The organism is Natronoarchaeum rubrum (assembly GCF_024494695.1).
Window position 1 is genome coordinate 1 of sequence record NZ_JANHDP010000008.1, and the last position, 112,461, is coordinate 112,461.

At 66.6% G+C, this 112,461-nt stretch carries 108 protein-coding genes, 5 tRNA genes and 1 pseudogene; 58 read left to right on the forward strand and 56 right to left on the reverse strand.

Annotated elements, in window-relative coordinates; genetic code table 11:
- Both NO931_RS18070 and NO931_RS20775 read right to left on the reverse strand, forming a co-directional pair.
- Positions 1–133 (reverse strand): archaellin family protein (locus NO931_RS18070; protein WP_310737333.1); only part of this gene is annotated, 133 nt, incomplete at its 3' end.
- Between the two features lie 245 nt (positions 134–378).
- Positions 379–1,335, reverse strand: coding sequence for an archaellin family protein (locus tag NO931_RS20775; protein WP_310737331.1), 957 nt, complete (start codon positions 1,333–1,335; stop codon positions 379–381).
- Between the two features lie 284 nt (positions 1,336–1,619).
- On the opposite strand from NO931_RS20775, the gene NO931_RS18085 reads away from it, so the two are divergent.
- Positions 1,620–2,171, forward strand: coding sequence for a FlaD/FlaE family flagellar protein (locus NO931_RS18085; protein WP_256393767.1), 552 nt, complete (start codon positions 1,620–1,622; stop codon positions 2,169–2,171).
- 80 nt (positions 2,172–2,251) lie between these two features.
- Here NO931_RS18085 and arlJ read toward each other — a convergent pair whose 3' ends face one another.
- The 7 genes from arlJ to NO931_RS18120 all read right to left on the reverse strand — a co-directional run bounded on the left by arlJ (position 2,252) and on the right by NO931_RS18120 (position 9,442).
- Positions 2,252–3,997, reverse strand: a complete 1,746-nt coding sequence (arlJ, locus tag NO931_RS18090) for an archaellar assembly protein ArlJ/FlaJ (protein ID WP_256393768.1) — start codon at positions 3,995–3,997, stop codon at positions 2,252–2,254.
- Between the two features lie 114 nt (positions 3,998–4,111).
- Entirely contained in the window at positions 4,112–5,800 is a 1,689-nt protein-coding gene (flaI, locus tag NO931_RS18095) for an archaellum flagellar ATPase motor FlaI (protein ID WP_256393769.1), read from the reverse strand.
- A 3-nt stretch (positions 5,801–5,803) separates the two neighbouring features.
- Positions 5,804–6,556 carry an archaellum protein ArlH gene (gene arlH, locus NO931_RS18100; protein ID WP_256393770.1) on the reverse strand — a complete coding sequence of 251 codons (753 nt, stop codon included), beginning with the start codon at positions 6,554–6,556 and terminating at the stop codon, positions 5,804–5,806.
- Positions 6,557–6,563: 7 nt separating this feature from the next.
- On the reverse strand, positions 6,564–7,025 hold the full coding sequence (gene arlG, locus NO931_RS18105) for an archaellum stator protein ArlG (RefSeq protein WP_256393771.1): 462 nt from the start codon (positions 7,023–7,025) through the stop codon (positions 6,564–6,566).
- Positions 7,026–7,472 (reverse strand): archaellum stator protein ArlF, encoded by a 447-nt coding sequence (gene arlF / locus NO931_RS18110; RefSeq protein ID WP_256393772.1) that lies wholly within the window; start codon positions 7,470–7,472, stop codon positions 7,026–7,028. It abuts the gene before it with no gap.
- Positions 7,473–7,478: 6 nt separating this feature from the next.
- Positions 7,479–8,486 carry a FlaD/FlaE family flagellar protein gene (locus NO931_RS18115; protein WP_256393773.1) on the reverse strand — a complete coding sequence of 336 codons (1,008 nt, stop codon included), beginning with the start codon at positions 8,484–8,486 and terminating at the stop codon, positions 7,479–7,481.
- Between the two features lie 254 nt (positions 8,487–8,740).
- Positions 8,741–9,442 carry a DUF7500 family protein gene (locus NO931_RS18120; RefSeq protein ID WP_256393774.1) on the reverse strand — a complete coding sequence of 234 codons (702 nt, stop codon included), beginning with the start codon at positions 9,440–9,442 and terminating at the stop codon, positions 8,741–8,743.
- A 117-nt stretch (positions 9,443–9,559) separates the two neighbouring features.
- On the opposite strand from NO931_RS18120, the gene NO931_RS18125 reads away from it, so the two are divergent.
- Positions 9,560–11,131, forward strand: a complete 1,572-nt coding sequence (locus tag NO931_RS18125) for a CARDB domain-containing protein (RefSeq protein WP_256393775.1) — start codon at positions 9,560–9,562, stop codon at positions 11,129–11,131.
- 286 nt (positions 11,132–11,417) lie between these two features.
- Positions 11,418–11,693, forward strand: a complete 276-nt coding sequence (locus NO931_RS18130; protein WP_256393776.1) for a DUF8028 family protein — start codon at positions 11,418–11,420, stop codon at positions 11,691–11,693.
- A gap of 85 nt (positions 11,694–11,778) precedes the next feature.
- On the opposite strand, the gene NO931_RS18135 is transcribed toward NO931_RS18130, so the two are convergent.
- Positions 11,779–12,678: a DMT family transporter gene (locus NO931_RS18135; protein WP_256393777.1), complete on the reverse strand. Its 900-nt coding sequence runs from the start codon at positions 12,676–12,678 to the stop codon at positions 11,779–11,781.
- Between the two features lie 198 nt (positions 12,679–12,876).
- On the opposite strand from NO931_RS18135, the gene NO931_RS18140 reads away from it, so the two are divergent.
- Positions 12,877–13,503, forward strand: a complete 627-nt coding sequence (locus NO931_RS18140; protein WP_256393778.1) for a ribonuclease H family protein — start codon at positions 12,877–12,879, stop codon at positions 13,501–13,503.
- Positions 13,504–13,633: 130 nt separating this feature from the next.
- Here the strand turns inward: NO931_RS18140 and NO931_RS18145 are convergent, their stop codons facing one another.
- Complete coding sequence (locus NO931_RS18145; protein WP_256393779.1) at positions 13,634–15,886, reverse strand: NADP-dependent malic enzyme; 2,253 nt, start codon at positions 15,884–15,886, stop codon at positions 13,634–13,636.
- Between the two features lie 94 nt (positions 15,887–15,980).
- Positions 15,981–17,060: a M24 family metallopeptidase gene (locus tag NO931_RS18150; protein ID WP_256393780.1), complete on the reverse strand. Its 1,080-nt coding sequence runs from the start codon at positions 17,058–17,060 to the stop codon at positions 15,981–15,983.
- Between the two features lie 167 nt (positions 17,061–17,227).
- On the opposite strand from NO931_RS18150, the gene NO931_RS18155 reads away from it, so the two are divergent.
- Together NO931_RS18155 and NO931_RS18160 are read left to right on the forward strand one after the other, a co-directional pair.
- Positions 17,228–18,079, forward strand: coding sequence for a COX15/CtaA family protein (locus NO931_RS18155; protein ID WP_256393781.1), 852 nt, complete (start codon positions 17,228–17,230; stop codon positions 18,077–18,079).
- A 62-nt stretch (positions 18,080–18,141) separates the two neighbouring features.
- The gene (locus NO931_RS18160) at positions 18,142–18,819 is read left to right on the forward strand and encodes an HAD family hydrolase (RefSeq protein ID WP_256393782.1); all 678 of its coding nucleotides are present in this window, start codon (positions 18,142–18,144) and stop codon (positions 18,817–18,819) included.
- Between the two features lie 21 nt (positions 18,820–18,840).
- Here NO931_RS18160 and NO931_RS18165 read toward each other — a convergent pair whose 3' ends face one another.
- The 5 genes from NO931_RS18165 to NO931_RS18185 form a co-directional block, all read right to left on the reverse strand.
- Complete coding sequence (locus tag NO931_RS18165) at positions 18,841–19,197, reverse strand: hypothetical protein (protein ID WP_256393783.1); 357 nt, start codon at positions 19,195–19,197, stop codon at positions 18,841–18,843.
- Positions 19,198–19,271: 74 nt separating this feature from the next.
- Entirely contained in the window at positions 19,272–20,048 is a 777-nt protein-coding gene (locus NO931_RS18170; protein ID WP_256393784.1) for a hypothetical protein, read from the reverse strand.
- 27 nt (positions 20,049–20,075) lie between these two features.
- The gene (locus NO931_RS18175; protein ID WP_256393785.1) at positions 20,076–20,216 is read right to left on the reverse strand and encodes a hypothetical protein; all 141 of its coding nucleotides are present in this window, start codon (positions 20,214–20,216) and stop codon (positions 20,076–20,078) included.
- 141 nt (positions 20,217–20,357) lie between these two features.
- Positions 20,358–20,534, reverse strand: a complete 177-nt coding sequence (locus NO931_RS18180; protein ID WP_256393786.1) for a hypothetical protein — start codon at positions 20,532–20,534, stop codon at positions 20,358–20,360.
- A 137-nt stretch (positions 20,535–20,671) separates the two neighbouring features.
- Complete coding sequence (locus NO931_RS18185) at positions 20,672–22,897, reverse strand: CDC48 family AAA ATPase (protein WP_256393787.1); 2,226 nt, start codon at positions 22,895–22,897, stop codon at positions 20,672–20,674.
- A gap of 251 nt (positions 22,898–23,148) precedes the next feature.
- Between NO931_RS18185 and larC the strand changes: the two genes are divergently transcribed.
- Positions 23,149–24,522 carry a nickel pincer cofactor biosynthesis protein LarC gene (larC, locus tag NO931_RS18190; RefSeq protein ID WP_256393788.1) on the forward strand — a complete coding sequence of 458 codons (1,374 nt, stop codon included), beginning with the start codon at positions 23,149–23,151 and terminating at the stop codon, positions 24,520–24,522.
- Between the two features lie 346 nt (positions 24,523–24,868).
- Positions 24,869–25,483 carry a four-helix bundle copper-binding protein gene (locus NO931_RS18195; RefSeq protein WP_256393789.1) on the forward strand — a complete coding sequence of 205 codons (615 nt, stop codon included), beginning with the start codon at positions 24,869–24,871 and terminating at the stop codon, positions 25,481–25,483.
- Between the two features lie 106 nt (positions 25,484–25,589).
- Here NO931_RS18195 and NO931_RS18200 read toward each other — a convergent pair whose 3' ends face one another.
- Positions 25,590–25,715, reverse strand: coding sequence for a DUF8556 family small protein (locus tag NO931_RS18200; RefSeq protein ID WP_256393790.1), 126 nt, complete (start codon positions 25,713–25,715; stop codon positions 25,590–25,592).
- Positions 25,716–25,961: 246 nt separating this feature from the next.
- On the opposite strand from NO931_RS18200, the gene NO931_RS18205 reads away from it, so the two are divergent.
- Entirely contained in the window at positions 25,962–26,123 is a 162-nt protein-coding gene (locus NO931_RS18205) for a hypothetical protein (RefSeq protein ID WP_256393791.1), read from the forward strand.
- A 55-nt stretch (positions 26,124–26,178) separates the two neighbouring features.
- Positions 26,179–26,448 carry a hypothetical protein gene (locus tag NO931_RS18210; protein WP_256393792.1) on the forward strand — a complete coding sequence of 90 codons (270 nt, stop codon included), beginning with the start codon at positions 26,179–26,181 and terminating at the stop codon, positions 26,446–26,448.
- 24 nt (positions 26,449–26,472) lie between these two features.
- Here the strand turns inward: NO931_RS18210 and NO931_RS18215 are convergent, their stop codons facing one another.
- Positions 26,473–27,171 (reverse strand): hypothetical protein, encoded by a 699-nt coding sequence (locus NO931_RS18215; RefSeq protein WP_256393793.1) that lies wholly within the window; start codon positions 27,169–27,171, stop codon positions 26,473–26,475.
- 633 nt (positions 27,172–27,804) lie between these two features.
- Between NO931_RS18215 and NO931_RS20900 the strand changes: the two are divergent.
- Together NO931_RS20900 and NO931_RS18220 are read left to right on the forward strand one after the other, a co-directional pair.
- A pseudogene (locus NO931_RS20900) lies at positions 27,805–27,906 on the forward strand (surface glycoprotein); the annotation flags it as partial.
- Positions 27,907–27,993: 87 nt separating this feature from the next.
- Positions 27,994–30,273 (forward strand): BGTF surface domain-containing protein, encoded by a 2,280-nt coding sequence (locus tag NO931_RS18220; protein WP_256393794.1) that lies wholly within the window; start codon positions 27,994–27,996, stop codon positions 30,271–30,273.
- An 867-nt stretch (positions 30,274–31,140) separates the two neighbouring features.
- Here the strand turns inward: NO931_RS18220 and NO931_RS18225 are convergent.
- Positions 31,141–32,703 (reverse strand): HTTM domain-containing protein, encoded by a 1,563-nt coding sequence (locus tag NO931_RS18225; RefSeq protein ID WP_256393795.1) that lies wholly within the window; start codon positions 32,701–32,703, stop codon positions 31,141–31,143.
- 155 nt (positions 32,704–32,858) lie between these two features.
- Here NO931_RS18225 and NO931_RS18230 point away from each other — a divergent pair, with 155 nt between their 5' ends.
- Positions 32,859–33,275, forward strand: coding sequence for a thiol-disulfide oxidoreductase DCC family protein (locus NO931_RS18230; protein WP_256393796.1), 417 nt, complete (start codon positions 32,859–32,861; stop codon positions 33,273–33,275).
- A 12-nt stretch (positions 33,276–33,287) separates the two neighbouring features.
- Here the strand turns inward: NO931_RS18230 and NO931_RS18235 are convergent, their stop codons facing one another.
- The 3 genes from NO931_RS18235 to NO931_RS18245 form a co-directional block, all read right to left on the reverse strand.
- Positions 33,288–34,619 carry an aminotransferase class III-fold pyridoxal phosphate-dependent enzyme gene (locus NO931_RS18235; RefSeq protein WP_256393797.1) on the reverse strand — a complete coding sequence of 444 codons (1,332 nt, stop codon included), beginning with the start codon at positions 34,617–34,619 and terminating at the stop codon, positions 33,288–33,290.
- 106 nt (positions 34,620–34,725) lie between these two features.
- Positions 34,726–35,988, reverse strand: coding sequence for an MgtC/SapB family protein (locus NO931_RS18240; protein ID WP_256394027.1), 1,263 nt, complete (start codon positions 35,986–35,988; stop codon positions 34,726–34,728).
- Positions 35,989–36,218: 230 nt separating this feature from the next.
- Positions 36,219–36,494: a PadR family transcriptional regulator gene (locus tag NO931_RS18245; RefSeq protein ID WP_256393798.1), complete on the reverse strand. Its 276-nt coding sequence runs from the start codon at positions 36,492–36,494 to the stop codon at positions 36,219–36,221.
- 176 nt (positions 36,495–36,670) lie between these two features.
- Between NO931_RS18245 and NO931_RS18250 the strand changes: the two genes are divergently transcribed.
- The 6 genes from NO931_RS18250 (at position 36,671) to NO931_RS18275 (ending at position 41,421) form a co-directional block, all read left to right on the forward strand.
- Positions 36,671–36,943 carry an amphi-Trp domain-containing protein gene (locus tag NO931_RS18250; RefSeq protein ID WP_256393799.1) on the forward strand — a complete coding sequence of 91 codons (273 nt, stop codon included), beginning with the start codon at positions 36,671–36,673 and terminating at the stop codon, positions 36,941–36,943.
- A 1-nt stretch (position 36,944) separates the two neighbouring features.
- Entirely contained in the window at positions 36,945–37,352 is a 408-nt protein-coding gene (locus tag NO931_RS18255) for a GIY-YIG nuclease family protein (protein ID WP_256393800.1), read from the forward strand.
- Positions 37,353–37,416: 64 nt separating this feature from the next.
- Positions 37,417–37,500 (forward strand) — tRNA-Leu (locus NO931_RS18260).
- 224 nt (positions 37,501–37,724) lie between these two features.
- Complete coding sequence (locus NO931_RS18265) at positions 37,725–38,144, forward strand: DUF8009 family protein (protein ID WP_256393801.1); 420 nt, start codon at positions 37,725–37,727, stop codon at positions 38,142–38,144.
- A gap of 369 nt (positions 38,145–38,513) precedes the next feature.
- Positions 38,514–39,569: a gluconate 2-dehydrogenase subunit 3 family protein gene (locus NO931_RS18270; protein WP_256393802.1), complete on the forward strand. Its 1,056-nt coding sequence runs from the start codon at positions 38,514–38,516 to the stop codon at positions 39,567–39,569.
- Between the two features lie 88 nt (positions 39,570–39,657).
- A complete protein-coding gene (locus NO931_RS18275) occupies positions 39,658–41,421 on the forward strand; it encodes a GMC family oxidoreductase (protein ID WP_256393803.1) in 1,764 nt (587 codons plus the stop codon).
- Here the strand turns inward: NO931_RS18275 and NO931_RS18280 are convergent.
- From NO931_RS18280 to NO931_RS18295, 4 genes are all read right to left on the reverse strand, one after another.
- Positions 41,355–41,585 carry a hypothetical protein gene (locus NO931_RS18280; protein ID WP_256393804.1) on the reverse strand — a complete coding sequence of 77 codons (231 nt, stop codon included), beginning with the start codon at positions 41,583–41,585 and terminating at the stop codon, positions 41,355–41,357. The two genes, NO931_RS18275 and NO931_RS18280, sit on opposite strands and share 67 nt — an antisense overlap.
- Before the next feature lie 102 nt (positions 41,586–41,687).
- A complete protein-coding gene (locus NO931_RS18285; protein WP_256393805.1) occupies positions 41,688–43,781 on the reverse strand; it encodes a DUF7282 domain-containing protein in 2,094 nt (697 codons plus the stop codon).
- Positions 43,782–43,954: 173 nt separating this feature from the next.
- Complete coding sequence (locus NO931_RS18290) at positions 43,955–44,263, reverse strand: DUF8036 family membrane protein (protein WP_256393806.1); 309 nt, start codon at positions 44,261–44,263, stop codon at positions 43,955–43,957.
- Positions 44,264–44,318: 55 nt separating this feature from the next.
- Positions 44,319–44,594 (reverse strand): ArsR/SmtB family transcription factor, encoded by a 276-nt coding sequence (locus NO931_RS18295; protein WP_256393807.1) that lies wholly within the window; start codon positions 44,592–44,594, stop codon positions 44,319–44,321.
- A 140-nt stretch (positions 44,595–44,734) separates the two neighbouring features.
- Here NO931_RS18295 and NO931_RS18300 point away from each other — a divergent pair, with 140 nt between their 5' ends.
- A complete protein-coding gene (locus NO931_RS18300) occupies positions 44,735–45,523 on the forward strand; it encodes an inositol monophosphatase family protein (protein WP_256393808.1) in 789 nt (262 codons plus the stop codon).
- A 94-nt stretch (positions 45,524–45,617) separates the two neighbouring features.
- Positions 45,618–46,751 carry a DUF63 family protein gene (locus tag NO931_RS18305; RefSeq protein WP_256393809.1) on the forward strand — a complete coding sequence of 378 codons (1,134 nt, stop codon included), beginning with the start codon at positions 45,618–45,620 and terminating at the stop codon, positions 46,749–46,751.
- Between the two features lie 28 nt (positions 46,752–46,779).
- Here NO931_RS18305 and NO931_RS18310 read toward each other — a convergent pair whose 3' ends face one another.
- The 5 genes from NO931_RS18310 to NO931_RS18330 form a co-directional block, all read right to left on the reverse strand.
- Complete coding sequence (locus NO931_RS18310) at positions 46,780–46,950, reverse strand: hypothetical protein (protein ID WP_256393810.1); 171 nt, start codon at positions 46,948–46,950, stop codon at positions 46,780–46,782.
- A 113-nt stretch (positions 46,951–47,063) separates the two neighbouring features.
- A complete protein-coding gene (locus NO931_RS18315; protein ID WP_256393811.1) occupies positions 47,064–48,782 on the reverse strand; it encodes a SagD/YcaO family ATP-dependent cyclodehydratase in 1,719 nt (572 codons plus the stop codon).
- Positions 48,783–48,918: 136 nt separating this feature from the next.
- Positions 48,919–49,737, reverse strand: coding sequence for a transcriptional regulator TbsP (tbsP, locus tag NO931_RS18320; RefSeq protein WP_256393812.1), 819 nt, complete (start codon positions 49,735–49,737; stop codon positions 48,919–48,921).
- A gap of 361 nt (positions 49,738–50,098) precedes the next feature.
- Positions 50,099–50,395, reverse strand: coding sequence for a PRC-barrel domain-containing protein (locus NO931_RS18325; protein ID WP_256393813.1), 297 nt, complete (start codon positions 50,393–50,395; stop codon positions 50,099–50,101).
- Between the two features lie 68 nt (positions 50,396–50,463).
- The gene (locus NO931_RS18330; protein WP_256393814.1) at positions 50,464–50,667 is read right to left on the reverse strand and encodes a hypothetical protein; all 204 of its coding nucleotides are present in this window, start codon (positions 50,665–50,667) and stop codon (positions 50,464–50,466) included.
- 118 nt (positions 50,668–50,785) lie between these two features.
- Between NO931_RS18330 and NO931_RS18335 the strand changes: the two genes are divergently transcribed.
- The 3 genes from NO931_RS18335 to NO931_RS18345 all read left to right on the forward strand — a co-directional run bounded on the left by NO931_RS18335 (position 50,786) and on the right by NO931_RS18345 (position 54,448).
- Complete coding sequence (locus NO931_RS18335; RefSeq protein WP_256393815.1) at positions 50,786–51,313, forward strand: hypothetical protein; 528 nt, start codon at positions 50,786–50,788, stop codon at positions 51,311–51,313.
- Positions 51,314–51,432: 119 nt separating this feature from the next.
- Positions 51,433–54,018: a glycoside hydrolase family 3 protein gene (locus tag NO931_RS18340; protein ID WP_256393816.1), complete on the forward strand. Its 2,586-nt coding sequence runs from the start codon at positions 51,433–51,435 to the stop codon at positions 54,016–54,018.
- A 193-nt stretch (positions 54,019–54,211) separates the two neighbouring features.
- Positions 54,212–54,448 carry a hypothetical protein gene (locus NO931_RS18345; RefSeq protein WP_256393817.1) on the forward strand — a complete coding sequence of 79 codons (237 nt, stop codon included), beginning with the start codon at positions 54,212–54,214 and terminating at the stop codon, positions 54,446–54,448.
- 63 nt (positions 54,449–54,511) lie between these two features.
- Here NO931_RS18345 and NO931_RS18350 read toward each other — a convergent pair whose 3' ends face one another.
- From NO931_RS18350 to NO931_RS18360, 3 genes are all read right to left on the reverse strand, one after another.
- Positions 54,512–54,979, reverse strand: a complete 468-nt coding sequence (locus NO931_RS18350; RefSeq protein ID WP_256393818.1) for a GNAT family N-acetyltransferase — start codon at positions 54,977–54,979, stop codon at positions 54,512–54,514.
- 190 nt (positions 54,980–55,169) lie between these two features.
- A tRNA-Thr gene (locus tag NO931_RS18355) sits at positions 55,170–55,244 on the reverse strand.
- Between the two features lie 92 nt (positions 55,245–55,336).
- Positions 55,337–56,323 (reverse strand): class I SAM-dependent methyltransferase, encoded by a 987-nt coding sequence (locus NO931_RS18360; RefSeq protein ID WP_256393819.1) that lies wholly within the window; start codon positions 56,321–56,323, stop codon positions 55,337–55,339.
- 197 nt (positions 56,324–56,520) lie between these two features.
- Between NO931_RS18360 and NO931_RS18365 the strand changes: the two genes are divergently transcribed.
- Entirely contained in the window at positions 56,521–56,979 is a 459-nt protein-coding gene (locus NO931_RS18365) for a hypothetical protein (RefSeq protein WP_256393820.1), read from the forward strand.
- On the opposite strand, the gene NO931_RS18370 is transcribed toward NO931_RS18365, so the two are convergent.
- From NO931_RS18370 to NO931_RS18390, 5 genes are all read right to left on the reverse strand, one after another.
- On the reverse strand, positions 56,980–57,441 hold the full coding sequence (locus tag NO931_RS18370) for a NuoI/complex I 23 kDa subunit family protein (RefSeq protein ID WP_256393821.1): 462 nt from the start codon (positions 57,439–57,441) through the stop codon (positions 56,980–56,982).
- A 25-nt stretch (positions 57,442–57,466) separates the two neighbouring features.
- Positions 57,467–59,134 carry an NADH-quinone oxidoreductase subunit D gene (locus NO931_RS18375; protein ID WP_256393822.1) on the reverse strand — a complete coding sequence of 556 codons (1,668 nt, stop codon included), beginning with the start codon at positions 59,132–59,134 and terminating at the stop codon, positions 57,467–57,469.
- Positions 59,135–59,155: 21 nt separating this feature from the next.
- Complete coding sequence (locus tag NO931_RS18380; RefSeq protein WP_256393823.1) at positions 59,156–59,908, reverse strand: NADH-quinone oxidoreductase subunit B; 753 nt, start codon at positions 59,906–59,908, stop codon at positions 59,156–59,158.
- Between the two features lie 7 nt (positions 59,909–59,915).
- Positions 59,916–60,857 (reverse strand): thiamine pyrophosphate-dependent enzyme, encoded by a 942-nt coding sequence (locus tag NO931_RS18385; RefSeq protein WP_256393824.1) that lies wholly within the window; start codon positions 60,855–60,857, stop codon positions 59,916–59,918.
- Between the two features lie 138 nt (positions 60,858–60,995).
- Positions 60,996–62,165 (reverse strand): Lrp/AsnC family transcriptional regulator, encoded by a 1,170-nt coding sequence (locus tag NO931_RS18390; RefSeq protein ID WP_256393825.1) that lies wholly within the window; start codon positions 62,163–62,165, stop codon positions 60,996–60,998.
- Between the two features lie 954 nt (positions 62,166–63,119).
- Here NO931_RS18390 and NO931_RS18395 point away from each other — a divergent pair.
- The 9 genes from NO931_RS18395 to NO931_RS18435 all read left to right on the forward strand — a co-directional run bounded on the left by NO931_RS18395 (position 63,120) and on the right by NO931_RS18435 (position 72,700).
- Positions 63,120–63,689: an FxsA family protein gene (locus tag NO931_RS18395; protein ID WP_256393826.1), complete on the forward strand. Its 570-nt coding sequence runs from the start codon at positions 63,120–63,122 to the stop codon at positions 63,687–63,689.
- Between the two features lie 131 nt (positions 63,690–63,820).
- Positions 63,821–63,894 (forward strand) — tRNA-Ile (locus NO931_RS18400).
- Positions 63,895–64,138: 244 nt separating this feature from the next.
- Entirely contained in the window at positions 64,139–64,552 is a 414-nt protein-coding gene (locus NO931_RS18405) for a hypothetical protein (protein ID WP_256393827.1), read from the forward strand.
- Between the two features lie 504 nt (positions 64,553–65,056).
- A complete protein-coding gene (locus tag NO931_RS18410) occupies positions 65,057–65,989 on the forward strand; it encodes an NAD-dependent epimerase/dehydratase family protein (RefSeq protein WP_256393828.1) in 933 nt (310 codons plus the stop codon).
- Between the two features lie 124 nt (positions 65,990–66,113).
- The gene (locus tag NO931_RS18415) at positions 66,114–67,265 is read left to right on the forward strand and encodes a lysylphosphatidylglycerol synthase transmembrane domain-containing protein (protein ID WP_256393829.1); all 1,152 of its coding nucleotides are present in this window, start codon (positions 66,114–66,116) and stop codon (positions 67,263–67,265) included.
- A 43-nt stretch (positions 67,266–67,308) separates the two neighbouring features.
- On the forward strand, positions 67,309–68,463 hold the full coding sequence (locus tag NO931_RS18420) for an alpha-1 4-glucan-protein synthase (protein ID WP_256393830.1): 1,155 nt from the start codon (positions 67,309–67,311) through the stop codon (positions 68,461–68,463).
- A gap of 38 nt (positions 68,464–68,501) precedes the next feature.
- Complete coding sequence (locus NO931_RS18425) at positions 68,502–69,638, forward strand: iron ABC transporter substrate-binding protein (protein ID WP_256393831.1); 1,137 nt, start codon at positions 68,502–68,504, stop codon at positions 69,636–69,638.
- Between the two features lie 12 nt (positions 69,639–69,650).
- On the forward strand, positions 69,651–71,843 hold the full coding sequence (locus NO931_RS18430) for an ArnT family glycosyltransferase (protein ID WP_256393832.1): 2,193 nt from the start codon (positions 69,651–69,653) through the stop codon (positions 71,841–71,843).
- A 230-nt stretch (positions 71,844–72,073) separates the two neighbouring features.
- Positions 72,074–72,700, forward strand: a complete 627-nt coding sequence (locus NO931_RS18435; RefSeq protein ID WP_256393833.1) for a twin-arginine translocation signal domain-containing protein — start codon at positions 72,074–72,076, stop codon at positions 72,698–72,700.
- A 67-nt stretch (positions 72,701–72,767) separates the two neighbouring features.
- Here NO931_RS18435 and NO931_RS18440 read toward each other — a convergent pair whose 3' ends face one another.
- From NO931_RS18440 to NO931_RS18450, 3 genes are all read right to left on the reverse strand, one after another.
- A complete protein-coding gene (locus NO931_RS18440) occupies positions 72,768–73,511 on the reverse strand; it encodes a dolichyl-phosphate hexose transferase (protein WP_510629987.1) in 744 nt (247 codons plus the stop codon).
- Between the two features lie 76 nt (positions 73,512–73,587).
- Positions 73,588–75,180, reverse strand: a complete 1,593-nt coding sequence (locus NO931_RS18445) for a GMC family oxidoreductase (protein WP_256393834.1) — start codon at positions 75,178–75,180, stop codon at positions 73,588–73,590.
- Positions 75,177–75,740, reverse strand: coding sequence for a gluconate 2-dehydrogenase subunit 3 family protein (locus NO931_RS18450; RefSeq protein WP_256393835.1), 564 nt, complete (start codon positions 75,738–75,740; stop codon positions 75,177–75,179). Before NO931_RS18450 ends, NO931_RS18445 begins: the two co-directional genes overlap by 4 nt.
- Before the next feature lie 153 nt (positions 75,741–75,893).
- Between NO931_RS18450 and NO931_RS18455 the strand changes: the two genes are divergently transcribed.
- Positions 75,894–77,507, forward strand: coding sequence for an ABC transporter permease (locus NO931_RS18455; RefSeq protein ID WP_256393836.1), 1,614 nt, complete (start codon positions 75,894–75,896; stop codon positions 77,505–77,507).
- Positions 77,508–77,546: 39 nt separating this feature from the next.
- On the opposite strand, the gene NO931_RS18460 is transcribed toward NO931_RS18455, so the two are convergent.
- On the reverse strand, positions 77,547–77,867 hold the full coding sequence (locus NO931_RS18460) for a hypothetical protein (protein WP_256393837.1): 321 nt from the start codon (positions 77,865–77,867) through the stop codon (positions 77,547–77,549).
- Positions 77,868–78,309: 442 nt separating this feature from the next.
- Between NO931_RS18460 and NO931_RS18465 the strand changes: the two genes are divergently transcribed.
- Positions 78,310–78,531, forward strand: coding sequence for a DUF7996 family protein (locus tag NO931_RS18465; RefSeq protein ID WP_256393838.1), 222 nt, complete (start codon positions 78,310–78,312; stop codon positions 78,529–78,531).
- A 63-nt stretch (positions 78,532–78,594) separates the two neighbouring features.
- On the forward strand, positions 78,595–78,852 hold the full coding sequence (locus NO931_RS18470; protein ID WP_256393839.1) for a DUF8006 family protein: 258 nt from the start codon (positions 78,595–78,597) through the stop codon (positions 78,850–78,852).
- On the opposite strand, the gene ahbB is transcribed toward NO931_RS18470, so the two are convergent.
- On the reverse strand, positions 78,849–79,907 hold the full coding sequence (gene ahbB / locus NO931_RS18475; protein ID WP_256393840.1) for a siroheme decarboxylase subunit beta: 1,059 nt from the start codon (positions 79,905–79,907) through the stop codon (positions 78,849–78,851). The two genes, NO931_RS18470 and ahbB, sit on opposite strands and share 4 nt — an antisense overlap.
- A 308-nt stretch (positions 79,908–80,215) precedes the next feature.
- Here ahbB and NO931_RS18480 point away from each other — a divergent pair, with 308 nt between their 5' ends.
- Positions 80,216–81,292, forward strand: a complete 1,077-nt coding sequence (locus NO931_RS18480) for an anthranilate phosphoribosyltransferase (protein WP_256393841.1) — start codon at positions 80,216–80,218, stop codon at positions 81,290–81,292.
- Between the two features lie 71 nt (positions 81,293–81,363).
- Positions 81,364–81,747, forward strand: a complete 384-nt coding sequence (locus tag NO931_RS18485) for a hypothetical protein (RefSeq protein ID WP_256393842.1) — start codon at positions 81,364–81,366, stop codon at positions 81,745–81,747.
- 12 nt (positions 81,748–81,759) lie between these two features.
- On the opposite strand, the gene NO931_RS18490 is transcribed toward NO931_RS18485, so the two are convergent.
- The 3 genes from NO931_RS18490 to NO931_RS18500 form a co-directional block, all read right to left on the reverse strand.
- Positions 81,760–82,188, reverse strand: a complete 429-nt coding sequence (locus NO931_RS18490) for a universal stress protein (RefSeq protein WP_256393843.1) — start codon at positions 82,186–82,188, stop codon at positions 81,760–81,762.
- 103 nt (positions 82,189–82,291) lie between these two features.
- Positions 82,292–84,139 carry an ATP-binding protein gene (locus NO931_RS18495; protein ID WP_256393844.1) on the reverse strand — a complete coding sequence of 616 codons (1,848 nt, stop codon included), beginning with the start codon at positions 84,137–84,139 and terminating at the stop codon, positions 82,292–82,294.
- Positions 84,140–84,207: 68 nt separating this feature from the next.
- Positions 84,208–85,323 carry a hypothetical protein gene (locus tag NO931_RS18500; protein ID WP_256393845.1) on the reverse strand — a complete coding sequence of 372 codons (1,116 nt, stop codon included), beginning with the start codon at positions 85,321–85,323 and terminating at the stop codon, positions 84,208–84,210.
- A 252-nt stretch (positions 85,324–85,575) separates the two neighbouring features.
- Between NO931_RS18500 and NO931_RS18505 the strand changes: the two genes are divergently transcribed.
- Entirely contained in the window at positions 85,576–85,944 is a 369-nt protein-coding gene (locus NO931_RS18505; protein WP_256393846.1) for a DUF7113 family protein, read from the forward strand.
- Positions 85,945–85,951: 7 nt separating this feature from the next.
- Here the strand turns inward: NO931_RS18505 and NO931_RS18510 are convergent, their stop codons facing one another.
- The 3 genes from NO931_RS18510 to NO931_RS18520 form a co-directional block, all read right to left on the reverse strand.
- Positions 85,952–87,253 carry a DNA double-strand break repair nuclease NurA gene (locus NO931_RS18510; protein WP_256393847.1) on the reverse strand — a complete coding sequence of 434 codons (1,302 nt, stop codon included), beginning with the start codon at positions 87,251–87,253 and terminating at the stop codon, positions 85,952–85,954.
- Between the two features lie 101 nt (positions 87,254–87,354).
- Positions 87,355–88,416, reverse strand: coding sequence for a DUF7973 family transport facilitator (locus NO931_RS18515; protein WP_256393848.1), 1,062 nt, complete (start codon positions 88,414–88,416; stop codon positions 87,355–87,357).
- Between the two features lie 7 nt (positions 88,417–88,423).
- Positions 88,424–88,855, reverse strand: a complete 432-nt coding sequence (locus NO931_RS18520; RefSeq protein WP_256393849.1) for an arsenate-mycothiol transferase ArsC — start codon at positions 88,853–88,855, stop codon at positions 88,424–88,426.
- 159 nt (positions 88,856–89,014) lie between these two features.
- On the opposite strand from NO931_RS18520, the gene gpmI reads away from it, so the two are divergent.
- Positions 89,015–90,529 carry a 2,3-bisphosphoglycerate-independent phosphoglycerate mutase gene (gene gpmI, locus NO931_RS18525; protein ID WP_256393850.1) on the forward strand — a complete coding sequence of 505 codons (1,515 nt, stop codon included), beginning with the start codon at positions 89,015–89,017 and terminating at the stop codon, positions 90,527–90,529.
- A 12-nt stretch (positions 90,530–90,541) separates the two neighbouring features.
- On the opposite strand, the gene NO931_RS18530 is transcribed toward gpmI, so the two are convergent.
- Positions 90,542–90,976: a hypothetical protein gene (locus tag NO931_RS18530; RefSeq protein WP_256393851.1), complete on the reverse strand. Its 435-nt coding sequence runs from the start codon at positions 90,974–90,976 to the stop codon at positions 90,542–90,544.
- Positions 90,977–91,120: 144 nt separating this feature from the next.
- Between NO931_RS18530 and NO931_RS18535 the strand changes: the two genes are divergently transcribed.
- Positions 91,121–91,834, forward strand: a complete 714-nt coding sequence (locus NO931_RS18535) for a hypothetical protein (RefSeq protein WP_256393852.1) — start codon at positions 91,121–91,123, stop codon at positions 91,832–91,834.
- Between the two features lie 60 nt (positions 91,835–91,894).
- Here the strand turns inward: NO931_RS18535 and NO931_RS18540 are convergent, their stop codons facing one another.
- Together NO931_RS18540 and NO931_RS18545 are read right to left on the reverse strand one after the other, a co-directional pair.
- Positions 91,895–92,185 (reverse strand): translation initiation factor, encoded by a 291-nt coding sequence (locus NO931_RS18540; protein WP_256393853.1) that lies wholly within the window; start codon positions 92,183–92,185, stop codon positions 91,895–91,897.
- 434 nt (positions 92,186–92,619) lie between these two features.
- A tRNA-Asp gene (locus NO931_RS18545) sits at positions 92,620–92,692 on the reverse strand.
- Between the two features lie 118 nt (positions 92,693–92,810).
- Here NO931_RS18545 and NO931_RS18550 point away from each other — a divergent pair.
- A complete protein-coding gene (locus NO931_RS18550) occupies positions 92,811–93,197 on the forward strand; it encodes a PPOX class F420-dependent oxidoreductase (protein WP_256393854.1) in 387 nt (128 codons plus the stop codon).
- A 68-nt stretch (positions 93,198–93,265) separates the two neighbouring features.
- On the forward strand, positions 93,266–93,883 hold the full coding sequence (locus NO931_RS18555; protein WP_256393855.1) for a VOC family protein: 618 nt from the start codon (positions 93,266–93,268) through the stop codon (positions 93,881–93,883).
- Positions 93,884–94,303: 420 nt separating this feature from the next.
- Here NO931_RS18555 and NO931_RS18560 read toward each other — a convergent pair.
- Positions 94,304–94,376, reverse strand: a tRNA-Asp gene (locus tag NO931_RS18560).
- A 306-nt stretch (positions 94,377–94,682) separates the two neighbouring features.
- Between NO931_RS18560 and NO931_RS18565 the strand changes: the two genes are divergently transcribed.
- From NO931_RS18565 to NO931_RS18600, 8 genes are all read left to right on the forward strand, one after another.
- The gene (locus NO931_RS18565; RefSeq protein ID WP_256393856.1) at positions 94,683–94,910 is read left to right on the forward strand and encodes a DNA-directed RNA polymerase subunit H; all 228 of its coding nucleotides are present in this window, start codon (positions 94,683–94,685) and stop codon (positions 94,908–94,910) included.
- On the forward strand, positions 94,910–96,478 hold the full coding sequence (locus NO931_RS18570; protein WP_256393857.1) for a DNA-directed RNA polymerase subunit B'': 1,569 nt from the start codon (positions 94,910–94,912) through the stop codon (positions 96,476–96,478). Before NO931_RS18565 ends, NO931_RS18570 begins: the two co-directional genes overlap by 1 nt.
- Position 96,479: 1 nt before the next feature.
- Positions 96,480–98,312: a DNA-directed RNA polymerase subunit B gene (rpoB, locus tag NO931_RS18575; RefSeq protein ID WP_256393858.1), complete on the forward strand. Its 1,833-nt coding sequence runs from the start codon at positions 96,480–96,482 to the stop codon at positions 98,310–98,312.
- Between the two features lie 3 nt (positions 98,313–98,315).
- Complete coding sequence (locus NO931_RS18580; protein ID WP_256393859.1) at positions 98,316–101,273, forward strand: DNA-directed RNA polymerase subunit A'; 2,958 nt, start codon at positions 98,316–98,318, stop codon at positions 101,271–101,273.
- Positions 101,266–102,465, forward strand: coding sequence for a DNA-directed RNA polymerase subunit A'' (gene rpoA2, locus NO931_RS18585; RefSeq protein ID WP_256393860.1), 1,200 nt, complete (start codon positions 101,266–101,268; stop codon positions 102,463–102,465). The genes NO931_RS18580 and rpoA2 overlap by 8 nt, the downstream gene beginning before the upstream one ends.
- 27 nt (positions 102,466–102,492) lie before the next feature.
- Complete coding sequence (locus NO931_RS18590) at positions 102,493–102,918, forward strand: NusA-like transcription termination signal-binding factor (RefSeq protein ID WP_256393861.1); 426 nt, start codon at positions 102,493–102,495, stop codon at positions 102,916–102,918.
- Positions 102,919–103,110: 192 nt separating this feature from the next.
- Entirely contained in the window at positions 103,111–103,539 is a 429-nt protein-coding gene (locus tag NO931_RS18595; protein ID WP_097008095.1) for a 30S ribosomal protein S12, read from the forward strand.
- Positions 103,540–103,541: 2 nt separating this feature from the next.
- On the forward strand, positions 103,542–104,156 hold the full coding sequence (locus NO931_RS18600; RefSeq protein ID WP_256393862.1) for a 30S ribosomal protein S7: 615 nt from the start codon (positions 103,542–103,544) through the stop codon (positions 104,154–104,156).
- A 90-nt stretch (positions 104,157–104,246) separates the two neighbouring features.
- Here NO931_RS18600 and NO931_RS18605 read toward each other — a convergent pair whose 3' ends face one another.
- Positions 104,247–105,053, reverse strand: coding sequence for a DUF5781 family protein (locus tag NO931_RS18605; protein ID WP_256393863.1), 807 nt, complete (start codon positions 105,051–105,053; stop codon positions 104,247–104,249).
- 250 nt (positions 105,054–105,303) lie between these two features.
- On the opposite strand from NO931_RS18605, the gene NO931_RS18610 reads away from it, so the two are divergent.
- The 6 genes from NO931_RS18610 to rpsJ all read left to right on the forward strand — a co-directional run bounded on the left by NO931_RS18610 (position 105,304) and on the right by rpsJ (position 112,457).
- Positions 105,304–107,493 (forward strand): elongation factor EF-2, encoded by a 2,190-nt coding sequence (locus tag NO931_RS18610; RefSeq protein ID WP_256393864.1) that lies wholly within the window; start codon positions 105,304–105,306, stop codon positions 107,491–107,493.
- A gap of 125 nt (positions 107,494–107,618) precedes the next feature.
- Positions 107,619–108,719 carry a guanosine monophosphate reductase gene (locus NO931_RS18615; protein WP_256393865.1) on the forward strand — a complete coding sequence of 367 codons (1,101 nt, stop codon included), beginning with the start codon at positions 107,619–107,621 and terminating at the stop codon, positions 108,717–108,719.
- 137 nt (positions 108,720–108,856) lie between these two features.
- Positions 108,857–109,423, forward strand: a complete 567-nt coding sequence (locus NO931_RS18620) for an amino acid-binding protein (RefSeq protein WP_256393866.1) — start codon at positions 108,857–108,859, stop codon at positions 109,421–109,423.
- Positions 109,420–110,376, forward strand: a complete 957-nt coding sequence (locus NO931_RS18625) for a homoserine dehydrogenase (RefSeq protein WP_256393867.1) — start codon at positions 109,420–109,422, stop codon at positions 110,374–110,376. The genes NO931_RS18620 and NO931_RS18625 overlap by 4 nt, the downstream gene beginning before the upstream one ends.
- A 505-nt stretch (positions 110,377–110,881) precedes the next feature.
- Entirely contained in the window at positions 110,882–112,147 is a 1,266-nt protein-coding gene (gene tuf, locus NO931_RS18630; protein WP_256393868.1) for a translation elongation factor EF-1 subunit alpha, read from the forward strand.
- 1 nt (position 112,148) lies between these two features.
- Positions 112,149–112,457, forward strand: a complete 309-nt coding sequence (gene rpsJ, locus NO931_RS18635) for a 30S ribosomal protein S10 (RefSeq protein ID WP_256393869.1) — start codon at positions 112,149–112,151, stop codon at positions 112,455–112,457.
- Positions 112,458–112,461: the final 4 nt, after the last annotated feature.

Sequence of the window (112,461 nt, forward strand, 5' to 3'; positions counted from 1 at the left end):
AGCCCGCGGTGTTGATCAGTACGCTCGCTGCGATCGCGGCGACCAGGATCATCGCGATGAAGATGATCAGGGTCTCGATCCCGACCTGCCCGCGGTCGGTATCTCTCGAAAAGTCTGGAAGTGTAACATCCATGCTGTGTATCCTCGTGATTGTTGTCCGACCACCGTTCCGGCGGTCGTTGCATCTTCGTTACAACGTATATGAAAAAAGGATAGCACCTACCAGTACAGGGCAGATAGTCCGATAGCCCCTCTATGATTAGGCAACAACTGATGGTGGCTAGAATCTGGGGCATAGACAGCTATTCGACGCCAAACGCGTGCTATTGCTGAGTCAGGTGCAAAAGAAAGGTCGCATTGTGCGCGTCGCCGCGTCGCTTACAGTTCGACCGCGTCCTCGTCGTTGTAGGAACTCAACGACTGCGGGACGTTGACGACGGTGACGGCCTGGCTGCCGGACTGGGTGACAATCCGGACTGTTGCTTCTTCTCCTTCCTCCAGATCTCGGAGGTCATTGTCGCTTTCGTCAGCGAGGTCAACCGTGATGGTGAAGCGGTCCTGCCGGTCGGTCAGAACAGGCACGGTGTTGTCGGGGTCGGTCGTACCTTCGACTGCGAACGAGCCCACCTCGATGGACTCAGAGTAGCCGAGCGTGGCCTCGCCGTCGGGGCCGATGTACTCGACGGACGCGCCTTCGAGGTCGATCTCGTTGGCGCCCGGCGACTGCATCACCGTCATGTTGATCCTGCCGATCTGGTTGCGGAGCGGTTCCTTAACAACCAAATTAGTAGCCAGATCGACGGACGTGCCATCAGACATGGTACTACTCACTGCAGTATCATTGTCGGGATTCCATTCGACACTGACAGTGTCTGCACCACTCGTGTCGATAGCATCATTGAGATCAATCGTATCGCCCGGTTCAATGGTGTCCTGTTCGTCAGTCCAGACAGTGACGTAATCAGTCGACTCTGAGTCGTCAGTTTCCGTGATAGTTATGGTGCCGTTCCCGGACCAGAATGTTTGGCTATTAGTGTCATCATACGTAAGAACGTTTGCAGAGTTATCGTAGGTAAACGACGGGGTCCCTGTGCTCTCTTCAGTTTCCGTCGAAATCTCGCCGATGGAACTGATGACGAGCACTTGGTTCGACACCTGTGCCTCGGAGTCTTCGCTCGTCGCAGACGCCTGGTTTTGGAGGTAGCCGGCGGTGTTGATCAGTACGCTCGCTGCGATCGCGGCGACCAGGATCATCGCGATGAAGATGATCAGGGTCTCGATCCCGACCTGACCGCGGTCGGCATCTCTCGAAAGGTCTGGAATTGTGATGTCCATGCTGTGTATCCTCGCGTTGATTATCCGGCTGCTCTCTTGGCAGCCGTTGGAGTCCAGTTACTAGGTATATGAAAAAAGCGTGCAGCCTACGAACGTAGGACCGCTACTGCAGTCGGCCCTATCTAATTAGGGCGAGTGCCAAGAAAGCCGACAGAGGTCCTCTTCTGTACGTTCTTCCCCGCGAGTGAGCAAGTACCAGTATCGACGTTATCCCGCGATCGTTACGAATAGTTGTCAAAAAGTAATAAACCAGTTCGGATAATGTGTGCGCCCAAGAACGTCGAATGAGCAAGCACCATCCTAGCTCCGGCGCCCGGGCCGACGGCCCGCATCTGGAGAGTCTCGACGGCACGGCCGCGGAACAGGTCACCGCGATGGCGTGGGCGCGCTATCTCGGAAGCGCCTTCGGATCAAGCGGCGCGATCCGCGCGCTGCGGTACTACCGCGACGTGAGCTGGATCAGTCAGGACGTGTACCACACGATGGTCGACTACGTACGCGGGCTCTCGGTCGACGAACTCACCGAGGAGGAAGACGCTATCGACCGCGAGACCAGCGTGGAGTCGCTCCGAGACACGCCGTACGAGCGCCACGCGCGTTCGCTGGAGTTCGTCGCAGCGATCGCCGGCGACAGCATCGAGCGCGATCTCACGACGCTGCGCCTCGGCGACGAAGCGATGGGTGCCGCGACGGGCATCGGCGGCGGGAGCGCCGACAACGGCGGCGTCCCGAAGGAGAACCAGTGCGCTGCGACGACCGAGGGCGGCGAGCCGTGCACGCGACCCGCGCTCGGCGACAGCGAGTACTGTCACGAACACCACGACGCCGACGAGTGATCGCGCTTCTCTCCATTTCCTACCGCTGGTAGCGACTGCAGCGGTCGGTACATCGAACTGGTCGTCCGGGGGCGACCCGGTCAGATCGAGATGATCGAGTTCATCAGGAACGTCGTGACCCACGCGATGATGCCGCTCATCCAGACCATCGCGACGAAATGCGTCAGCGCGTTGAGCGAGTGGCCCCGGTCGACGATCCGGATCATCATCGACGAGAGGAACGCGTTGAGCAACACCGCGACGAAGAGGTAAAATCGGATCTCCGGAACGTCGTACACTTCAGGGTGGAGCAGCGCTCCCATCCCGGTCTGGGCGAGATCCATCTCGGCGGTGATGTCCGTGAGCAGTTCGACGATCTCCAGGCCGACGAAAAAGGAGAACGTGCTGGTCGCGGTGATGCCGTAGATGACGCCGATGATCGTGCCGGTCTCCTGGGTTCGCATCTGCCGGAGGTTCAGCACCTCCGTGAAGTTCTTCTCGATGAGGTTGCCCAGTTGGCGGGGCTCACCGCCCATCCGGCGGCCGACGACGTACATGTCGCTGAACTTCTGGATCAGGTAGGAGCCGGTCTCGGCGGCGAAGTAGCGCCAGGCCAGCGTCGAGTTGATCTGCATCGCGAGGCGCTTGTACAGGTCGTCGACGTTGTCGGTCAGGGCGCCGAAGTCCTTCCGGCGGAGACTCGACAGCACCGACGACGAGGAACTCTGCTTGACGCTCTCGACCGCGCCGAGCGCACGAATGAAGGAGGGGAACTCGGAGTCACGGCCCTTGACGCGGGCCTCCTCGCGCCGGATGACGAGGCCGGGAATCAACAGCGGCGTAAAGGGGACCGCCATCCAGATGGCGTCGGGCAGGCCGGCGCGGGGGATAATCCCGTCCAGCGCGAGGTACGTGACCGCGGCGAGCAGCAGGCACAGGCCGGTCCCGACGATCAGCGCGATTCGCAGGCGGACGTTGCGCTCCAATGCGATCCCCTCCGCGTGGCTCCAGATGGGGTCCTGGGGAGCGATGTTGTTCATCACGTACAGGAACGCCAGTTGGACGAAGAAATACAGCGTGATCACGCCCGACAGCGCGATCATCGGATCGACGCCGATCAGGAACGGCAGGAGGATCGCGAACACGAGCCCGAACGTCGTCGAGTTGATCACCGAGAGGTAGACGTCCTTCATGACGCTCAGGCGGTCGAGCTGGTTCTCGTAGCGCGTTTTGAAGTTCCGGAGGATGTTGTCCTGCTCGGACAGCAGGAACTCCGACATCGGCTGGCCCGCGCCGACCGTGTACGCCAGCCGTTCGAGGAAGTCCTCCATGAGCGGGCTGGCGACGCGCCTGGCGCGGAACCGACAGGCGTCGTCGAGGCTCTGATTCCAGGTGTCGATCAGCGCGACGATGTGGCCCATCTCCGTCGCGATCGCCTCGTACTCGTCTTCCTTCGAGAGCGTTCGGAACACTTCCACGCGGTCGATGTTCGTCGTCGACAGCACCGTGATGTGGGTGATGAAGAGGTGGAATCGCTCGCGGACCTGCTGTTGCTTGCGGTCCTGCATCAGCTTGGGGTAGACGACCGCCACGAACGGCAACAGCAGCGCGAGCATCACGACCGGTCCCGTCGCGACGCCGGGGATCGGCAGGAAGAAGGGCAGCAACATCACGCCGAACGCGCCCAGTATCGACGGGAACAGCACCGCAAGGAGGTACCGCCGGATCGACATGTCCATCTGCTCGTAGGCGAGCAGCAGCGACCTGATCGCCTCCTTGACGTCGACTGACTCACCCTCGTCTCTTCGGGCCGAGTCGGTCGTCGCCGCGTCGGAGCTGGTCGCCATGTGTGGAGTCAGTCGTTCGCTCTGGTGGTTGCGCTGGAGGTACGAAACGTTAACCCCCAGCCGTCGGGCGGTGTCGGGGAAAAGCCGCGGTCTGGGAGGCGGACGGACATCACGTCAGACCGTCGGCTGGGGCGACGAGGGCAGCCCCGTGATGTCGATCGGCAGCGACTCGACGCCGTCGCGCTGGAACACCTGAATGGCGTCGTTGACCTCGTCGTACCCCAGCACGTCGGCCTCGATGAGTCGCTCGATGATCTGGGCGCGCCGTTCGAGCTCGTCGTAGATGTCGCGGGTGTTCTCGTAGCCCAGCAGTTCCGCGATCTGGTTTTCCAGCACGTGGGAGTTGTTCATCCCCGTGAACACGATGTCGTCGTCCTGGGGATCCCACTTGAACGCCTGCTGAGTGATGACGCCGTCGTCGACCTTCGAGTAGCCCTCGATCTCCTGGACGCTCGTCACGCGCCGCAGGACGCGATCGCCCTGCTTGACGCGGTTCTGGAACAGCGCCACGTCGCAGTTGTCCATGAACGTCTCGGGGACGTTGATCGGCTCCCCGGTAAAGCGCTGGATCATCGAGACGATGTCGGAGGCGTGGAACGTCAGCATGACGGGGTGGCCCGTCTGGGCGGCCTGGAACGCCATCTGTCCCTCGGCCCCGCGGACCTCGCCGACGATGATGTAGTCGGGACGCGAACGGAGCGCGGCGGCGACGAGGTCGAACAGGTCGATGTCGGAACTCTCGTCGTCGCCCTGTCCCTCGCGGGTCAGGAGTTGCTGCCAGGTGTCGTGCGGCGGCAGCACCTCCGCGGTGTCCTCAGCGGTGTAGATCTTCGAGTCCCGGGGGATGAACGAGGTGATGGCGTTCAGCGTCGTGGTCTTGCCCGACGCCGTCTCGCCGACGACGAACACGGTCTGTTCGTTCTCCAGACAGAGCCAGAGGTACGCCGCGAGCTTCGGCGACAGGGTTCCCCACTTGGTGATCTGGAACACCGAGAGCGGCACCTCGTCGCCCTGACGGATCGTCAGCGAGGGACCCTGGACGGAGACGTCGTCGGAGTAGATGATGTTGATACGCGACCCGTCGGGCAGCGTCGAGTCGATGATCGGGTTCGAGTCGCTGACCGGCGTGTCCATCCGCTCGCCCATGTTGCGGATCCAGTTCTCGAACTCGGCGGGCGTGCCGAAGTCCACGGTGGTAGGCAGCATGCCGTACGTGCCGTGGTCGACGTAGCACTGGTGGGGGCCGATGACGTGGATGTCCTCGTTCTGCGGGTCCTGCATCACCGGGTTCAGTGGGCCGAGCCCGACGATGTCGCGCTGGAGGCGATAGCGGATCCGGTGGTAGGTCTGGCGCGACAGCGAGATCCGGGTGCCCAGCACCTGCTGGAGCACGCCCGACGCCGTCCCGCCGACGTGGGTGACGCCGCCGAGCAGCTCGTCGATGTGGTCGACGAACTCCTGATCGTCGCTCGGTGCGGGCTTGTTGACGCTCTTTTCGAGGATTCGCTGTCGCACGTCCTTGAACGTCGCCTTCTCCTCGGCGTCGAGCGTCGGTTCGACGACGTAGTAGGTCGTCGAGGACCCGACGTCGCCGTGAACGTGACAGAACACGGGGTGTTCGTCTCGGGTCGGGTAGACGACGTTCGGGCGCGCCACCTCGTGACGGTCCTCCAGCTCGTCGGTGTACGCGGGATACTCGCCGTGCTCCTCGCGCTTCGCTTCGAGGTGCGTTCGCAGGTGGTCGTGCTGGTTCGCCAGCTCGGCGAGTTCGCCGGTCAGTTGCGGGGTGCCCAGTTCCGTCATCGGTCAGGCCACCGTCCTGGTCACGATCGTCAGCCCGCGGCCGGACTGGACGGCGAAGCCGATGTTGTCGTCGACCTGATTGCCCATCCCCGCGAACTTCTTGACGACCATCTTCCGGCGGACCTCGTTGCCGATCGCCTCCATCTCCAGCGAGAGATAGACGTCCGAGACGTCCCGAAGCGGGCGCAAGGCGTTCTTCGGCAGCGAGTCGGGGTTGACCGTCAGCACGACGGTCTTGTCCTGTCCGACGATCTGCCGGAAGAACGTGATGAGGTTCTGCATGATGTCGTCGGCGTCGTCGTGCTCGCTGATCGCTTCGTAGTGGGGATCGTGCAGGAGGATCGAGTCGAACCCGTCGAAGATGATCACGTCGCTGCGCCACATCACCTCCGCGCGCATGAGCTGCGTGAGTAGCTCCCGGCCCTCGGTCTCCTCGGGGTCGTCGCCGTTGATCGTGTCTTTGGTGTCGACGTCGGCGTGGAGAAAGAGGAGCTGCTCGCGCAGCAGGTGGTCGACGACGTCGTACTCCATCGATCCCATCTGCTTGATCAGTCCGCCGGCCGTGAGCTCGGCGGAGACGTAGGTCACGTTGGTGCCCGTCTCGCAGAGGCCGTAACAGAAACGCTGGGTGATGACGCTCTTGCCGGCGCCGTGTTGGCCCTCAAGCAGTACGATGCTCCCCTCGGGAAGCCCGCCGCCGAGCGACGGGTTCACCCGGTCGCGTTCCTCGAGTCCGAGATTGTAAAGATCGGGCATAGTCAGGTCAGTTAACGCGGAATCGTATGGTATCTTCGGCCGAGTTGATGCGGACGGTCGCGCGGTGCTCGCCGTCGGTCAGGCGCTCGGAGACGACGATGCGGAGCACGTCGCCCTCGTCCCAGGTCGAGGACTCGTCGTCGCCGACGACCGTGACGGTCGGTGCGGGCTGGTATCGCCCGTCGAGCAGCACGTCGGGCGGATCGGTGCCGACCTCGATGGCCCTGTTGCCGGTGTTTTTCACCAGCAGCGTCACGCTCTCGTTGTTCGCGTCGTAGATCGACGCCGGACTGCCCGGGTCGCTGATGATCGTCACGTCGGTCTCGATGTCCTTGGCGACGCTCTCGCCGCGCTCGTCCATCGAGACCGTCATGCTCTGGACGTTGACCGTCAGCGTCGTCGCGACGCCGACTGACACCGTCAGTGCCGCGATGAAGATGATCAGGTGCGACACGGAGACGCTCGCCATCTAGCTCACCACCGTGATATCGGTCGTCGAGCGTTCGATCCCGGTGCCGGTCACGACGACGACACGCTCGGGCGTCGTCGTCACGTCGCGGCCCTCGATTCGCAGCTGTTCGCCGGCGACCCAGAGCTCGCGGTCGGCGACGTCGTCGACGTACGTCGACCGGTTCGTCGCGATGACGCCGTCGACGAGCAGGTCGGTCGCCTCGACGTCCATCGTGACGGTTCCGGTGTTGTTGACGGTGACGTCGAGGACGTCGGTCGTCGAATTGTACGTCGCCTCGTGGAGGACGATCTCGCTGTTGCGCGTGTCGAGCATCCGGTCCTCGCGAGTATCGGTCGCCTCCGAGACGTCTTGGACGGACTGTTCGACCGCGGGATACAGCAACCCCACGCTGATCAGGAATCCGATCGAGAGGACTGCGACGGCGGCGCTGGTGCTGAACCCCATCCGAGATCACCTCGGCCCGTCGGTTCTGGCGAGCTGGGCCTGCTGGGAGAGTCGGGCGATGAACCGGAAGCTTCGATCGTGGACGTCGGTGTTGAGATCGTTGCGGGGCGCCGAGTCGGACTCGCTCCACGCACCGCTCAGCACGACTTCCAGCTCCCGACGGATCGACTCGCTCACCCAGTCGATGCGGTCGTAGTGGTCGAGCGCCTTGAGCGCCCCCTCCTCGCCGGCCGCGTCGATCAGCATCGCGAGCCACTCCATGACGAGCACGTCCGTGGCGTACGTGTCCGCGAACTCGGTCAGGTAGGGGCCGTTTTCGGGAGGAGCCGTCCCCGAGGGCGGCGACTCGGGCACCGGCGTCGAACTCGGTTCCTCGCGAGCCGGCGGGTCGGGCTCGGCGGCCGCCGGCTGGTCGTCGCTCTCGGACGATCCGTGATCGTCGGACTCGGTTCGGCGTGCAGCCGCGGAGTGTCCGCCGCCGTTGCGTTCGAGGTTCTCGTCCCGAGCACTGTCCGATCCGTCCTCGGGGATGACGCCGTACGTCGACTCGCCGGTGTCCCGTCGTTCCTCGGACCGCTCCCAGTCCCGGGCGAACGGGTTGACGCCCTCGGTGAGTTGATCGTAGACGCCAAGCAGCGTCGCGTTGTGCTCCTCGATCTGGTCCATCCGTTCGTTGATGTCGAGCTGTTCGCTCTCGACGCCCTCGATCGACGCCTGGTTCTGCTCGACGTCGTTGCGGATCTCCGAGAGCTCGTACTCGAAGTCGTTGATCCGTTCGACCAGCTCGTCGTCTTCGTCGTCGTCGTTCGACCGACCGCCGAACAGCCCGCCACCGGAACTGCCACCGTCGTCGGAGGTGGATTCCTCGGTCTCTCCCTCCGCCTCGGACGACTCCTCTTCGTCGGACTCATCATCGTCCTGAAGCGGACCGTCCGGTCCGGCGTCGGGGCGATCTGTGTCGCCCGGTGCGAGCGCGTCCAACCCGAGTTCGTCGAGGATCGTTCCAATGTTCATGAATCGCCCATCTAAAGCTGAACGCTGATACCGTATCACCGGGGATAAATCACGTACCTAACTAAAGAGGCAACCAAGAAGCACGTACCGAGGGCAGCCGAATCTTCGTGACACATGGTGACAAGTGACTCGGCGTGATCGCCCGAGAGCGTCGGTGAAGGCGTCCGAGGACGATGAAGTACCGAACGTTCGCATCGAACGGGAGACGAAACGGGACCCGAGGAAGCGTAGAGATTCGACCGGTTCGAGCGTCGCTACTCGCGGAGATCTGCCTCCGCCAGCAGCGCCGAGATCGTCGTCGCCGGCGAGGCGTCGGGATCGATCTGGCGGGCGTACCAGCGGAGGAACTCCTCGAAGACGGCGACCCGATCGTCCGCCACGAGTCGACGCTCCGCGATGCCGTCGCCGGTGTCGACCACGGCGTCGATGCCGAACTCTCCGGCGGTGTGTTCGAGCGCGAGCGCCCTCGCCTCGACGTCGACGTTCGGGCCCGATCGAGCGTCGGCGTCGGACCGCGTCGTCGAATCGGGCGACGAGTTGTGCTCGTCGCCGTCTTCGGGCGCTGACGCGTCCGAAGGCTCGGAGGACGCGATGCGTCCTCCGGCGTCCTCGGGAGATATCGTCGAGCGAGGGCTCGAATCACTATGTGATTCGGTGTCCCGCCGAGACGTAGTCGAGGCAGGGCTTGGAGAGCGCTGCTCTCCAGCGTCCTGCCGAGGCGACGCCGAATCGGGGGTCGCGGCATCCCGTCCCGTAGGGTCAGCGAGCGGCCCCGAATCCGCCGCCTCCGGATCGACACCGTCGTCCGAGCCGTCCTCGTTCGGTCGGATCACGTATCGGTTCTCGCCGATCTTGCGGACGGCGTCCTCCTGCTCGTCGTCGAGGCGTAGCTCCTCGGGCGTGAGCACGGACGCGTCGTCGTCCGGGTCTTTCGGATCGTCGGAGTCCTCGGGCATGAGTTGTCGGATACGAAGGGAGACGCATTATAGTTTGGCCGGCGCATCAACCCCCAGCACGCAGGCGAACGCATATTACGCGGGCCTGCATACGACGTTCCAGCGAGGCAACGTATCGTGACGCCGACCACATCCCGACCGCCGCACCACTCCGGCCCGACCGCGAGCAGCGACGGGTCCCGGAACTACGATCCCCGCAAGGATCCGAAGGTGATCGGGATCGCCGTCATCGTGTTCGGGACGCTCGCGATCGCGATCGCGGGCGTTGGCTCGACGCCGATCGTCGGCGGCGACGGCGGCGGCGGAACGGTGTTCCCGTTCCAGGACGTCGAGGACGACGCGCTCGAGGAGGTCCGCATCTCGATGGCGGCGAACCGGACGACGCTCCGTCCCGGCGAGTCGGTCCGGTTCACGGCGACCTACGAGAACGGGACGCCGGCGTCCGGCGCGTCGATCGCGGTGGACGGAACGAAACACTCGGTCGACGACCGGGGCCGAGCGACGGTGACGTTCGAGGCGGGGGGCAGCTACACCGCGACGGCGAGCAAATCCAACACTGAAGCGGTCCGGTACGTCGCCGACGGGACGATCATCTCCGTCGAGCGCTACGAGATCGCGCTCGCGGTGACGGCCAACAGGACGACGGTCACGGCGGGCGACGACGTCGCGTTCACCGTCCGCCGGGCCGACACCGGCGACGCCGTGAGCGCCACGGTGTCCGTCGCGGACGAATCGTACGCGACCGACGATCGGGGGCGCGCGGTCGCCAGCATCCCGCGGGCGGACAGCTTCGACGTGACCGCGAGCCGCAAACAGACGGCCACGCAACGGTACGTCTCGGACACCGTGACCGTCAGGGCGTCACCCCGACGGGTGCGACTCGCCCTCTCCAGGAACAGGTCCGCCGTGCGGCCCGGGGAGACGGTAGCGTTGACGCTGTTCCGGACCGACACGGGCGAGACGGTCGAGGGGACCGTGACCGTCGACGACCGGACGACGCGCACGGTCGGCGGAACGGTGACGGTGAGCCGCGACCGCGCGGGCAGCTACGACCTCCGGGCGACGAGGACCGACACCAACAGCGAGACGTTCGTGGCGGTCGAGGAGACGCTGGAGGTCAGCCGGTACGCGGCGCCGGTGTCGCTGTCGGCCAACCGGACGGACGTCGAACCGGGCGATGCCGTCCGTTTTAGCGCCGAACGGGCCGACACCGGCGCGCCGCTGACCGGACAGCTGACGGTCGGCAATCGGACGCTCTGGCTCGATCGACAGGGAGAGGCGACCGTTCGATTCACCGAGGCCGGCGAGGTGCCGGTCGTCGCGAGGCGCGCGAACACGTCCACGCACTGGTTCCCCGCCGACGAGTTGACCGTCTCGGTCAGGGACACGTCCTACCGGGTCCGGAACGTCGAGTCGCCGGACGCCGCCGACCGGAACGCGAACGCGACGATTCGGGCGGCCGTCAAGAACGTCGGCAGCGACATGGGGACCGCCCGAGTCACCTATCGGTTCGACGGGGCGGTCGTCGCAACGGACTCCGTCGCCCTCGGCCCCGGCCAGTCCGAGACGGTCAGGTTTGACGTCCCGACAGACGCGGAACCGGGCATCTATCGGCAGGTGATCGCGGTGCGCGACCACTCGGCCAGGAGCGATATCGAGATTCGGCCGGCGGGCGGGAACGACGAGTAGCACGGGCGACCGCGACGCTCTGGGACCACCCATCGACTTAGACGGCACCAAACAGTCGGCACACAGCACCGGCTGGCACCACCTCGCGGTCCGGATCTATTGCGGTTGCGTATCGCGTAGTTACCATCTCATACCGTATTTTAAAACTTTTACTTGCCTCTGAATCGCTCGTGAAACGTCGATAATGCGGTTTGTACCAGTGAAACCAGCCGAAATAAAAGAAACGCTGTCACCCCTATAAGGGGGTGGCACCTGTCTGTGGGAGTAGGCGCCCCAGAGGAAATCCATGTCCAGTCCCTCCACGTACAACGACCAAGGAACGATCGCCGCCGAAGCGACCGACAGACAATCGCTCAGCGAGCAGGTCTACGACCGGCTCGCGGGAACGGTCATGACGCCGGTCCGGATGCTCGGATTCTGGACGGCCGTCGCCCTCCCGTTCCTCCACGTCCCGCTGCTCGCGACGGGACTGAACGGCAGCGAAGAGACGATGACGTTCGTCGCGCTGCTGGCGCTGAATCTCGTCGCGCTGTACGTCGGCTACCCCCACCGACAGCACTGACCACGTCGGGACGCCGGTCTCCGCTCCCGCCCGCCCACACTCTCGCTGACGTTTTCATTGTACCGACCAACGAACGCCGTAGCTGCTACGACAGCTCCGCAGCGATCGCGCGGCGCTTGACGAGCGCGAATCCCGCGACGATCGCGACGAATCCGACGGCGGTACCCGCGTCGATCACTTCGTCCAGCAGCGCCCAGCCGACCACTGCGGCGAACGCCGGCGCGACGTACGACACCAGATTGATCTCGACGGCACCCAGACGGTCCAGCAGCTCGAAGTACGCGAGAAAGCCGAGCGCGCTGGCGACGACCGACAGGTAGCCGAGCGCGAGCAGCGCCTCGACGGTCCAGGTCACGTCGGCGATCGATTCGCCGGGGAGCAGGAAGCTGACGGCGTGCATGATCGCCGCGCCGCCGAGCATCGACCACGCCTCCATCGTCTCGATCGGGAGCGACGCCGCGACGCGCTCGGAGAGTACGCTTCCCAGCGCGAACGACGCGGCCGCCGCGAACACCAGCCCGACGGCGATGACGTCGGTCGAAAGCACCGCGCCGGGCTCGGGGCGAGCGACGACGACCACGCCGATAAAGCCCAGCGCCAGTCCGATCCCGCCGATCGCGGAGAGCGACTGGTCGGGCAACAGCAGCCGCGCGAACCCGGTCGTGAGAACGGGCGAGAGGCTGACGACGACCGCGGCGGTCGCGCTGGTGACGCGCTGCTCGCCGACGAACAGGAACGCGTGGTACGCCGCGATCAGCAGGACGGAGCCGATCAACACCTGGTGCCACTGGCCGGCCGTCCGCGGACGCCACTGCTCGACCGAGACGGCGGCGTACGCGAGCATCAGGACGCCGGCGACGTCGTAGCGGAGCGCGGCGAACAGCACGGGCGGGATGTACGCCAGTCCGGCCTTGATCGCGACGAACGCGGACCCCCACACGGCCGCCAGCGCGACGAACAACACGGCGTTACGTCTGGCACTCACGGCACCCTGTCGACGGGCGGCCACCAACGTCCTTTCGAATCGGAACCAGCGGCTGCGTCGTCGATCGACGGCGTCGAACTGACGACCACGGCCGCTGTGGCGGGCTCAACCGGGGAGCCGAACGATCGGGCCGCGAACGTCGGAAAATCGACCGATGGCGGCCGCAGATTTAAGTTCACCTGTCCTCTACTCGCTCACATGGCCGCTCACGGCCGGTCCGGCTTGCGGGACCTGTTCGACGAGTCGCCCACGCCGCACATCGCTCATCCTCCCGAAACGCACCATCGGGACTACTACGTCGCGACGGACGGCTCCTTCCGATCCGACGACGCCGGCGGGCTCGGTGCCGTCATCGAAACGCGGGACGGACGGCGCGTCGCGCGCCTCTCCGTTCCCGCCATCGTCTCCGACAACAACGTCGCGGAGTATCTGGCGCTGCATCTCGGCCTCGACGTGTTGGCAGCTCGGGCGCCAGCTGACGCGCGCGTCGGCGTCCTCGTCGATCACGATGACCTCGCGGAGAACGTCAACGCCGCCGTGCTCGCGGGGCGTCACCCCGACGGCAAGCCGCCACACCCGCTCCGGACGCCGCCGGGCGTCGCCAACCATTGGCGCGGCGTCCGCGCCCGGCTCTCGGGGTTCGAGGCGGTGCGGGCCGCTCGCATTCGCAGCGAACAGAATCCGGCCCATCCGCTGGCGAACGCTCCGGACCAGTACGCCCACGTCAACCGCGAGCCGGAGCGGTGCGTGCTGCCCGGCACGAACGAAAGCAGCGCGCAGCAGTACCCGCCGCCGTCGCGCGCGGATCGACACGCGAGCGACTAGACGCGACCTTTTTCTCCCTCGGGTTCGCTCGCTCCGCTCGTCTACCAACGTCCTCGTTCGGTGCACTCGCGAGGACTCCGTTCGATCCGAGTGAACGGCGGCTTCACCGCCGTACGCTTTGACCGATTGACTACTCCTGCTGGGCGTCCACGACCGCAACGCCGGCCATGTTGACGATGTCTTTGACCTCGTCGTCGCGCTGGAGGACGTGGACCGGCTTGTCCATCCCGACGAGCATCGGGCCGATGGCCTCGGCGCCGCCCAGTCGTTGGAGCAGCTTGTAGCTGATGTTGCCCGCTTCGAGGTTCGGGAACACGAGCACGTTTGCGGGCTCGTCGAGTTCGGAGAACTCGTAGGTGCCCTCTAAGAGATCCTCGACGACGGCCGTGTCGGCCTGCATCTCGCCGTCGACGGGGAAATCGACCGCGGGATCCTCCCGGAGCGTCTCGGCGGCGCGGCGCACCTTCCGGGTGCCCTCGTTGGATACGGAGCCGAAGTTCGAGTACGACAGCAGCGCCGCGCGCGGTTCGATGTTGAAGCTCCGCGCGAGATCGGCGGTGTGGCGGGTGACCTCCTCTAACACGTCCTCGTCGGGGTTCTGGTTGACCGTCGCGTCCGCGACGAACAGGACGCGGTTCTTGAACGTGAGCATGTAGACGCCGGCGGCGTAGTCGGCGTCCTCGGCGGTACCGATCACCTGTAGCGGCGGCCGCAGTGCGGAGGGGTAGTGGTGGGTGAGGCCGGTGAGCACCGCGTCGGCGTCGCCCGATTCGACCATCACCGAGGCGAAGTAGTTGCTGTCGTGGATCAGTTCGCCCGCCTCGCTGCGGGTGATCCCCTTGCGCTGGCGACGCTCGTAGAGTCGCTCGGCGTAGGCCTCGTAGTTGTTGCCGGTCGGATCGACGACCTCGGGTGAGAAGTCCAGTCCGAGGTCGGCCGCGGTCTCGGTGATCTCGGCCTCGTCGCCGATCAGCACCGGGTCGGCGATCCCCTGTTCCTGGATCTGGTAGGCTGCGCGGATGATCTTCTCGTCGCCGCCCTCCGCGAGCGCGAGGCGCTTGGGGTCGCTCTTGGCCTTGTTGAGCACGACGCGCATCATCTCGCGGGACTTGCCCAGCCGGGCTTCGAGGCGCTCGACGTAGTCCTCGGTATCGAGCTCGGACCGCGCGGCGCCGCTGTCCATCGCGGCCTGCGCGACGGCGGGCGCGACCTCGAACAGCACGCGGGGGTCCAACGGCTTCGGAATGATGTACTCGGGACCGAACTGCAGAGGCTGGTCGCCGTAGGCCTTGACGACGGCGTCCGGCACGTCCTGGCGGGCCAGTTCGGCCAGCGCCTCGGCGGCGGCGACTTTCATCGCCTCGTTGATCTCGCTGGCGCGCACGTCGAGCGCACCTCGGAAAATAAAGGGGAACCCGAGCACGTTGTTGACCTGATTCGGGTAGTCGGAGCGTCCGGTCGCCATGATCACCGTGTCGTCGCGGGCGTTCTTGGCTACCTCGTAGCCGATCTCGGGATCCGGGTTGGCCATCGCGAAGATGATCGGGTCCGCCGCCATCGAGCGCACCATCTCCTCGTCGACGATGTCGGCCACCGAGAGCCCGACGAACACGTCGGCGCCCTCCATCGCGTCCGCCAGATCGCCCTCGGGCACGTCGCGGGCGAACTCCTGTTTGTACTCGTTGAGTTCGCCGTGGCGGGCGCGCTCGTCGGTGAGGATCCCCGAGGAGTCACACATGATGATGTTCTCCCGTTTCGCGCCCAGCGACACGTAGAACCGCGCGGTCGCGATGGCGCTCGCCCCGGCGCCCGAGAACACGATCTTCAGCTCCGAGAGTTCCTTGTCGGCAATCTCGGCGGCGTTCAAAAGCGCCGCACCGCTGATGATCGCGGTGCCGTGCTGGTCGTCGTGGAACACCGGCACGTCCATGCGCTCGCGCAGTTCCTCCTCGATCACGAAGCAGTCGGGCGCGCTGATGTCCTCCAGGTTGACCCCGCCGAACGTCGGCTCCAGCGCCGCGATCGACTCGACGAACGCCTCGGGATCGTCGTGGTCGAACTCCAGATCGAACACGTCGATGTCGGCGAAGCGCTTGAACAGCACGCCCTTGCCCTCCATGACGGGTTTCGACGCCGCGGCGCCGATGTCGCCCAGTCCGAGCACGGCCGATCCGTTCGAGACGACGCCAACCATGTTCCCCTTGGAGGTGTAGCTGTAGGCCTTCTCGGCGTCGTCGCGAATCTCGCGGCACGGCGCCGCGACGCCCGGCGAGTACGCCAGGCTCAGATCGCGCTGCGTGTTCGTCGGCTTCGTCGTCGAGATCTCTATCTTCCCCGGTGGCTCCTCCCGATGGTACTCCAGCGAGTCCTCGTCCAGTCCCATGAGAGAGAACGTCACGTCGGATGGATAAAAACACCACCGACCGCACCATTCGACGACCGTCGAACTCTCGCCCCCGCGATGCCCCGCCGGCGAGCTACTCGGACTGCAGGATCGCCGGCCGCTCGATCTCGACGTCGTAGTCCGGCGCCGTCGCCGACTGAGTGGGCCAGTCGTCGGTGGTCGTCAACGCCTCGAAGCCGTCCTCGGTGACCAGTACCGTGTCCTCGCTTTTGGCGCCCTGTACGGTCGGATTCCAGGCGTAGGCCATCGGCAGGTGGACGGACGCGTCGTTGTCCGGCGTCGCGATCCACTCGCGTCCGTCGAACCCGGCCGCGCCGCCCTGATGGTGGTGCTGCCACTCGCCCTCGTGGCCGACTGCCGCGTAGGCGTCCTGAACGGCCGCGAACACGTCGCCCGCGGTACCGCCGCTCTCGCCGACAGCCTGCGTCGCCGCCAGCGCCTGCACTTCGACGGCCGTCGCGGCGTCGTGGCGCTCCTCGAGCCACTCGGGCGCGTCGAACGCGACGGTGCGGGTCACGGAGGCGTGCAGGCCGGCCTTCTCGGCGGTGACCGACAGCAGCGCGTAGTCGCCCAGTTCCACAGGTTGAGGCGTGTAGTGGCGGTACTGCTGGGCGCGCTCGGAACCGCCGACCAGCGCGACCGGCGATTCGATGCCGCGGGCCGACAGCGCGACCCGGAGCGCGGCGGCGGTCTCCCGCTCGGTGTCGCCGGGGCGGAGTTCGCGCGCGACCGACTCGACGGCGGCAGCGGTCTCGCGCCCGAGCGTCCGGTAGGCCTCGATGTCGGACTCGGTAAGTGGTTGGCGAAGCTCCTGCCCGTCGACGGCGTCGAAGCCGGGCACGTCGAAGTCCGCGGCGGCGGGTTCGGCGGCCCGCTCGGCGACGGCGGCGGCCAGCCCGTCGGCGTGCCAGTCGAACGTCTCGACGGCGACGCCGTCAGCCAATTCCTCGTCGCGCAGACGGGGCGCTTCGATGTTGTCGGTGACGACGGTCAGTTCCGTGCCGTCGTAGCCCGCCGCGGCGACGCCGACGTCGCCCGCGCGGTCGACGACGTTGTTGCCGCCGGTGAGCCACGCGAACCCGTTCGGGCGCGCGAACCACACCGACTCCAGATCGTGCTCGTCGAGGTACGCGTCGAGACGTGCTTCTCGCATACTCCTTGCCACCCCGACGAGCGTCTTCAACGCACCGGACCTCGACGGAACGAGTCGACCGACCGACACTCGTCGAGAGCGGAGCCACCTCGCCGCCGATCCCCCGTTCGACGGTTCGGTGCGGTTTGGTCAGAGCTAAGTGATCGAGGCCCCGAGAATCGTCTAGTATGGCGTCCGCTGCATCCGACTCCGGCGACGGTTGGGGGGTGTCGTTCCACCAGTTCGCGGCGGCGACGACCGCCCTGACGTTCGGGCTCTTACTGCTGGGCATCTACACCGCGGTCGCGGGCGCGGGGCTGACCTGCGCCGGCCGGTGGCCCTTCTGCGACGGCTACCTGGGGCTGTTCCCGGCCAACTGGCCGAGCTTCATCGAGTGGTTCCACCGGTTCGTGGCGATGATCGTCGGCTTCCTCGTGCTCGGACAGACCGTCGCGGCGTGGCGCCAGGAGCACCCGAAAGCGGTTCGCTGGGCGACGACGGGAGCGCTGGCTCTGCTTCCGACCCAGATCATCCTCGGCGGGCTGACGGTGCTCGAGTATCAGGTCGTGATCCTCACCGCGCACTTCCTGTTCGGCGTCGCCATCTTCGCGCTGCTGGTCGTCGCGACCGCCATCTCGCTCCGGCCTCACCTTTCGACCCCGCGGCGATCCGCCGCGCTGGCGTCGCTCGCGCTCGTCCCGATCGTCGTCGTCGCGACGCCGTTCGTCCTGCTCTCCGGGTCGCTCCCGGTCCACATCGGCTACTACGCGGTCGGACTGGCGGCCTTTGCCGTGCTGCTCGCGCTGGGGATCTGGACCGATCGCGCCGGCGACTCGCGGCGCGTCTCGATGACGGCGTTCGGCGCCGCGGCGCTGCTCGCCGCCCTGTTGCTTCAGGGTCGGCTCGTGCTCGACGCCTCGGACCAGCCCCGACTCGCGCTCGCTGGCGGGCTGATCGGCGGCCTCGCGCTGGCGGCCGCCTGGTGGACGCTGCAGGACGCCGCCGACGGGCTGGTGCCCGCGCTCTCCCGGTCGACCTGATCGGGACCGGCCGGACCGACTAGAGCGCGGACGCCGATTTCTCGCCAAGCTAAGTGACACCGGTGCAAAACGGCCGGTATCGGATGTACGACTCGGTGCTTTTCGACAACGACGGCGTGTTGACGTATCTGACGGAGCTCGCAGTGCTCGAACGGGCCATCGAGACGACGTTCGCCGAGTTCGGCGTCGCCGACCCACCGAGGGAGGACGTCGAGGCGCTCCACCACCTCACGATCGACGACCTCGAAACGGTCTGTGACGCCTACGGCGTCGACCCGGCGGCGTTCTGGCGGCGGCGCGAACGCAACGCCGCCACGCTCCAGCAGGCCGAGATCCGGGCTGGCCGCAAGCCGACGTTCGAGGATGTCGACGCCCTCGACGCGCTCGACGTCCCGGTGGGCGTCGTCAGCAACAACCAGGCCGTGACCGTCGCGTACGTCGTCGACTACTACGACCTCGACGCCGAGGTCTGCATCGGTCGGCCGCCAACCCTCGACGGGCTCCGCCGCAAGAAGCCCGAACCGGACATGATCGAAACTGCTCGCGATCGCATGAGCGTCGAGAACCCGCTGTACGTCGGCGACAGCCCGACCGACGTGGTCGCCGCCGAGCGCGCTGGCATCGATTCGGCGTTCGTCCGGCGCTCGCACTGCCGGGACGCCGAGCTGTCGACGCCGGCAACTCACGAAATCGAGGATCTGTGGGCGCTGCCGGAACTGGTCGAAAAGCGGGCGGAGTGAGGATCGGCTCGAAAGAAGCGGTCAGAACAGCCAGGTGTAGATGCCGATGAAGACGGTCACGGCGATCGAGACGAATAAAAATAGCACGACGAAGAGCGGGTTCGTCAGCGCGTCCAGCGGGTTGTCGCCGTCCTTCTCCGCGCTGATCACCATCGCGCGCATGACGGCGAACACGGCGCCGATCATGATCACGAGCAACAGCGCCGTGATCGCGATGGCCGCCTGGAAGCGACTGACGTTCAGTTGCAGTCCGATCATGCTGAAGATGCCGCCGGTCAGCAGCGCGCCGAAGATCGATACCGCGGCGAGCTGCTCGGGCGTCATGTCTGAGATTTGAACCGAGAAGTCTCCCGTCTCGTCCTCTGATGCTTGTGCCATCGGTCGGTTGTCGGACACAGGCGGTAGAATATTATAATATTACCGATCGGACCGGTCTCGGAGGCGAGAGGTCCTCAGACGCCGAACACGCGGCGAAACGCCGCCTCGAACTGGCGGCGAACGGTGTAGACGAACGCCAGCGCCGTCGGGGCGCAGAGCCCGGCGTACGCGACCTCCCAGGCGTCGATCGTGAGGTACTCGCCCCAGATCAGCGTCGTCGCGTTGCGGATCGCCGGCGGCACCGGCGGGTACAGTGCGGTCCGCTCGGTCAGGAACAGCCACGCGAGCACGATCCACGGCAGCGACGCGACGTAGAACCACGCCGCCGGCATCACGCGAAAGCTCCGCCGGTAGCGATCCGCGGCGATCAGTTCGGTCAGCTGGTACAACAAGAGCAGGAAGCCGATCGGCGTCGCCACGATGGCGATGCCCGCTGCGAGGTAGAAAAACGAGCCCGACACCTCGTAGAAGACCGGCATCGCGATGCCGGTCGCGATCAGGCCGACGATCGTGTACGACGCGACGGTGACGACCGACGCCAGCGAGACGTCCGAACTCAGCGTCTTCGTCCCAACCGCCATCGCCCGGTCGCGCTTTCGCTGGCAGTGGACGAACGCCACCGCGCGACCGCTCAGGAACGCCGCGAGGATGCCCGTCGGCGTCGTGACGACCGCGGCGACCGTCGGGACGAAGGCGGCGTCCCACTGGACCCAGCCGACGACGCCGACCAGCACCGCGACGACGCCGGTGAGCACCACCGACCACACCCACACTCGGGCGGACAGCGTCCACGAGGCTAACTCCAGTGATACGCTCGGTGGGTCCCCGGTCCTCGTCTGTGCGGTTGTCATAGTATCGTCATTTGGTCGACTGTAGTCTCACGTGGTCGTCACGAACAGGATGACGAGCACCAGGATGCTCAACCCGAGCATGAGCATCGGCGCGACGCGAAGCGGAATCGACGCCGCGTCGTCGAGCCACAGCGAATCGGTCGGAGCGTGCTGATCCTGTCCCGTCACAGTCGTTTACCTAGTCGAATCTCACACATTGGAACCTGATAAATCGATTCGTTTGTGAGACGCTGTATCCGGCTTATTTTACGCCCTACCTGAAAAACACCGTACTCGTTTCTCGCGGTTTGTATGTTCGATATCATGAAATCAGAGCACGCTAATCACGACGAGGCCGCCGCCGATGGTGAGAAATGCGATCGCGAACCCGTACTCCAGCACCTGCAGGTACAGCTCCTCTGTGTCGTTGCTCGACCCGAGTCGCGTAAACACCGCCCCCAAGACGAGCATCGCCGCCCCCGCGAGGACGTAGGAGGCCGTGACCATGCCGACGACGTACTCGTCGACCCGACATAACTTCCCCGGCCGAACGGCTCGGGGACACGAGGGGATCCTGCCGGCGACTTCGAACGCCGAACCACGTCAAAAAAACCGATGCCGGACGGTCGCCTGCAAAGACGACGCTACTGGAAGCCGATCCGACCGCCGCCCTTGCGGCCGGCCTCGCCGCTCCCGCCGCCCTTGAACTCCTCTTCCATCTGCTCGTAGTAGTCGAGGATCTCCTCGGTGATCGTCGGCCGGACGTCTTCTAGCGCCTGCCGGAAGTGGCGCATGTCGACGTCTTCGGCGTCGTCGTCCTCGCGGAGCGCCTCGATGGCGGCCTCCCGCGAGATCGATTCGAGGTCGCTGCCGACGTAGCCGTCGGTGATCTCGGCGAGCTCGCGCAGGCTCACGTCGGGCGACAGCGGCGTATCGCCCGTGTGGATCTTGAGGATCTGCTCGCGGCCCTCGACGTCGGGCTGGCCGACCATCACGAGGCGGTCGAACCGCCCCGAGCGGATCAGCGCCGGGTCGATCATGTCCGGCCGGTTCGTCGCGCCGATCACCATGACGTCCTCCATCTCTTCGAGTCCGTCGAGCTCGGTCAGCAGCTGGTTGACCACGCGCTCGGAGACGTTCGAGCCCATCTCCTGGCTCCGCGAGGGCGCCAGCGAGTCGAGCTCGTCGAAGAAGATCACCGTCGGGGCGACCTGCCTCGCTTTGCGGAACGTCTGGCGGATCGCCTTTTCGGACTCGCCGACCCACTTGCTGAGCAGTTGCGGGCCGCGCACGCTGATGAAGTTGGCGTTGGTCTCGTTGGCGACGGCCTTGGCCATCAGGGTCTTGCCCGTCCCGGGCGGGCCGTACAGCAGGACGCCTTTCGGCGGGTTGACGCCCATCCGCTCGAACTTCTCGGGGCTGGACATCGGCCACTCGACGCTCTCCTGGATCTGCTGTTGGGCCTCCTCGAGCCCGCCGACGTCGTCCCAGCTGATCTTCGGCAGCTCGACGAGCACCTCCCGCATCGCGGAGGGCTCGACCTCGTTGAGCGCGCCGCGGAAGTCCTCGCGCTTGACGATCATCCGGTCGATCAGGCTCGGCGGGATGTCCTCCTCGTCGAGGTCGATCTCGGGGAGGTACCGGCGCAACGCCTTCATCGCGGCCTCCTTCGTGAGGCTCTCGATGTCGGCGCCGACGAACCCGTGGGTCTCGTCGGCCAGGTGGCCGAGGTTCACATCGTCGGACAGCGGCATCCCGCGGGTGTGGATCTGGAGGATCTCCTCGCGGCCCGTCTCGTCGGGGACGCCGATCTCGATCTCGCGGTCGAACCGGCCGGGGCGGCGCAGCGCCGGATCGACCGAATCGACGCGGTTGGTCGCCGCGATGACGATGACCTGGCCCCGCGATTCGAGGCCGTCCATCATCGTCAGCAGCTGGGCGACGACGCGGCGCTCGACCTCGCCGGTGACGTCCTCGCGCTTGGGCGCGATCGAGTCGAGCTCGTCGATGAAGATGATCGAGGGCGACTCCTCGGTGGCGTCCTCGAAGATCTCACGTAACTGTTGTTCGGACTCACCGTAGTACTTCGATATGATCTCCGGGCCCGCGATCGAGAAGAAGCTCGCGGAGGTCTCGTTGGCAACGGCTTTCGCGAGCAGCGTCTTCCCGGTTCCGGGCGGGCCGTGCAGCAGCACGCCCTGTGGCGGCTCGATCCCCAGCTTCTTGAAGATCTGGGGATGTTTCATCGGCAGTTCGACCATCTCGCGGACGCGCTGGATCTCGCTCTGGAGGCCGCCGATGTCCTCGTAGGTGATGCCGCCGCCGGTCTTCTCGAACCCGGAGATCGGCTCCTCGCGGAGTTCGACGTCGGTGTCCTCGGTGACGAGCACGACGCCCTCCGGCTCGGTCTCGACGGCGATCAGCGGGATCGCCTGCCCGGGCGAGCGCATGAACGGGTGGTTCGTGCTACTCATCACGGGCACGATGTCGCGCTCGACGACCGGCCGCTTGAGGATCTGGCGCTTTACCATGCCGGCGGCGTCGGAGCCGAACTGGACGCTCGCCTCCTCGGGCGGCGCCAGCACCAGGGAATCGGCCTTCTTCGCCTCGGCTTTCCGGATCGACACCCGCTCGCCGATCCCCACGTCGGCGTTCTGGCGGGTGAACCCGTCGATGCGGACGGTGTCGGTGTTCCAGTCCTGTCGGTCGGCGCGCCACACCTTGGCGGCGGTGGTGTCGGCGCCCTCGATCTCGATGATATCGCCCGGACTCAGCTTGAGGTGCAACAGCGTGTCCGGGTCGAGGCGAGCGATGCCGCGGCCCGAGTCGTTGGGGTAGGCTTTCGCGACTTCGAGTTGAACTTCATTCATGATTAACTGTCTGCGGGGATGTTCGACTGTCCGGGACCGGTTCCGATATGTCTTTTGTTAGTCGGAGGTCGTCGGCTATCGGCGTCCCGTTTAGTGTCACACGTTAGCACGCGAAACTCCGTGACCCGGACACATATGGCTAACGGACGAGGCACCACGAACCTCGTTCGCAACCCCGAGTTCTCGGGTCGGGCGCACCCGCTTGGAACTGATCCCGATGGTTTTTCGGCTTCGCGCGCCGGAGTAGCGGTATGCGACTTCTCGCTTTCGACGGCCGAACCGGCGCCAGCGGCGACATGCTGCTGGCCGCGCTGCTCGCGGCCGGCGCCGACCGCGACGCGCTCGACCCCGTCGAGGCGGCACTCGACGTCGAGTACGTCGTCTCCGAGCGGACGCGGGCTGGCATCGCCGCGACGGCGGTCGACGTCGTGCTCGCCGACGAATCCGGCGAGGACGACGACGAGAGCCACTCGAACGACCACTCTCACACTCACGGCCACGACGTCGACGGCCACTCGCACGACGACGACCATTCACACAAACACTCGCACGATCACGACCATACCCACGAACACGGCCACGACGCCGACGGCCACTCGCACAACCACAGCCACGCCGAGGGCGCCGGGCCGAACCGGACGTTTCCCGAAGTGATCGAAATCGTCGAGGGGATGGAGCTCCCCGAGACAGTCGCGGACGACGCGAAGGCCATCTTCCGACTGCTCGGGGAAGCCGAAGCGTCGGTCCACGGGACGAATCTCTCGGAGACGCACTTCCACGAAGTCGGCGCCGACGACGCGATCGCGGATATCGTGGGAGCGGCGCTGTTGCTCGACGATCTCGACGTCGATCGGGTAGTGACGACGCCGATCTCGGCGGGCGGCGGCACCGTCGAGATGAGTCACGGCGAGTACCCGGTCCCGACGCCGGCCGTCGTCGAGATCGCCGAGCGAGCCGACTGGACGCTGCGCGGCGGACCGGTCGACGCCGAGTTGCTGACGCCGACCGGCGCCGCGATCCTCGCGCACGTCGCCGAAGGGCGGGAACAGCTTCCCCCGCTCGACGTCGCGGCATCGGGCTACGGCGCCGGCGACCTGAAGCTCGACGGGCGGCCGAACGTGCTCCGGGCGCTGGTCGGCGAGCCCGAGTGCGAACTGCGCCGGGACGACATCGCGGTGCTGGAGACGAACGTCGACGATGTCGCGCCCGAGGTGCTCGGCGGGCTTCAGGAGACGCTCGCGAAGGCCGGCGCGCGCGACGTGACGATCGTCCCGACGACGATGAAGAAGTCCCGACCGGGCCACCTCGTGAAGGTGATCGCGAAGCCCGAAGACGCCGAGCGCGTCGCCCGGCGCCTGGCCGAGGAGACCGGAACGCTCGGCGTCCGGGAGGGCGGCGCAAGCCACCGCTGGATCGCCGATCGCTCGTTCGAGACCGCGCGGATCGAGATCGACGGCGAGGAGTACGAGATCGACGTGAAGATCGCCAGCGACGCCGACGGGGCGGTGTATGACGTCAGCGCGGAGTACGACGACGCCGCGGCGGTCGCCGCCGAAACCGGGCGACCGATTCGGGAACTCCTCCGCCGGGCCGAGGCGGCAGTCGACGCCGCCGTCGACGAGTAGTCCCGGTCCCCCCGAGCCGCCGGATAGTGGGGTCTCCGCGTCCGACCTGACAGCACCGGAAAGCTTACTCGCCGTAACCGATCGTTGTCGATCACGAACGTCTCGAAACGGTGACGGCCGTTTATCACCGCGTCCGTGGGACCATCCAGTGCGCGGCGGAGTTCCCGCCGACGTCGCAACTATGACTCACCAACAGCCACCAGCAGGCCGATCGCGAGGCACAGGCCGACAGACGAGACAGCAGGGCGAGCGGATGCAAGGCGGGCAATCCCAGCGAAGCGGGGGACAGATGCAAGGCGGACGGACGCAAGGCCAGGGTGGGCAGACTCAGAGGCAAGGCGGTCAGATGCAGGGCGGCCAGGGTCAGCAGTTCCACGAGAGTCCCCAGCAGCTCGTCCCCCAGACCGGCCAGGAGCTCGACGAGGACCTGACCAGCGAGCTCCGGGTGGCGCTCCACGACTTCGAGGAGGTCTCGCGGACGACGCGCTGGTGCGTCGACAAGATGGTCGACGAGGGACCGCAGATGGCTGACTGTACCCGCGTGTGTCAGGACTTCGGGGAGCTCGCGGATCTCAACGTGGGAATGATCACCCGCGACTCGATCTACGGTCTCGAAGCCGCGCTGCTGTTCGCGGCGGTCGCCGAGGACGGACTGCCAGTGATCGAACAACACCGAATGTCCCACTGCCAGGAGACGGCCGACGCCGTCCGCCGCGCGCTCGACTCGACGTGGCAACTGATCGATTCGTTCGGGGAACCCCAGCTGATGCACCAGCTCCAGGAGCAGCTCCACCAGTCCGCCGAGCAGCGCCAGTCACCGCAGGAGGTTCCCCCGGGAGTCGAGCAGTCTCGGGGGATGCCGGCAGAACGGAGCGGCCAGACTCGCGGCGGGATGCAGGGCGGTCAGCAGACGGGCGAGCAGATGCAAGGTACACAGCCCCGAGGACGCCAGCAGTACTAAGTCGTATCGTCGGCCGGCCGGCTTTCTTCGACACCGACGACCTGCAGAAATGATCAGTCGATGATCGCCATCCGGTTCAGCTAGCACGTCGACCTCCGAATCGGCGTTACGTCGGGTCGTTCGTACGCTGGAGCAGGTACACCATCTCCCACATCGCGTCTTCCATCTCTCCCCCGTCGGCAGCGTCCTCGAGCTGGCTGTACAGCGAGTCTGACACTGTGATCTCGGGCATCACGTGGAGTTGCGACGGCATCGCTTATTAATGTACGGTAATTCGTAATAGAGTTAATCCAGTCAGCGACACCCTCGCCTCGACGTACTACTCGGTCGGCCGAAGCGCTACGACGAACTCCTGGAGGGCCCGTCTCGCCCCTGGAGAAGAACCACCATCGCTCGGCCGACTTCTCGTCTCGCCGCGGGGCCCGATCGACTCGGAACGTGTGTGAGACTTAAGGGCCGTCTAGAGCTAGCTACACACATGGCCGGAACGCAACAGTCAGCGTCGCGATCGCACTGCTGGACCTGCGGCTTCGAGGCACCGGCGGGAAGCGACCGGTGGGAGACGATCGATGTCGTCTCGCTGGGGACGATGACGCGCTGTCCGGAGTGTGGCAGCACGAACGTCTCGTCCGGTCGGTGAGTCGCGGGCCGGAACCGTCGATAACTATTTTTTCTCGTGCGTGGTGGGCGCGCACATGGGAGAGTCACCGAACGTCGAGTCCGTCGAGACCGACGACGACTACGTACACGTTCGCTTCCGCGACCCCGACCAGTTCGACGAGATCCGGACGCCGGACTGGGCCGACGAGCCCGCCGGCTCGGTCGCGAACGGTAGCGAGGTCAGGACCGGCAAGGAGAAAGGCGACGACGACTGGCTCGTGCAGTCGGTGCTGATTCCCGCGGACCACGACGAGGACGACGCGCGCGACGAGGCGAAACAGATCGTCGAGAAGATCGAGTCCTAAAGCGGTCAGGCGAACCGTCCCGGCTCAGTCCGCCAATCCAGACAGGGAGTCCTCGCGGAGGCAGGGCCTGAACAGGATGTCGTAGCCGGTGGCGTCCTGAACGTTGTCGAGTCGCTGCCGGAGCAGATCCCACTCGCGGTCGGTCAGGTCGATCCGCTCGCCCGACCCCATCACGCCGTCGTTGTCCGGATCGTCGGCGTGGCAGAGCCCGAGATGTGCGATCTCGTGGAAGACGAGCCGCCGCTCCTCGCGGGGATCGTCCCGGTCGGCGACCACCGCACGGTTGCCCACGCTGAATCCGTTGACGTTGCCGTCCTCGCCGCCGCCGAGCGCGTCGGTCACGGGGCTGTACACGAGCCCCGAGTACTCGGGATGCGCGCGGCCGGGCACCACGAGCAACTGGAGCGCGGCGTTCCGGAACCGGCGCTCGATCTCGGTGCGGTAGAAGCTCCCGCCGCCCCAGAGCAGCGACCGCGCGTCCGACCCGTAGCGCCGCTCGAAGGCGTCCCGATCGTACCGCTCCGGGTGGTCGAGCCACTGGGCGTAGATCCCTTCCCGACGGAACAGCCGCTCGATCGTCGCTTTCGTCCCCGATGAAATCCCGGTTCCCTCGACGTAGCGGACGTCGATGAGCAGGTCCCGCCGTGACGGGTCGAGCCCCTCGAACTGGTCGCCGAACGTATCTGCGAACGCCCGCTCGACCGGCCCGCCGCGCTCGTCCACGTCGGAAATCCCATCGTCGTCGGCGTCCGTGTCCGGGGTCGCGTGCGCGTACGCGAGTGACCCAAATGAGAACGGGAGTGCCGTGGCGCCGCCCACCGCGCCCAGCAGCGCGCGACGGGATGCCGTCGGCCGAGGGGCGTCGTCAGAGTCGCTTTCGGTCTCTCGATCTGAGCCGCCACGGTGTGACATCGAACAGTCGAGAGTTACGTTGACGTTATTTGACCGTAACGGCCTCTTACTGACAGGTCAGCGTATCGATCTGTGGTCACGAGAAGATGCCGAACTGCAATCCGATGCTACGGATATCCTCCGATTGCGTCGTTCGAGCGGGTAAGCTACACTTTCCGGCGTTTGGTGGAGCTGACGGGGCCGTTCGATTCAAGTACGATTCGCAGTGCGATCTGAGCTACCGACTACTCCTACCCGTCGGAAAGGGAGCCTGAACCGACCCATGATAACCGATAACAACTTCCTAACTCCACCACAAAGCATTTATAACGATAGCGTAACCTTCGTATTGTACCCCTACCCATGGTGGCAGCAACGAGTATCACCGTCCGGAACGACTTCCGGTCGCGTGCGAAAGATGGTGTCGCCGTCTGATCGGCAGACAAACAAGAGATACAACAACACATGACAGACAACAAATCATATCGTGAAAAGGGACGCGCAGTGTTCCTTGCCGCGATGATGGTTCTTTCCGTGGTTGCTGGCTCCGCAGCGCTTGTGGGGACGGCGGCCGCGAACCATGGCGATGACGTATCGACAATTAATTCTGGTGTTGGTGTGTACCAAGGTCAGGTATTCACAACCAACAGTGACATGACTGAGAAGGGAGAGGGCAGCGGCACTGTCGACCTGTACGAAGGTTCCCCCGGTGCCGATTCGGACTCTACCTGGGTCGAGGAAGTTGATCTCGACGATGTCAACACCGACGGCATCGACACGAGCAACCTCGAACAGGGAGACTACTACCTTGATGGTGGTAGCGGTGAATTCGAGTTCACCGTTCGTGAGCACACGCTCACGACCAAATTCAACGAGGACACCGTTCGACAGAGCGGTACGGTCGATCTCAACATCGACTCGAACCGCGGTACCTTCGACTCTGAAGTGAGTGCAGAGGGTCTCAGCCAGGACGAGCTTCTGAGCCTCTTCGGTGAGGCCGCATCGACTCCTGAGGGAGACCACTCTGACGCTGACTATGTCATCGTCGAGAACCGCGGCGACTTCTCCCTCGACTTCAGCCAGACTACGGAGGATGTCGGGACTGGAAACTACACGTTCACCGTTGAGTCCGTCGACACGACGGCGTCCGACAACGCGACGATCGAGGTTCAGGACGATCCGGACACCTCGATCTCCTTCACGCAGGACGACTTCACGGGCCAGATCGGCAACGAGGTTTCGTTTAACCTCTCCGTTGAGGGCACCGATGCACCGATCTACGTGAACGTGGGCGACAAGAGCGAGGTTAACTTCGAGCAGAACCTCAGCATCACCGGTCTCGATGATGTCGAGAGCGGCGAAGAGGTCCAGGTCACGTACAACACGTTCCACGCCCCGTCCGCACCGAACGCGTGGAGCAGCCCCAACGACGGTGTGACCGTCAACGTTGAGGACACGGGCATGGCGATTGACCAGCCCCTCGGTCCCTACGGCTACGAACTGGGCGTCTCCACGGGCTACGACGCTGATGCTGACGAGTACAACACCGATCAGGAGCAGGACCTCGCCTTCCTGCAGCTCAGCGAGCGTACCTCGTTCAACGAATCGAGCCTCCAGACGGTGACCGCGCCGAAGGGCGCAGTCAGCGGCGCGGACAGTCTCGAAGAGGCCACCCTCACCGAGACTGGTACGATCGCGAACGGTGACCAGCTCCTGACGACCGTCAGCGCCGAGAGCGTTTACGCGTTCGTCAACGACAGCACGGGCTACGTCCACGGCGCTGACGCCGGTGGCGACGCCGGCGTGCAGGGCATGCAGGTCAAGGTCGTTCAGGACATCTCCGGCCCCAACACCGATGACTCCACCAAGGAGTGGATCACCGGTGTCGGAGGCGGCCTCTCCGCACAGATCGTGAGCGTCGACGAGGAGAACGAGACGTTCACCGTTCTTCTCACGACCACTGGCGATAAGGGCGAGCTCCCGACCGGTGAAGAGCTCGACCTGACCTTCGAGATCACGGACCAGAGTCCCTACATCGACGACGCTGGTGCGACTGAATCGAGCACGACCACGTTCTCCATCGAGGAGCGCAACCTCGAATGGAACGACGGTGCTGATGAAGTTGCAGCCATCGACGGCTCCGAAGTGACCGGCACGACTAACGTCGCACCCGGTACCACGATCAACACGCGAGCTCGCACGGGCGGCTCGTCCGGGTTCGTCGAGCGCGACACGCCGACTGTTCAGGTTGGCGAGAACGGTAACATGTTCACCGCCTCCTTCGACCTCGGCGGCGAGGAGGCCGGCACCGAGTTCGACCTCAGCGCAGAGGACAACAAGGACTCGAAGAACACCGCCAGCATCACCTCGACGCTCGTCGAGGGCGACACGTCCGAGCCCGCCGAGACGATGGTCGAATTCGGTAGCTCGACCTACGACGTGACGAAGAACGACACCGCCGAGGTCACGATCGACGTGACCGCCGGCGCAGACGGTCTCGACGACGTCAGCGTTCCCCTGATGGTCAACGGTGAGGAGGTTGCCTCGCAGTCCACCGGCAGCCTCGGCGCCGAGAACACCACGACGCTGACCTTCGAGGTCAACACGTCCAGCGATGCCTACCCGGTTGGCGAGCACGAGCTGTCGACCGAGGTCGACAACACGTCCGCCTCCGCGACGTTCAACATCGCTGAGGAGGACCCCGGCTCGGACGACTCCGACACTGGCGACAGTGACACGGGCGACTCCGACACTGGCGACAGTGACACTGGCGACAGTGACACGGGCGACTCCGACACTGGCGACTCCGACAGCTCGGACGACTCCGGCGGCTCGGACGACTCCGGTAGCGACGGTCAGCCCGGCTTCGGTATCTCCGTGGCGATCGTCTCGCTGCTCGGTGCCGCGCTGCTCGCACTCCGCAAGGACGAATAAACTACTCAGCCACCGCGGCTGACCCCTTTTCCCGTTTCGACGGGACTCATTTTTTGATGCCTCGCTCCCGTAGCCGACGGCACGGTGAGTAGCCGTCAGCTCGTTCATACAGTCGGCAGCGTTCACACTGCACTCTCAATCTCACGCCGCACCCATCCCGCAGAAACGGAGTTTCTCCCCGAGAACGGGGTGTCGATAGAATACCCCGTTCAGAGAGTATCGAGCCATTTTCGCGACTGCGGGGCGCGCTTGATGTCGGCGCGGTGCGTCACGAGATCACCGCCTCGTCGAGCGCTCGCCAGCATTCCGTGCGCAGGAAGTACGCAGCCGTCCATCTCGCGTAGACGGTGTCCCGTGTGCTGTCGTGATCTGCAGGACGTCTGGGCGAGCGTCCGAACGCACGTTCGTAGACAGACTCCGACGGGCCCGAGGATGAAGGCAGCGAGGTACCATTACTCGGCGATGACGAGTAGCTCTCTCGACTCAAAGCGGACGCTCAATCCATTGTGCACGGAGTACTGCACACGGACAGACTCGATATCGAAGCGTCGGGGAGACATCGGCCACAACTGTAGTCGAAGGACTCGTGTAACAGCTGGTCGTCAGATCGACGCCATCTGTAGCAAAGCCGTAGATGACATTCGCTCCGGTGAACGCTCCTCCGTAGCCTCGAAGGTCGGGAATCGTCGCCGAACGACTCGGCTACAGCGTCGTACGTGATTCCGATACCGCGGCCGTCTGGCCGCTGTCAAGTCACCGGTGCGACTCACTACAGCAGTGGCTGCACTGTCTCCGTAAACCAGGTCGACGAACGCTGACTGTGCGCCGAAAATCGGGACCCGTCGCAGTCGTTTCCGGGCAGATCGCTCAGTGGTGCTGCACGAACTTCCCGGAACAGTCGTAGTCGATCAACTGTATTCTACCGTACGCCTCTCGCTCTCCGGAGTACGGATCGACTCGTTCGAACACGTGGTAAACGGTAACGTTGGTAATGCCGGTTTCGTGCTGTCGGTTCCAGCGATCACAGAGGTGGTTCGCGAGGTACGATCGGTGATTTTCGTTGCTGGCCGACTGCACGTTCGAGAGGTACTTTCGCCACCGTGCCGACCGATACGTGGACTCGACGTTTTCCGGCCTCTCTAAATCGACCCGCGACTTGTGGAGCACGTCGATTTCTGAGCCGTTTTCCAGGGTGCCCGCAGCCGCGAACCACCGCGTCGTTCGCGCCGGACTCGGCGCGAACATGCGCCAACTCTGGTCTGCCTGGGTGGTTTCCAGAACCTGTTCACCGGGATCGGGGACCTCACCGTAGTCGACCGCCTGTGCGTTGGACATGACGACGAGCGCGAGCATGAGATACGGGATCAGAGTGAAAAATACCGTGCGCCCACCGCCGACCACGGCCGACCAGTTTGGCACGTCGGGTGCGTCGATTCCAGTAGCCGGAGCCGGTGGATTCGGAAGACGGGCACTGAACCGCTCCTTGCTGGACCGAAGCGCGTCCGTGATGCCGGCTCGAGAGACCAGGTCGCTCACCGCGTCCCAGACGACCGAGGGGTAAAACGGAAGCAGCGCCGCGACGACGACCAGCGGGAAGAGGCCGATGCGCATCGTGACGAGCATTCCAAGATGCATGCCGACGAAGAGAGTCGGGAGAATCGTCCGCGCACGGCCCGTAAGCACGAACAGCAGCGGCGACGCCAGAATGAGCGCGATCCACAAATAGTTGATCAGTTCCAGCAGCGAGTGGTACTCGGCGAGAGTGTTGCCGAGTAGCACGGTGAACTGATCGGCGCTCATGATGTGGACGAGCGCCTCGCCGTCCATCCAGAGTTCGCCCCTGAACTTGTGAACCGTGTTCGTCACGTACATGAAAACGACCTGGAGCAGCAGCGCCATGGTCGCGATCGACGCCACGGTAGTGCTGTCTCTCTCGGAGTGCTCGGCCGAAACCGACCACGTCTCGTCCAGCGGGAGGAAAATCCCCCAGAACAGGAGCATGCGCAGCAGGACGTCGCCGCTGTTGAGGATCATCGGATTTCGGATGTGAAGCGAGACGAGCAACAGCCACGAGACGATCGTCGCGATCCGCGTTCGGTAGCCGACGACGAGGGCGAGCGCGAAGGCTCCCGCAATGCAAAACAGCACCGTCTGTGCCCACGCCGCTCCGGAGATGGCGTGCAGCGAATACACGTTCGTGTAGTCCGAGAACAGCGCCTCCCTCGGGAGAACCCCCGAGTCGGTGTAGAAGGCGCCCAGACTTCGGGAGCGAGCCACGAGGTCGACGATCAGGAGCAAGCCGAGCGAGATCCGAAACGCGGCGAGCGCCCGGAGGTCGATCTCGAACCAGCGGCCGACTAAGCGAGCAAACCAGTCGAAGGCGTCTTGGAGAGCGGTCCCAACGTTCGTTGAGGGAAATCGTTGCGTCATGAATAGTACGAATCCGGAAGCTGGTCAGGTGTCGACAACATGACGGCATAAACCTTCTGAAGACCCAAACGAGTGTTTTAGCGTTGCGGCGAGACGAGTTCGACCGCAGGGACCCGGAACGCTGAATTGGTAGGGATACCAACTCCGAGTAGTCGATGAGCACGGAACTTCCGGAGGACGAGCCGATCATCCTCTTCGACGGCGTCTGCAATCTCTGTAGCGGGTTCGTGCAGTTCGTGGTCCCGCGAGACCCCGAAGGCCGGTTCCGCTTCGCGTCGCTCCAGTCCGACGTCGGCAAGGAACTGCTGGCCGAGCACGGCCTCCCGACGGACGAACTGGAATCGATCGTGCTGATCGAAGGCGACGAAAGCTACGTGAAATCGGCCGCAGTCATCCGCATCGCGACGCTGCTCGGCGGCGTCTACGCGCTGCTCCGGCCGTTTCAGTTTCTTCCGCGGTTCGTCCGCGATCGGGTGTACGACTTCGTCGCGGATCACCGGTACGAGTGGTTCGGGAAGAAGGATCGGTGTATGGTCCCGGACGGGGACGTTCAGGCGCGATTCATCGAGTAACCGCGCGGAGCATCACGCTGCCGCCCGGATCGACTCGACCAGCAGGTCGACGCCGAGGCGAAGCTCGCGTTCGGTGACGTCCAGGGGCGGCAGCACGCGCAGCGTCGAGTGACCGCAACCGAGCGTGAGCAGCCCGCGACGGAGCGCCTGCCGGAGAACGGCTTCGCGCCGATCCGCCGTGTCGAACTCGACGGCGAGCATCAGTCCGCGCCCCCGCACGTCGACGACGCCGGGCAGCCGCTCGTCGGCCAGCAGTTCGTGGAACTGCGCGCCACGACGAACGGCGTTTTGCTGGAGGTCGTGCTCGCGGATCGCGTCGATCGTCAGGACGCCCTGGAGCGCCGCGAGCACGTCGCCGGCGCCCCACGTCGAGGAGAGCCGGCCGGTCTCCTCGGGGAACAGATCGGACCGACCCATCGTGGCACCGACGCGCAGTCCCTTCGCGCTGGCGATCACGTCCGGCGTCAGATCGGTGTGATCGATCGCCCAGAACTCCCCGGTGCGACCGATCCCCGACTGGATCTCGTCGGCGACGATCGCCACGTCGTACTCCTCGCGGATCGCAGCCAGATCGGCGAGGAATTCGTCGTTCGGGATGCGGTAGCCCCCCTCGCCCTGAATCGGTTCGATGATGACGAAGGCGAGTTCCTCGGGATCGATGACGCCGCGCTGGGGGTGGAGCCGGTCGGCCAGCGCGTTGCCGCCGGGGCCGTCCGTCCGCCAGCCGCAGGTGCACTCGCCGTCGCAGGTGCAGTACGGCAGGCTGACGACGCCCGGAATTTCGGGGAACCCCTTGCGGTGCTTGGCTTTCGATCGGTTCAGCGAGAGCGCGCCGAGCGTCCGGCCGTGGAACGCGCCGTCGAACGTGATCGCGCGGTGGCCGCCCGCTGCGTAGCAGATCTTGATCGCGTTCTCGACGGCCTCGGCGCCGGTGTTCGAGAGAAACACGCGATCGAGATCGTACGCCTCGCAGGCGTCGGCGAGTCGGTCCATGAGCTGGGTAGGGCCGGGGAACTCGGGGTCCTCGGGCGGCCAGCCGCCGCTGACGTAGAAGTCCTGCCCGGCGATTTTCGTCGGATCCGGCAGGTCGAACGCCTCGATCCGGTCGGCGATCTTCGGGTTGTTGTAGCCCAGCGGCGACGCCGCGACGTGGCTGGTGAAGTCCAGCAGGACGTTGCCGTCGACGTCCGTACAGAAGGGGCCGACCGCCTCCTCGGTGACGTCCCAGACGAACTCGTAGACGTACGTGCTGGGCGCCGCGTGCTCGTGGTGGTGTTTCACCCACCGCTCGGCGCGCTCGCCGGGAATGGAATCGACTTCGGGGACCGCCGTCGCTCTGTCCATGTTCGAAGTGAAGGGCCGGATCGATAAAATACCCGAGTGCTTCGATCATCGTGCGCGGCGAACGACCGTCCGGCGCGCCGGAGGCGGTCAGTGGCGACACCGACGATCAGACCGTGGCGACCGCAGTGGCCGCACCGGCGCCGAGCAACAGGACGCCGCTCCAGCCGGCGACCCGGTAGGCGAAGTTCCGGTCGGGGCCGAGCCCCGCGAGCGCGACTTTCACCAGCACGCTGGAAGCGGTCGCCAGCAGGATGGCGACGACCGCGGTGCCGGCGTCGAGATCGCCCACGCGGTACAGCATCACCGCCGACGCCGTCGCGCCGGCGCTGGAGACCAGCCCGGTCGCCGCGGCGGTCGCGTAAAATCCGAGTCGGCCGAGGTGAATCTCCGCGAGCGATCCCACCACGAGGACGGCCAGAAACACGACGCCGAAGCCGAGCGCGTTGCGGAGCGAGAACGGATCGACCAGATCGATCTCGACCTGTTCGGACCAGTCGGCGGCGTAGGCCGCGATCGCCACCGAGCCGAGAACGATCGCACCGAGCGGCACGAGCGCGCCGTAGAGGACGCGCCCGCCGCCCAGCGTGAACACCAGCGCGATGCCGAGGTTGCGCAGCGCCATCGCGGCGTTGGCGAGCAAGATTGCGGCGACGGCGTAGGCGCCGGCTTCCGGGCGCTGGCGGACGTGATCGATCATGGTGCCGACGACTGCCGCCGAGGAGGCCAGCCCGCCGAAAAAGCCGGTGACGGCGATGCCGCGGCCGCCGTAGTTCATCACGACGGCGTAGTTGACGATGCCGATCCCGGCGACCATCACGACCATCAGCCAGGCGACGCGGGCCTCGATCGGAACGGGCGTTCCCAGCACGTCGATCTGCACGGGTTCGACCGGCAACAGCGGGTAGATCACGAACGCGAGGATGGCGAACTCGCTCGCGGAGCGAAGCTCCTCGCGGGAGAGCCCCCACGCGATGTCGTGGAGCTCCCGCTTCAACACGAGGAGCAGCGAGGACAGCACCGCGACGGTGACGCCCTCGATGACGAACTCGGCGGCGACGAGCGCGCCGACGCCGTAGGCGACCAGCATCGACGTCGAGGTCGTGAGGCTCAGTCCTTCGTCCTCCTCTCGGTCGGCGAGCAGCCCCTGGACGGCGAGCAGGACGCCCTGCACGACGACCAGCAGGCCGCCGACGACCAGCAGCGCCTCGCGATCGATCACGACGAACACCGCGCCCAGCAGGCTGATCAGCGAGAACGTTCTGATCCCCGCCGTCTTCTGGGACCACTCCCGTTCGAGGCCGAGAAACATGCCCAGCGCCGCCGCGAGCGCGATCCGGGCGACCGTGCTCTCCAGCGCATCGCCGCCCATCGGTGCGGTTTGTAGCAACTGCGGCAGCGACGACGCGAGGTCGACGAGAGCGAGCGACGACTCGGCGACGACGAATACGGACACCGGTAGGGCTACGCGAATATCGATCATAAAGCCGTTGCAGAAGATGGAGCGACGGCCCGACTACCGGTCGGCGGGCCGTCCAATGCAGACCGACAGGCGGGTCGTCGGTGCGGTCGATCAGTCGCTGGTCGGCGCGCGACGCCCGATCACGTCGACGCGTAGCCGGCTTCCCAGTCGAGGCGGGCTTCGAGTTCCCTGCGGCCGCGCCGCGTCAACGTGTACTCGTTGGTGCGCCGGTCGCGCTCGCCTTTCTCGACGAGCCCCTTCTCGACGAGCGTATCGAGATTCGGATACAGGCGGCCGTGATGGATCTCCTTCTCGTAGTACTCTTCGAGTTCTTCCTTGATCGCGAGCCCGTGTGGATCGTCGAGCCCGGCCACGACGTACAGCAGGTCTCGCTGGAAGCCTGTCAGGTCGTACATTGATAACTACCAGTGTGATCGGAACGTCGGAAAATAAATATGTCGTCTTACGCGGAATCGGCCAGTATTCCCCGGCGAGAAACCGAATCGGACGGGTCCGGGTGGTGTTTCGCGCCGGTGCAGGCCGCGCAACGGCGTCCCGCCGTCTTATTGTCGTCCGGCCCGTAGGTGGTGGTATGCCCGAAGAAGTGCTGTTCGAATCCGAGCGAACCCAGTCCCGTGCGGAGATCGCCGAGACGCTGCGCGCAGTGGCCGACAAGCTCGACGCCGGGGGGTCGATCACCCTCTCGGCCGGCGAGCAGTCGATCGAACTCGACCCCGCCGAGCGTTCGGAGTTCGAGATCAAGGCCGAGCGCGAGACCGGCGGCGGCGAGGAGGAACTCAGCGTCGAGTTCGAGATCGAGTGGTCGCCCGGCGCATCCGACGACGGACCGGTCAGCGTCGAGTAGGATGGCCGGCGGGACGTACACGCTCCTGATCGAACTTCCCGAAGCGATCGCGCCGTCGATCGGCGCGTTGGGATCGCAGCCGCTCGATCCGGGCTGGTACGCCTACACCGGGTCCGCGCTGGGAACCGGGGGCTTCTCCCGGGTCGATCGCCACCGTCGCGTCGCGGCGGGCGAGCACGACGTGCGACACTGGCACGTCGATTATCTCCTCGGCCACGACGCCACAGCGCTCCGGGACGTCGTCCGCGCGCCGGGCGCCGACGTGGAGTGTGCCGTCGCGAGCGAACTGCCCGCCAGTCCGGTCGCGGGCTTCGGGGCCTCCGACTGCGACTGTGAGGCCCACCTCGCGTACGCGGCCGACGAAGCCGAGCTTCGGCGCCAGGTCGAGGCGGCGTACGCCGACCGCTGACGGCGCCCCGTACTCCGACAAACCGATGGCTTAAACGTGGGTGAGTTCGTTCGTCCGGGTGCGTGCGAGGGTAGCCAAGCCCGGAAACGGCGGCGGACTCAAGATCCGCTCCTGTAGAGGTCCAAGGGTTCAAATCCCTTCCCTCGCATCGCCGCGAGGCGCACGAACGCGCCGAGCGAGATGCACAGAGGGAGGGATTGAACGAGAGGGCGGCTTCGCCGACCGCGTAGTTCAAATCCCTTCCCTCGCACTGGCAACAGTGCGGCAAGACGGAGCGTCTTGCCCTCGCAAACTTCTCACACTTCTACTTCCGTAGCGACGGCGGCGTCGACCCGCGGGACCGCTAAGTGGTCTCAGCCCCAACCGCAGTCGATGACGGAGTCCGACGACCCGACGGCGATCCGGTCGATCGCCGTCCGCGGCGACGACCTGGCCGCGGCGCTCGAAGCCGAGATGCGAAGCGGCGGCGACGCCGTGCTCCGGATCACGCCGCCCTTTAGCGGGCGGATGCGAGCCCGGCTCCACGTCCCGGGAGAGGACACCTACGACGCGCCGGCGCCGATCCACGTCGGTCCACGAGAACTGGTCGACGAGCCGCCCGCGTATCCCGAACCGGCGGAGACGGAGGACGCCCTGCGCGCCGATCCCGACGCCGAATACACCCGCGAGCGCCACCGCGAACGCCATCGGGATGCCGTGGCGGCGTGGCGCGAGGCGGTCCGCGAGTGCGTCGTCGACGAGGTGACGCTGGCGACCGACGACGAGCACCGGGTCGCGGTTTCGGTTCTGTGAGCGCGGCCGTACGTCGGGCGCGGATGGGGCCGGCACGACCCGCCGAGACTGCATGATCCTGCGCGTGGCGCCGTGACAGCTGTAGTAGCTGTTCCCCGGCGGACGTGTCGTCGCGACCACGAGTCATCGCGCGTGGATACCGAGTCGACCGAGGCATCCTGGCTTTCGACAGGATCTGATTCGTCGAAGCGAGGGCGACCGGCGCGAGCTCGTCCAGTCCGCCGACTTACGGTCAGATCGCGTACCGGTAACCCTGGAACACTGTCGCCGGTCGCCTCGCTACCGGCGAGTGTCACGACAAACGATACACGTTGATTATCTAATCGCTCTTCGAATACGATTTTGAACGGGAGTGTGGGATGTCAACTCGTGACAGACGAAGATCAGACGCTCGACTTCACGCGCAGGAACGCGATGAAAGTCGGCGGCGGCGTCGTCGCCGGCGGGTTGGCGATCGACCCCGAAGGGTGGTTCACCGACGACTTCGACGTCGATCAGATGCAGGAGGTAGAGCTCGAACCCGAGGGGCTACAGTACCTCTCGATCGAACAGGCCGAGCTGGTCCACGCGATGACGGCGCGCATCTATCCCTCGGACGAGAACGGACCGGGCGCGCCCGAGGCGGGCGTGGTGTACTTCATCGACCGCCAGCTCAACGACGCCTGGGGGCGAGGAGAGCGATGGTACATGGAAGGTCCGTTCGCGGGCGTCGATCCGACGGCGCCGTTCGTCGGCGACGCCGAACCCGCCGAGCCGGACGTCGAGGTTTCGTTCGCGAATCAGGAACCCAGCGCCACGCAGGGCTGGCAGTTCCCGATGTCGCCCGCGGAGACCTACGAGTTCTCGCTGGACTACGTCGAACAGTACTGCCAGAACGAGTACGGGTCGAGCTTCGTCGACCTCGATCCCGGCCAGCAGGACGCCGTGCTCGAAGCGCTCGAGAGCGGCAACGTCGACACGTTCCGCGGGATCACGCCGGACGCGTTCTTCTCGATGCTGCGCCAGAACACGCTCGAAGGGATGTTCGCCGACCCGATGTACGGCGGCAACCGCGAGATGGTCGGCTGGCGGCTGAAGAACTTCCCCGGAACGCCGGGCGCGCTCGGGAGCTACCGGGACATCATCGACCAGGAGGCGTACGTCGCTCCCGACGAGTTCCGCTCGATCGCCGACGACGTCGACCAGGTGGCCGACCTCGGCCCGACCGGCGGCGTCGATCCGGCGGGCGGCAACGTGTCCGGCGGCGGCAACGCATCGGGCGGTAACGTCTCGGGCGGCGACGACACGACCGGCGGTGACGCGAACGCGTCCGAGGGCACCGACGCGTCGGAGGGGGGTAACGCATCGAGCGGCAACAGTACCGGAGACGGCGGCGGGAGCGACGGCAACGTCGCGGGCGAGCGCGGCGCGGGCCACTCGCACTGATCGACGCCGACGGCGCCGGTGCGAGGGGGATCGAGCGATCGAACGCCGCGCTGCCGGACTGCAGCGCACCACGGATCGAACAACACAGATGGTACAACAACTCGATCCGGTCGACGTCGTGACGGTCGGCGTCGGCTGGACCGGCGGCATCGTGGGGAAAGAACTCTCGGAGGCGGGCTATCAGGTCGTCGGCCTGGAGCGGGGCGGCGAGGTGACGACCGAAGACTTCCTGACGGTCCACGACGAGCTGGGGTACGCGCTCCGGTACAAGCTGATGCAGGACCTCTCGAAGGAGACGATCACCTTCCGGAACAACGTCGACCAGACGGCGCTGCCGATGCGGCGGTACGGCGCCTTCCTGCCCGGGACGGGCGTCGGGGGCGCGGGCGTCCACTGGAACGGCCAGACCTGGCGCTTCCTGCCCTACGACTTCCAGATCCGCTCGCTGACGCTCGACCGCTACGGGCAGGATGCGATTCCCGACAACATGCTCCTTCAGGACTGGGGGATCACCTACGAGGAGCTGGAACCGTACTACGACGAGTTCGAGTACATGGCCGGCATCTCGGGCGCGGCCGGGAACCTGCAGGGCGAGACCCAGGAGGCGGGTAACCCCTACGAGGGCGCCCGAGCCCGGGACTACCCGCTCCCGCCGATGGAGACGCCGCCGTCGCTCGAACGGTTCATCGACGCGACGAACAACCTCGGGTACGAGCCGTTCATGGCGCCCTCGGCGAACCTCTCGGAGGAGTACACCAACTCCGACGGCGTCGAGTTGGGGGCCTGCCAGTACTGCGGCTTCTGCGAGCGCTTCGGTTGCGAGTGGGGCGCCAAGTCCTCGCCGATCATCACCGTCCTGCCGGTCGCCCAGCAGACCGGCAACTACGAACTCCGGACGCACTCGAACGTCGTCGAACTGATGTACGACGAGAACGCGGGCCGAGTGACCGGCGTCAGGTACGTCGACGAGCAGACCGGCGACGTGTACGAACAGCCGGCCCGATCGGTCGCGCTGACCGCGTACGTGCTCAACAACGTTCGGCTGCTCTTGCTGTCGGGGATCGGCGAACCGTACGACCCCGAGACCGGCGAGGGCGTCGTCGGGAAGAACTACTGCTACCAGAACTTCCAGGCCAGCGCGACCGGCTTCTTCGACGAGCAGTTCAACCTCTACATGGGCGCCGGAGCGCTCGGCGCCGCCATCGACGACTACAACGGCGACAACTTCGACCACTCCGACCTGGACTTCCTCCACGGCGGCAACGTCGCGATCTCCCAGACGGGCGACCGACCGATCGTCAACAATCCCGTCCCGGAGGGCACCCCGTCGTGGGGGTCGGAGTTCAAAGCGCAGAGTCTGGAGAACAACCACAGCACGCTCTCGATCGCCGCGCAGGGCGCGGTGATGCCGTTCCGGCGCAACTACCTCGATCTGGATCCCACCTACACCGACCAGTACGGTAACCCGCTCTTGCGGATGACGTTCGACTGGCGACCGCAGGACCGGAATCTCGTCGAGCACATCGGCCCCCAGCTGGAGGAGATCATGCAGGAGATGGGCGCCGAAACCGTCGAGGCCAACACGTCGCTGGAGGGCAGTTTCGACATCGTCCCTTACCAGTCGACCCACAACACCGGCGGGGCGATCATGGGCTCGGACCCCTCCCAGTCGGTCGTCAACACGTATCTCCAGTGCTGGGACGCGGAGAACCTGTTCATCCCGGGCGCCTCGGCGTTCCCGCACAACAGCGGCTACAACCCGACCGGCACCGTCGGCGCGCTGGCCTACCGGGCCGCCGAGGGGATGCAGCAGTATCTGGAGAACCAGCAGATGCTGCGCGCCCCGGTGTAGATCCCCGAACTCGCGAGTCGGTTCGAGGGCGGCGGCGTCGCGGTGCGGTCGGCGTCGTGTCGACCGGTCAGCGGCGTCGCGGTGCGATCGGCGTCGTGCCGACCGGTCAGCGGCGTCGCGGTGCGATCGGCGTCGTGACGACTCGTCGACAGTTGGCCATCCATCGGCGTCCCCGGTTCGGGAGAGAATCCAGAGCGGGCGCTCGTCGACGCGAATCGGCAGCGAAAAAGAGCGTCGAAAGCGCGGAGAGGGCCGAAAACGCCGGGTTACCGGCGGGACCGCAGGGCGATCAGGCTCGCGCCCAGCAGCGAGAGCGCGGCGACCGCGACGCCGAAGCCGGGGCTGCCGTCCGAGTCGGCGTTCTCGTCGTCCGAGCTGTCAGTATCGTCCATCCCGCTGGAGTCGTCCATGTCGTCAGACTCGTTCATCCCGTCCGATTCGTCCATTCCGTCGGAGTCGTCCATCCCGTCCGACTCGTTCATGTCGTCGTCCATGCCACCGGACGCCATCACCGACGCGTCGGCGACGATGGCACCGCCGTTGGCGGTGTAGGGACCGTCGGCGCTACCTTCGTCCTCGACGAAGTCGTACATCTCGTCACCGTCGGTGTCCATGTGGGGCATCGCGACCGCGACGCCGTCTTCCTCGTAGGGGCTGTCGAGACTGATCTCGACGTCCTCGTGGGTGCCGGGCGCGAGGTACTCGCTGGTGCCGCGGACGCTGTCGAACACGGCGCCGTCGAGAACCGTCGCGTCGTGGATCGTGACGAAGCCGCCGTCCGAGAGCGTGACGGAGTCGACGACGATCGTGCCGTCGCTCTCCTGATCGCTGATCGAGACTGCGGCCGGAACGCTCACCGTTCCGGCGTCGACGACCGCGCCGCCGTCGGCGGTGAAGGGACCGTCGGCGCCGCCCTCGCTCTCGACGAAGTCGTACATCTCGTTGTCGTTCGAGTCCGTGTGAGGCATCGCGACGAGCGACCGCGTCTCGGTGATCGGCTCGTCGAGCGTGACGGTCACGTTCGCGTGGTGGCCCGCTTCGAGGTACTCGCTCGTGCCGATCACGCTGCCGAACGTTTCGCCGGCGAACAGGCTGGAGTCGTGGATCGTCACGAACCCGCCCTCGGAGAGATCGACGTCCTCGACGACCACGGCGGTGCCGTCGGACGTCTGGTCGGCGAGCGAGACCGAGGCCGAGACGGTGACCATCCCGGCGTCGACGACCGCGCCGCCGTCAGCGGTGTAGGGGCCGTCGGCGCCGCCCTCCTCGGCGACGAAGTCGTACATCTCGTTGCCGTTCGAGTCCATGTGAGGCATCGCGACGAGCGTGCCGTCCTCGGTCAGCGGGTCGTCGAGGGCGACCGTCACGTCGTGGTGCAGCCCGGGCGCGAGGTACTCGCTGGTGCCGCGAACGCTGTCGAACACCGCGCCGTCGTTGATCGAGGAGTCGTGCATCGTGACGAAGCCGCCCTCGGGCACGAACACCTGCTCGACGGTGACGTGGTTGCCGCCCGAGGCCTGGGCGTCGAAGGTCGCACTCGCCTCGGTCTGGAGCGTTGCGCTCGCGGTGTCGACGATCGCGCCGTCGCCGTCGACGTAGGGACCATCGGCGCCGCCTTCGTCCTCGACGAAGTCGTACATCTCGTTGTCGTTCGAGTCCGTGTGAGGCATCGGGATCACGGTCGCGTTCTCCGACAGTTCGTCGTCGAGGTGAACGCGCACGTTCTCGTGGTGGCCCGCTTCGAGGTACTCGCTGGTACCCCGGACGCTCGCGAACGTCTCGCCGTCGAGCAGGCTCGCGTCGTGGATCGTCACGAAGCCGCCCTCGGAGAGTTCGACCGAATCGACGACGATCGAGCCGCCGTCGGTTGGCTGGTCGGAGATCGACACCGTGGCCGAGACCGTCACGTTCGCGCTCGCCACGACGGCGCCGCCGTCGGCGGTGTAGGGGCCGTCGGCCTGGCCGTTGCTGGAGACGAACGTGTACGCGCGGTCGCCGTCGGTGTCGCGGTGGGCCATCGCGGTGAGCCGCTCGTCCTCGTTCAGCGAGTCCGCGAGCGTGACCGTCACGTTCTCGTGGGTGCCCGCTTCGAGGTACGCGCTCGTGCCGGCGACGCTACCGAACGTCTCGCCGTCGGCGAGGCTGCTATCGTGGATCGTCACGAAGCCGCCGTCGGGGAGCGTCACCTCGTCGACGGTGACCGTCGTACCGCCGGAGGTCTGGTTGGCGAACGTCACCGACGCCGCGTGATCCGAGGTTGCCGTTGCTGTATCTCCCGCCGCTGCGGGCGCCGCGCCGACCAGCCCGATGCTGGTCGTCACGACGACGATCATCAGTGCCGCGGTGATGCGTTGCCGCATACTCCGACAGTCGAAGAGGTATTTAAAGTCGATTTCCCGAACTGTCACCCAATTTCGTTCGTATTCCGTTCCAAAACGCGTGCAGTGGCCATCTATGCGGCGATATCGATATCGGGGTGACGAGCGAACGGAGTATAAAAAGCGACCGCGAACGACCGGTGGACCGGCGAGACTCAGTCCCAGGTGACCCACGCCAGGATCGCCAGGCCGATCGTCTGGCTCACGTGCAACAGCATCTGGGCGCGCCAGACGATCGGCGGGACGGCGGAGCTGTGCCACCAGGGCGAGAGGTCCGGATGGACGAGGTAGAAGTACAGGTTCAGCAGGTTCTGGGTGAGCAGGAACGCGGCGAACAGCAGCAGTCCGAGCGTGTGCTTCGAGCGGAACTGCAGGTAGTTGCGGCCCCAGACGTAGCCCAGCGCCAGCAGCAGCGCTACGTTCGCGAAGACCGCAACGCGCACCACGTCGACCCAGAGCGTCATCTGTCCACCTCTATCCATCCAGCCCGGTTATACTCTTTCCCAAATTCGTCCATAGTTAGTTCACCTGTTCGAGGATCTGTTCGACGGTGTCCCAGTGGTGGCGCGCTCGGTCGGTCGGCAGATAGATCGCGCCGTAGTCCTCGCCGCTCTTCTCGACGATCTCGTTGTCCCGCAGGACATCGAGGTGGTGGCGGACCGTCTTGTAGTCCAGTTCGAGGTCCTCGGCGAGCTGGTTGGCGTTACGGGGCCGGTCGTCGATCGCCCGGAGAATCCGCGCGCGATTCGCTCCGCCCCGAGTACCCGTAAACACGTACCACAGGACGGCCTCCATTGGTAGTCTGGTGGATTGCGACCCTTGTAATAGCATCGACACAGGCAGTCGTTCGACAGGTAACGGAGTCGAGACATCCGGGGCGGTGGCCGGATGCCGCCATCGACGCCCCTAACTGCCGCCGCGGCGGTACTCGACGCATGGATATCGACGATCCCGCCAGCGTCGCCGAGCGCGCCGCCCGCGCGGGCGGCGAGACGGCCGCCGAGACGTTCCGCGGTCGGCTCGACGTCGAGACGAAATCGAACGAGGCCGACCTCGTCACGCAGGCCGACCGCGCAGCACAGCGGGCTGTGCTCACCGAACTGCGCGATGCCACCCCGGACGTGCCGATCGTCGCCGAAGAAGCGGACGCTCGAAAGGAGGTGCCCGCGGAGGGACCGGCGTGGATCGTCGATCCGATCGACGGCACCGCCAACTACGTGCGAGGCGTCCAGTTCTGGGCGACCAGCGTCGCCGCCGTCGAGGACGGCGAGCCAGTCGCCGCGGCGAACGTGCTCCCCGCACTCGGCGACGCGTACGTCACGGACGGCTCGACCGCACGAATGAACGGCGAGCCCGTCTCGGTCAGCGAGCGCTCGAACCCGGCGGCGTTCGCCGTCGCGCTGACGATGTGGTGGGGCTTCACCGAGGAGGGTAGCTACGGCGACACGATCGCCCGTCTCGGCGAGCGCTTCGGCGACCTGCGGCGCATCGGCGCGGCCCAGCCGACACTCTCGCTGGTCGCGTCGGGCGCGCTCGACGCCGCGGCGACGCCGATCCCGCCGAATCCGTGGGACGCCGTCGCCGGGGTCGGGCTCGTGCGGGCGGCCGGCGGCGTCGTCACCGACGTCCACGGCGACCGCTGGACGGTCGATAGCGAGGGACTGGTGGCGTCGAACGGCCGCGCCCACGATCGGCTGGTCGACGCCGTCGGCGGCGAGAACTGAGCGGGTCGGCCTCTCGATCCGGACGCCGTCGGCTCGTGCGCGTCGCGTACCCGAGACCGGAACGCTGAAACCCCGCGCATACGGGCACTCCTGTATGGACGAGCTGTCAGATCGGATCGATCCCGCCCGGGCGTGGGTCGCGGTCGCCGGGGCGATCACCACCCTCCTCGTGCTCGGCTCCGCCCTCTTTCCGAGCCGCGTCTACGCCGGCTTCCTCTGGCGGTACTACTGGGGCCCCGTGGTCGCGGACGGCACCCGCGGCGCGGAGTGTGCGGTCCGCCACAACGGCGAGACGACGTTTTACGGCTCGGTGGCGCAGTGTCAGGAAGCCGCCGGCTACGCGGCGACGCCGGGGTACACGACCGTCTCGACGGTCACGTACGCGCTGGTGCTCGTGTTCATGCTCGTCGGCGTCTACCTGCTGATCAAGCGGCTGGACTTCGACTACTCCCCGGCGACGTTCTACGCGCTCGTCCCGTTCGTGTTCTTCGGCGGGGCGCTCCGGGTCGTCGAGGACGTCAGCGTCGCCGTCGGGCCCGACTCGCCGGTGGCGATCCCGTTCCCCTTCAGCGCGCTGTTCATCAGCCCCTTCATCTACTTTACCGTGTTCTTCGTGACGCTGTCGGGGGTGCTCGGCGGCATCGCACTCGCTCGGCGCGGCGTCGTCGAGCGCTTTCAGGTGCCCCTCGCGGCGGTCGGCGCCGTCGTCCTCACGATGACGCTGGCGTGGCTGGCGTACGCGGTCCAGGCTACCGACGTGGTCGGCTTCAACGCCATCGTCCCGCTGGTCACGCTCGGCGGCGCGACGCTGTTGGCCGGCGCGACCTGGGTGGTGATCGAGCAGTTCGCGCCCCACATCAATCGCGGCACCGGCTACATGGGGCTGGTGATCATCTGGGGCCACCTCGTCGACGGCATCGCCAACGTGCTGAGTCTCGATTTCGGGCCGGAACTGGGACTGCCCGCCTACGGCCCGAAACACGTCGTCAACGGGTTCATCCACAACTTCACGCCGAAGGTTCAGCCGGCGTGGCTGACCGAAACGATCGGCGGAACCTGGCCGTTCATCGTCGTCAAGCTGGCGGCCGCGGTGTTCGTCGTCTGGGTGTTCGACGAACGGATCTTCGACGAGAGTCCGGGCTACGCGCTGCTGTTGCTGGTGACCGTGCTGGCAGTCGGTCTCGGACCGGGATCGCGCGACTTCCTGCGCGCGACGCTCGGCATCTGAACGGCGACCGCTCGTTCGGACGCCGCCCTCAACTGACTCTGTTCAGCGTCTGCTCGGGGAAGTACCGCCCACCGCAGTCGACGCACTCGGCCACCGGGACGGTCTCGGCGACGTCGACGTCGAGCGCGGCGCCGGCGATCGTCCGCTGAGTCAGGTCGCCCCCGCAGGTCGCACAGGGGAGATCGAATTCGGTCGTCACGGTCGCCTCTCCCCCTCGATTATCCCATTCATGCGTATAATTGCCACACCACGTAATCTAACGGCGGACGGGATCTTAAAACTACAGCGTTGCGGGGGTCCGAAGCCCGTCGATCAGGGATACGGATGCAGCCGCCGATCGAGCCGCGGTTCGAACCCGAGATCGTCGGGCACCGAGCGAGCGCGCTCGCCGAAGAACGAGTCGCCGGTAAAGAGCGGCTGGGCCGACGGCGCGAGCACGCGGACGACCTCGAAGCCGACGGCGTCGAGATCACGGGGCGTCAGGCGGACGCCGTAGGGCGTCAGGCCGGCGTCGGTCGCGCGCTCAACGACGGCGTCGAGTTCGGCGGCGCCCGTCGGCGCCTCGTCCGGGCCGACCGAGTCGGCGGGAATCGGCCCGCCGGCGTCGAGGAACGACCGAGCTTCCTCGGGAAACTCGGCGTACGCGCCGATCGCGCCGCTCTGCTCGGCCGCGTCGTCGGGCCCCATCGAGCGCAGCTCCATCCAGTTCTGGAGCGCCTCGGCGAGGGCGCCCCGCGCCGCCGCGACCGGATCGAGGTCGGCGTCCGAACCGACGGCGAAGCGGGGCCACTCGCCCTCGCGGTGGACGGCGACGGCGACGACGGGAACGTCGACGTCTTGCGTGACCAGCAGCGGCGTCACCGAGAGCCCCTCGCCGGCGGCGCGGCGCGCGAGCGCGTCGAACCCTTCGTCGTCGATCGCCAGTTCGAGCGGCTCGAACGTCGAGTACCACGCCAGCATCGTCGCGTCGCGCTCGATCACCTCGTACAGTCCCGAGAGCACCGCGTCGGCGGTCGAAGCGCCGAGGCCGAGCCCGGTCGTGATCGACGGCCCGAACCGGCGTTCCGGCGGCGGGAAGACGGCCTTCTCGGCAGGCAACGTCGCCGAGTCGCCGCTCGCCAGTTCCTCGCCCTCGATCCAGGGGAGGGGCTCGGCGGGATCGGCGTCGACGCCGTCGGGCAGGACGAACGCCGCGGGCGGAACGGCGTCGTCGAGCTCTGCGGGCGGAGCGCGCTCGAACTCGTCGGTCCGGTAGACGGCCGCGCCGTACCGCTCCAGGGCTTCCCCCAGCGCCTTCATGAACGCCGGGTTCCAGTCGTCGTCGACGCCGGCGGCCTGGGAGGGCGCGCTCGCGTCGCTGAACCCGTCGGTCGCGGCGAGCTGTGCGAGGTAGTACGGCGCCGGGAACGACTCGATCTCGCCGACCGAGCGGACGATCCCGACGCGCTCGTCGAGCGCGCGCTCGGCCCGCGTGAGGGCGTCCTCGACGGAGAGCGACTCGTCGTCGCGTCCGAGCGAGCGGTCCGGGCCGTCCTGCTGGCACTCGCAGTTCGGGACCGGCAGAAACTCGCGGCGGTGGTGTGGAAGTTCGACGACGCCCCCCAGAACGGTCGACTCCTCGCCCGACAGCAGGGCGACCAGTTCGCGGCCCGCGAGGGCGCCGGCCATGCGCACCGCGGCGCGATCCGCGCTCGGTTCGACCGGATCGTCCTCGGCGTTCGCCGCGACGCGGGTCCGCAGGCAGTCGTGACAGCCCGTCGAAGGGGCATAGCCCGCGACGGCAGCGTCAAGTTCGGCGACGCCGCGGCCGCCGACGCCGCCGACCTCGATCGAGAGCCACGGCGTGTTCCCGGCGAGGGCGGCGGTGTTCGCTCGCTCGAACGTCTCGGCGCCCGCGAGGTCGCAGACGACCGCGACGTCGGCCGCCTCAATCTCGCCGGCCGAGGCCGACCGGGCCTGTACGTCCACGTCGTCGAGCGCGGCCTCCACGGCACCGACGGCGGGGCCGGATCCGACGATAACAACGTCCATGCCAGTGTCTCCGTCGGTACGCCGGTAAAAGGGTCGGAATCGTCGCGCGCGCGCCTGGCTCGTCGGCCGCCGGACGCGCTGCCCGAGCGCTATCGCTCGCGATCGGGAGAGTAGAAGAATCGAGCCGCAGACCGCTTCAGTTGAGGATCGACTGGGCCGTCGTCGCGAGTTGGCCGTTGTCGGCGTCGGTCAGGCGGTCGTCGCCGAGCTTGAGGCGCAGACGCGGGCGGCCGACGTCGATCGGCACCTTCTCCGTGTCGATCAGGCCCATATCTTCGAGCTTGGTCTTCGTTCGGGAGAACGTCGCCTTGCTGGCGATGCCGACGTCCTCGCCCCACTTGCTGATGTCGTACAGCAACGCCTCGTTCTTGGCGGCGACCAGCAGGCTGATCGTCACCTCGTCGAGGCCGTCGCCGTCACCGCGGGCGGTTTCGAGCGAGTCGAGGATGTTCGTGAAGTCGTCCTCGGCTTCCGGGCTGATCTCCTCGGAGAGCGTCTCGCGAACGCGCGTGATCGGCGGCGTGCGGAGATTGTACTCGTCGGCGCTCTCCCAGCGGCTCTGGTAGGAATCGTGAGCCGACTCAACGAACCCGTCGTCGTCGGAGACGAGGCCGCCGACCTGGTTGCCGGCGTCGACCAGCGCGACGACGGCGTCGGCCGTCAGCGCCAGCGAGTTCCCGGGCGGCGACTCCGTCGTTCGTAGTTCGAGCACGCCGGCGTCGACGAGGTCGGCCGTGTTGCTCGCGACGATGAAGTCGTCCATCACGTCCTTGAGCGTCCGCTCGTCGGCGAGCAGTCGGACCAGCGGCCGGTCGTCGTCGAACGCCGTCGCCACGTCGACGAACGACTCGATCGCTTCCCGCGACGGGTTCACGAGAAACAGCTCGTCGTCGGCGTCGGCCAGCAGTTCCCGGAGGATATCGTCAAGTTGCCTGTCGAGTAAATTTGAATTCATCTCTGGGTACAGCTGAGGACCGGTTAACACTTAATTTTATTGGCCGCAATCAAGGCAGATGTTTCATTCGTTTATATTATCCGAACAATGATTAAGCATCGGCGGAGGGGAGCCCGCCGGGAGTTTTCGTCTGCTAAACCGAGAGGAGGGAAAGAATGAAGTGATATTACTTCCAAAAAATCTGATAATGAGTCACACAGAGCGCGTCCGTCGACCGAGAGCGGAGGTCGACCAGCGGCGACCGGCGACCGGCGCGGCCGGCGGCAGCGCCTACACCGGACCCTGATCGACGGTCTCGGGCGTAGTGACGAAACGGGAACGCGCGAGACTGCGACGGTGCGTCGAAAAGCAGGTCGACCGTTCAGACGACGACCTCGTCGGCGCCGTCGTCCTCTCGCGGACGGAGTCGCTCGATGATGTCGTTGATCAGCACCACGTCCCCCACGGAGCGAACCCAGCGGTAGGGAATCAACACGCCGCGGGAGTCGCCCACGTACCCCGAGAACAGTTCCGGGTTCAGTTCGTGGAGCGCGAGCCCGGTCACCTTCTGGTTGTCGAGGTTCAGGCGAACGTCCTCCACTTCTCCGACGAACACCCCGTTGTTCGAGTACACTTCCCTGCCGACGAGGGCGGTGATCTCCTCAGATGTCGTCTCCATGTACTGGCCAAGTGAAGGTGGAAACTTAACTCTTAGTCAGACGCGCAACGATCCGCGCCACGGGGCGATCAGTTCCGGTCGGGCAACAGGTGGCTCACGTCGTGATCGCCGAGCCGCAACTCGGCGTCGTCGTCGACGCCGTCGCGAAGGATCCCGCCGAGTTCGACGAGTCGGTCGCGCAGTTCGTCGGGTTCTCCGAGGGCCTCGTCGTGCTCGTCGAGCAGTCGAATCGCGGCGACGACGGTGTCGTAGTGGTACCGGTGTGCGTCCATCGAATCGAGGTTCGGCGACGCCGCTCTTGAGCGCGACGATCCGCGGAGCGTCGGGGCGACCCGACGGTGGGACTCGGACGGGGCCGGCGACTAAGTGCGGCGTCCCGGAACAGGACGTATGGGCGACGCCGAGCGAGACTCGTCGCGATCGGGCGCCGGGCAGTCGAGTGCCGACCCGTCACGGTCGGGCGCGAGCGCCGAGTCCGGCGGTGACGACGGGGCCGGGAGCGCGGTCAGCGTGTCGCCGCCGACGCGCGACGACGCGAGCGGCTACGGGCTGGGGCTGACGATCGTCGGCGCCGTCCTTCTGGCGCTGGGCTACTACGGCGTCCTCGCGGTCCGCGAGAGCGGCGAGTTCGGACGGGCCGTCCCCGAACCGTTCTACTTCCTCGCGATCGCGGTGCTGTTCGTCCTCGAACTGCTCAACAGCCGCCGACTCGGCGCCGTCGCGCTGGCCAGGGCGCTGGCGTTCGCCGCGGTGTACGGTACGCTCGTCGTCTTCGCCGTGGAGGGCGGAGCCGCGCTCTGGGCCGCTCCCGAGATCGCGCTCGAGGGCTACGGGGGCGTGACGGTGTTGGCCGGCGCGCTGGTCGTCTCGGCGCTGGCGTACGTCGGGTACCTGACCGTCGTCGACCGGGACGGGTAGGGCACCGACGGTAGCGCGCCGCGTCGTTCGAGTTGATCGGCAATCGAACGAGACTATCACGACAAAAATAGATTATAGACCGAATAACAAACCCGTCCGGACGGGAATGGCTCTCTGCCATGCCACACGACAATGACGGTCACGACGAGGCATCGAAAGCGGACGCGTCGCGGCGAACGTTCATGAAGGCGACGGGGGCGGCGACGGCGACGGCGGCGATCGGCGCCGGCGAGGCCGCCGCGGGCGGCGACGACCACGAAGACGACGTAGACGAACTGCTCGACTCGCTATCGCTCGAACAGAAGGCCGCCCAGATGACGCAGGTCGCGATCGGGACGTTCGACCCCGATTCGGACGCGATCCCGGATAGCTTCGGCGTCGACACGCTCGGCGAGTACTTCTCGAAGCTCGGCGTCGGGTCGATCCTCTCGGGAGGCGCCGAACCGCCGAGCTTCGACGCCCAGACGGTCGTCGAAGGGATCAACGACCTTCAGGCGTACAACCTCGAACACGCCGACCACGGGATTCCGTTCCTCTACGGCGTCGACGCGACCCACGGCAACGTCCTACTGGAGGGCGCGACGTCGCTGCCCCAGCGACTGAACATGGGGTCGACGCGGGATCCGGAACTCGTCGCCGAAGCCGAGCGCCACACGAGCGACGCCACGGCGGCGATGGGCGCCCACTGGACGTTCGCGCCGACGACAGATCTCCAGCGCGACCCGCGCTGGGGCCGGTTCTTCGAGGGGATCAGCGAGGATCCGAAGTTAGAGGGCGACGTCTCGCGTGCGCGCGCTCGAGCGCTGGAGGACGACGACCGGATGGCCGCCTGCGTCAAGCACTTCGGCGCGTACTCGATCCCGAACAACGGCAACGATCGGGCGCCGGCGTCGACGTCGATGCGGGATCTCCGGACGAACCTATTCCCGCCGTATCAGGAGGCGCTGGAGACCGAACCCGGCACGGTGATGGTCAACAGCGGCGCGGTCAACGGCAAGCCCGCCCACGCCTCCCACTGGCTGCTAACCGAGGTGCTCCGCGAGCGCTACGGGTTCGAGGGGCTGATCCTCTCGGACTGGGACGACCTCTATCGGATGCTCTCGAACCACGACTACGCGCCCGACTTCCGGACCGCGACGAAGGAGGCGATCAACGCGGGCGTGGACATGTACATGATCGGCAACGGCGGCACCGCGCCGGGGCCGGTCCAGTTCATCGATACCGTCGTGAGCCTGGTCGAGGACGGCGAGATCCCGATGGAGCGCGTCGACGACGCGGTCCGGCGGATCCTCGAGCTGAAGGTCGATCTGGGCCTGTTCGAGGAGCCCACCGTCGACGAGTCCCGCATCGGGGGCGCCCTCGGCGGCGCACAGGAGGCCTCCGAGCAGCTCGCCAAGGAGTCGATGGTCCTGCTGGAGAACGGCGACGAGACGCTCCCGCTGTCGGGCGACGAGGACGTGCTGCTGACCGGCCCCGGCGTCGACGGGAACGGCAACAACACCCGGGCGCTGATGCAACACGGCGGCTGGTCGCTGGGCTGGCAGGGCCCGAGCGCGGGCGGCCCCTACCCGCGCCAGAACCTGCTCGTCGACGAGCTGGAGAGCCGCGTCGACGACCTGACCCACGTCCCCACGACCTACGAGAACTCGACGTGGTGGGCCGGCCAGGGCGACGGCCAGAACCAGCAGAGCGACGAGAACGGGAACTTCGACTTCACCGACGAGCAGGAAGCCGACGTCCGGTCGGCCGCGCCGGACGCCGACGCCGTCGTCGTCGTGATCGGCGAGGGGTGTCACAACGAGGGGTTCGGCGACCGCGACGAGCTCGTCCTCGACGAGGCCCAGCAGGAACTCGTCGACGTCGTCGACGAGGAGACCGACAACGACACGCCCGTCGTCGGCGTCATGCTCGCCGGCGCGCCCCGCGGCGAGTCCGAGACGTTCGATCAGCTCGACGCTCTCCTGTTCGCCGGTGAACCCGGCAGCGACGGCGGCGTCGCCATCGCGGAGACGCTCGTCGGCGAGTACAACCCCTCGGGCAAGCTCGCCTTCAGCTGGCCCCGGAACCCCGGAACGCCAGTCGGAACGGTCCCGATGCCGTACAACCGCTACCCGCCGACGTCGACGGGCGCGACCGACAACACCCCGCTGTACGAGTTCGGCCATGGGCTGAGCTACACCGACTTCGAATACTCGAACCTCTCGGTGACCCCCAGTTCGGTCAAAGACCCCGCCAAGGCCGAGACGGTGACGGTCAGCGTCGACGTCGAGAACACCGGGGACGTGGCCGGCGAGCACGTCGTCGAGGTGTTCAACACCCAGTCCTACGGCTCGGTGCTCCAGCCGCTCCGCCGACTGCTGGGCTACGAGCGGATCCACCTCGACGCCGGAGAGACTCAAACCGTGAAGATGGAGGCCGACCTCTCGGCGCTGGAGGTCGTACCCGGCGACGTGCCTGCTATTCAAGCCAAGATCGTCGAGCCGGGCGACTACGAGCTCTCGGTCGGCGATCTGACGTCGACGCTGACGATCAAGAGTGCCGGGTCGATCACCGGCAACGGCCCGCTGGTGAGCCTCTACGACACTGACGACGACGGCCACATCACCGGGAAGGACATTCGAGAGCTTCTCGGGAACGTCTGGAAGGACGACGATCACGGGCGAGGCAAAAAGAAGGGCCACGACAAGGGACACGGACACGACTGAGCGATCGGTGGTAGCCTGCTCTCGACGCCGGTCCGGCGACGAAGAACGACGCCGTCGCCGGTTCGATTCGGACGCCGCTCTACCGGTCGTCCCCGCGGGACGCCGTCGGACGGGCCGTGTAACTCCGATCCTCAAACAATTACTCGCAGTGAAATTGTGGGCTATTAATTAGGTAAGATACGCTACTGACCACATGGCGATTTCTCAACGCCAGAGCGAGGTCGTCGGTGATCAGCGCCTGCAGCGGGGACCCGAGGGGAACGATCCCGAATATCTCTGTTTGCGCTGCGGTGGCGCCCGAGTAGAGTTCGTCGGGACCGACCGGTCGCCGGCCTACGCCTGTCCGAACTGCCGGCGGACACACACGATCGACGGCGAGCGGTACGAACCGCCCGAAGTTCGGCAGTACTCGCACCGATATTCGGACTGAGCCGACGCCGCGTCGCGACATCCTTTCGCCACTGACCCGGCCGCACGGCGGCTGGGCGGTCGGCTACTCCAGCGGTTGCGCGTAGTCGACCTGCTTCGGTCGGAACTCCGCGTCGCGGTAGAACCGGCGCGCGTCGTCGTTGTGCCAGTCACAGGAGACTTTGAGGTGATCGCAGCCACGGTCGCGAGCGATCTCTTTCACGCGTTCGACGACCGTCGTACCGTGGCCCTCATTCCGATGAGCTTCGTCGATCGCGAGATTCACGATGCGGAGGTATCGTGAATACTGTCGCGAGGGGTGCTGTCCCTCGCGGAGCGTGACGAAGCCGATCGTCTCGTCGTCATCGACGACGAGGTAGTCCGCGACATCCTCGTCGTCCAGATGCGCGCGGAAGCCGTCCTCGGGAACCTCGTCGATGTCCGCGTCGGCGAGCGCGTTCAGATCGTCGTACGCTTCCATCGCTTTCGCGAGGTCGTACCATCGGGTTACGAGCGCGTCGAGGTCCTCCGCAGTGGCTTCGACGAGGTCCATACGCCCTCGTTCGCAGCGCGTATTTTTAAACTCCGGATTGCAGGCTACTCGCACTGCTCCCGAGTCCGTGAGTTCGCAGCGAGAAGAGCCGGTGGGGGGATTTGAACCACGGTCGCAGCAAAGCTGCTCTCTGATTCAAATACCCAACGAGACATATTTGTCGCTCGCGGGGTTGCTCGCGGCAAAAGTAAGCCGGTGGGGGGATTTGAACCCCCGGCCTATTCCTTACGAAGGAATCGCTCTAGCCAGTCTGAGCTACACCGGCGTGCTGTGTGCATCAAAATATACGCCCGATGGATTGCTTAAGGGTTGCGAAGTCGCACGCCCGCTGCCCGATGTCACCGTTTCGCACTCGCTTCATTCCCTCGCCGTGAGCCGAACGTCCAGACAGACGTTCAGCTCGTGGGGCGCGTAGGATCGCACTTCGTGGCGGTTCTCGACGATCACCTCGTACTCCGGTTCGGCGGCCGCGCGGATCGCCGCCTCGCCGGGGCCGAAGGGGTCGTCCTCGTGCTGGATGTCGTAGAAGTGGAGCGTGCAATCGTCGCCGGCGATCCTCACCGCGGCGTCGAGGAACTCGTCGGCGCTGTGGGGCAGGTTCATCACGATCCGGTCGGCCCAGCCCTCGTAGTCGGGCGCAATCTCGCGGACGTCGCCCGCGATCGCGGTTGCCTGGTCGGCGACGCCGTTGCGTTCCGCGTTCTCCCGGAAGTACTCGATCGCGCGCACGTTGACGTCCGCCCCGACGACCGTCGCGCCGCGCTCGGCGGCGGGGACGGCGAAGGGGCCGACGCCGGCGAACATGTCGAACACGCGCTCGTCGGGCTCGATCTGCTCGGTGACGCGGTGGCGCTCGGTCGCGAGTCTGGGCGAAAAGTACACTTCGGCAAGGTCGACCGCGAACTCGCAGCCGTACTCGCGGTGTACGGTTTCGGTCGAGTCGCCGGCCAGCAGGTCCCAGTCGCGGACGCGCTGCTCGCCCTTGATCTTCGAGGCGCGATTCAGCACCGTCTCGACGGGCAGTGCCGACGCGACGACGGCATCGGCGATCTCGCGGGCGCACTCGGGGTCGTCCTCGTCGAGGATGACGACGTCGCCGAGACGTTCGAGGCTCGGATCGTAGCCGAGGATGTCGGCGGGCATCTCCGGCGTCGAGCGCTCGGGGAGATCGCGGCTGACGACCTCGAACTCCTCGGGTACGGCGTCGGGATCGGTCACGGGGATGTAGAGGACGCCGTCGTCGGCGTCGATCTCGACGTCCTCGGCGACCAGGTCGGCGTCAGCGAGCGCGCGGCGCGTCTCCTCGCCGCGCTCGCGGGCGACTCGCACGCAGGGCGCTTCCATGTCGAGTACTGGTCGCCAGCCCGAAGTAACGCTTGCGAACCACCTTCTTTGCGTCGAGGTTACTCGTTACGCTCGGGAACCACTCCGAAACCGTGGGCGAAAACGGCCGGCGCCGAGCGACGCGAGATACCGGTGATTCGGCTCGCGCCACAGCTAAAGGCCGAAAACTGATACCGCTGTGACCCGACGGCGCACACGTGCCCCCGTCACTGCCCTCTCGAACCGAAGCGGGGACGCTCGCCGCCCTGACGCTGACGGTCGTCGGCGCGTGGCTTCCCTGGGTGCGGAAAATCCCCGTTCGTACCGCCGACGGATCGCTCATGTCTACTAGCGAACTGGTGCAGGGACTTCGACCCGGGATACACGGACTCGACGGGTTCGTGATCGTCGGCGCCATCGTTGCGGCCCTGGGGACGCTACTCGCCCGCTGGTACGACGTCTCGCCGGCTCCGTTTCTCGTCGCGGCGTCCGTCCCGATACTGTGGGCCGCGGGAACCATGCTCGCCGAATATCGATCCGTCGCGCGGTACGAGCCCGAACTCGGCGTCTACCTGACGCTTACCGGGGGACTCGCGCTTCTCGTGCTGGGCGCCGCTCGCGGCGTCGAGGTCGCAGTTCGACGCCGACGCGGCGAGCACGCGGGCCCTTCCACCTGATCACTGATAATCGACCGTCCCCTCCCCTTCGCCGATCCACGCGCCGCGATCCGGTTCCCGAGACTCCAGCGGATCGATGTCCTTGAACCACGGCACCGTCTTCAGCTGTTCCTTGTTGTACACCAGATCGTCCTTGGTGTCGCCGGTGAACTCGAAGTTCTGCGTGAGGAGGATCGCGTCCACCGGACAGACCTCCTCGCAGAGTCGGCAGTAGATGCACTGTCCGACGTGGAGGTTGTACTGTTCCGGATTGCGCTGCTCGTCGGTGACGATCTGGATGGTGTCGTTCGGACAGACGTTCTCGCACTGCCGACACCAGATACAGCGCTCTTGGCTAAACTTGTGGATCCCCCTGAATCGCGGCGACACTTCGGGCGCGTCCTCGGGGTACTCGACGGTGAACGTGTTGCCGTCGAGCGCGTGCTTCATCGTCGTCGCCATCGATTTGAGCAGTCCGATCATCGTCGCGAGTCCTCCGTTCGGTGGGTCATCGGTCCACGCTCCCGAGCACGATGTCGAGGCTCCCCAGCGAGGCGATCATGTCGGCGACGTACTCGCCTTCGGCCATCTCCGGCAGCGCGTGGAGGTTGTGGAAACACGGGCTGCGGATCTTGAACCGGGCGGGCTTGTTGGTGCCATCCGAGCGAATGTAGACGCCGAGTTCGCCTTTGGCGATCTCGACGGTCTCGTACACCTCCTTCCCGGCCTCGGGGCGGAGCGTCCGCGGGACGTTGCTCTGGATCTCGCGCTCGTCCTCGGGCCAGTCCTCCAGTAGATCGATGCACTGGTCGACGATCCGGGCCGACTCCTCGATCTCGCGGAGCCGGCACATGAACCGCGAGTAGTTGTCGCCCTCGGTCGCCGTCACGACGTCCCAGTCGAGCTCGTCGTAGTAGCCGTAGGGGTCGTCGCGGCGGACGTCGTAGTCGACGCCCGAGGCCCGACCGACCGGGCCGGTGCAGCCGTACTGCTTTGCGGTCTCCTCGGAGATGACGCCGGTGTCGATCGTCCGGTACTGGAAGATCTCGTTCTCGGTGAACAGGTTGTGGTACTCGTCGATCGTTCCGGGCAGGTCGTTCAGGAAGTCCCGCACCTTGTCGAACCACTCGTCGCGGGGCTCGGGCAGGTCCCAGGCGACCCCGCCCAGCCGGAAGTAGTAGAACATCATCCGCTGCCCGGTCAGATCTTCGAGGATATTTTGCACCTTCTCGCGGTCGCGCATCGCGTACATGAAGATCGCCGTGAAGTCGCCGTACGTGTCCAGCGCGAACGTCCCGGCCGCCAGGAAGTGCCCGAGCATCCGGCCGAGCTCGGTCGCCATCGTCCGGAGCACCTGCGCGTACTCCGGAACGTCGAGGTCCGCGAGGCTCTCGATCGCTCGCGCGACGCCCCACTCGTTGGGCATGTTGGCCGTGTAATCCCAGCGATCGGAGTAAGGAATGATCTGGTAGCGGTAGGTTCCCTGTTGGGCCATTTGCTCCTCGCAGCGGTGCAGGTAGCCGATGTCGGGTTCGAGGTCCGCGACCGTCTCACCGTCAAGCACGGTCTTGAGGTGCAGGACGCCGTGGGTCGCGGGGTGGTGGGGGCCGATGTTGACGAACATCGTGTTCGACCCCTCGGGGTTGTGGTGGTCCTGCAGCGGATTCTCGTGGGCTCGGTAGGCGACGATCTGGGGCTTGTCCTGATCGTAGTCCAGCGAGAGCGGGTGGCCAGTCCAGGTTTCGGGCAGGAGGATCCGCTTGAGGTCAGGATGGTCCTGGTACTCGATGCCCACGAGATCGTAGGCTTCGCGCTCGTGCCAGTCCGCCGTGCGGAAGACGGGCTCGGCGCTCTCGCTGACCGGGCCGGTCTTCGAGGCGGGGACGATCACGTTGACCTCCTGGGTCGGATCGTCGAACTTCCGCATGTGGTAGATCGACTCGTAGCGGTCCTCGTACTCCTGAGCGGTGAGACACGAGAGGTGATCGAAGCCGGCCTCGTCCTTGAGCGTCGAGAGCACGTCCTGAACGGCGTCGGGCCGGATCACGACCCCGCCGGCGTTGACGTGATCCTCGCGTCCGATGACGTGCTCGCCCAGCAGCGCTTCGAGTTCGTCGTAGTCGATCTCGTCCTCGGCCGTGACGCCGACGGGCGGCGTCTCCTCTTGTCTACTCATGGTGACTCGTAGCGTGTCCGGTCATGGCGAATCGGCCCAGTTGTACCGCATCACGAGGTCGTCCTCGTCGATCTGGTCGGCCAGTTCGTCGACGACCTCGTCCTTCGGCAGGTCGCCGAACTGTTCGAGCTCGTAGGGCTTGACGACCACCGGCGAGGACTCGCCGTTGGCGATGCGCTCCTGCAGTTTGACGACGCCGTAGACCAGCGCCTCGGGCCGGGGCGGACAGCCCGGAATCTGGATGTCGACCGGAATCGCCTCCTCGGCGCCCTTGACGACGTTGTACCCCTGCTGGAACGGGCCGCCGCTGGCGGTGCAGTTGCCCATCCCGACGACGAACTTGGGCTCGGGCATCTGGTCGTAGACGCGCTTCATCCGGGGCGTGAACTTCGAGACGATGGTGCCCGGGACGATGATCACGTCGGCCTGTCGCGGGCTGGCCCGCGGGACGCCCGAGCCGAAGCGGTCGAGGTCGTGCTTGACCGCGTACGTGTGCATCATCTCGATGCTGCAGCAAGCGATGCCGAACTGCAGCATGAACATCGAGGAGCCCCGCACCCAGTTCATGAACGTGTCGAACTTGGTGAGAATGAACGGGACGGAGCCGAACGCCTCGCGGAGCCGCGAGTTGAAACGGTCGTCGACGCCCGGCCCGGTGCGGGCCTCGCGGCGCTCGGCCTCGGGATCGGTGCTCTCGTAGATCGCGTCGCGCGGCGCGCCGCCGCTCGTCCCCGGCGTCGAGTCGGGGGCGCCGTTGCGTGGTGAGTCGCTCATCTCGCGATCAGGTGTGCCTGTCGAGCAGGTCGTAGGAGCGTTCGGCGTCCCAGTCGTACTCGTCGTCCATGTACCGCTCCGCGAGCGGTTCGTCGGGCATCTCGCCGATCGCCCGCTTTTCCTCCTGGTAGGACGGCCGATCCTCGTCGACGAAGTACCGGCCCGTCAGCACTGTGCCCTCGTTGAGCGCGTCCTCGGTCTCGTACATCATCTCCTGGGCCTCGCGGCGGTCGGTGACGTCGAAGTCGTAGTCGTCGGACTCCTGGACGTCGATGTAGGGGACGTACTGTCTCGCGTCCTTGTTCCAGGTCGGACACTGGGTCAGGAAGTCGATGTGGGCGAACCCGTCGTGTTCCATCGCCTCAACGAGAATCTCCTTGGCCTGGTTCGGGTTGACCGCGGCCGTCCGCGCGACGTACGAGGAGCCAGCGGTCAGCGACAGGCTCAGCGGCCGCAGCGGGTTCTTCGCGCTCCCGCCCGGCTGCGTCTTGGACTTGTGACCCTTCGGGCTCGTCGGCGAGGTCTGGCCCTTGGTGAGCCCGAAGATTTCGTTGTTGAACACGATGTAGGTCATGTCGTGGTTCTCCCGGGCCGTGTGGATGAAGTGGTTCCCGCCGATGCCGTAGCCGTCGCCGTCCCCGCCCGCGGCGACGACCTCTAGCCCGTCGTTTGCGAGCTTGGCCGCGCGGGCGATCGGCAGCGAGCGGCCGTGGATCGTGTGGAACCCGTAGCTGTCGAAGTAGCTGTTGAGCTTGCCCGAACAGCCGATGCCGGTGACGACGAGCGACTCCTCGGGCGAGCGGCCGATTTCGGCCATCGCCCCTTTTAGCGCCTTGAGGACGCCGAAGTCGCCACAGCCCGGACACCAGGTCGGCTGGGGCTCGATCCCGGGCGTGAACTCGTCGCGGTCTATCTCCCGGTCCTCTCCGATCGCGTTGAATGCGCTCATGATTTCGTGAATCCCCCGTTCCGCAGTTCGGCCGTCGTTCGTCGTACGGTCCCGTACCTGAGTCGACGCGCTGAGTCCCGTTAACTGTTGGCCCGCTAACAAGTGACGCGCAAGCGTCGCGCAAGCGTCCGGGTGGTATCACCCGCGCTCGCGGTCGTGGTAGTAGATCGTGATGGCCGCGACGTCGTCGATCTGTGTCGCGCGAATGCACGATCGGGACCGTCGCGACGGCACGATCGTCTCGCCGCCGAGGTGGACCGACCGGCCCGCGCTCGGTTTGCCACAGACCGGACAAACGTCGTCATCAGCCGTCTCGGTCTCGGCGTCGGCATCCGTTCCGGATTGGGTGGCACCGGTTCCGGATTCGGCGTCAGCATCCGTTCCGGGCTGGGTGTCGGCGTCCGTTTCGGTCTTCGCATCGGCATCCGTCGCTCCTCCAACCCCCGGTTCGGCGTCTGCCCCGGCGTGACGCCACCGGCGCTCGCCGCGACGCTCGATCTCGGGCAGCGACTCGAACGCGGGGCGCAGACATCCCTCCCAGAGCGCCTCGGGCGTCTCGTAGTCCGCGTCGTAGTCGGCGTGGATGGCGGCCGCGAGTTCGTCCTCGGTCGCGGTACCGCGATCGCGTAGCAACGTCGCGGCTGCGAGGACGGCGTCCCGCTCGGCGTCCGCGGCGTCCAGCGTTTCGAGGGCGTGTTTCAGCCCCCCTCGCGGATCGGTCGGCGCGTCGAGATCGACATCCCGGCCGTTCGTGCGCGGCTGGTCGGCCGGCGCGGCGTCGTCTCGCGCGGCAGTTCCGCCGTCGCCCGCGGTCTCGTCGTAGCGCCACGTCTCGCCGTCGTCGGGCCGCTGGACGCCGGGCAGCTCGGCGAGGTACTCGCGGACGAACTGCTCCCACCACTCGTCGGGATCGGGGTAACCCGCGGGGTGTTCGTCGTACACGTCGGCGGCGATCTCGCCCGCGGTCGCCTCGTCCCAGTGCCGGAGATACGCGAACGCCGCGCGGATGGCGTCGGTCCTGTCGGGCCGGACCTGGAACGACTGGATGGCAGCCTCGACCTCCTCGGGCGTGTCGATCCGATCGTCGGCGCTCCCGTCGCCCGGCGCGCGCAGGAGATTGCGGCCGTCTCTCGTAAGGGACCAGCCTTCGCCCTTCGCGTGGACGAGCCCGTTGTCGTGGAGTTCTTGCAGGCGGTCGTCGAGGGCGTCGGGATCGCGGTCGAGCCCCTCCGCGATGGCGTCGACGCTCCGGTTGGCGTCTTCGAGCGTTTCGAGGATCGCCCTGTCCTCGTCTGTGAGCGTGGTCATACGTGACCTACGACGACGGGGACTTTCAGCGTGGGTTGCGAGGTACTGGTGTGTTGGTTCGATCGAGGGAGGCCAGGAGCGTACAGGACTCTGAAAGCCCCCGCCGCACTCTCCTGGACAACCGCTACGACTACCAACTCGGTGAAAGCCCCCGCCGTTCACGGCGCTACGCGCCGTGAGCTCGCGAGAGCTTCGCTCTCGCCCAGCGCTCGACCGGTTGCGACTCGCTGCGCTCCTCGTTGCGTCAGCGCAGCTGACGGACCGCGGTGCTTGCGTCGTCTCACCGGGCCGAGCGCGGCGGCCCCTTTCATTCCCTCCCGATCGCATCCACGTCCTCCCCAACCGACTCGCTCACTACGTTCGCTCGTCCACCGAAAGACTCGCTCCGCTCGTCTTTCGAGCCTTCGTTCACTCCGTTCACGAAGACCTCGCGCGGCGCTGTCTCGCACCGAAAGAGCAAGCTCTTTCGAGCCGTTCGCTCGCTGCGCTCGCGAAGACCATGAAGGCTCGACAGCGCGCGCCACCGCAACCGCGCGGCCGGGCGCGACTCTTGTGTTCACGCGAGCGAAGCGAGCGTGAGCTCGGAAGACGCGCAGCGTCTTCCGGTGTCGCGCCGACGGGGGAGGGCCGGGCCGCGCGTGGTCGCCCCCGGGCGACCCGCGCAATGCTGTCCTGGAGGAATGAAAGGGCGAGGCTCGGTCGCGCCGCTGGGGAGTCGTTCCGGCGGCCCTACCCGAGCGTAGCGAGGGTATCCGCCGGAACGGCCGCGAGCGAGCCGAGGGCTTTCGTAGTGTTGTTCGCTGCAGTTGCAATTGCTAGAAGCGGGCCGAGGGCTTTCGAAGCGATCCATCGTCTGATACAGCGGATGCTGGTAGAACAGGCTCGAAGACAACTGCTCCCAGCCATCCCACACCGATGTTAAGCGTTATCCGGCCTGACCCGCTACTAGGCAGCATGTTCAAGCGGATCCTGGCGTTGCTGTTGCTCATCCCGCTGCTCGACGCCATCGTGCTGGTGTGGCTCGGGTTCCAGTTCAACCCGGTGCTGATCGTCGCGCTGGTCGTGCTGACCGCGCTGGTCGGGATGCTGTTCGTCCGCGCGGAGGGGCGCCGGACGATGCGCAAGATACAGCGGGCGCTGGGCGAGGGGCGCCCGCCGACCGACGAGCTGCTCGACGGCGGGCTCCTGATCGCGGCGGGCGCGTTCCTGCTCACGCCGGGGCTGGTCACCGACACGCTCGGCTTCCTGCTGGTGCTCCCGCCGTCGCGGATCGTGGTGCGCAAGCTCGCCAAGAAGTTCGTCGTGACGCCGTACCTCGACAAGAAGACCGGCGGATTCGCCTCCGGCAAGGTGTACACGTTCGGGTTCCCCGGCGACGACGGCGCCAACCAGGCCGGGAGCCAGTCCGGCGGCCAGCAGGGCGGGCAGGCGACCGACGGCGCCGGCGACGTGTACGATCTGGGGAGCGACGCCTACGACGTGGAGTTCGACGACGAGCGCGACGGGCGCTCGACCGACCAGTAGCGAGTTTTTCGAGTCTCCTGCAATCGGAGCGCCGCGGTAATCGCCCGAGGGCGTCACCTGATGACAGGGTTCGTTCGGCTACGAGAAGGAAACGCTTAAAGGCAAGTGCCCACTATCCGAAATTGCGTCGCGGGCCAATAGCTCAATTAGGTTGAGCGCTCGGCTGATAACCGGGAGGTTCGCGGTTCAAATCCGCGTTGGCCCACTTCCTTTCCACGATTTGCTCGGTAGAGGAGTAGCCGTCGAGCCGTATTCTGGCCATCGAGGAACTCGCCGGTCACGTTGCGATCGTCCAACTCGAGTAGCATTCCAGACTTGCCGGTTTTCCAGAACCGCTCGATCTCCCCGTTTATCAGAAAGACGTCGCCTTCTCGAAGTCCTTCTTTTCCCGCGACCGTGACGGTACCGTCGCCGTTGTCCCTGATTGTGTCCTCCCACTCGGTGTCGGTGTGAAGATCGGCGCCGTTGTCGTCCGCACTGGCTTCGTAAGCCTCGCCATCGACGACGAACTGGTAGGTGAATGTCTCGTCAGCGCTGGTGGACAAGATCTCGAAAGTCCGATTGTAGCTCGTCGGATCGTCTACGAGGCTGTTGGTGACGAGTTCATTGTCGAACTCCAACCGCATCCCCGAATCGCCCCCCGTACGCTCGAATTCCACGAGTTGCCCGTCGATCTGAAAGACATCGCCCTCGTGATTACCCGTCTTACCTGTCACAGTGACGGTGCCGTCGCCGTTGTCCCTGATCGTATCCTCCCACTTCCCTCCGGAACCGATGTCAGCCTGATTTCCGTCGGTCTCGGCCTCGGATACTTTCCCGTCGACGACGAAACGGAATGTCAGCGTCGAATCGTCCGTAGTTGAGAGAATCTCGAATAAACCGTCCGAGAACGGGCCCGTCTTTGAAGTTCGGTTGCCAGTTTTTCCAGCACCGTCTCCGCCGTTCGACTCGTTCGTTGGCCCAATAGTATTAGGATTATTACCTGTATCAGGAGAAACAAAATTGTCGAACTGGATAACGGTGACTACCGCCGTTATTAATAAGAGCAGAAGAATAGCTGACTGAAGCCATTTGTCGACATTTTCATCCTCCAGCCGTGACTGTACCCGACGAAAGCCTTCCAATATAGTAATTACCGCGGCGATGATCTGCAACCACTGCGGAATTGCGATCAGGTCGACCATTAGTGGGGAGGAGTTCCTCAGCGGCTTGCATCCAGTAGCACCTTGGCGAGGTCATCCCTCGAACGTCGATAGCTAGCATATGCCATGAAATAGCTCTTGTTGCGATCTTGTTGAGCCGAGCCTATACGACGCGAACGCCGCCGCTCCGGAACCGTTATTGACCTGACCGAAAACTCCCGAGGTATGACGATCACGGACGAGCGGGTCCTCGTGACGGGCGGGGCCGGCTTCATCGGCACGCACCTGGTCGATCGCCTGCTGGCAGACGACAACGATGTCGTCGTCGTCGACAACCTCTCGAACGGGTCCAGAGACCGAGTCCCCGACGACGCCGAGTTCGTCGAGGCCGATCTCACCGAGCCCGACGCGCTGGACGGCGTCCTCACCGACGACATCGATCTCGTCGTCCACCTCGCGGCGTCGAAGGTCGTCAACGTCGACGACCCGCACAAGCAGTTCCACGACAACACCCGGATGACGACCAACCTGCTCGAAGCGATGGCCGAGGCGGGCGTCGACCGGATCGCCTACACCTCCTCCTCGACGGTGTACGGCGAGGCCCCCCGGCCGACGCCGGAGGACTACGCGCCCCTGGAGCCGATCAGCGCCTACGGCACGAGCAAGCTCGCCGACGAGGGGCTACTCTCCGTGCAGGCCCACAGCCACGATTTTACTGTGTGGACGTTCCGCTTCGCCAACATCGTCGGGTCGGGGCTGCGCGGCGCCGTGATCCCCGACTTCGTCGAGAAACTGCGGGACGATCCCGAGACGCTGACGATCCTCGGCGACGGACGCCAGGAGAAATCCTACATGCACGTCACCGACTGCGTCGACGCGATGGTCCACGTCGTCGCGAACGGCGACCAGCCCGTCAACACGTACAATCTCGGGACGCGCACGACTACGTCGGTCGACCGGATCGCCGCGATCGTCGCCGACGAGATGGACCTCGACCCCGAGTACGAGTACACCGGCGGCGACCGCGGGTGGACCGGCGATGTGCCGAAGATGCGCCTCTCGATCGAGAAACTCGCCGCGCTGGGCTGGGAGCCCGAACTGTCGAGCGACGAGGCCGTCCGGCGCTCCGCCCGGGAGCTGATCGCCGAGCTGACGTGAGCCGCCGGAAACAGTCGGCCATCCGGCTCCGTCCTCAGTGAAAGATCCGGAGAGATACGACCGCTTCCCGCCGATCGAACTAGTTTTAGGTGGGCTTAAATATTAGCAGCGGACACGTGCGAGTATGGACGACCGCGACGCGTCTCCGGCGACCGGTCCTCTGACCCAGCGCCGGGTGACGCTCGCGGGCACCGCGCTGGTGCTGGTCGGCCTCGTGCTGGCGGCGCGCGCGTTCGAGGTCGACCGGATCGGCGCCGAAATCGCCGATGCGGACCCACAACTGCTCGCGCTCGCGGTCGGCGTCTACGTGGCGTCGTGGCCGCTGCGCGGCCGGCGGTACGCCGACGTGCTCGACGCGATGGGGTATCGTGCGGACACCGGCTTTCTCACGATGGCGACGTTCGCCAGCCAGACCGCCAATCTCGCGATCCCGGCGCGGGCCGGCGACGCCGTGCGCGCGCACCTGATTCAGGTGCGACGCGACGTGCCCTACCCCGCGGGGTTCGCCTCGCTGGCGGTCGAGCGCGCGTTCGATCTCGTGACCGTCGCGGCGCTCGCGGGCGGGTCGATCCTCGCGCTGGCGGCGCTGGGCGAGGCGACGCCGTGGACGATCGCCGGCGAGATGGCCGGCGGAGAACGGGCGCTGACGCTGGCGGTCGGCGTCGGCGCCGTCGCGGTGGCGGTCGCGGTCGGCGCGTTCGCCCTCGCACGCAGCGGCGTCCGGACCGGCCCGGCGCTGCGCGAGCGCGCCGCGGCGTACCCACGCGTCGAGCGTGCGCTCGACGCCGCCACGGAGTTTCTCGCGGACGTCGCCGTCGTGGCGCGGCGCCCGCGAGCGATCGCCGCGATCGGACTCGGCAGCCTGTTGGTGTGGAGCGCCGACGTGGTGACGGCCGTGCTCGTGCTGGCGGCGCTGGGCGCCGAACTCGACGCCACAGTGCTAATCGTCGTCGGGACGCTGGCGGTCAGCGTCGGCAATCTCGCGAAAGTGCTCCCCCTGTCTCAGGGCGGGATCGGGCTGTACGAGGCCGCGTTCACCGGTCTGGTCGTCGGATTGACGCCAGTCGGCGCGAGCCTCGCGCTGGCGGCCGCGATCGTCGACCACGCGCTCAAAAACGCCGTCACGCTGGTCGGCGGCGCGGTCGCCGTCGTCTCGCTGAACGTCTCGCTGTCCGAGGCAGCCGCCGACGCCGAGACGGGCGAGACCGCTCGGGAGACCGGGAGCGTCGAGAGCACGGCGACCGCTCGCGACCCGGACGCGGAATCGGCTGACTGACACCGACAGTATTTTTAGGTTGGCCTAAAGATAACCGGACAGGATGACAGCAGACATCTGCGTCGTGGTCCCGACGATCCGGGAGTACGACTGCATGCGATCGTACTTCGAGAACGCCCGCGAGCACGGGTTCGACCTCTCGCGGCTCCACGTCGTGCTGGTCACGGAGGACTTCTGTGACACCGACGAGATGGAGGCGATGTTAGCCGAGGAGGGCGTCTCGGGCGAAGTGTTCGACGGGAGCCGCCGGTCCGAGTGGTACGAGGACCACGGCGTCACGGAGTTCGAACACGTCGTCCCCGCCGCCAGTCACGCCGAGACGAGCTTCGGCCTGCTGTACATGTGGGCCAACCCGCAGTTCGAGTACGGCTTCTTCATCGACGACGACACCCTGCCCCATCCCGAGGACGACTTCTTCGGCGGCCACATGAAGAATCTCGCCTACGAGGGCGAGATCGAGACCGTCTCCTCGGACGAGCAGTGGGTGAACGTACTGTACGACGACGTCGACGAGCACGGCCTCTACCCCCGCGGGTACCCCTACTCCGCGATGGACGAGACCGTCGAGACCGAACGCGCCGAGGTAGGCGACGTCGTCGCCTCGCAGGGGCTGTGGACGAACGTACCGGACCTGGACGCGGTGCGGATCCTGATGGACGGCGACCTGCAGGGGCAGGCCCAGACCCGCACCGAGCGGGACGACTTCGGCGAGGACTTCGTCGCCGCCGAGGGCAACTACCTCACGGTCTGTTCGATGAACCTCGCGTTCGAGCGCGAGGTGATCCCCGCGTTCTACCAGTTCCCGATGGACGACAACCCCTGGGACGTCGGCCGGTTCGACGACATCTGGAGCGGCGTCGTGCTCAAGCGCGCCTGCGACGTGCTGGGCACGCAGATCTACAACGGCGGGCCGCTGTGTGAACACAACAAGGCGCCCCGCTCGACGTTCGACGACCTGCACAACGAGGTCGCCGGTCTCGAACTCAACGAACACTTCTGGGAGGTCGTCGACGGCGCCGGCGAGGACGCCGACAGCTACGCCGGCGTGTTCGAGGCGGTTGCCGAGGCGCTCGCGACGGGCGAGTTCGACGAGTACCAGAACGGCGAGTTCTTCCAGTACTGCGGCGAGTACATGCTCGACTGGCTGGACTGCCTCGACGCGATCGAGCGGCGGGCCCCAGCGACGGCGGGCGATTGAAACGACGGATACAAGTGCATTTAGGTAGACCTAAAACCATGAACCGCAACGACGACACGAACGGATGGAGGGATCGCCGGTCGTTCCTCGCCGGAACGGCCGCGCTCGGCGCCGCCGGGTTGGCCGGCTGTACGGGACTGTTCGGCGGCGGCGACGAAGAGGACGACCAGTACAACTACGAGCTCGAACAGATCGGCTCGGGGCGCGAGGGGCGAGAGCTCTCCGGAGTGCCGATGAGCGAGATGCCCGATCTCGAAGGCGAGTTGACGATCTACTCCGGGCGCAACGAGTTCCTCGTCGGTCCCCTCATCGAGGCGATCAACGACTTCTACGACGACTTCGAGGCGACGCCGCGCTACCAGGGGTCGACCGACCTCGTCAACAAGATCAGAAACGAAGGGAGCGGCTCTCCGGCGGACGTGTTCTACTCGGTCAACTCGGGCTCGCTCGGCGCGCTCGCCGACGCCGGCCGGACCCGTTCGCTCGCGAGCGACGTGGCCGAGATGGTGCCGCCGGAGTTCCGGACCGACCAGTGGATCGGCACCTCCGGTCGCGCGCGGTCGGTTCCGTACAACACCGACGCCTACTCCGCGAGCGACATGCCGACGAGCATCGACGCCTACACCGACTTCGACGGCCAGCTCGGCTGGGCCCCGGGCTACGGCTCCTGTCAGGCGTTCGTGACGGCGATGCGGCTGCTCGAGGGCGAGTCGGCGACCCGCGAGTGGCTCGAAGGCATCCAGTCGAACGGGATCCAGCGGTACCCCAACGAGCTCGCGGTCTGTGAAGCGATCGCCGACGGCGAGATCGACGCCGGGTTCACCAATCACTACTACATCCAGCGCGTGCTCGACGGCTCCTCGAACGCCTCGATCGCCACGGCGTTCACGCAGGGCGACGCGGGCTCGGTGTTCAACGTCGCCGGTGCGGCGGTCGTCGACAGCACAGACTCGCCCGACCTGGCCCAGAACTTCGTCCGCCACCTGCTGTCGGCCCAGGCCCAGGACTACTTCGCCCGCCAGACGTTCGAGTACCCGATGAGTCCCGAGGTCGACCCGATCGGCAACCTGCCGCCGATCGACGAGCTGAATCCGCCGTCGGGGCTGGATCTCTCGGAGCTGTCGAACCTGCAGCCGACCGTCGACCTGATGCGCGACGTCGGAATCAACCTCTGAGGACGTCGGACGATGACGGCGAGGGACGGACTGGTCGATCACGCCCGCCGGCTACGACGCTCGCCCGAACGGGTCGTCGCTGCCCTGATCGCCGTCTGTGCCGCCCTCGTGACGTTCCGAATCGCAGTCGACGTCTTCGCCTACCACTCCACGAATCACGACGAGGGCGTCTACCTGAGCCAGGCCGCGCTGTTGCTCGACGGGCAGTTACAGTACTTTGCTGGCGATCTGACCGACGCCGTCCATCCGTGGTTCTACATCGAGGACGGTGGCCAACTGTACCCGAAGTACACCCCGGTTCCGGCAGCGATGTTCGCGGTTTCGATGGCGCTGTTCGGCGAGCCGCGAGTCACGCTCGCGCTCGTCGCGGGCGCCAACGCCGCGCTCGCGTACGCGCTGGGCGCGAGGGCGTTCGACCGCCGCGTCGGCGTCGTCGCGGCCGCCGTCTTCGCCGCGGCGCCGCTGTCGCTCGTCTCGGGCTCGGCGTTCCTGCCGTACGCGCCGACGACGACGTGGAACCTGCTGTTCGCGGTCTGCTACCTCAACGGCGTCCGCTCGGGCAGTCTTCGGTGGGCCGCCGCGGCGGGACTGGCGACCGGGATCGCCTTCTTCTCGCGCCCGTACACCGCGGTGCTGTTCGCGGCGCCGTTTATCCTGCACGCGCTGTGGCAGGTCGCGAGCGCCGCCCGCGAGCGGGCCGGACGAGCGGAACTGCGCGAACGAGGAGCCGTGGCGCTCGCCGAGTTTCGGCCGCTGCCCGATCCGATCGCCCGGAACGCGCTGACGGCCGCGGGCGGGCTGGCGTTCGTCGGCATCGCGCTAGCGTACAACGCCACCCTCACCGGCGATCCACTCGTGTTCCCCTACCAGGCGTTCGCACCGCAGGACGGGCCGGGATTCGGTCGCCGGCGCATCCTCGGACACTCGATCGTCTACACGCCCGAACTGGCGCTGGACGCCAACGTCCGAGTACTTCGGCAGTTCGCGACGCGGTGGTTCACCGGGGGACTCGTCGGCACGGCGCTGGCGGGGGGCGGGCTCGCGCTCGCGGCTCGCCGGTGTGTCGGCACGGACGGCCGGTTGAGGCGGCTACTGCCCGACGTCGACCCGCTCGCGGTCGCGCTGCTGGCGGGGCTGGTCGTCTCGATACCGGTCGGTAACGTCCCGTTCTGGGGCAACTTCAACGTGCTCGGAGCGCTGTCGGACCCGAACGACGGCATCATCGGCGCGTTCGGTCCGATCTACCACTTCGACCTGCTGGCGCCGCTGTCGGTGTTCGCGGCCGCGGGGCTGGTCGCCGCGTGGCGCTGGCTCGCGAGCGGCGTCCGCCGGCAGACCTCGCCGCACGTCGCGCGCGTCGCGCTGGCGCTCGTCCTCGTCGTCGCACTCCCGGTCGGCGCGGTGGGCAACGCCGGGCTGGTCGGCGAACCGCTCGACCACCACTCGGCCACCGCCGACAAGTACGAGCAGGCGTACGCGCCGATCGAGGAGACCGAGTTCGACGACGCCGTCGTGTTCCTGCCGACGCCGTACGGCGAGTGGACCAACCATCCGTTCCAGTACCTGCGCAACGACCCCGGTCTCGACGGCCCGGTCGTCTACGCGCTCGACCGTGATCCGAGCGAGGACTTCGCCGTGCACGAGGCGTATCCGAACCGGACGTACTACCGGTACGCGTATCAGGGCGAGTGGACGCCCAACCCCGACCGACGCGTCGTTCCCAAGCTAGAGCGGATCGACGTGCGCGAGGCCCGGACGTTCGACGGCGAGACGACCGTCGGCATCCCGCCGGGCGTCGAGACCGCCAGCGTGGAACTGGAGACGGGGAACGGCGCGGTCGAGTACACGATCCGGGATCTAAACGAGTCGGAAACTGTCGAGTGGACGCTCGACCGCAACGCGGCTCGGCTGATCGGCCCCGACGGCAACGGCTCGGCGGTCCGGATCGACCCCGCCGACGAGCTCGAACTGCTTGTGACGCTGGCCGCGACCGACGGGTCGACGCTGACCTACCGGCAGGCCATGACCGTTCGCGCGGCGGGCAGCGGCGTTCAGGTCGTCTGGCCGCCGGAACGCCGAGTCTGCCCGCTCGTCCCGCGGTGCGGGTCGGAGGGGACGTACCTCCCCGAGCACCCCGACGAGCACGTCGGCGGCGTCGACTTCGAGACATCGATCGCGGCCGCGAACCGCTCCGGGGGAGCGTAGCCGCGCGAGCGTCCGATCCGTATCTCGTGCCGCGGCGACGCCACGTCCACGCTCCGTGATCCGTGCTGCCAGTCACCTGCCGAAGGCCGCGTGAAAGCGGCCACGTCGATGACGGAAGGCTAGGCTACCCGGAGCACGTCAACGGAACGAATGGATTAGCTACGCCGGGTGATGGAAACGGGCGGTCGCCTTTTGCGTCACAACCGGTGTAGCCTCAGATGGAGATCATCATGACTGATAACGACCCGTCTCTGCTCGAACGGATCACCGACGAGTCGCGCCGATCGTTCCTCAAGAAGAGCGCCGTCGCGACCGCGGGCGTCGGCGCCGCCGCGTCCGGCACCGCGAGCGCGCAGGACGGTGACGATGACATCGGGGCGAACTGGTTCGAGAACGAGTGGAAGGGACTCGTCTTCCCGCAATCGTTCTACCCGGAGGCCCGATTCACGTTCGTCTCCGGCGTCGTCGAGTGGACGCCCAACTACGGCGACGTGCAGGACAGCTGGTTCAGCGACTACAACACCCGGATGATCCGGTGGCTCAACAGCGGCGAGCAGGATCAGCTGTTCGTCGCCGAGGACGCGAACATCGGGGAGTACGACGAGGAGCTCGGGTTCATCCCCGACCAGGACGGCGACGACTCGGATCAGCCCCAGGTGTTCGAGATCCGTCCGGAGTGGGCGCCCTTCGGCGACAACCAGGATCTGATCACGGTGAACTTCAGTCCGGCCGAGGAGGAAACCGAGAACCAGATCCTCGACGCCGACGACTGGTGGCAGGACCAGCAGGACGCCGTCGACGCGAACGGGAACGGCGGCGGCAACGGCGCCGGCGGTAACAACACGAGCGGAAACTAATCGTCGGTCCGACACCGCAAGCGCCGGGCGCTCCGAGCCGACTACTTTTTCGTGACGACGCCGACGCTCAGTCGAATCGCTCTTCGAGGCAGACTTTGACGATCGACTTCGCGATGGCGGCGCCGCCCTCGATCGGGTCGAGTTTGGTTTCGCCGGCGCGCTCGCGGTACGCGATCGGGTGCTCGCGGATCTCGTAGCCGCGCATCAGCGGCCGGATCAGCAGCTCGGCCGAGAGACCGGTGTTCTCGGTCCACTCGATCGACTCGACGACGTCGCGGCGGTACGCGCGCATCCCCGTCGTCGTGTCGTGGACGCGCTCGCCCATCAGCACGCTGGCCAGCAGCGCGAACGCCCGGTTGCCAAAGCGGTTGAACGTCGGCATCGCCTCGGCGCCGTGGTAGATGCGGTCGCCGCTGACGACGTCGTACCCCTCGTTGATCAGTTCGAGGAACTCGGGAAGCTGCTCCATCGGGTAGGTGTCGTCGCAGTCGGTGGTGACGACGATCGGACGGTCGGGCGCGAGGATCGCCTCGCGCACCGCGACGCCGTACCCCTGGGGTTCCTGTTCGATCACGCGGGCGCCGTGCTCGCGGGCGATCTCGGGCGTCCGGTCCGAGGAGCCGTCGACGCAGACGACCTCGGCTTTCCCGTCGGTGACCTCCTCGACGTCCGAGATCACTTTCGCGATCGCTTCCTCCTCGTTGTACGTTCCCATCACCACGCTGAGATCGTCGAACGTGAACTCGTCGTCCGCCGCGTCGGCGCCGCCGTCCGACGCCGCGGCGTCGTCGCCGTGCTGAAGATTGCTCATCGACGTGCCCTTTCGATCGGACGTACTTGAGTTTTTAGGTTTGCCTAAAGGACGGCAGATCGTTACGCTCGGCCGCTCACAGCGCGGCGTCGACGTTCTCGGCGGCCCGCAGCGCCAGCGCCGCGATCGTCAGCGTCGGGTTGAGCGCCCCGCCGGTCGGGAACGTCGAGCTGGAGGCGATCCAGCAGTTCTCCAGATCGTGGGTTCGCAGGTCCGCGTTCACGACGCTCTCGTCGGGATCGGTCCCCATCCGGGTCGTCCCCATGTGGTGGTAGGCGGGGCCGGTGCCGTCGGGGCCGACGGTCCACTGGACGTCGGCGCCGAGTTCCTCCAGGATCCGGGTCTGGAGCTCGTTGGCGCGTTCGAGCGTCCGGAGCGCCCGGTCGCCAACCGTCCAGTGAACGTCGGGGACGGGGTTGCCGAGGTGATCGGTCTCCGAGTCGTCGAGACCGACGTAGCTGTCCTCCCGGGGGAGCTGCTCGACCAGCGCGCCGACGGCGACGTGGTTGCCGTAGGACTCCCGCAGTGAGCCGAGCAGCTCGTCGCCCCACTGGTCACCGCCCAGGGCCTGCTCGACGGGCGAGGGGCCGGCGTAGTTGAAAAACTCCAGCTTGAACGGGCCGACCGCCTCGTCGGCGTCGTCGTAGAACTGGTGGCTCTCGCTGGTGAGGAAGCCGACGTGGTTCTGCCGGGTCGGCTCGTCGAGCACGCCGCCGGCGCCGGCGAACAGGTGGTCCATGAAGTACTGCCCGACCGCGCCGCTGGAGTTGGCGAGTCCGTCGGGGTAGTGCTCCGAGTCCGACAGCAAGAGGAGTCGCGGCGTCTCGACGCCGCCGGCCGCGAGCACGAACGCGTCCGCCGTCTGGCGGTACTCGCCTTCGGGCGTCGCGTAGTGGGCCGCCTCGATCCGGTCGGGACCGTGCTCCAACTTCTCGACGGTCGCCCGGTCGATCACCGTCGCACCCTTCTCCTCCGCGGATTCGACGTGGACGCCGGCGTCGTACTTGGCACCGGAGGGACAGACCGGCTGGCAGGTGCCGTAGCCCACGCAGGCGCTCCGCCCGTCGTACGGTTCGGAGTTGCGGGCGTTGGGTACCGAGTGCATCGAGATCTCCAACTCCTCGCAGGCCTCGGCGAACAGACCGTCGCTGTAGGACGGCGGGAACGCCGGGTTCGGGAACGGCTCCTCGCGGGGCGGGCCGAAGGGGTTGTCGTCGGCGCCGGAGACGCCGAGTTCGGTTTCGGCGTCGGCGTAGTACGGTCGGAGCTCCTCGTAGTCGATCGGCCAGTCGACGCCGACGCCGCGCTCGCTCGCGGATGCGAAATCGTCCTCGTGGAGCCGCATCACCATCCCCTGCCAGTGGAGCGTCGAGCCGCCGATCCCCTTCACCCGGGCCTGGTTGAGCGGGTAGAACCACTCGCCGGTCGCCGAGTAGGCGTCACGTTCGCCGCCGACGCCCCACACGTCGGGGCGACCGTACGCCGGACGGATCGCCCGTTCCATGCGCTCGATTCGGTTCGGCGTCTCGCCGTCGAACCGCGGACCGGCGTCGAGAATCACTACCTCGTGGCCGGCCGCCGCGAGCCGGTCGGCGACGAGCGCGCCGGCCGGCCCCGCGCCGATCACGCAGACGTCGACGCCGGCCACCGGACTGCGGTCGGCGCTCACGTCTGGGGCCCCCGCTGATAGCTCGCCTGCCCGCCGGGGTGGCCCTGCGGGTTCTCGATGCCGACCAGCTCGCCGCCGGTGGGCGAGGCGTACAGCGCCAGCAGCACCTCGTTGACGACGTAGTAGCGGACGCGCTCGGCGGTCGTTCCCACGGGGTCCTCCTCGGCGATATCGGCGCCCAGCTCCCGGAGGAAGCTGTCGCGCTCGGCCGGATCGAGCGCCGCGAATCGGTCGTCGTACCAGTCGGTCGCGAGCTCGTCGAGGTCCGCGACGGCGCGGCCCATCCCGGCGGCGTGGGCGTCGCGGTCCAGCCGCCCCGAGAGGAAGGTACCGACGAACGTCTCGACGCCGGAGACCTCCGAGGGGTAGACGACCTCGGCGGTCGCGACGAGCGTCGCCTCGATCTCGGCGTCGTCGGGGGCGCCAGTCCCCTCCTCGTCGGATTGGCCGGCCTCGGACGGCGCCGACGGCGGCTCGTCGAGGAGTCCCGCGAGGCCGATCGCTCCGGTCCCTCCGACGGCGGCCAGCGCGGCCACGGCGTCGCGCCGCGTCAGTTCCATGCCGATGGATTAGGCAAACCTAAAACTTAAACGCGTTGCATTTCGACGCCCGGAACCGGATCGTCACACAGAAGGTCTGGCGCCGAGAATCGCCGGACAGAGAATGGCACCGCCGGACCGACACGGTCGGACGCTCGGGGAGGTCGGAAGCCGATGAGAGCGACGATCGATCGCCTCCGGGGCGACGAAGAGGAGTCCCAGCCGTTCGGGCTGACGCTGCTGGTCGCGGCGATCGCGGCCGCCGTCGTGTTCCCGCTGAGCTGGGTCGTCGTCACGGCGACGGAAGTCGAGCGCGCCCGAGCGATCGAGTTGCTGACCCAGCAGACGACGCGCGAGGTGATCCTCAACAGCCTCCTGCTGATGGGCGCCGTTACCGCGCTGTCGATCCTGATCGGCGTCCCGCTGGCGTATCTCACCGTCCGGACCGACCTGCCGTTTAGCAGGTTCTGGTCGGTCGCCGTCGCACTGCCGCTGGTCGTGCCGAGCTACATCGGCGCGTTCGCGTTCGTCTCCGCGTTCGGCCCGCAGGGCGAGTTTCACGATCTGCTGGCGCCGCTGGGAATCGAGCGCCTGCCGAACATCTACGGATTTCCCGGCGCGATCATGGTGATCACGCTGTACACGTATCCCTACGTCTACCTGACGACCCGCGCGGCGCTGCTGTCGTTCGACACGACGCTCGTCGAGGCCGCGCGCACGCTCAACCAGAGCCGGCTGTCCGCGTTCCGCCGGGTGACGCTACCCCACATCAGGCCGGCGATCGCGGCCGGCGGGCTGCTGGTGGCGCTGTACGCGGTCTCGGACTTCGGGACGCCGGCGATCATGCGGCTGTCGGTGTTCACCCGGCAGATCTACGTCGAGTACCACGCGTTCGGGTCGGACTACGCGGCGCTGCTCTCGCTGCAGCTGCTCGCGGTCGTCCTCCTCGTGCTCGCTCTGGAGTGGTGGGTCCGGCCGGACGACGACGTCCACAGCGACCAGCAGGGCGCCGGCGGGGGCGAGCCGGTGTCGCTGGGACGCTGGCGCTGGCCCGCGACGCTGCTGCCGGCCGCGGTGTCGACGCTCGCGCTCGTCGTGCCCGTCTGGATCCTCGGTCTCTGGGTCGTCAACGCCGAAAGCGGCCGCCGCCCCGCCTACGCGTTCGAGTGGTCCTACGCCGTCAACTCCGTGACCGTCGCGGCCGCCGCGGCGCTGGTCGCCGCGCTGGCGGCGGTGCCCGTCGGCTACCTCGCCGCGAAACACGACACCCCGCTCTCGAACCTGTTCGAGCGAACGACGTACATCGGCTTCGCGGTGCCCGGGATCGTGCTCGGGCTCGCGCTGGTGTACTTCGGCGCCCGGGCGAACGCCGCAATCGGACCGGCGATCTACCCGACGTTCGCGCTGTTGGTGTTCGCGTACGTCGTGCGCTTTATGCCCCAGGCCGTCGGCTCGATTCGCACCTCGACACTGCAAGTCGATCCGCGCCTGATCGAGGCCGCGCGCACGCTCGGCGACGCGCCCAACCGCGCCTTCCGTCGCGTGACGCTCCCGCTGATCGCGCCCGGCGTCGTCGCGGGCGCCGCACTCGTCTTTCTCACGACGATGAAGGAGTTGCCCGCGACGCTGATGCTGCGACCGACCGGGTTCGATACGCTGGTCACCCACATCTGGCGCGCTCAGGAGTCGACGTACTTCCAGTACGCGGCGATCCCGGCGCTGCTGCTGATCGTCATCTCAGGGCTTTCGATGGTCGTGATGTTGTCTCAGGAACGGATGCGACCGTAGGCACGGGCACAGCGGAGTAAAAAGTGAGAGAGCTCCGTTCTACAGTCCGTCGTCGGACTCGTTACCGGACTCGTTACCGACGCCGGTCGACTCGTTGCCAGTTTCGTTACCGAGCCCACCGTCGGTCTCGTTGTCCGTCTCGTTACCGAGTCCACCGTCGGTCTCGTTGTCCGTCTCGTTACCCATCCCGTCGTCGGTTTCGTTGTCCTCGCCGAGCCCGTCGTCGGTCTCGTTGTCGCCGGTATCACCGTCACCACCGTCGGTCTCGTTGTCGCCGCCGGTGTCCGTACAGCCGGCGAGTGCGAGCGCGCCGATTCCTCCCGCAATTTCCAGAAATCGTCGTCGATCAGGTCGTTTCATTGTAGACTCCACCGGGGGTTCGACAGCACCGCTGTTTAGTATATACCAGTTATACGATATGATGGCGGGGAAATGAGGGATTAGTCCGATACTTTCACGACGAGGACCGGAGGCCGCTCGACGGCAGCGTCCGGTGATCCCCGAGCGCCGCGTAACTGGGCTCTCAGTCCATCTTATGACTGATTTCCCGATACCGGTAGGACCGCGGGGAGACGCGCGATCCGTCCCGCCAGTCGGCCCTTACCGCGAGCGTACCTGCCGATCGGCGCATGCATTTATGTTCCAGTTCGCTCCCACCTGTACACGGGCACACGCTGTCACACGCTCCATGGTTCGGTTCGCGTGTGCCCCCACTTCCTCGTGCGAACCGTGCCATTGAGGCGGTTCCAGCGCCTAGCCAGGGACATGGATCGAGGCGACGGATCGACGGGAGGATCGACCGATGAGTGACGCCGCGACCGACGGGTCGAAGTCCCAGATGGTGCGGGCGCTGCTGGTCGTGATCGCCGGCATCGTCGTACCGGGACTGGTCAGCCGGGCGTTCCACCAGGCGGGACTCTCGACGCTGGGCGCGTTCACGTTCGCGACGGGGTTTTTCGGCATGCTGGTCGTCGTCTGGTACGTGTGGCTCCGACCGCTGGATCTCACCGGACCGGTCGAATGATCGGTACGCGACGGCACGCGAACGGAAGTTTAAAGGCTGGCTCGCGGACAGTGTAGCATACGAATGACCGCGCTACCGCTGCAGGTGATAGACAACTTCCTGCTGGACTACCACCTCGGGCACGCGCTCGTCGTGGTGTTCGCGCTGGTGATGCTGGCGTCGCTCCCGCTCCGGTCCCGGAAGGTGCTCGCGCTGAACACGATCCTCTTCGGGATCGTCTTCATGGTGACGCCGTTCCAGATGGTCGAGACGCCGCTGCTCCGTCTCGGGGGACTCGCGCTGGTCGTCATCTCGCCGATACTGTACGCCACCGCCGACTAAGTGTCCGACACTAACTCTTCGTAGCGGGCTCCGGTCTGTTTCAGCGTCTCCGTCGAGTACAGTCGCTCGTGATCGCACGGCAGGTACTCGTCGGCCAGTTCGTCGATCTTCTCGTCGACCGCCGCTGGATCCCGCCCGTGAATCATCGTAAACAGGTTGTAGTCCCAGTCCAGCTCCGGCCGTCGCGGCCGGTGATAACACAGCGTCACGAACGGCAAAGCGCCGGCGGCGACGCCGCGCTCGTCGAGCTCGTCGTCGGGCACGTCCCAGACGACCATGCAGTTGCTGTCGAACCCGGTGAGAACGTGGTTGACGACACAGCCGATCCGCTTGATGCAGCCGTCCGCCAGTAGTCGCTCGACGGCGTCGAGAACGTCCTCAACGTCGGCGTCGAGGCGGTCGGCGAGGTCGCCGTACGGCGTCGCTGTCAGCGGGAATCCCGACTGGATCGCGAGCAGCAGGTCGGCCTCGAACGGCGAGAGATCGCTCGTCGCCGCCTCGCTGATCCGCGTCGCCGATACGCCGTCACCGTCCGTGGAGGCACCCGGGTCGTCGGTCTCGCGGGCAAACCTGTCGGCGTTGACGACGGGAAACTCGAGGTTGATGTAGAAGTCCGTGAGCATCGGCAGGTTCAGCACCGAGAGTCCGGTTCGCTCCTCGATCTCGGCGAGGATCTCGTCGCGCCGCTCGCGCGACCCCGCGGTCACGACGAACCACATGTTCCACTCGTGGTCCCGGCGGTAGTTGTGGTTGACCTGCCGGTAGCCGTTGATCACGTCCGCGACCTCGTCGAATCGCTCGTCGGGGGCGCTGACGGCCGCCAGCGTCGAACTCCCGATCACCGGCGGGTTCAACACCGGCCCGAACCGGCGGAAGATGCCGTCGTCGTACAGTCGTTCGACGCGGGCCAGCGCCTCGGCCTCGTCGACGCCGACCGCGTCGCCGACGACTCGGAACGGACGTTCCTCGACCGGGAACCCGCTCTGGAACCCGTCCACGATCGCGCCATCCACGTCGTCGAGGCGCTCGCGCCAATCGGCCGACCGGAGACTCATTGACACTACGTTGGACGGAACGAACCTACTTCTTTCGGGTCCGGACGAGGATACGCGACCCGACGTTCAAGTACGATCGCGCGGCGCAGTTCCGGCGTGACCTGAGGACTGCTCCGGACCGCTTCGAGCGCCTTCGCGGGCGCGTCGCGGACGCCCCGCAGACGAGCGCGGCACGTCAGTCCGGACGCGCGCAGACGACCAGACGTGCCGCCCGTTCGCCATCGAACGTTCGGTCAGTTCGCGCGCCGAGCGGCGCATACGCGACCGGAAACGGGACGTTTTTGCGTCTACTGTCCTAACTTCAGCGCATGGCCCAGACGTCCCAGGAGTACGGCGAGTGGCCGCTCGATCGCCTGATGACCGAGGTCGTCGGCTCCGGTCCGAAGTCGGCCGACGACATGTCTCGCGCGCAGGCCCGCGAAGCGTTCCAGCGCATCCTCGACGACGAGCCCGACCGCACGACGCTCGGCGCGTTCTGGCTCGCGAACCGCTGGAAGCGCAACACGCCCGAGGAGTTGGGCGCCTACGTCGACGTGATGGCCGAGGAGTCGACGGTCGTCGCCGAGCCCGACGCCGATCCGGTCGACTGCGGCGCCAACTACGACGGCAAGGGGCGCTCCGCGCTGCTCGGCGTCGGCGCCGGCGTCGTCGCCGCGGCGGCGGGGACGCCGATCGTCGTCCACAGCGGCGACCGCGTGCCCACCCAGAAGCAAGACGCGTACAAGCACGTGCTGGACGAGCTCGGCGTCCGGACGGAACTCGACCCCACGGAGAGCGCCGACATGGTCGACGAGACCGGCTTCGGCTTCTACTACCAGCCCGCGTTCAACCCGCGGATCGACGACCTCTCCGAACGCCGCGAGAAGATGGGCGTCCGCTCGTTCGTCAACACGATCGAGACGCTGGCGAACCCCGCGAACGCCGACGTCCACCTCGGAAGCTTCTATCATCTGGCGTTCGCGAAGAAAGTCGTCGAGACGTTCCAGGAGAGCGAGCACGTCTCGCCCGCGAAGGTGATCATGTTCCAAGGGATGGAAGGCTACGACGACATCCGCCCCGGCTACACCAAGGTCGCCGAGTGGGCGGCCGGCGACGACGAGGACTCCTTCGAGGACTACGAGATCGAGACGCCCGAGTACGGGATGGACTTCGAAGAAGAGGACCTCTACGTCGACGACGTGCAGGCCGACTCCGCGGAAATCACGGAGGAAGTTCTGGCCGGCGATCGCGACGACCAGTTCGCCGACGCCATCGCGCTCAACGCCGCGTTCCGGATCTACGCCCGCGACGACGTCGACTCGCTCGACGCGGGTCTCGACGCCGCGCGCGAAGCGATCGAGGACGGCAGCGCGGCCGCGGTGCTCGACGATCTGCGGGCGTTCTGACCCCAACGTAGCGGTCGGCGGCGGGCAGCCGTGCGAACGCTTATTTATTTCGCCGATGATCGTTTGGTCATATGAGCACCTCCAGACGATCGTCCGGTCGCCTACAGACCGTGGTGACCGCGCTCGTGGTCGTCGTCGGACTCGCCGGGCTGGGCTACACTATGATCACCGGTGCGAGCCTCCTGCTCGGTATCGGCCTCGCGAGCGCGTGCGGCCTCTACGTCGTACTGGACTGGCGGCAGAGAAACGGAGCGAACACTCGTCGCGTCGAAGACACTGCTCTCGTCGGACTGAGCGGGGTCGTGGTGCTGTACGCACTGTTCACGGCGAGCCTGCTGACGGCCATCGGCGTCGTCGCGCTGCTGTGGATCGGCGTCAACGTCGCCCGGATCGAGCGCACGGTTCGGGCGGGCGACGCCGACGGAGCCGCTACCATCGACGACGCCGAACGATAATCGGGCGAACGCCTACCGCACCACGGTCACGGGCACCGTCGACCGGCGCATCACCGTCTCCGCGACGCTTCCCAGCAGAATGCGCGACATCCCCGTTCGGCCGTGGCTGCCCAGCACGATGTGGTCGACGTCCTGGTCCTCGGCGTACTCGATGATCGCGTTGGCCGGCCGGCCGACGGCGCTGGCGGTCGTGATCGACTGACCGCCCTCAGACGCCCGTTCTTCGGCGTTTTCCAGCACGCGCTCGGCCTCCTGCTCGGCGGTCTCGTACCACTCCTGAGGGAAGTCGGGGGCTGCGCCCTCGACGGAGTAGCCCGCCTCCGCCGGGTCGACGACAGTCAGCGCGACGATCTCGGCCTCGGGATGTTCCTCCAGAGCGTGCGTCAGGGCCTCCTTCGATTGCGGCGATCCATCGACTGCGACGAGGACGGTCTTTGCCATGCCTCGACGTGGGGCCGGGACCGACAAAAATCCACCTCCGGCACCGAGCCGCTCGGTCGCTCCGACGGTGGACCGCCCAGCAACGTTCGCCGAAGCCAGCCACTCAGTCGTGGCGCGTCACGCAGTTCGAGAGGCCAATCAGCTCGACCGGCTCGGAGTTGTCCGGCGAGTACACCACCATCTGGCCCTTCTCCATGTAGGGGACCTTGCTCTCCAGGTTCGCGGGGATGTTGACGCTCTTGATGGCGTCCTCGTCGCCGAGATTGAGCACGAGCGTCGTGTTGATCTGCTTGAACACGGAGTCGGCGATATCCTGGGGATCCTGCGTGATCAGAAACAGGCCGAGTCGCTCCTTGCGGCCCTGCTTGGCGGCGTCGGTGAACTTGCCGATCACCCGGCGCGCCTGCGCGCTCTCGGCGTCGGTGAGGAAGTTGTGGGCCTCGTCCATCCCCAGCACGACCGGCGTCTCTTTGATCCGGTCGTACAGCGGATCGTTCGAGAGCTTCTGGTCGACCAGCAGGCTGGAGACGGCGAGCACGATCGTCTCGGTCGCCCGAGTGTCGTTGATGTGGTACGTCGGGACGACCGTCATCCCGCCGGGGCGGACGAACTGCTCGATCTGTTCGGTGATCGGGCGTGCGTCCTGATCGAACACGTTTCCGAATCCGCGGACGCGGCGGCGGATGGCGTCGAACGTCGCCTCGTGGACCTGCCCGCCCTCGTCGAGTTCCTCCCGAAGCGCGGGGTCGTCGAGGAACGTCATGAACTGCTCGTAGGTGCCACTGGAGCCGTACTGGTCGAAGAAGCGATCCAGCAGCAGGCGCAGCCCGTTGTACTGGTTGTCGTTGAGGCCGCCGCCGGCGACGAGCCACTCGTTGGCCCGCACCATCGAGAACGGGATCGTGAACTCGACCTGCTCGGCGCGGTGGTCGTCGGTCGCGTAGGTCGCGTCGCCGACCTTCGGGACGAACGCGATCGTGTCGTCGTGGCCGCCGTGGGCGATTCCCTCGCGCTCGTAGCGCCGGGCGTCGGCGTCCGACAGGTCGTCGTTGTCGTCGTGCATCTGGGCGTACTCGTCCTGCGGGTCGAACTGGACGACCGCCGGGCGAGCCTGGCGCCCGTCGTCCATCCGGTAGGTCCGATCCTCGTCGAGGAACTGCCGGAGGAGGTTTTTCGCGGTGTGGGTCTTGCCCGATCCCGTCCCGCCGGCGACCAGTGTGTGCCGGAAGGCGAGGGGGTCGCCGTCCTCGTAGTCGTCCTTGAGTCGGTAGTCGATCGTCGGCGGCTCGGCGCTCGTCCGGACCTTCTCGCCGCCGACCGAGAGGTGTCCGAGGAAGACGCCGTCGTCGGGGATCTTCAGACCGGTCTTGATCTCGCCGGTGTCGGTCGCCTCCCGCACGACGGTCTGGGGCTTCGGGACCCGATCGGTCATCCGGCGCTTGAGCTCGCCGTCGTCCTCGTAGAGGACGGCGAGCGCTTCGAGGTCGGCGAGAAACTTGTAGTCGGCCTCGTCGATGCCGTCCTGGCGCATCGCGCGCCGGGCGTGGATCTCGGTCGCGTCGTCGGCGTGGAACTCCTGGGCGTACTCGAGGCCGGCGATCCGAGCGAACAGTCGCTCCCCGTCGGGGTAGGGCACGAGCAGGTACTTGCCGATGCGGATCGACGACCGGTTGCCCGCGGTGATGTAGGCCCGAACGCAGGAGTCCTCCGCGTCCTCGGCGATGCGGAGTCCCTGGGAGACCGCGACCGTCCCGATGCCCCGATCCGAGCCCGCGGGGTCGGCGTCGACCGTCTCGAACTCGTCGACGGCGTCCGAGCCGTTCGTCCCGTCCGACGCCGACGCGTCGTCGGCATCGGGGGGATCGTCACCGTCGGGCTCGGCTGTCATCGCTCCGGCGTCGTCCGCGTCGGCGCCGTCGTCGAACTCCTCGAAATCGCCCAGATCTGCCATGTCCCGGTCATTAGGGCCATCCCTAAAACGCGTTTCCCTCGCGAGGCCGCCGGGACTGGCGCCGACGCTCAGTACCGGTCGTCGCCGCGGCCCTCGTCGCGCTCCCGCGACTGCTGGCTCCAGACCTGCCCCTCGGTCTGTCGGTACGTGTTGCTGTGCCGGCGGGGCTGCTGGTCTTCCTGCTCTCGGTGCTGCCGGTGCTGTTGCCCGCCCCGGCGCTCGTCCCGTGCCTGGTGTTGCGAGGGGCGCTGGCCCCGAGCGCGCTGCCCTCGATCCTGCTGGCTCTGGGATCGTGGACCTCGATCGCGACGACCTCGCGCATCGTCCTCATCCTGGGTCCACTGGCCACGGTTCTGTTGGCCGGGGGTCTGATGGCTTTCTCGCTCCCCGCCGCGGTTCCGGCGGCGACCCTCACCGCCGTACTGGGAGGCCTCGCCCCGGTGGCGGGAGTCGTCGACCGAGAACTGGTCGCCGCCGGATCGTCGCTCGTCGCCCTGGTCGTCGCCGGAGCGCCGGCCGCTCGACTGCCCGCCGCGCGAGCGGCCGGCCGACCCGTACCGACGATCGCGTTCGGACCGAGCGCGCCGTCCGCTGTCCTCGCTTCCCCGGTCGGAGTCACCGGTCGGGAAGTTCCCGCTGTTTTGCGCGCGCCGCCGTCGTTCTTGCCGGGAGTCCTGGGTGCCGCCGTACTGCTCGCCGCGCTCGTCGCCCTGACCCCCGTGGCGCCCACCCTGTTCTGAGTGCAGATTCCGACCGCCGGGCGCCGTTCGCTCCTCCCGGCCGCTCACGTGGCGCTGCTGCTGGCTGGCTTCTGTTCGGTGATCGCTACCGTCCTGTCGTCCCTGCTCGCGGCGCTCGTTCGTGTCCTCGCGCTGGCCGCGCCCCTGGCCTCGCTGACGCCGCTGTCGCGACACCTGCGTCTCGTCGCGCGATCGGTCTCCGCTTCGTCCGCGATCGTCGATCTGTCTCGGGTTGTCCTCGCGGGATCCTTCGCGGCCGCGGTCGTAACTGCGCTCGCGCTCGACGCCCTGTCCGCGGCCGCCGACCTCCCCGCGATCGCTCTCCTGTCCGCCGTGCTGGCGCTCGCGCTGCGCGCGCCGGCGCTCCCAGTTGCTCCCGTCGTCTTCGCTCTCGGCGTCGCCACCGTGCGCGCGATCTTCCGAGCCGGGGTCGTAGTGTGGCATGGCACTGGAACCGAGTCCGCGCGCAGGGATAACGAGCAGAACCGTTCAGAACGGTTCAGCCGGGAAACGGTCGGCGGACCCGTCATCTGCGCGGAGAAGGCTGTGATTAGGATTCGCGGCAGGGCGACGAAGCGGGGCGACAGCGCGCCGGCGCGATGGGTGAGGAGTAATCCGACGTTACGCGATCGAGACCCGGGGAGATCGCCGGCTGGCGGCAACGGGCTTTTGCCCACAGCCCACGTCAGTTATCGCATGTTACTAGTCCGCGGCAGTGCCGGGGGAACGGAGTTGACCGGGACCATCTACGAGCGGGGGGAGCGTGCGCCGCAGTTCAAGGGCGCGCCCGACGAGGACGCCGCCTACGTCTGGGTCTGCGACGAGTTCTACGAGGTCGAGAGCGGCGGCACCACCCAGAAGATCGACGGCAAGGAGGTCAACGTCGCCTTCGAATCGCCGATGCCCCGCGGGTTCGACACCAGAGAGCAGGCGACCGCGGCGGCCCGCGACCACGTCCGCACGCAGTTCGCCCGGATCGGCGTCGACGCCGACGCCGTCGAACTCGAGGTGACCAAGACCGAACCCGACGCCAGAGCCCGGACCGAACCGGACGCCGGAGCCTGATCGGCGATCAGAACAGTTCGTCCGAACCGCCGTCGCCGGTCCACCGACGGTCGTCGTAGCTCCGCATCCGGTCGGTCGTGAACGTCGCCTCCAATTCTTTGCGCAGCGACTCGGTGCCGTCGGCGCTGATCCGGGCCAGCTCGTCGGCCTTCTGAACCGCCAGCGGCGGGCCGCGCTCGGCGGCGACATCCCGAAGTAGTTGCATCGTCAGCCGCTCCCGGCACTCCTCGTCTTTCGTGAAGGCGTACGGTGCCTCGACGCGGTACAGCAGGTCGTCCCGAGGATCGTAGATCGGGAGGAAGGTGACCTCGTAGTCCTCGGCGGGGAGCGAGCGCTCGACGCCGAACGCGTCGCCGTCCGCCGATAGCAGCCGGTCGGCGCCGCCGCGCGACCGGAACCAGTTGGTGAAGGTGAGCGCGTCGGTCCGGCGCTCGCGCTCGCGGTACTGCTCGCCGTCGGCGTCGACCCGGTCGGAGAACTCGACCTGTTCGAGCAGCTTGGTGAAGAATGCGGTGTCGTTGACCCACGGCGCCTCTCGGCCGGAGGCTCGGAGCGCCCGGGTGACAGCCTTTGTCGAGGGATTCTTGACGAATCCGATCAGCGGAACGTCCCGCTCGGCGAAGGTTTCGACCAGCTCGACGTAGTTTTCGATCACGTCGCGGGGCTCCTGCTCGTCGTACAGCAGGTTGGCGAGCTCGGGCGCGCGGTCGGCCCAGTTGAGCATCCCCTTGGGGTAGATCGGCCCGTCGAGGACGAACAGATCGGAGACGGCGTCGGCGTGCTCGATGGCGTGGTGGCTCTCGGCGAGGTACAGCGCGAGTTCGTGAACGACGCTCTCCTCGAAGCTCGACACGCGAGGGGCCTGTAGCATCCGCCGGTCGGTGTGGCCCTCGTCCCACTTCGTCCAGCCGTCGTCGAGATCGACCGCCGCGTCGTTGGTGTGGGCCGTGATCACGACGGTCCGATCCCGGTGGAGTTCCAGATCGGAGGGCGTCGACGCCATCGCTGCCTGCGCGACGTCTAACACGAGTCCGTTTTTGAACGACGTCGGGTTGATCGTTCCCGAGTCCAGCCCGTGACAGGAGGGGTACTCCGCCTCCCGTAGTGCGACGTCCTCGACGTCGACCTGACAGCGGCGTTGCTCGCCGAGCGGGCAGAGCACGGTCCGACCGTCGTCGTCGATCAGGGGGTCGAGAAACTCCTCCCAGACGGTCTCGACGAACTCGACCTGATCCGTCTCGTCGACCGATCGAGAGATTCGGCGGGCGAGCTGAGTGATTCCCTCGAAGTGAACCGGGTCGAGCGTCACGTCCCGACCCATCCGAGGCGACCGAGATAAATCCCGTTGCTTGCAGGACGGTATCGAGTAGGTTTCGGGTGCTTCGCGCACACCGCTCCGCGCGGCGACCGTCAGGGGGTCGGCACCCAGACCGCGCTGTCGAGGACGCCGGCCATCGCGAGCAGGCCGATCGACAGCGACGTGAGGACGATACTCGCCGCCGGCGGGTCGAGGTGCGTCTCGGCGTGGGCGAACAGGAGGCGTTGGGAGAGTTCGCCCGCCAGAGAGCCGACGACGCCAAACGCCGCGCCCGCGAGCAGTGCCTGCCAGAGCGGGATCGCGGTAGCGACCGCCTCCGGAGCCAGACCGGCGGACGGAGCGCCCGCGAGTGCGAGAACGCCGGTGCTCGCGGGGAGCGAGATGTGGTGGGTGACGGGGATCTCGGGAACGCCGGCGCAGAGAAAGACGAGGCCAACGACGCTGATGCCGAACGCGAGGAACGCGCTTCCGGTCAGGTACGCCAGATAGCCGCCGAGAACGCCGACGACCGCGCCGAGCGCCGTCACGTCCCGCGACCGGCACTGGTAGGGAAGCCAGACGTCGACGCCGCGGCCGCCGTCGGCAGACGCCGCGGTGTCCTCGGTATCGACCGTGCGGTCCGGCCTCACGTCGAGACGGTCCCGCAGCCGACCGCGACCCGTGGCGACGGCGCCGACGACGCTGTAGCCGAACGCGAGGCGGTGGGTGAGAGCCGAGAGGACGACACCGAGCGCGACGGGGTCGGTCGGCAGGGCGAGGGCGGTCGACACCGACGCGACAGCGTAGCCGAGCGCGCCGAACGCACCGCCGACCGCGAGCACGTCGGCGCGGCCGCCGAACCCGCGTGTGATGCGCTTAGCGGGGTAGCTCTCGCCGTCGGCGTCGAGATACCCTGCCTGCGCGGCGTACGCGACCGCCGCGGCGCCCCCGCCGAACGCGACGTGCGGGCCGAGCACGACGCCGAAGCCGACGGCGCCGGTGAGATCTACCGCCAGCGGGTCCACCCCCGCCGTGCGGTGGACCAGCGCGTACAGTTCCCCCAGAACGACGACGAAGCCGGCCAGCACGAACGACTGGAGCGCGCCGATCGCGGCGCCGAACGCACCGCCAGCGAACGCTGCGACCAGCAGTTCCAGCGACAGAAGGTTCGACATCGGGCGGTTACTCGTCGAGCAGTTCGTCGAACAACTCGTGGACGCGCAGTTCGATCTCGTCGCGGATCTCGCGAACGGCGTCGAGCCCCTGCCCGTCGGGGTCGTCGAGCCCCCAGTCGCGGTTCTCCCCGTTCCAGGTCGCCGGACAGACGTCTTGTGCCGAACAACCCATCGTGATCACGTAGTCGACGGCCTGCAGTTCGTCGGGCGTCACCTCGCGGGGCGTCCGGTCGGCGAGGTCGAAGCTAGCCTCGTCCATCACCGTCACGACCTCTTCGTGGACGTGATCCGCGGGCTGGGTGCCGCCGGTCGTGATCTCGATCCGATCGTCGGCGTCCCGGTGGTCGCGCTCGCGTTCGGCGAAGGCGGTCGCCATCTGGGATCGTCCGGCGTTCTGAACGCAGACGAACGCGACGCGGATCGGGTCGGAGTCGGTCATCGACCGGACGTTCGGATACGCGCGGTATAAGCGTTCTCTCACCCGTCTACGTGCGGGTGCAGTTCACGTACGGACCGCTCCCGACCGCTCCGGACGGGCGGGACGACAGCGCGGCGCCGAGGCGAAGAGTAGTTACAATCCCGGTACGACCTGTCACGTATGGACGCCGCGATCGTGATACTCGACGGCTGGGGCATCGCAGAGCACGACCGACTGAACGCGGTCGAGGCCGCGGCGACGCCGAACTTCGATCGGCTGGCCGCGGCGGGCGCGTACGGGGAACTGAACGTTACCGGCCGCCGCGTCGGGCTGCCGGACGGCCAGATGGGCAACAGCGAGGTCGGCCACCTCAACATCGGCGCCGGGCGCGTCGTCTACCAGGAGTACACCCGGATCAACGACGCCATCGAGGACGGCTCGTTCCAGACCAACGAGGCGATCCAGGCCGCGTTCGACCACGCCGACGAGAACGACGGCACGGTCCACTTCATGGGGCTGGTCAGCGACGGCGGGGTCCACTCCTCCCAGGAACACCTCCACGCGCTGATCGGGATGGCCGCCGAGCGCGGCGTCGACGCCGTCACCCACGCGTTTACCGACGGCCGAGACACCGCACCCCACGGCGGAGAGGGGTATCTGGAGGAACTCGAAGCCGTCGTCGAAGAGCAGGGCACCGGCGACGTCGCGACGGTGACCGGGAGGTACTACGCGATGGACCGCGACCAGAACTGGGAGCGCACGGAGCGGGCGTACGACGCCATCGTGAACCGCGAGTGCGACCACGAGGCGTCGTCGGCCGTCGCGGCCGTACAGGAGTCCTACGAGCGCGACACGACCGACGAGTTCGTCGAGCCGACCTGCATCGAGGGCGGGCCCGCGCTGGAGGACGGCGACGGCGTCGTGTTCTTCAACTTCCGATCGGATCGCGCCCGCCAGCTCACCCGCATGCTCGCGGACATCCGTCCGGAGTGGGAGTTCGACACGACGCCGCCCGAGACCGAGTTGGTGACGCTGACCCAGTACGACAAGACGTTCGACGTGCCGGTCGCGTTCCCGCCCGAGCAGCCCGCCGACGTGCTCGGCGAGGTGCTGGCCGACGCCGGCAAGACCCAGCTCCGGCTCGCCGAGTCCGAAAAGTACGCCCACGTCACCTACTTCCTCAACGGCGGCCGCGAGGTCGAGTTCGACGGAGAGATCCGAAAGATCGTCGAGAGCCCCGACGTTCCGACCTACGACGAGACGCCGGCGATGAGCGCTCCCGAAGTGACCGACACCGCGATCGACGTGATCGAGCGCGAGGACCCCGACGCGATGGTCCTCAACTACGCGAACCCCGACATGGTCGGCCACACGGGCGACTACGACGCCGCGGTCGCCGCGGTCGAGGCCGTCGACGAGCAGCTCGGCTTCCTCGTCGAGGCGCTGCAGGCCGCCGGCGCGCACGTGCTGATCACCGCCGACCACGGCAACGCCGACGACATGGGGACGCCCGACGATCCCCACACCGCCCACACGTACAACGAAGTGCCGTTCATCTACGTCTCGCCCGACGGAACCGGCGCCGACAAAAGTGTTCGCTCCGGCGGGTCGCTCTGTGATCTCGCGCCGACGATGCTCGATCTGATGAATGTCGAGCGGCCCGAGCTGATGACCGGCGAGAATCTGCTGGAGTAGGAGCGGCGATCCTTACTGCACCGACAGCTCAGCGTCGGAGTCCGGGATTCCGTCGGCGTCGGGCAACACGAACCGGAGCACGAGGAACGCGAGCGCAGCGTAGCCCAGCGCGATCGCGAGCGGGACGGCCGACGACTCGACGACGAACCGGGCCGCGAGTCCGATGATCGCGGCGCTGCTCAGGGCGGCGCCCAGGGCGCCGCTGTGGACGGTTCCGGCGGCAGGTAGCGCGCCGGGATCGATATCTCCCTCCTGAATCGCGCCGAACGAGAGGATGTACGGGACGAACAGCGCCCCGCCGGCGGCGGAGACGATTCCGAGACCAGCGGCGAACGCCGGATTCTCGAACAGCACGAACGCCACCGCGCCGAGCGCGATCCCCTCCCCGGCGCCGATGGCGGTGCCGATCAAGGGCAGCGGCGGAGCCGAATCGTCATTCGATTCCATGCGGCGACGGTTCGCATCTGTCGGACAAATATGTTTAGGTTCGAACGTATCACTCTACGAGCGGTGCCCCGGTGCGTCGCACGCTCGACCGCCGCAGTCGGCCCACGCCCGACTTTCTTCATCCGGGTCGTGGAAGCGTGACGCGTGACCCCGGACGACCAGTCTCTGGGCGACGACGAGTTGCTCGCGGTGATCGCCCGGAGCGACGCCGACGCCGTGCTGGATCGCGACGTGGCCGATCAGGTCCCCGCGCCGGTCGAGACCGTGCAGGATCGCCTGGAGGACCTCTACGAGCGCGGCGAGCTCGAACTCGCCGAGGAGGACACTCGCGGGCGGACCTGGCGCCTCGACGAGAGCGTCGATCCCGAGAGCCTCCCGACGGAGAGCGAAACCGAGACCGACGTTGAGAGCCAGGCTCGGGGCGACGACCTGACTGAGGCGCCGCCCGACCACGCCGAGACGGCGCCCGAGCCCGAGAACCGCCCCGAGGAGCCGGTGCCGGTCGACGCCGACGTGGCGGACGCCGATGAGCAAAGCTCATCGAGCCCTGACTCGACTACGTCTCGTCAGGACGCGCTCGACGCTCTCGACCTTCCGGGTGATCCGACCGAAGTTGAACGCCGCCGCGAGGCCGTCCGGACAGCGTACCTCTACCTGCGCAAGCGCGGCCGGGCAGACCGCGAGGCCTTCGTCGCGGACGTCCACCCGGAGGCGCCCGGCGAGTACGCCGACCCTGACGAGGGGTGGTGGAACGACGTGATCCGGCCGGGGCTCGAACGGCTTCCCGACGTCGAGCACGACGCCGATGCCGATGCCGATGCGTGGACGTACACCGGCGATCCGGACGACCGACCGTAGCAAGCGCTCACCGTCAGTCGCCGCAGAAAACTGAACGCGAGGCAACCACCGGGTCGAACGCTACTCGACCTGGTAGCCCTCGTCTTCGAGCAGGTCCCGCACGCGGTCCACGTGATCACCCTGGAGTTCGATCGCTCGCTCCTTCGTCGTCCCGCCGGTCCCCATCGCCGATTTTAGCTTCGAGGCGAGTTCGTCGACGTCAGTCCCGCCCTCGAACCCCTCGATGATGGTCACGGGCTTGTCGTAACGGCGGCTTTCGGTCCGGACCGTCAACCGCTGGGACGCGCGGTCCAGATCGGCGGTCGGGTCCTCCGGAACGTCGAGGTTTTCGAATGGATCGTCCTCTGGCACTACGTGTATCTCCGCGCCGAGAACCCAAGAAGGCTGGTATCAGGGACCGAGAAGGCTCGGCGCGCTGGTAGCTTGTTGAACGGCGACATTGCGTCGCTCGGCGACGAGACGCCTCGCTGGAGACTGGAAATCAGAGAAGCGCCCGAGGCGGGAGTGAGAGGTCCGGAGAACCTCGAACATCGGAGCGGCTTCGCCGCTTCGGGAGTGAGTCGAGCGAAGCGAGATGAACATTGCCGGACACGGTGTCCGGCGGGACCGAGCGAATCCAAAGGATTCGCGAGGGTCGGAGCGGCTTTGCCGCTCCGGGATTTGAACCCGGTGCAAGACTCGCTTCGCTCGTCTTGCGTGGTTCAAATCCCTTCGTCACCGCTTACAGAGTCCCAGCGCGTCGCTCGGCGACGAGACGCCTCGCTGGAGACTGGAAATCAGAGAAGCGCCCGAGGCGGGATTTGAACCCGCGTCACGACCGTGACAGGGTCGTATGATGGGCCACTACACCACCCGGGCTGACTACACTCTTCGTTCCGGGGGCGTACTCTTAAGCCTCTCGAATCGGGACGGCCCTGCCAACGAGTCTCGCGACTTCGGACCAACGCACAAGTCTGCGGCTCTCGACGCCAAAGATATGGCCTCGATCCCCGAAGACGACCGCGATCTGTTCGAGAAGAAGACGTTCGCGCACGTCGCGACGATGCTGCCCGACGGCATGCCACACGTCACGCCGGTCTGGATCGGCTACGACGCCGACGAGAACCGGCTGCTGGTCAACACCGAGCGCCACCGGCGGAAAGCCAAGAACGTCGAGAACGATCCGCGAGTCGGCGTCAGCATGACCGACCCCGACGATCCGTACCGAGCGCTCTCCGTGGTCGGGGAAGTCGACGAGATCACCACAGAGGGCGCCCGCGAGCACATCGACGAGCTCTCGCAGCGCTACACCGGCGAGGAGTACGCCCCCGAGATCCAGAGCGAGCGCGTGCTGTTGAAGATTCGCCCCGATCGCGTGCTCTGAGCGGGACGGCCCACAGCTCTCCTGCCGGGACGCACAGGGCTTTCCTGCCGGAGTCCGTACGAAGGGGCATGACAGACGACACCCCCGAAGTTACGGCCGAGCGACCGGACAGCGCGTTCCGCGTCACCGGCACCGACCACATTACCCTCATCGGCAGCAACGAGGAGGACACGATCGAGTTCTACCGCGACATGCTGGGAATGGCGCTGGTGCTTCGCCAGCCCAACCTCGACGACCCGAACTCGACGCACCTCTTTTTCGACACCGGCGACGGTCGCATCCTGACGTTCTTCGTGCAGGAGGACCGCCAGTCGAACCCCCAGCCCCACCGCCACCGCGTCGGATCAGTACACCACCTTTCGTTTTCGATCGCCGCCGAGGATTTCGTCGACATCAAAGAGTCGCTCGAAGCGGCCGGCCACGGGTTCAACGAGTTCGACCGCGGCATCTTCCACTCGCTGTACACCCGCGATCACAACGGGCTGACCATCGAGCTTTCCGCGGACAAGTTCGACGTGCCCGACGACCGACGCGGCGAAGTGCTCGCGACGGCCCAGAAGCTGCGCGTGGAGGACGGCTCCGAGTTCGCCGAGGAGCGGCATCTGGAGGCCGCGCTCGAAGAACTGGGGATCGACGCCGAAAAGTACGAGCTGCCGGACGCCGACAGCGGCGTCGGCGGCGTCTGATCGGCGGGACGCCGCGCTTCGGTTTCTCGCAGCTTGCAGGATTTCGATCGACGACGAGACGCCTCGCTGGAGAATGTGAGTTCCGAAGAACGCCCGAGGCGGGACTGAGCGAACGCCTCGCGTTCGCGAAGGTCGGAGCGGCTTTGCCGCTCCGGGATTTGAACCCGGTGCAAGACTCGCTTCGCTCGTCTTGCGTGGTTCAAAACCCTTCTGAGGAGTATTTGCGGCTCACGGTGTGACGAGCACACGCTACGCGGTGCTCGCCGAAGTTGTTCGCCGCAAAAGTACGCCCGAGGCGGGATTTGAACCACAGTCGCAGCACAGCTGCTCCCTGCTTCAAATCCCTTCGTCACCGCTTACAGATTTCCAGCGCGTCGCTCGGCGACGAGACGCCTCGCTGGAGACTGGAAATCAGAGAAGCGCCCGAGGCGGGATTTGAACCCGCGTCACGACCGTGACAGGGTCGTATGATGGGCCACTACACCACCCGGGCCGTCGAACGCATCCTATCGTTTCCGGGTCCGCATATTAAGACTTTCCAAACGAAGGACGTGTGCCAGACAGCACCGCGGCGTCGGGGTCCGTGACAGCTCGCCCCAAACTCTTTAACCAGCCGTCGCGTAGGTCCGCTCACTGACACACGCTACGCCCTCTCAGTTCGGCCCCGTTCGCCCCGGCCCCCGTGGGCCTCGTTAGTTATAAATCCCACCCTACTTGGCAAGCCTTAAATGCCCGCCCGCGCTAGCAGCCTGTAGTATCTCGTGACAGCCGCTTCTCCCTTCGGTAAGACCCCCAACACATGGTAGACGTAAGCCAACACGAACTGGTTCCGGAGCACACAGTCGTCGACGACGAGGCGCTCGACGCCGTGCTCGAGGAGTACAACATCGGCCGAACAGATTTGCCGAAAATCAAGCGCGCGGACCCCGCGCTGCCGGACGACGCCGAAGTCGGGGACGTCGTCAAGATCGTTCGAGACTCGCGAACGACCGACCGCGCCGTCACATACCGACTGGTGGTTGAGTAATGAACACAGAAGACAGACGAGAGATTTCGCGGGAGTATTTCGGGAAGGACCGACTCGCAGAACATCACTACCGCTCGTTCAACGCGTTCCTCGACCGAGGGATGCAGGAGGTCGTCGACGAGAAGGAGACGATCGACACCGACATCGGCGACAAGGAGGGCGAGGAGCCCGTCCACGTCGAACTCGGCGACGTTCGGATCGTGACCCCCCGCGTCCGCGAGGCCGACGGGAGCGAAGAACTGCTCTACCCTCAGGAGGCGCGCCTGCGCAACATCACCTACTCGGCGCCCGTCTTCATGGAGATGGAGATCGTGAAGGGCGACCCCGAAGAGGGCGAGGACCGGGTCGTCGACAGCACCGAGACGAAGGTCGGCCGGATGCCGATCATGGTCGGCTCGGACAAGTGTAACATCGCCGGCTTCGACGACGACGAACTCATCGAGATCGGCGAGGACCCCGCCGACCCCGGCGGCTACTTCATCGTCAACGGGTCCGAGCGCGTGCTGATGACCAGCGAGGACCTCGCGCCGAACAAGATCCTCGCGGAGTACGACAGCAAGTACGGCGACGAGATTCAGGTCGCCAAGACGTTCAGCCAGCGCCGGGGGTATCGTGCGCTGGTGCTCGTCGAGCGCACCCGCGACGGCCTGCTCGAAGTGTCGTTCCCCTCGGTGTCGGGGAGCGTCAACTTCGTCACGCTCGTCCGTGCGCTCGGCCTCGAATCCGACGAGGAGATCGTCCACCGCGTCTCGGACGACCCCGAGATCGTGAAGTTCATGCTGGAAAATCTGGAGGCCGCCGAGGTCCAGACGACCGAGGAAGCCATCGAGACGCTGGGCGAGCGCGTCGCCTCCGGCCAGGGGAAGAACTACCAGCTCAAGCGCGCCAACTACGTCATCGACCGGTACCTCCTGCCGCACCTCCACGAGGACGGCGTCGACGAGGAAGACGTCCGGATCAACAAGGCCTACTACCTCTGCCGGATGGCCGAGGCCTGTTTCGAGCTCGCGCTCGGCCGGCGCGAGTCCGACGACAAGGACCACTACGCGAACAAGCGTCTGAAGGTCAGCGGCGACCTCATGAAGGACCTGTTCCGGACTGCGCTGAACAAGCTGGCCCGCGACGTGAAGTACCAGCTCGAGCGCGCCAACATGCGGAACCGGCAGCTCTCGGTCAACACGGTCGTCCGCTCGGACGTCCTGACCGAGCGACTCGAACACCCGATCGCGACGGGCAACTGGGTCGGCGGCCGCTCGGGCGTCTCCCAGCTGGTCGACCGTACCGACTTCATGGGCGTTCTGTCGCACCTGCGGCGCCTGCGCAGCCCGCTCTCGCGCAGCCAGCCCCACTTCGAGGCGCGGGACCTGCACGCCACGCAGTGGGGACGGATCTGTCCGTCCGAGACGCCGGAGGGACCGAACTGTGGCCTCGTGAAGAACTTCGCGCAGGCGATGGAGCTGTCCCAGAACGTCGAGGACGAACGCGAGCTCAAGCGCGAGCTGGCGTCGATGGGCGTCGAGGGCATCCCCGGCATCGAGGGCGTCGAGCGAACGGCGGAGGGAGACTAACATGAGCCAGCAACAACAGCGAGAAGCCAAAGTATACGTCAACGGTAGCCTGGTCGGCACGCATCCCGACCCCGAACAGCTCGCAGAGCAGATCCGCGAGGCGCGACGCCGCGGCGAGGTCAGCGACATGGTCAACGTCTCGGTCGACGAGCGCACGCGCGAGGTCATCGTCAACGCCGACGCCGGCCGCGCGCGCCGCCCGCTGCTGGTCGTCGAGGACGGCGACACCCTCATCAGCGACGAGGAGGTCGACGCCGTCGAGTCCGGCGAACTGGAGTTCGACGACCTCGTCGAGATGGGGTACGTCGAGTTCATCGACGCCGAGGAGGAAGGCGACATCTACGTCGCCGTCGACGAGGACGACCTCGAAGACGATCACACCCACATGGAGATCGACCCGCAGCTGATCTTCGGGATCGGCGCGGGGATGATCCCCTACCCCGAGCACAACGCCTCGCCGCGCATTACGATGGGCGCGGGGATGATCAAGCAGTCGCTCGGTCTGCCGGCCGCGAACTACCGCATTCGCCCGGACACGCGCCAGCACCTGCTGCACTACCCCCAGCTCTCGATGGTCAAGACTCAGACTACCGAGCAGATCGGTTACGACGACCGCCCGGCGGCGCAGAACTTCGTCGTCGCGGTCATGTCCTACGAGGGGTTCAACATCGAGGACGCGCTGGTCATGAACGGCGGCTCGGTCGACCGGGCGCTCGCCCGTTCGCACTTCTTCCGCACCTACGAGGGCGAGGAGCGACGCTACCCCGGCGGCCAGGAGGATCGCTTCGAGATTCCCGATCAGGACGTTCGCGGCGCCCGCGGCGAGGACGCCTACACGCACCTCGACGACGACGGGCTGGTCAACCCCGAGACGCGAGTCGACGAGAACTCCGTCCTGCTGGGCAAGACGAGCCCGCCCCGGTTCCTCGAGGAGCCGGACGACATGGGCGGCCTCTCGCCCCAGAAGCGCCGCGAGACCAGCGTCACGATGCGCTCGGGCGAGAGCGGCATCGTCGACACGGTCACGCTGATGGAGGGCGAGGACGGCTCGAAGCTCTCGAAGGTCTCGGTGCGCGACGAGCGCATCCCCGAACTCGGCGACAAGTTCGCCAGCCGACACGGCCAGAAGGGCGTCGTCGGCCACATCGCGCCCCAGGAAGACATGCCGTTCACCCAGGAGGGCGTCGTGCCCGACCTGATCGTCAACCCCCACGCCCTGCCCTCGCGGATGACCGTCGGCCACATCCTCGAGATGATCGGCGGAAAGGTCGGCGCCCTCGAAGGACGCCGCGTCGACGGGACGCCGTTTACCGGCGAGGACGAACACGAACTCCGCGGATCGCTCGAGGACCACGGGTTCAAGTCCTCGGGCAAGGAGATCATGTACTCGGGCGTCACCGGCGAGAAGATCGAGGCCGAGATCTTCGTCGGCACTATCTTCTACCAGAAGCTCTACCACATGGTCTCGAACAAGCTGCACGCCCGCTCGCGCGGTCCCGTGCAGGTGCTGACCCGCCAGCCGACCGAGGGGCGCGCCCGCGAGGGTGGGCTCCGCGTCGGCGAGATGGAACGGGACGTGCTGATCGGCCACGGCGCCGCGATGGCGCTGAAGGAACGCCTGCTCGACGAGTCCGACCGCGAGTTCATCCACGTCTGCGGCCAGTGTGGGATGAGCGCCGTCGAGAACGTCGAACAACAGCGCGTCTACTGCCCGAACTGCGACGAGGAAACCGACATCCACGAGATCGAGATGAGCTACGCGTTCAAGCTTCTGCTCGACGAGATGAAGGCGCTGGGTATCGCCCCCCGACTCGAACTCAAGGACGCCGTCTAAATCATGCCAGCAAACACCACACCCAAGGAGATCGGAACAATCAGCTTCGGGCTGATGGACCCGGAGGAGTACCGGGAGATGAGCGCGACGAAGATCATCACCGCGGACACGTACGACGACGACGGGTTCCCCATCGACATGGGGTTGATGGACCCCCGCCTCGGCGTCATCGACCCCGGCCTGGAGTGCAAGACCTGCGGCCAGCACTCGGGCTCGTGTAACGGCCACTTCGGCCACATCGAGCTCGCCGCGCCCGTCATCCACGTCGGATTCACCAAGCTCATCCGCCGCCTGCTTCGTGGCACCTGTCGGGACTGCTCCCGGCTCTGTCTCGACGAGCAGGAGCGCGAGGAGTTCCGCGAGCAACTCGAGACGACCGAGAATCTCGGCGAGGACGTCAACGACGTCACGAAGGCCGCCATCCGACAGGCCCGAAAGAAGGATATCTGTCCGTTCTGCGGCGGCCAGCAGTACGACATCAACCACGAGAAGCCCACGACCTACTACGAGGTCCAGCAGGTGCTGTCCAGCGAGTACGCAGAACTGATCAGCGCCGCGATGCAGGGCGACGAGGAAGAGGAGCGCGAGCCGACCGCGCCCCCGGAGCTGGCCGAGGAGACCGGGATCGACCTCTCGCGGGTCAACGAGATCCTCAGCGGCGAGTTCCGCCCGCGCGAGGACGACCGGAAGGCCATCGAGAAGGCCCTGGACATCGACCTGACCGAGGAGGACATGAACAAGCTGATGCCCAGCGACATCCGGGACTGGTTCGAGGACATCCCGGACGAGGACATCGAGGTGCTGGGGATCAACGCCGACCGCTCGCGCCCCGAGTGGATGATCCTCACCGTGCTGCCGGTTCCGCCGGTCACCGCGCGACCGTCGATCACGCTCGACAACGGCCAGCGCTCGGAGGACGACCTGACCCACAAGCTGGTCGACATCATCCGGATCAACCAGCGGTTCATGGAGAACCGCGAGGCCGGCGCGCCCCAGCTGATCATCGAGGACCTCTGGGAGCTCCTGCAGTACCACGTCACCACGTTCATGGACAACGAGATCAGCGGGACGCCGCCGGCCCGACACCGCTCCGGCCGCCCGCTGAAGACGCTGTCCCAGCGCCTGAAGGGCAAGGAAGGTCGCTTCCGCGGCTCCCTGTCCGGGAAGCGCGTTAACTTCTCGGCGCGTACCGTCATCTCGCCCGACCCGACGCTCTCGCTCAACGAGGTCGGCGTCCCCGACCGGGTCGCCAAGGAGATGACACAGACGATGAACGTCACCGATCGGAACCTCCGGGACGCCCGACGCTACGTCTCGAACGGGCCCGAGGCTCATCCGGGCGCCAACTACGTCAAGCGCCCCGACGGGCGCCGGCTGAAGGTGACCGAGAAGAACTGCGAGGAGCTGGCCGAGAAGGTCCAGCCCGGCTGGGAGGTCAACCGCCACATGATCGACGGCGACATCATCATCTTCAACCGGCAGCCGTCGCTCCACCGGATGTCGATCATGGCCCACGAGGTCGTCGTGATGCCGTACAAGACGTTCCGGCTGAACACGACGGTCTGCCCGCCGTACAACGCCGACTTCGACGGCGACGAGATGAACATGCACGCGCTGCAGAACGAGGAAGCCCGGGCGGAGGCCCGCGTGCTGATGCGCGTCCAGGAGCAGATCCTCTCGCCGCGCTTCGGTGAGAACATCATCGGCGCCATCCAGGACCACATCAGCGGCACCTACCTGCTGACCAACGAGAACCCGCACTTCAACGAGACGCAGGCGCTGGACCTGCTGCGGGCGACCCACGTCGACGAGCTGCCGGAACCGACCGGCGAGGACGACGGCACGCCGTACTGGACGGGGCGACAGATCTTCTCGGAGCTGCTGCCCGACGACCTCGATCTGGAGTTCACGTCCTCGGCCGGCGACACGGTCGTCATCGAGGACGGCCAGCTGACCGACGGCACCATCGACGAGGACGGCGTCGGCGCGTTCGGCGGCGAGATCGTCGACACGATCACGAAGGTGTACGGCGAGACGCGCTCGCGGCAGTTCATCAACGAGGTCGCCGCGCTGGCGATGCGCTCGATCATGCACTTCGGATTCTCGATCGCCATCGACGACGAGACCGTCTCGCAGGAAGCCCGCGACCGGATCAGCGAGACGATCGACGACGCCTACGACCGGGTCGAGGAGCTCATCGACACCTACGAGGCCGGCGAGCTCGAGTCGCTGCCCGGTCGGACGGTTCACGAGACCCTCGAGATGAAGATCATGCAGACGCTCGGCAAGGCGCGTGACAACGCCGGGGACATCGCCGAAGAGCACTTCGACGACGACAACCCCGCCGTCGTCATGGCCGAGTCCGGCGCCCGCGGGTCGATGCTGAACCTGACCCAGATGGCCGGCTGCGTCGGCCAGCAGGCGGTTCGGGGCGAACGCATCAACCGCGGTTACGAGGACCGGACGCTCAGCCACTACAAGCCCGACGACCTCAGCGCCGACGCCCACGGGTTCGTCGAGCACTCCTACACGGAGGGGCTCGAACCGCGGGAGTTCTTCTTCCACGCGATGGGCGGCCGCGAGGGGCTGGTCGACACGGCGGTCCGGACCTCGAAGTCCGGCTACCTCCAGCGTCGGCTGATCAACGCGCTGTCGGAACTGGAGACCCAGTACGACGGCACGGTACGAGACACCTCCGACACGATCGTCCAGTTCGAGTTCGGCGAGGACGGCACCAGCCCGGTGCAGGTGTCTTCCAGCGAGGACAATCCGGTCGACGTCGAGGAGATCGCGGGGCAGGTTCTCGACGCCGAGTTCGAGAGCGAGGCCGAGCGCCGCGAGTTCCTGGAGCGAACCGAACCCGCGACGAACCTCTCGGAGCACGCCGACTCCCGGCGTATGGACGAGGAGCCGCCCGCAGTCCAGGAGGCCGTCCCCGCTCCGGAGGTGGACGATGACTAATCCGAACGGTTACGACGTCGGCGAGGACGTCGAGGCCGTCGTCGAGGACACGGATCTCACCCGCCGACTCAAGGACGAGGTCTACGAGGTGATCGAGGCCCGCGACGGCGTCACCGTCGAGCAGGCCGACGAGATCGCCAAGGCCGTCGAGAACCAGTATCTCGACACCCGCGTCGATCCGCTCGACCCCGTCGGCACGGTCAGTGCCCAGTCGATCGGCGAGCCCGGAACCCAGATGACGATGAACACGTTCCACTACGCGGGCGTCGCGGAGATCGACGTCACGCAGGGGCTGCCGCGGCTGATCGAGCTCGTCGACGCGCGGAAGGAGCCCGACACGCCGATGATGACGGTTCACCTCGACGACGAGTACGCCGACGACCGCGAGAAAGCCCACCAGGTCGTCTGGAATATCGAGGCGACGAAGATCCTCGCGCTCGGCGACGTGTCGACGAACGTCGCGGACATGCAGGTCCGGGTCGACCTCAACGAGGCCACGCTCGAAGAGCGGATGATCGAGCCCGAGGAGATCGCCGAGACGATCCAGTCGTCGCTGGGCGTCGAAGTGCTCCAGAAGGGCGCCGTCATCCAGTTCGGTCCCGAGGAGCCCAGCTACCGCGACCTGCTCCAGCTCGTCGAGGAGCTGCGCGAGATCACGTTCAAGGGGATCGAGGACGTCTCGCGGGTCGTCATCCGCAAGGAGGAGACCGACGACGGCGAGGAGTTCGTCCTCTACACCGAGGGGTCGGCCTTCGGCGACGTGATCGGGATCGAGGGCGTCGACGCCTCCCGAACGACGACGAACAACATCCACGAGGTGTACCGCCAGCTCGGCGTCGAGGCCGCCCGTGAGGCGATCATCAACGAGACGATGGACACCCTCGAGGAGCAGGGGCTCGACGACGTGAACATCCGCCACCTGATGCTGGTCGCCGACATCATGACCAACAAGGGGACGATCGAGTCGATCGGTCGCCACGGGATCTCCGGCAACAAGGACTCGGTGCTGGCCCGAGCGGCGTTCGAGGTCACGGTCAACCACCTGCTCGACGCCGCGATCCACGGCGAGGTCGACGATCTCGACGGCGTCACCGAGAACGTCATCGTCGGGAAACCGATCAAGCTCGGCACCGGCGACGTCGACCTCCGGATGGGGTCGTTCACGCCCGACCTCGAATCGAGCTCCGACTGACATGAGTACCGCTCCGAGCGCCGAACCATGACGGTCACACTCTCGGACGAGGCCCGGCAGTATCTCGTCGCCTTCGAGGACGTGACCGGCGCCGCGGCCCGCGACTGCGTCGTCGACGAGGAGTACGAGCGCGTCATCGTGCTGGTCGCGACCGGCGACATGGGACAGGCGATCGGACCCGGCGGACAGAACGTCCAGCGCGCGGAGGAACGGATCGGCAAGGACGTCAAGCTCGTCGAGGATGCCGACACCGCCGAGGACTTCGTCGCGAACGCGCTCGCGCCCGCTGCGGTGTACAACGTGACCATCAGCGAGAACGACGACACGGTCGCCTACGCCGAAGTCGCCGACGAAGACACCGGCGTCGCCATCGGCTCGGACGGCAAGAACATCGACGCCGCGCGGGCGCTCGCGGAGCGCCACTTCGACGTCGACGACGTACAACTGACCTGATCGGGTCGACTGTTTTCTCACGAGGCCGCCGCTGCGCGACGAACAGCACCGTATCGGCGCGCTACGACGGTCGTGTGGAGCTGCGAAACGCTCTCAGATCGCTTTATCGCACCCCCTCAAGCGTGCTGTGGCCGTAACTCCGCATCGCAAAAGGGGACGCTTAAGTGGCTCCGTGGGATAGACGCTGGTACTATGGCGAACGGCAAATACGCCGCGCGGAAACTCAAGAAGGACCGCCAGAGTCACCGGTGGTCCGACTCGGAGTACGCGCGACGCGAGCGCGGTCTCGGCGAGCAGTCCGACCCCCTGGAGGGCGCTCCGCAGGGTCGAGGTATCGTCCTGGAGAAGGTGGGCATCGAGGCGAAGCAGCCCAACTCCGCGATCCGGAAGTGCGTCCGGGTCCAGCTGATCAAGAACGGCAAGCAGGTCACCGCGTTCTGTCCCGGTGACGGCGCCATTTCCTTCATCGACGAGCACGACGAGGTCACCATCGCCGGAATCGGCGGCGCGAAGGGTCGCGCGATGGGCGACCTCTCGGGCGTCAACTACAAAGTCGAGAAGGTCAACGGCGTCAGCCTGATCGAGCTCGTCCGCGGGAACGCGGAGAAACCCGTCAGATAACCATGGCGGCAGAAGATCAATCCGAACAGGAAGAGCCCGCCGAAGCGGAAGTCGACGACGCGGTCGCCAAGCTGTTCGGCGAGTGGGAAGTCACGGGCATCCAGTTCAGCGATCCCAGCACCGAGCGGTACATCACGATCACGCCGGTCGCCCACACGATGGGCCGACACGCCTCGAAGCAGTTCCAGAAGTCGGAGATCTCCATCGTCGAGCGGCTCATCAACCGCCTGATGCAGACCGACGAGAACACCGGCAAGAAGCAGAAGACGCTGAACGTCACGCGCGATGCGTTCGACATCATCAACGAGCGCACCGACGAGAACCCCATCCAGGTGCTCGTCCAGGCCGTCGAGAACGCCGCGCCGCGCGAGGAGACCGTCCGCCTGAAGTACGGCGGGATCTCGGTTCCCAAGGCCGTCGACGTCGCGCCCCAGCGCCGCGTCGACCAGGCTCTGAAGTTCATCGCCGAAGGCGTCCACGGCGCCTCGTTCAAGACCTCGACCGACGTCGAGGAGGCGCTCGCCAGCCAGCTGATCGGCGCCGCCAACGACGACGTCAACACGTACGCCGTCAGCCAGAAGGAAGAGAAAGAGCGCGTCGCAGCCGCCGCGCGGTAATCTCTTCGTTCTTCTCTCGGTTCACAGTTCGACCAGCCGCGGCTGTACCGGGATTCGCGCCCTCACCAGTCTCGACAGCGGCGTCCGCGATCAGTCGGCCGCCCGGCCGCTGCCCGCCGCGAACGCCCGCGTGGCGTCGACCAGTTCCTTCCGGTAGTCGCTGGGATCGGGATTGCGCTGTAAGTTTTTGAACCGCCGCTTGAACGCCTCGGAGTCGATCGCTGGCGCGTCCCGTGCGGCCGCGTGCGCGAGATCGTAGAGCCGGTGGTCGGCGTCGGCCAGCCCGTGGCGCTCGACCATCGCGAGCGCGAAGGCGGCGTTGACGGCCGTGATCTCCGGATCGGTCGCGGCGGTGAGTCGCCGGGATGCAGAATCCGGAGCGGCGTCCGGAGCCCGACCGCCGAACAGCCCCCACGCCGTGCCGTCGCCGGACTCGTCGGGTCGGTCCGACAGCGCCGACGCGAGCGACGATTCGAAGAAGGCGACCAGCTTGTCGGTCGGGCCCAGCGCGAGCGTGATGTCGTCGGCGTAGATGTCCTTCATGTGGTTGGCGATCTGGTAACACTGAGTGAGCGTGTGACGCTCGACGCTCTCGCCGGCCAGCGCGAGGAACAGCGCCTCCTCGGTCGACTGGACGTGCGAGGGGTGTTCTTCCTCGTTCCGGAGCATGTGGGCGAACTCGTGGACCGCGAGTTCGCGGGCCATCGCGCTGGTCGCGGCCTGTCGCGAGATGTTCAGCACGTGGCCGTCGTCGTCGTGCCCGGTCCAGGTGCGTTCGTCGGGGTTCTCCCTGATCCGAACGGTCACCGGCAGTTCGAGGTCGTGTTCGGTCTCGAACAGGTCCCGGGCGCTGAGAAACGGAGCCGCCGGACCGGGGCCCTGAACGTGCAGTTCCATGACTACTTCTAGCAAGATTTCGGAGAGCATTACTCTTGTGTCCGTGTGAGGGCGTCGCAGGGTCGACTCGTCGAACGACGATCGCGATGCGACCGCGAAATGCAACTCTTTCTCCGTTCGCGACGGTCGTCGTAAGCGCATCCGTGGCTTCCCGGCCATCCTTTCAGTACGATTAGCTTCGTCAGCCCTTCACACGCTCGGCAATCACGAAACAGCACCCTTTTGACCCCGCTTGCGATAGGACACGGTAATGGGTAGACGAAAGAAGATCGTCGAACAGTGCGAGCGACTGATGGACGAGCCGGAGCAGATCCGGAACATCGCCATCGCCGCACACGTCGACCACGGCAAGACGACACTGACCGACAACCTGCTGGCCGGCGCCGGCATGATCTCCGACGACACCGCGGGCGAGCAGCTCGCGATGGACACGGAGGAAGACGAGCAGGAACGGGGCATCACGATCGACGCGGCCAACGTCTCGATGACCCACGAGTACGAGGACACCGACTACCTCATCAACCTCATCGACACACCGGGCCACGTCGACTTCGGTGGCGACGTGACCCGCGCGATGCGCGCCGTCGACGGTGCGCTCGTCGTGGTGGACGCCGTCGAGGGCGCCATGCCCCAGACGGAGACGGTGCTGCGCCAGGCGCTCCGCGAGGGCGTCAAGCCGACTCTGTTCATCAACAAGGTCGACCGCCTCATCTCGGAGCTCCAGGAGGGCCCCGAGGAGATGCAGGAGCGCCTGCTCTCGGTGATCCGCGAGGTCAACGAGCTGATCCGCGGCATGACCGAGGAGATGGAAGACATCGACGACGACTGGACGGTCTCCGTCGAGGGCGGCACCGTCGGCTTCGGGTCGGCCCTGTACAAGTGGGGCGTCTCGTTCCCGTCGATGCAGCGCACCGGGATGGACTTCGGCGAGATCATGGAACTCGAGCGCGCCGACAAGCGCCAGGAACTCCACGAGCGCACGCCGCTGTCGGACGTCGTGCTCGACATGGTCTGTGAGCACTTCCCGAACCCCGTCGACGCTCAGCCCCGTCGTATCCCGCGCATCTGGCGCGGCGACGAGGACTCCGAGCTGGCCGACACGATGCGGCTGGTCGACGAGGACGGCGAGGTCGTCCTGATGGTCACCGACATCGGTGTCGACCCCCACGCCGGCGAGATCGCGGCGGGCCGCGTCTTCTCCGGGACGCTGGAGAAGGGCCAGGAGCTGTACGTATCGGGGACTGCGGGCAAGAACCGCGTCCAGAGCGTCGGCATCTACATGGGCGGCGAGCGCGAGGAAGTGGATCGCGTTCCCGCCGGTAACATCGCCGCCGTCACGGGCCTGAAAGACGCCATCGCCGGCTCCACGGTGTCGAGCGTCGAGATGACGCCGTTCGAGTCGATCGAGCACATCTCCGAGCCCGTCATCACGAAAGCCGTCGAGGCCAAGAACATGGACGACCTGCCGAAGCTCATCGAGACGCTCCGCCAGGTCTCCAAGGAGGACCCGACGATCCAGATCGAGATCAACGAGGACACCGGCGAGCACCTGATCTCCGGGCAGGGCGAGCTCCACCTCGAAGTGATCGGGCAGCGCATCGAGCGCAACCAGGGCATCCCGATCAACACCGGCGAACCGATCGTCGTGTTCCGCGAGGCGCCCCAGACCGAATCGCGCGAGGTCGAGGGCATCTCGCCGAACCGCCACAACCGCTTCTACATCACGGTCCACCCGCTCAGCGAGGAGTTGGTCGAGACGATCAAGATGGGCGAAGCGTCGATGGACATGCCCGAGCAGGAGCGCCGCGAAGTGCTCCAGGACGCCGGCATGGACAAGGACACCTCCCAGAACGTCGAGCACATCCACGGGACCAACGTCCTGATCGACGACACGAAGGGTATCCAGCACCTCAACGAGACGATGGAACTCGTCATCGAGGGCCTCGAGGACGCGCTCGATGACGGTCCGCTGGCCGCCGAGCCGGTCCAGGGGACGCTGCTGCGCCTCCACGACGCCAAGCTCCACGAGGACACGATCCACCGCGGTCCCGCACAGGTCATCCCCGCGGTCCGGAACGCCGTCCACAACGCGCTGATCGACGCCGACATCAAGCTGCTCGAGCCGATCCAGGACGTCCGGATCGACGTGCCCAACGACTACATGGGCTCGGCGTCCGGCGAGATCCAGGGTCGCCGTGGCCGCGTCGACGACATGTACCAGGAAGGCGACCTGATGGTCGTCGAGGGCGTCGCGCCCGTCGAGGAGATGATCGGGTTCGCGAGCGACATCCGCTCGGCCACCGAGGGTCGCGCCTCCTGGAACACGGAGAACGCCGGCTTCCAGGTCATGGCCGACAACCTCCAGCGCGACCAGATCATGGAGATCCGGGAGCGCAAGGGGATGAAGCTCGAACTCGCCGAAGCGATCGACTACATCTAACTGCGGTCGTTCCGGTTTTTGCTGTTCTTTCTCTCCGCTTTTTCGTCATCGTGTAGCGGAGCAGCTACGCCATCGACTCTCGACCGTGAGGCTTTTGCCTCCGCGTCCACCACCGACGAGGGGTTATGAACGACGTACGCACCGGTCTGAGCTACGGTGACGTTCTCCTCGTGCCGAAGCGCTCGGCGGTCGACAGCCGCAGCGACGTCGACCTCTCGACGACGCTGACGCCGAACGTCGAGCTGGAGAATCCGCTCGTTTCGGCCGCTATGGACACCGTCACGGAGTCCGAACTGGCGATCGAACTGTCGCGCGCCGGCGGCATCGGCGTCCTGCACCGTTTTCTCGAACCCGACGAGCAGGCCGCCCAGGTCGAACAAGTAGTGGAGGAGGGAGAACAGGTCGGCGCCGCGGTCGGCATCGACGAGGACTACGTCGCGCGCAGCGAGGCGCTGGTCGAGGCGGGCGTCGACGCGCTGGTCGTCGACGTCGCCCACGGCCACATGGAGCGATCGCTCGACGCCGTCGCGGCGCTCGCCGAGACGTTCCCCGACACCGACCTCGTCGCGGGCAACGTCGCCACGCCGGCAGGCGTCGAGGATCTCGCGGCCGCCGGCGCCGACTGCGTGAAGGTCGGCATCGGCCCCGGATCGCACTGCACCACCCGGAAAGTCGCCGGCGCGGGCGTCCCGCAGCTGACGGCGGTCGACGACTGCGCGGACGCCGCCGACGAGGCGGGCGTGACGATCTGCGCCGACGGCGGCATCCGCACCTCCGGCGACGCGGTGAAGGCGCTGATGGCGGGCGCCGACACCGTGATGCTCGGGAGCCTGTTTGCGGGGACCGCGGAGGCGCCCGGCGCGACGGTCGAGGTCGAGGGGGATCGATACAAGCGAGCTCGTGGAATGGCGACGACCGCCGCCGCCGAGAAGCGCGACGACAAGGAAGAAAACGTCGCGGCCGACGAGGGCGTCGAGTCGCTGACGCCGTACAAGGGGCCGGTCGCGGACGTCGTCTCGGAGTTCTGCGCCGGCATCCGGTCGGGGCTGTCCTACTGCGGCGGGCACACGATCACCGGCGCGCGCGAGAACGCAGAGTTCGTCCGCGTCGCCGCCAGCGCCAAGGAGCGCGAGGGATACCACGCGGACCACGACTGGGAGGGCGTCAGCGTCGACAGCGAGGCGGTCGAAGACGGCGTCGAGAACGCCATCGAGAGCGACGACTGACCGGTCGCGACCGCCGTCAGGAGCGACGAACGACGGGGCGGGGCGACGACCAGATAACCGAATTCATATACCTCCTGCCCGTCAGGGATGGGTATGACCACGGACGCCGGACGGACGCCGGAGGTGTTCGGGCGCGCATGAGCGACGACGGAGACCAGGACGCGCCCACGACCGACGGCGGCGAGGACCTGCAGGCGTACACGATCCGGCTCGAACTCGTCGACGAGCCGGGCGAACTGCTCAACGCGTTGCAGCCGATCGCGGATCGCGGCGGCAACCTGCTGTCGATCTTCCACGAGCGCGGGAATCTCACCCCGCGGGGCCACATCCCCGTCGAGGTCGACATTGAGTCCCCGCCGGATCGGTTCGACGACATCGTCGGCGCGCTGCGAGACGCCGGGATCAACGTGATCCAGGCCGGCGCGGAGCGCTACAGCGAGGAGCTGACGGTGATTCTGGTGGGCCACCTGATCGACACGGACCTCTCGGATAGCCTCCAGCGGTTCCAGCGCTGCTCGCAGGCGTCGGTCGTCGACGTCTCGCTGTCTGCGCCCGAAGGGACTGAGGAAGTCTCCAGCGCCCGCGTGCGGCTGGCCACCGAGGCCGACCGGGCCAATCAGGTGCTCGGGACGATCCGGGAGATCGCGGCGGACAAGGACATTCGCGTGATCGAACCTCAGCTCCCCGCGGAGGGATCCCGATGAAACTCGCGATCCTCGGCTCCGGCGCGGTGGGCAGTTCTGTCGCGGAACTGGCCGACGAATACGGCCACGAGGTCGTCGCGCTGGCCGATTCGAGTAGTGCGGTCGTCGACGACGGCGGCATCGACGTCGCCGCGGCGCTCGACCGGAAGTCCGCGGAGGGCGCGGTCGGGTCGGGAGATCCGGACGACGCGCTCGGGGCCGACTACGACGCGCTCGTCGAGGCGACGCCGACGACGCTCGGCGACGCCCAGCCCGGCTTCGGTCACGTCGAAACCGCGCTGGAGCGGGACCGTCACGTCGTGCTGGCGAACAAGGGGCCGGTCGCCGAGCGCTACGGTGACGTGATGGATCTCGCGGAGGACAGCGCGGGCGAGGTGCTGTTCGAGGCGACCGTCGGCGGCGCCATCCCGGTTCTCTCGACGATCTCGGACTTCGGCGCCGGCCAGATCACCGCCGCGCGCGGGGTTCTGAACGGAACGGCTAACTTCATTCTCTCGCGGATGGCCGCCGAAGGGCTGGACTACGAGCACGTCCTCGCGGAGGCCCAGGACCTTGGCGTCGCGGAGGCCGATCCGACGTTCGACGTCGACGGCACCGACGCCGCGCTGAAGTGCGTTATCCTCTCGAACGTGCTCTCGCAGGGCGACCGGGTGTACTCCCTGGAGGACGCCGACGTCGAAGGGATCGAGGAGATCCCCGGCACGGCGCTGGATCTGGCCAGCGAGGACAACCGGACGGTGCGCCTGATCGGCGAGGCGACGCCCGACGGCGTCACGGTCGGCCCGCGGCTGGTGCCCCAGAACGGCGCGCTGTCGGTCACCGGGACGCGCAACATCGTCCAGTTCGAGACCGAGCACGCCGGCCAGCTGAACGTCAGCGGGCGGGGCGCCGGTGGGCCGGAAACGGCGTCTGCGGTACTGGCTGACGTGGGGCGACTCCCACCGCTCGAATAGGGCTCTCGTTCTGTTGTCGTTTCTTCGGATGCTTGGGAAGCAGTCGGGTTCTTCGGAGCGACAGCGATAGCTACCGACTGCGACTCTCTGAAAGCCCCCGCTGCGCTCGACTCGGGGGGCTTGCTGCGGTCCTCACTCCCTCTGGTCGTTGCGGTCCTTGCTGCGCCCGCCAACGTCGAGCGCAACGGCCCCTTTCATTCCCGCCCACCGCAACCTCGTCCTCCCCAGCCGACTCGCTCAGTCACGCTGCTCCTTCGCTCGTCCCTCACGCGCTGCTGTCTCGTCACAGGGACTCGACAGCGCGCGCCACCGCAATCGGGACGACAAAATCAGTTGGTCATTTACCGATCTCAACCTCGTTGCGGTACGACCGAACTCCCCTCGGTCGTGTGAGAGACACACAAACCGCAAGAAGGCGCCGAGATCGGGTGAGTGCCGTATCGAAATGGTTTTAACCGCCTCGCGGCAAAGAGACGGATATAGCGCCTCTGCGCGTGAGATACAAATGAGCGACGAACAACACCAGAATCTGGCCATCATCGGCCACGTGGACCACGGTAAGAGCACGCTGGTCGGGCGACTCCTGTACGAGACAGGATCGGTCCCCGAGCACGTCATCGAACAGCACAAGGAAGAAGCCGAGGAGAAGGGCAAGGGCGGCTTCGAGTTCGCCTACGTCATGGACAACCTGGCTGAGGAGCGAGAGCGCGGTGTCACCATTGACATCGCCCACCAGGAGTTCAGCACGGACGCGTACGACTTCACCATCGTCGACTGTCCCGGCCACCGCGACTTCGTGAAGAACATGATCACGGGCGCGTCCCAGGCCGACAACGCCGTCCTCGTCGTCGCCGCAGACGACGGCGTCGCACCCCAGACCCAGGAGCACGTCTTCCTGGCTCGTACGCTGGGTATCGACGAGCTGATCGTCGGCGTCAACAAGATGGACCTCGTCGACTACAACGAGTCCGACTACAAGCAGGTCGTCTCCGAGGTCGAGGACCTGTTCAAGCAGGTTCAGTTCAACACGGACGACGCCTCCTTCATCCCGATTTCGGCCTTCGAGGGCGACAACATCGCCGAGGAGTCCGACAACACGCCCTGGTACGACGGCGAGATCCTGCTCGAGGCCCTCAACGGTCTCAAGCCCCCGGAGCCGCCGACGGACGCGCCGCTCCGACTCCCGATCCAGGACGTCTACACGATCTCCGGCATCGGTACGGTCCCGGTCGGCCGCGTCGAGACCGGCATCCTGAACACCGGCGACAATGTATCCTTCCAGCCCAGCGACGTGGGCGGCGAGGTCAAGACGGTCGAGATGCACCACGAAGAGGTGCCCAAGGCCGAGCCCGGTGACAACGTCGGATTCAACGTCCGCGGCATCGGTAAGGACGACATCCGCCGCGGCGACGTCTGTGGCCCCGCCGACGACCCGCCGTCGGTCGCCGAGACGTTCCAGGCCCAGATCGTCGTCATGCAGCACCCCAGCGTGATCACGTCCGGTTACACGCCGGTCTTCCACGCCCACACCGCACAGGTCGCCTGTACGATCGAGTCCATCGACAAGAAGATGGACCCGTCCTCCGGCGAGGTCGCCGAGGAGAACCCCGACTTCATCCAGTCGGGCGACGCCGCGGTCGTCACCGTGCGTCCGCAAAAACCCCTCAGCATCGAGCCGTCCTCCGAGATTCCGGAGCTCGGCTCCTTCGCCATCCGTGACATGGGCCAGACCATCGCGGCCGGCAAGGTGCTGAGCGTCGACGAGAGCTAAGATGCAGCAGGCACGCGTCCGCCTCGCGGGGACCAACCCCGAGGACCTCGACGACATCACCGAGGACGTCCGCGAAATCGCGGACAAGACCGGCGTCGCACTGTCGGGACCGATCCCGCTCCCGACCAAGACGCTGGAAGTTCCCGCGCGGAAGTCCCCCGACGGCGAGGGGACGGCCACCTGGGAGCACTGGGAGATGCGCGTCCACAAGCGCCTGATCGATCTGGACGCCGACGAGCGCGCGCTGCGCCAGCTCATGCGGATCCAGGTCCCCAACGACGTCAGCATCGAGATCGTCCTCGAGGACTAACTCG

What these genes read in the sequence shown, in the direction of transcription:
- NO931_RS20775 (WP_310737331.1), bottom strand. Translation starts at nt 1,335, where the DNA reads ATGGACATCACAATTCCAGACCTTTCGAGAGATGCCGACCGCGGTCAG.
- NO931_RS18085 (WP_256393767.1), top strand. Translation starts at nt 1,620, where the DNA reads ATGAGCAAGCACCATCCTAGCTCCGGCGCCCGGGCCGACGGCCCGCAT.
- arlJ (WP_256393768.1), bottom strand. Translation starts at nt 3,997, where the DNA reads ATGGCGACCAGCTCCGACGCGGCGACGACCGACTCGGCCCGAAGAGAC.
- flaI (WP_256393769.1), bottom strand. Translation starts at nt 5,800, where the DNA reads ATGACGGAACTGGGCACCCCGCAACTGACCGGCGAACTCGCCGAGCTG.
- arlH (WP_256393770.1), bottom strand. Translation starts at nt 6,556, where the DNA reads ATGCCCGATCTTTACAATCTCGGACTCGAGGAACGCGACCGGGTGAAC.
- arlG (WP_256393771.1), bottom strand. Translation starts at nt 7,025, where the DNA reads ATGGCGAGCGTCTCCGTGTCGCACCTGATCATCTTCATCGCGGCACTG.
- arlF (WP_256393772.1), bottom strand. Translation starts at nt 7,472, where the DNA reads ATGGGGTTCAGCACCAGCGCCGCCGTCGCAGTCCTCTCGATCGGATTC.
- NO931_RS18115 (WP_256393773.1), bottom strand. Translation starts at nt 8,486, where the DNA reads ATGAACATTGGAACGATCCTCGACGAACTCGGGTTGGACGCGCTCGCA.
- NO931_RS18120 (WP_256393774.1), bottom strand. Translation starts at nt 9,442, where the DNA reads ATGCCCGAGGACTCCGACGATCCGAAAGACCCGGACGACGACGCGTCC.
- NO931_RS18130 (WP_256393776.1), top strand. Translation starts at nt 11,418, where the DNA reads ATGTCCAGTCCCTCCACGTACAACGACCAAGGAACGATCGCCGCCGAA.
- NO931_RS18140 (WP_256393778.1), top strand. Translation starts at nt 12,877, where the DNA reads ATGGCCGCTCACGGCCGGTCCGGCTTGCGGGACCTGTTCGACGAGTCG.
- NO931_RS18145 (WP_256393779.1), bottom strand. Translation starts at nt 15,886, where the DNA reads ATGGGACTGGACGAGGACTCGCTGGAGTACCATCGGGAGGAGCCACCG.
- NO931_RS18150 (WP_256393780.1), bottom strand. Translation starts at nt 17,060, where the DNA reads ATGCGAGAAGCACGTCTCGACGCGTACCTCGACGAGCACGATCTGGAG.
- NO931_RS18155 (WP_256393781.1), top strand. Translation starts at nt 17,228, where the DNA reads ATGGCGTCCGCTGCATCCGACTCCGGCGACGGTTGGGGGGTGTCGTTC.
- NO931_RS18165 (WP_256393783.1), bottom strand. Translation starts at nt 19,197, where the DNA reads ATGGCACAAGCATCAGAGGACGAGACGGGAGACTTCTCGGTTCAAATC.
- NO931_RS18170 (WP_256393784.1), bottom strand. Translation starts at nt 20,048, where the DNA reads ATGACAACCGCACAGACGAGGACCGGGGACCCACCGAGCGTATCACTG.
- NO931_RS18180 (WP_256393786.1), bottom strand. Translation starts at nt 20,534, where the DNA reads ATGGTCACGGCCTCCTACGTCCTCGCGGGGGCGGCGATGCTCGTCTTG.
- NO931_RS18185 (WP_256393787.1), bottom strand. Translation starts at nt 22,897, where the DNA reads ATGAATGAAGTTCAACTCGAAGTCGCGAAAGCCTACCCCAACGACTCG.
- larC (WP_256393788.1), top strand. Translation starts at nt 23,149, where the DNA reads ATGCGACTTCTCGCTTTCGACGGCCGAACCGGCGCCAGCGGCGACATG.
- NO931_RS18195 (WP_256393789.1), top strand. Translation starts at nt 24,869, where the DNA reads ATGCAGGGCGGCCAGGGTCAGCAGTTCCACGAGAGTCCCCAGCAGCTC.
- NO931_RS18200 (WP_256393790.1), bottom strand. Translation starts at nt 25,715, where the DNA reads ATGCCCGAGATCACAGTGTCAGACTCGCTGTACAGCCAGCTCGAGGAC.
- NO931_RS18205 (WP_256393791.1), top strand. Translation starts at nt 25,962, where the DNA reads ATGGCCGGAACGCAACAGTCAGCGTCGCGATCGCACTGCTGGACCTGC.
- NO931_RS18210 (WP_256393792.1), top strand. Translation starts at nt 26,179, where the DNA reads ATGGGAGAGTCACCGAACGTCGAGTCCGTCGAGACCGACGACGACTAC.
- NO931_RS18220 (WP_256393794.1), top strand. Translation starts at nt 27,994, where the DNA reads ATGACTGAGAAGGGAGAGGGCAGCGGCACTGTCGACCTGTACGAAGGT.
- NO931_RS18225 (WP_256393795.1), bottom strand. Translation starts at nt 32,703, where the DNA reads ATGACGCAACGATTTCCCTCAACGAACGTTGGGACCGCTCTCCAAGAC.
- NO931_RS18230 (WP_256393796.1), top strand. Translation starts at nt 32,859, where the DNA reads ATGAGCACGGAACTTCCGGAGGACGAGCCGATCATCCTCTTCGACGGC.
- NO931_RS18235 (WP_256393797.1), bottom strand. Translation starts at nt 34,619, where the DNA reads ATGGACAGAGCGACGGCGGTCCCCGAAGTCGATTCCATTCCCGGCGAG.
- NO931_RS18240 (WP_256394027.1), bottom strand. Translation starts at nt 35,988, where the DNA reads ATGGGCGGCGATGCGCTGGAGAGCACGGTCGCCCGGATCGCGCTCGCG.
- NO931_RS18245 (WP_256393798.1), bottom strand. Translation starts at nt 36,494, where the DNA reads ATGTACGACCTGACAGGCTTCCAGCGAGACCTGCTGTACGTCGTGGCC.
- NO931_RS18250 (WP_256393799.1), top strand. Translation starts at nt 36,671, where the DNA reads ATGCCCGAAGAAGTGCTGTTCGAATCCGAGCGAACCCAGTCCCGTGCG.
- NO931_RS18255 (WP_256393800.1), top strand. Translation starts at nt 36,945, where the DNA reads ATGGCCGGCGGGACGTACACGCTCCTGATCGAACTTCCCGAAGCGATC.
- NO931_RS18265 (WP_256393801.1), top strand. Translation starts at nt 37,725, where the DNA reads ATGACGGAGTCCGACGACCCGACGGCGATCCGGTCGATCGCCGTCCGC.
- NO931_RS18275 (WP_256393803.1), top strand. Translation starts at nt 39,658, where the DNA reads ATGGTACAACAACTCGATCCGGTCGACGTCGTGACGGTCGGCGTCGGC.
- NO931_RS18280 (WP_256393804.1), bottom strand. Translation starts at nt 41,585, where the DNA reads ATGGATGGCCAACTGTCGACGAGTCGTCACGACGCCGATCGCACCGCG.
- NO931_RS18285 (WP_256393805.1), bottom strand. Translation starts at nt 43,781, where the DNA reads ATGCGGCAACGCATCACCGCGGCACTGATGATCGTCGTCGTGACGACC.
- NO931_RS18290 (WP_256393806.1), bottom strand. Translation starts at nt 44,263, where the DNA reads ATGACGCTCTGGGTCGACGTGGTGCGCGTTGCGGTCTTCGCGAACGTA.
- NO931_RS18295 (WP_256393807.1), bottom strand. Translation starts at nt 44,594, where the DNA reads ATGGAGGCCGTCCTGTGGTACGTGTTTACGGGTACTCGGGGCGGAGCG.
- NO931_RS18300 (WP_256393808.1), top strand. Translation starts at nt 44,735, where the DNA reads ATGGATATCGACGATCCCGCCAGCGTCGCCGAGCGCGCCGCCCGCGCG.
- NO931_RS18305 (WP_256393809.1), top strand. Translation starts at nt 45,618, where the DNA reads ATGGACGAGCTGTCAGATCGGATCGATCCCGCCCGGGCGTGGGTCGCG.
- NO931_RS18315 (WP_256393811.1), bottom strand. Translation starts at nt 48,782, where the DNA reads ATGGACGTTGTTATCGTCGGATCCGGCCCCGCCGTCGGTGCCGTGGAG.
- tbsP (WP_256393812.1), bottom strand. Translation starts at nt 49,737, where the DNA reads ATGAATTCAAATTTACTCGACAGGCAACTTGACGATATCCTCCGGGAA.
- NO931_RS18325 (WP_256393813.1), bottom strand. Translation starts at nt 50,395, where the DNA reads ATGGAGACGACATCTGAGGAGATCACCGCCCTCGTCGGCAGGGAAGTG.
- NO931_RS18330 (WP_256393814.1), bottom strand. Translation starts at nt 50,667, where the DNA reads ATGGACGCACACCGGTACCACTACGACACCGTCGTCGCCGCGATTCGA.
- NO931_RS18335 (WP_256393815.1), top strand. Translation starts at nt 50,786, where the DNA reads ATGGGCGACGCCGAGCGAGACTCGTCGCGATCGGGCGCCGGGCAGTCG.
- NO931_RS18340 (WP_256393816.1), top strand. Translation starts at nt 51,433, where the DNA reads ATGCCACACGACAATGACGGTCACGACGAGGCATCGAAAGCGGACGCG.
- NO931_RS18345 (WP_256393817.1), top strand. Translation starts at nt 54,212, where the DNA reads ATGGCGATTTCTCAACGCCAGAGCGAGGTCGTCGGTGATCAGCGCCTG.
- NO931_RS18350 (WP_256393818.1), bottom strand. Translation starts at nt 54,979, where the DNA reads ATGGACCTCGTCGAAGCCACTGCGGAGGACCTCGACGCGCTCGTAACC.
- NO931_RS18360 (WP_256393819.1), bottom strand. Translation starts at nt 56,323, where the DNA reads ATGGAAGCGCCCTGCGTGCGAGTCGCCCGCGAGCGCGGCGAGGAGACG.
- NO931_RS18370 (WP_256393821.1), bottom strand. Translation starts at nt 57,441, where the DNA reads ATGATCGGACTGCTCAAATCGATGGCGACGACGATGAAGCACGCGCTC.
- NO931_RS18375 (WP_256393822.1), bottom strand. Translation starts at nt 59,134, where the DNA reads ATGAGTAGACAAGAGGAGACGCCGCCCGTCGGCGTCACGGCCGAGGAC.
- NO931_RS18380 (WP_256393823.1), bottom strand. Translation starts at nt 59,908, where the DNA reads ATGAGCGACTCACCACGCAACGGCGCCCCCGACTCGACGCCGGGGACG.
- NO931_RS18385 (WP_256393824.1), bottom strand. Translation starts at nt 60,857, where the DNA reads ATGAGCGCATTCAACGCGATCGGAGAGGACCGGGAGATAGACCGCGAC.
- NO931_RS18390 (WP_256393825.1), bottom strand. Translation starts at nt 62,165, where the DNA reads ATGACCACGCTCACAGACGAGGACAGGGCGATCCTCGAAACGCTCGAA.
- NO931_RS18395 (WP_256393826.1), top strand. Translation starts at nt 63,120, where the DNA reads ATGTTCAAGCGGATCCTGGCGTTGCTGTTGCTCATCCCGCTGCTCGAC.
- NO931_RS18410 (WP_256393828.1), top strand. Translation starts at nt 65,057, where the DNA reads ATGACGATCACGGACGAGCGGGTCCTCGTGACGGGCGGGGCCGGCTTC.
- NO931_RS18415 (WP_256393829.1), top strand. Translation starts at nt 66,114, where the DNA reads ATGGACGACCGCGACGCGTCTCCGGCGACCGGTCCTCTGACCCAGCGC.
- NO931_RS18420 (WP_256393830.1), top strand. Translation starts at nt 67,309, where the DNA reads ATGACAGCAGACATCTGCGTCGTGGTCCCGACGATCCGGGAGTACGAC.
- NO931_RS18425 (WP_256393831.1), top strand. Translation starts at nt 68,502, where the DNA reads ATGAACCGCAACGACGACACGAACGGATGGAGGGATCGCCGGTCGTTC.
- NO931_RS18430 (WP_256393832.1), top strand. Translation starts at nt 69,651, where the DNA reads ATGACGGCGAGGGACGGACTGGTCGATCACGCCCGCCGGCTACGACGC.
- NO931_RS18435 (WP_256393833.1), top strand. Translation starts at nt 72,074, where the DNA reads ATGACTGATAACGACCCGTCTCTGCTCGAACGGATCACCGACGAGTCG.
- NO931_RS18440 (WP_510629987.1), bottom strand. Translation starts at nt 73,511, where the DNA reads ATGAGCAATCTTCAGCACGGCGACGACGCCGCGGCGTCGGACGGCGGC.
- NO931_RS18450 (WP_256393835.1), bottom strand. Translation starts at nt 75,740, where the DNA reads ATGGAACTGACGCGGCGCGACGCCGTGGCCGCGCTGGCCGCCGTCGGA.
- NO931_RS18455 (WP_256393836.1), top strand. Translation starts at nt 75,894, where the DNA reads ATGAGAGCGACGATCGATCGCCTCCGGGGCGACGAAGAGGAGTCCCAG.
- NO931_RS18460 (WP_256393837.1), bottom strand. Translation starts at nt 77,867, where the DNA reads ATGAAACGACCTGATCGACGACGATTTCTGGAAATTGCGGGAGGAATC.
- NO931_RS18465 (WP_256393838.1), top strand. Translation starts at nt 78,310, where the DNA reads ATGAGTGACGCCGCGACCGACGGGTCGAAGTCCCAGATGGTGCGGGCG.
- NO931_RS18470 (WP_256393839.1), top strand. Translation starts at nt 78,595, where the DNA reads ATGACCGCGCTACCGCTGCAGGTGATAGACAACTTCCTGCTGGACTAC.
- ahbB (WP_256393840.1), bottom strand. Translation starts at nt 79,907, where the DNA reads ATGAGTCTCCGGTCGGCCGATTGGCGCGAGCGCCTCGACGACGTGGAT.
- NO931_RS18480 (WP_256393841.1), top strand. Translation starts at nt 80,216, where the DNA reads ATGGCCCAGACGTCCCAGGAGTACGGCGAGTGGCCGCTCGATCGCCTG.
- NO931_RS18485 (WP_256393842.1), top strand. Translation starts at nt 81,364, where the DNA reads ATGAGCACCTCCAGACGATCGTCCGGTCGCCTACAGACCGTGGTGACC.
- NO931_RS18490 (WP_256393843.1), bottom strand. Translation starts at nt 82,188, where the DNA reads ATGGCAAAGACCGTCCTCGTCGCAGTCGATGGATCGCCGCAATCGAAG.
- NO931_RS18495 (WP_256393844.1), bottom strand. Translation starts at nt 84,139, where the DNA reads ATGGCAGATCTGGGCGATTTCGAGGAGTTCGACGACGGCGCCGACGCG.
- NO931_RS18500 (WP_256393845.1), bottom strand. Translation starts at nt 85,323, where the DNA reads ATGCCACACTACGACCCCGGCTCGGAAGATCGCGCGCACGGTGGCGAC.
- NO931_RS18505 (WP_256393846.1), top strand. Translation starts at nt 85,576, where the DNA reads ATGTTACTAGTCCGCGGCAGTGCCGGGGGAACGGAGTTGACCGGGACC.
- NO931_RS18515 (WP_256393848.1), bottom strand. Translation starts at nt 88,416, where the DNA reads ATGTCGAACCTTCTGTCGCTGGAACTGCTGGTCGCAGCGTTCGCTGGC.
- NO931_RS18520 (WP_256393849.1), bottom strand. Translation starts at nt 88,855, where the DNA reads ATGACCGACTCCGACCCGATCCGCGTCGCGTTCGTCTGCGTTCAGAAC.
- gpmI (WP_256393850.1), top strand. Translation starts at nt 89,015, where the DNA reads ATGGACGCCGCGATCGTGATACTCGACGGCTGGGGCATCGCAGAGCAC.
- NO931_RS18530 (WP_256393851.1), bottom strand. Translation starts at nt 90,976, where the DNA reads ATGGAATCGAATGACGATTCGGCTCCGCCGCTGCCCTTGATCGGCACC.
- NO931_RS18550 (WP_256393854.1), top strand. Translation starts at nt 92,811, where the DNA reads ATGGCCTCGATCCCCGAAGACGACCGCGATCTGTTCGAGAAGAAGACG.
- NO931_RS18555 (WP_256393855.1), top strand. Translation starts at nt 93,266, where the DNA reads ATGACAGACGACACCCCCGAAGTTACGGCCGAGCGACCGGACAGCGCG.
- NO931_RS18565 (WP_256393856.1), top strand. Translation starts at nt 94,683, where the DNA reads ATGGTAGACGTAAGCCAACACGAACTGGTTCCGGAGCACACAGTCGTC.
- NO931_RS18570 (WP_256393857.1), top strand. Translation starts at nt 94,910, where the DNA reads ATGAACACAGAAGACAGACGAGAGATTTCGCGGGAGTATTTCGGGAAG.
- rpoB (WP_256393858.1), top strand. Translation starts at nt 96,480, where the DNA reads ATGAGCCAGCAACAACAGCGAGAAGCCAAAGTATACGTCAACGGTAGC.
- NO931_RS18580 (WP_256393859.1), top strand. Translation starts at nt 98,316, where the DNA reads ATGCCAGCAAACACCACACCCAAGGAGATCGGAACAATCAGCTTCGGG.
- rpoA2 (WP_256393860.1), top strand. Translation starts at nt 101,266, where the DNA reads ATGACTAATCCGAACGGTTACGACGTCGGCGAGGACGTCGAGGCCGTC.
- NO931_RS18590 (WP_256393861.1), top strand. Translation starts at nt 102,493, where the DNA reads ATGACGGTCACACTCTCGGACGAGGCCCGGCAGTATCTCGTCGCCTTC.
- NO931_RS18595 (WP_097008095.1), top strand. Translation starts at nt 103,111, where the DNA reads ATGGCGAACGGCAAATACGCCGCGCGGAAACTCAAGAAGGACCGCCAG.
- NO931_RS18600 (WP_256393862.1), top strand. Translation starts at nt 103,542, where the DNA reads ATGGCGGCAGAAGATCAATCCGAACAGGAAGAGCCCGCCGAAGCGGAA.
- NO931_RS18605 (WP_256393863.1), bottom strand. Translation starts at nt 105,053, where the DNA reads ATGGAACTGCACGTTCAGGGCCCCGGTCCGGCGGCTCCGTTTCTCAGC.
- NO931_RS18610 (WP_256393864.1), top strand. Translation starts at nt 105,304, where the DNA reads ATGGGTAGACGAAAGAAGATCGTCGAACAGTGCGAGCGACTGATGGAC.
- NO931_RS18615 (WP_256393865.1), top strand. Translation starts at nt 107,619, where the DNA reads ATGAACGACGTACGCACCGGTCTGAGCTACGGTGACGTTCTCCTCGTG.
- NO931_RS18620 (WP_256393866.1), top strand. Translation starts at nt 108,857, where the DNA reads ATGAGCGACGACGGAGACCAGGACGCGCCCACGACCGACGGCGGCGAG.
- NO931_RS18625 (WP_256393867.1), top strand. Translation starts at nt 109,420, where the DNA reads ATGAAACTCGCGATCCTCGGCTCCGGCGCGGTGGGCAGTTCTGTCGCG.
- tuf (WP_256393868.1), top strand. Translation starts at nt 110,882, where the DNA reads ATGAGCGACGAACAACACCAGAATCTGGCCATCATCGGCCACGTGGAC.
- rpsJ (WP_256393869.1), top strand. Translation starts at nt 112,149, where the DNA reads ATGCAGCAGGCACGCGTCCGCCTCGCGGGGACCAACCCCGAGGACCTC.